Raw genomic sequence first — 111907 nt, forward strand, 5'->3', positions numbered from 1 at the left:
AAGCGGTTTTCATAAAGGTTGTATTGGGAAAACTTCCCCTCAAACCCCTCCGGCACCACCCAATAGCTGTCGTTCAAAGACAGCCCCTTGCAAACGTCAATGATCCCCTTGGTATCGTTATGGCTGAGGCCCAGGGTTTTCAGAATCTCATCCACAAAGGCGCGGTTTTTGGGAATCACCCGCCGCTCCAGCCAGTGAATAACGCCCTCGCCGGTGCGCTCCATATCCAGGGGCAGTAAGTGGGTCTGTTCCTCATTGGTATAAAGGATTTCGGCCACCAGGCCGGACAATCCCTGCTTCTCCATTGAAAAGCGCATAAGCTCCGTGTCGTAGATACGCAGACTGTAAATGTTGCTCATAGGTTCCTCCTTGTCGTCCAAAAGAAGGGAAACGTCTTTCCCCAGCGCGGACGCAATCTTCAAAATCATATCCAGCGTGGGATTCTGCACACCGCTTTCCAGGCGGCAGATATTGGAGCGCTGGGTTCCCACACGCCTTGCAAGCTCCGCCTGAGAAACGCCCTGTTCCAGCCGGGCCTCTACAAGCTGGGCAATAATTTTTTGCCGTCCATGCAGTTCATCCATGTTCTCACCTCGTCTATAATGTTATCATAAAAGATAACATTATGCAAGGCGAATGACAATATCACCTTTCGCTCATCGTTCTTGCTCCTTTCCTTTCGCGCCCCGGATAGGAATACCCAGCCTTCGGCACAGGTAGTCGTTCACATCCTTTCCCCTGGGCGGCGGGCAGTTTTTGACCTCGTATTCTTTGGAGATCACTGTCTGGATGGCTTCGGCGGCCATCCTGCCGGGGCCGTCGTTGTCCAGATGGAGATAGACGGTTTTCACATGAGGATAATCCTCTAAAAAACGGGTGAGGGCCACAGGCAGCTTGCTCTCCGCAATCTTTTTCTTCGGCTGATATACCCCGGCCAAAGACAGCAGGTTGTGCTGTTTCCAGTCGATTCCGTCCAGCCTGCAAAGGCTGGCATAGGACATGACATCAATGGCACACTCACACAGATGGACAGCCGGATTTTTCCCGCAGGCGGGCAGGGCAAAGGAATAGTGCTTGTCGCTGCCGCTTAAATCCCCGTGGAACCGGCCCTCGCTGATCCCTCGCAGGCAGCCAAACCGCGCTTTTCCGGTTTTGTCAAAGCCGACGAACACCACATTTCCATGGCCCTTATTCCGGCTCTCATAAATGCGCCCGGTCTGGACGCAGAAGTCCAGCACCTCCATGGAAATCCCACGGCCTTTGAGGTAGTCCAGCATAGCCTGGTTGTTTGGGGCGGGCGGCGGCAAAAGCAGGTGCTTCGGTTTTTCTTCCCTTGGAACGGACGTAAAGGACGGCGGCGGGGCGGCAGCCCTGCCGGCAACGGCCTCCATTGCCTCCATGAAAGAACAGCCCTTGACTTTGATGAGGTAGTCCAGCGCGCTGTAACCGCCGATCCCACGGGAAAACCAGCACCATTTGCCATTGGAAATACGCAGGCTGTCGTGTTCCCTGGTGCAGTAGACATTGCCGGAAACATGGACAAGCTCCTGCGGCTCACAGGCTTGTAGATAGGTGAACAAGTCCACCTCCCGCGCTTTTTCGATCTCCTCCTGGTTGTAAAAAGGCATAAAAAAATACAGCCCCCTTCCCATAGCCACAAATTAGCTGCCCGCATGGGGCAACCGGCTATGTAAAGGGGGCTGTATTCTTCGGATATGTAAAAGGCCGACTGGACTATTCCAATCGGCCCCGTGAAAGCGTACAATTATTTATTTCATCGCCATGATACAAAGCCGATGCTTTGTTTCGTCATGGTCAACGATAATCTTTGAAAAGCCAGCGTCTTTCAAAAAATTAGAAAGCTGTGCTTTATCAAAAATCTGCAAGCCCTCTATGACATCCAGCCACTTTTCATCACTTCTATTTGTACCGTCAGATTCATTTACAATCAAAAACAAGCCATTCGGTTTTAATACTCGACAGACTTCCCGGAAACTTTCTGTAGGCCCCGGCCAAAAATAGACGGTTTCAAAGGCTGTGGCCAGATCAAAACTATTTTCTGAAAAAGGCAGTGTAGCGACATCTCCCTGCAATACCTGGCACCTCTTATGTTGGATTTCCCGCCGATTGACCTGTTTTGTTTTTTCTACGGACACCTCAGAATAATCCAACGCGGTCAACGTCGCCTTTGGAAAATTATTAAGAAGCTGGGCCGCATTGCGTCCGCCACCGCAGCCTAATTCTATGATCGTCTGGGGCTGGATAGAAGATAAATGCCTTATGCCCCAGTCGGACACCCCCGCATGAGCTTTATTCATTCCGCTTACCATCATCTTTCCTAATATCCCGTCCGGCTTCCGGGTATTACTAAAATATTTTTTTATCAGTCCCATTTTCCTTACCTCTGAAATGAATTAGTTGTAGCTAACCGCTTTTATTATACAGCACTTTTTTGAAAAAGTCCATCTTGGTATGTAAAAGGCCGACTGGATTGCTCCAATCGGCACAGGGGAATCAACGCTCCAATCCCACAACCTTCCGTTCCGGGACTTCTTCGCCCTCATCGGGAACGCTGTCAATGAGCGTCTTGTCTTTCTCATCCACTTTCAGCAGGACGTTCAGTTCATTCAATCGGGCGGTTTTTTCCGCCAGCTCCTCCTCGCGGGCAAAGGGCGCGCCCAATTCAGCGCGGGCATTTTCAAGCTGCCCTTTTGTTTCCTCCAGGCTGCTTTGCTCTGCCTGCAAGCTCCCCGCAAGGTTTTCAAGGGCATTGTCCAGACGGGCGATATTGCCGAACACATCCGCGCCCAGCGTCACCGTATGGGAGAGGGTGCCTTTCAGGGTAATGCGGTACTCGTTGCTGATACCATCATAGGCCAGCACCATGGAAAAGCCCCTGTATTCTCCCAGCAAAACCGCGTCGGAGCCAGTCATTTTGCTGCAAACGTCGATGATAGCTTTGCCAGCGTCCTCTTTTTCGGCATACTGTTTGCCCTCGATCACCATGCCGCAGAAGCCCTCTTGACCTTTCGGATGGGCGGCTGCCAGCGCCACATCCTTCTCATAGCCCGCAATCCGTTCTGTAATCCGAGCGATGTCTGCCGGGTATTCGCGCAGCACCAGCTCCTCCAGGGAATACCGCTGATTGAGATAGCTGGCCTTGAGCATATTGAGCTTTGCCACCTCCATATCCAAATTGCATTTTTCAATGATGAGAGGGTTGCCGGTGGCCAGCGCCTTGATCTCGGAATAGCTGAGGGCCGTTTCGTCCACATCCTCTGCCACTCGGACAGGGGCCTTGCTGGTCATGATCTGAGCAATGAATTTCTGCTTGTTTTCCACAAGCTGGTAAAGGTAAGCGTCAAACGTACCCTCGGTTACATAGCGGAAGATTTCCACCTCCTCGTTTTCATTCCCCTGACGGACAATACGGCCCAGCCGCTGCTGAAGGTCGGAAGGCCGCCAGGGGCAATCCAGATCGTGCAGGGCGATCAGCCTGTCCTGTACGTTAGTGCCAGCGCCCATCTTCTGAGTGCTTCCCATCAGCACTCGTATCTGCCCGGCACGGACTTTCGCAAACAGCGCCTTCTTTTTTACCTCACTGTCGGCGTCATGGATGAACGCGATCTCATCCTCCGGGATACCCTGCTCCATGAGCTTCTTTTTCAGATCGTCATATACGTTGAAAGAGCCGTCTTTGGTGGGCGTGGACAGATCGCAGAATACAAGCTGGGTCGAACGCTGTTCTTTGGTCTGTTCCCAGATTTTGTAGACGTTCCGGGCGCAGACAGCCACCTTGCCGTTTGGGTCGTCGGCAGCCAGCGGGTTGATAAGACGCATATCCAGGGCCAGCTTGCGCCCGTCATTGGTAATGCGCAGCATATTGTCCACATGGGGGTCAACGCCTCCATCCCGGATTTTTTCCGCCCGTTCCGCCAGCCCTTTCACCATCTCCTGCTGAAGCTCGGACGGCTTGATAACCTCTGTGTGAAAGTTGGCCTTTGGCACGGGAAGATGGAGCATATCTGCCGTCTGGATGTCGGCCACCTGTTTGAAAGCGGCCATCAGCTCCGGCAGATTGAAAAACTTGGCAAACCGGGTCTTGGCCCGATAACCGGTGCCTTCCGGGGACAGCTCGATGGCGGTGATGGTTTCTCCAAAGTCGCTGGCCCAATCGTCAAAATGGATGAGGCCCATTTCCTGCAACAGCCCGTACTGCAAATACCGCTGGATGGTGTAAAGCTCCACCATACTGTTCGAGATGGGGGTGCCTGTGGCAAAAATTGTGCCGCGCCCTCCGGTGAGTTCATCCAGATAGCGACATTTCATAAAGAGGTCGGAACTTTTCTGCGCTTCGGTCTGGGCGATCCCGCCTACGTTGCGCATTTTCGTCATTAAAAAGAGGTTCTTAAAATAATGGCTCTCATCCACAAACAGGCGGTCAACGCCGAGCTGCTCAAACGTCACCACATCGTCCTTGCGGCTCTGGTCGTTCAGTTTTTCCAGCTTTGCCTCTAAGGATTTCCGGGTGCGCTCCATCTGCTTGACGGTGTAGCGTTCCGCCTTCTGTGCTTTGGCCTGTTCAATGCCAAACAGGATTTCATCAATCTGCTGCTGTAAAATGGCCTGCTGGCGCTCGGCGCTCATGGGGATTTTCTCAAACTGGCTGTGGCCGATGATAACCGCGTCATAGTCGCCGGTGGCAATACGGCTGCAAAACTTCTTGCGGTTTTGTGTTTCAAAGTCTTTTTTCGTAGCAACCAGAATATTGGCGCTGGGATAGAGCTGGAGCCATTCCGCCGCCCATTGTTCCGTGAGATGGTTTGGCACCACCACAAGCGACTTGGTGCAAAGCCCCAGCCGTTTCATCTCCATGGCGGCGGCCACCATTTCAAAGGTTTTGCCCGCGCCTACCTCGTGAGCCAGCAGGGTATTCCCGCCGTACATAACATGGGCGATGGCATTGATCTGGTGGGGCCGCAGCGTAATTGCCGGGTTCATGCCCTCGAAACGGATATGCTGGCCGTCGTATTCACGGGGACGGCTGGAATTGAAGGTTTCGTTGTAGATGGCGCACAGCCGTTCCCTGCGGTCGATGTCTTTCCAAACCCACTCGGAAAACCTCTGCTTGATAAGCTCCTGCCTGTCCTGGGCGATAGCGGTTTCTTTTTTGTTGAGAACCGGCTTTTTATTGCCATGTTCGTCCTCGATATAATCAAAAACCCGCACATCCTTCTGGTTCAGGGTTTGCTCCAGGATGTGGTAGGCGCTCATGCGCTTGGTGCCGTAGGTGGTGTTAGCCTTGACATTGGCCCGGTCAAAGTTTTTCTCGGTGATATTCCACTGGCCGGTGGACTCGGAGCGCAGGATTTTGATACGATTCTGGGCCTGCCCATAGGGAGTGAGCAGCTCCACCATAAACTGCTGATATACGTCGATAGGAACCCAATTCGCGCCAATACGCACACCGATCTCCCCAGCGCCCAGGTCGTGAGGCTGGACAGCCTCCAAAGCCTCCACCTGTTTACGGGCGGCTGCCTTTTGGCTGTCCGGGGCCGCCTCCAGAAAGGCTTTTGCCATCCGCAGCTTGCGGCGTACATTCCCCGAAAGGTATTCGTCCGCCGTCACGGGGGAAAAGGCTTGCAGGCTGAGGGAAGCTCCCCGCAGCCTGTCCGGGTTTTCCGGGCCTTCGATGTTGCGGAAAATCACGCCGGAAAGCTCGGCCTCCAGTTCCTCCGGGGATTTGCCGGAAAGCTGGGCCATATACTCCATGTCTACACGGGCTTTCTCTGCAATCGAAACAGCCAGGGCCTCGCTGGCGGTGTCCACGCTGGTCACAGCCACATGGGGCCGGATGGTGCGTTTGGTGAACATATCCGTTTTTCTTTTTAGGCTGCCATCTTCGTCCAGCACCTCCAGAGAACACAAAAGGCAATAGCTGGAGTCCTCCGAAAAGGCCAGTTTATTGCCCCGGCTGCTGATAAGGCCGTATTTTTTTGTGAAGCTGTCATACAGGGTATTGAGCTTTGCCTGCTCCTCTTTGACGTCTGCGTCCGGATAGCCTTCGGTCTGGTAGTCGATGAGCCGGCGCACACATTCCCGCAGCTCGATCATGCCCCGGATTCGGTTTTCCGCCGTCACGGATACCTCCAAAGGGTGCATACGGCTGTTTTCCCGATAGTACACCTGTCCATCCACAACGGTATAACTAAAGTTCCTGACATTCGGGTCGGCGGGGATGGAGCGGTCTTCCTCCTCGTCCAGTTCCTCCAGCTCGTAGGGCTTGATCTCCGCCTGCAAAAACTGGACGGCTTCGGCAAGCAGCTCTGACAGGTCGGCCCCCTCGCGGGCTTTGCAGGCGCTGTCCGGGCCAAACCGCGTGGATTCCATCACCATGTCGCCTAAAACCATCTCCGGGTGCTGCACAAAATAGCTGTTCATGCGGATGCCGTTTTCATCCGTATCCAAATGCAGCCAATCCGGCTCCAAATCCGTGATATGGTCGCGCTTTTGCAGAAAGAGGATGTCGCTGGTGACTTTTGTTCCGGCATTTTGCTTGAAGGTGTTGTCCGGCAGGCGGATAGCGCCAATCAAATCGGCGCGCTGGGCCAGATATTTGCGGACGGCAGAGTTTTCCTTGTCCATGGTTCCCTTGCTGGTAACAAAAGCAATAACCCCTCCGGGCCGCACCTTGTCCAGCGCCTTCCCAAAGAAATAGTCGTGGATGAGCCAGTGGTGCTTGTCGTACCGCTTATCTATCACCTTGAAATCCCCAAAGGGGACGTTGCCCACCGCTACATCAAAGAAGCTGTCGGGCATTTGCACCTTTTCAAAGCCGTTCACGGAAATGCTGGCATTCTGGTAAAGCTGCTGGGCGATTCTGCCGCTGATACTGTCCAGCTCCACACCGTAGGTTTTGCTGCCTGCCATATCTGCCGGGAGAAGCCCCAAAAAGTTGCCGGTGCCGCAGGATGGCTCTAAGATATTGCCCTGCTGGAAGCCCATCTGGGAGAGAGCCTTGTAGATTCCCCGGATGACAACGGGCGGGGTATAAAAGGCGGTGAGGGAGCTGGCCCTTGCCGCCGCGTACTCGTCCTCGTCCAAAAGGCTTTTCAGTTCCTGGTAATGGGGGCTGGTTTCTTCAAAGCAGTCCGCAAGGCCACCCCAGCCCACATAGCGGGATAGCGCCTCCTGTTCTTCCGGGGTAGCCAGCCGTTCCTCGGCCTCGATCTGCTTCAAGGTACGGATGGCGGCTGCGTTAGCTGCATATTTTTCGCTGGGTGTGCCATGCCCCAGGGCGTCATCAGTGATATGAAAATCATGGCGCTGTTCCCTGGGGATTTCCGGGTGTAGAGGGGCAAAGGTCACGCGCTCACGGCGGGGGCGCTTGGGCAACTGCGGGAGCATTCTTTCTTTTAGAGGTTGTAATTCTGCCTGTTCCTCTGGGGAGAGAGCCTGTGCAGCTTGCTCGATTGCATATTGATTGGGGAAGTTCCTGAAAACGCACAGCCATCTGTTTTCATGAATGTCATAGACGGCAGCGCCCTCGTAGGCAAAGTCGCTTTCCCCCTCCATAACGCCGTCCACATACTTCTGTGCAGCCTGTTCCGCTTCTGCAAGCGTTTGATACCTCTGCTTGTCTACAAACCCTTTCTCCTCGTTAGGATACACGACTACTTGATAAGGCGGGGCCATCAGGCGGTCATAGCGCCCTATATCCTCCGGGGCAAGCCATTCCGGTTTTTCAGGGAGAGCAGCATATAATTCCCGCATTTTATCAAGATGCGTTCTTACATATCCAGACCAAAGGTGCTTTTCCGCCCGTTTGCCAGCCCCCAGAAAGTAATCGCAGTCGGCTTTTAGGCGGCTCAACAGCCGGTAATTCTCCTGAGAAGCCGGATCACCGTTAAAAATGTGGATGGATTCCAGTTCTTCCTCTGAAGCAGAGATAAGGTTATCAAAGACCAGTTCCTCCAGCTCGTTTTGGATGAGTTCCTCCAGGCTCTTGTACTGCCTGCGCTCCAGGAATTCGCCGTTCAGATACCTCTCTATGCGGAAGTTGACCAGATCAGCGTTGACCTGGATGGGGATTTTCTCATCTGTAATAGTGGTGTAGGCAAGACCCACATTCCCCAGGTCGCTGAAATCAGCAGGCTCGTTGTATTCATCCTCACAAAACTCGTTAATCAGATCCTTTGCCTTTTCCAGAAGTTCTGTATCCGGTTCCTCTGTCAAAAACTCACGCTCAATAAAGCCTGCAATTTCCCGGTTGCTTCCTTCGCCTCCGTGGGCTTGGTATTCGGCAATGCCGTCTGCGATCAATTCTTCGGAAGCCACAAACCCAGCTTCTTCCAGATACCCCGCAATTTCTTCCCGCTGGGCCTGTTCCGGGGTGAGTGCCGGGGGCAGCTCCTCCATTTCTTCTATACAAAGGGTGATGTCTGCCGCGATTTCTTCCTCCGGGTCGGCATGGTCGAGGAAAGATTGCAGAAGCCTTCGGATTTCCTCACGCCGGGCCGGGTCATGGAGCTGTTCTGCAATGGTTTCTACTGCCTGCGCGTCGGTATCCCCATAGCCCATCCGGGAGCCGTCAAACTCGCCAATAAAATACAGCACTTGGGCCGCCAGCTTGGAATAGGGGTCTGCGGCTTCTTCTTTTTGGGGTGGTTCCTGCACTTTGGGCGGCGTGTGAAACACGGGCGCGTCCTGAGTGGCGGAAACCGTCATTTCTGAGGTGTCGGCAATATGCTGAATCTGATCCCGCACCGTCTGGGGCATTTCCTCATCATAAAATTGCACGGTGCGGTCGGGGGCGATATGGGCCACCGTTTTGTAATCCCCGTGTTCTTCCTCCAGCCTGTTCCAGACAGTGAGGCCGTTCCCCAGATGTCCATAGCCCAGGTCATAGGCTTTTTCCGGGGGCATGGCGGGGGCCGCAGGCTCCTTGTGTTCCGCAAAGAGGGTAAAAGTACCCTGCCGGAACGCAGAAAGGTTTTCAAAGGCTGTTTGCCGCCACTTATACATCCGGTCGTCCTGCGGGGTGGCTTCCCACACCGGCACCATCATCTGGTAGATTTCCTCCACGCGGGCCGGGTCGTCAAGCTGCGGCTCGATGAGCTTCACCGCGTCCCAATAGTCAAAGCCAAACGGATAGGGGTGCGGCTGCTCCTGGGGTACGTTCTCAAAGAAAGTGTGGATGTTCCGGGCAAGCTGGTGTTTTTCATACTGCGGCATAGCGGCCCGGTCATCCTCGGATAAAAACCGCCCCTGGGCGATCATGGCGCTGACGCGCTTTTCCACCGCGTTCCATTTCAGCTCCACCTTGGCGTAAGGCTCTGTGATACTGCCATGGCTGAAATGGACGCCCTTGCCGGGCTGATAGGTCACGTTGTCATTTCCGCCATGATACCCGCTGTATTCCCCATGGTAATTCTTTAAGAAATCCTCGCGCTCCCTGCGGTCTGTGTGGTTGCGGTAAAAGGAATACACTGCCAGCCGGTAGTCGGTGCTGCGTTTTCCTCCGCGCAAAAGTCTGTCAATCTCATCCATGGAGATATACAAACGCCGCTGAGGGTCATAACTTTCAGCGGCGGTAAAGTGCAGAGGTTCCCGCTGTAAATCTGTAAGCTGTGCTTGCAGCACAAGAGGCCGATAAAAACGGAAACGCAGAATGTCCGGGTTATCCTGATAGGCTGCGGCAAACGCTTCATATTCGGAGAGGATGGCCTGTAAGCTATCTTCCCGGCCTAACAGCCCTGCGATTTCCTCCACTGCCTCCGGGAATCCACCTGGTTTATCATAGATGGCTCGCAATGAGGGGAAAAACCGCTTTTCTTCATCCTCAATGTCACGGAACATCAGCAGCAGCCGGTCGGCCAGGTCATGGATTTCATAGTGATCTACTTGGTCAAGCTCGCTCTGGGGCATATACCGCCCCAGCTCCAGCAGTTCCCGGATACGGGCTGCCGCCTGTTCCCAGGAGATAAGCGTGGCGCTGGAACCCTGGGCGCTCTCGCCCCCGGCTATGCGGATTCCTTCGGCATTGTACCAGACAGCATACTTGCGCCCATCCAGACAGAAGCCCGCGCCGTTTTCCCCATAGTGTTCTGCAAGGAAACGGGCGTTGTCTGGCTTATCCTTTTTGAAATAGGCGCAGATGGTGAGGCGGCTGTTCTCATGGTTGGAGCCGATACAAAGTGCCTCATCGATCACCTGCTGGGGCAGCGCATGAGAAAAGAGGGAAATCTGGTTTCCGCCTTCCGACTGCGGCTGGCTGAAAACTCCAAAATCAAAGAGGGACATCTGCTGGCCCTCCTGTGTGGGGAGCTTGCGGATGTCCGTCTGGATAAAGTATTCTTTTTTGTCGATGAGCTGGGCTGTCCATTCCGCCACCAAACCCCAGGAAAACACGGCTTCTTTGGTGCGAGATGGGTAAGAGCCTTCCCACATGAGCAGCCCGTCCTCCTGCGGCTTATACCCCAGGCGCTGCCCATCTGCAATGATTTCGGTGTACCTGTCCTGGTAAGCCGTTTTCAGATAATCGGCCCGTTCCTGCGTATCCTGGTGGACGGAGAAGAAAAGCTCGATCTGCTGTTTCTTATACTTGAGGTCATCGTCCTTATTGGCGATAACGGCCATGATCTGCTTTTCATCCAAAAAAGCGGGCAGCTCTGGGCTGTCCGCTTCCTCTGCATTTAGGGTGCTGGGCTGTTCCGGTTCGGAAATTAGTTGTAAATCAGCTCTTTCAGTATGATCTCCTCCGCTGCGTTCTGAAGGTTGTTCATCAGCCCTACCCACTTCATCGGGTCGCGCTCCTTCAGCTCCTCCGTCACGCCGTTCTCTTTGGCCATCTGTGTCACCATCTGCTCCATCTGGCGCTGGGCCGTCTGCTCGATCTCCGCCAGATGGCTGGAGAGCTGCCCGCTGGTCAACAGGTTCGTGTAGGTGATCCTGCGGTGTTCTTTCAGAAACTTCTTCCGAAGCAATGCGTATTTCCCAGAGGGAGCCTCCGGCTCCTGCGGGGGCAGAAGGTTCGGCAGGTTGTAGTCGCCCTGTCTCGTGTATGTGATCCCGTTCATTCTCAAAACTCCTTTCTGACGGCTGGTTTCTCTGTTCAGTTACAGCATACTGGATTTGCGGCTGGCCTGCAAATGTGCGATTCTCTTTTTGGGGCTGTCTTTGCAGGGCGAGGACGGTGCGGGAAATCTCGGAAAGGCACATCTGGGAGATGTCGCCGGTGGCCACGCCCAGGGCGTTGAGGGTTTCCGGCGTGTTAAAATTCAGCACATCCCGGAAATCCTCATCCTCAAAGGTTCCGGCAGGGTCAAGGCCGCAGCGCACCATGAGCATATATCCAATGCTGTTTTCCAGGGCCTTGCGGTACAGGACTTCCACGTTGTATTCGTCCAATTCCTCTAAAAAGCTGCCTTCCGTAACGGTTTTCAGTTCGGAGAGGTAGTCCTGGATGTTATCCTCCACTGCGTTTTTCGCCGCAGAGAGCAGGGCCGCGCCCAAATCCTCCTTATGCTCCAGCTCGCCAAAGCTGTTCTCCAGCGTTTCGATGATTTCCGGTTCATATTCCGGCCTCACAGCCCAAAGAGGGATGGACTGGGGGAAGTTCCCCTCATGGGTGTCGGAAATGTCAAAGTAATATTTCAGCCGGGGCCTGCCCGTATGCTCGCCGTCAAAAACAGCAATGCCATTCGCGCCCCGGTTTACCCAGCGCCCAAACCGTTTATTCCATCGCTCGATCTCCAGGACGGCGGTGGCGTCCGGGCGCTGGGCATAGACAAGCAACTGCTCATCAAAGGAAAGACGGTAGTTGCGGCAGGCTGAGGCAAGAAATGCCTGCCACTGTGCCGGAGCTGTCACACTTCGCTGGGTTTCATGGTACAGCTCCGTCAATGCTTTGTATCGTATCGCCATCGGTTGCACCTCCTTTTTTGTTATTCTTTTTCTGTGTTTTTCAGCTCCGCGCTGTAATCTCGATCCGGGTCATACTGCCTGCAAAGGGTAAGCAGAAGCAGCCAGATGGTTTCTCCGGCTTCGCTGGGGTACAGCCGCAGATCCACGCAGGACGCTCCATATCCATCTGTAAAAGGCGTTCCGTAGGCCATACATTTGGAGAACAGCCGTTGTGCCATCTGGCGGTATTCCTCATACGGATTGTTTTGGGCGTGTTCACGCAGAAGCGTAAGCAGAAGATTAAACCATGTGGTGTGTGTTTCCAGTTTTACGGGCGGCAGATTTGCCATTTTTCTCACCTACCTTTCCAATGACGCAGCTTTGCGCTGTCGGGATTTGACTGGTTGACCCTGCTCATCGTAGTTTTTGGGGTCTGCGGCAGGGGTCTGCCATCCGAACATGGAGCCGGCCAGCATGGCGGCCTCCTGCGCTTTGGTGACACCGTTTTTCACATTGCAGTCATCCGCGAACTCCCGATTCTGTCTGGCGTCGGGGGTTGAAAAATCATAGCAGGGGCTGTATCCATTTTCACCCCTGGTTAGGAGAATCAGTTCCCCGGATGAAGGAAGTACGCTGAAGCATTGTGCAGGCAGAGAGGAGCGTAGGGGAATGACGGTGCTGCCGTTTCGTTCCATCATCTCAGCGAATTGATAGACATGACAGAGGTTATCCCATCCACCGCCAATCTCCATATGGCACTCGTCAATATACCGGCAGCTTCGGTCAACATGACTGCCATCGGAACGCTGAATACGGATGTGGTCGCCGTCTGGAATACGGAACAGCTCCCTGCCGCTGGAAGCCATAAATCGAATGCCTTCTTGGGCCTTCTCTATGTGGTGTTCTAAAAACCGGGCAACGTAGGCGTAGAGGTAAAAGTTATAATCTCCATAGTTGAGATTACACCGCAGCATATAGGTGTGCTGGGACGTTTGCACCTTAAAACCATACTCGGTGCAGTAGTTCCCCTCAAATTCAGCCTCTGGATGTTGACAGCAGAACCTGTTCATGCTGGCCCGGCTACAAAGCAGCCCATCCTTTTCCCGCAAGGCGTTGACCACTTCGTCAAACTCCGCCTTGAACTCACCGTCCTTATATTCCTTTCGGCGGTCGAACCAGGAAGTATAAAACTCTTGCCCAGCGCCAAAATCCCCGCGCAGATAGCCGATACAGCCCGTTTGACCCTCGATCTGACTGCTCTGGCTGTATGCGTACAGCCGTTCCTCCGGGGTCATGCTGGTAATTTGAAACTTCATCATCGTTCACGCTCCTTGTGTTTTGCAGTTTTTGAGTGGGGAGTCCGCGCCTTTTCCGCCCTCATCTTTTCCCGTGCCTGCCAGTATTCCGGGTGGAAGGTTTGCAGGCTGTCGTTAATCACAGCCTCGTATTCCCCAGGGGCAAAATACTCGTTGACAGGCGCTTGATACAGCCCTCTGTCCATCAGCTCCCGCAAAGCCACCGGCGCGGCGCAGTCCTCCTCAAAGCAAAGGTAGCCGCGCTCCATAAAGCCGCAGGTCTTGGCCTCCTTGCAAAGCACCTTGTCCGCAAGCTCCCGGCTGACCATAACCCCGCCATGGCCTGCGGTGCTGACGGAATAAGCGCCGGGGCAAAGGGTGTGGCAGGTCTGGATTTCTCCCCAGGGGGAATCGGCGGGTTCCAGCTCCATCTTGTTGGGATCAATGCCGCGCTGCTCCAGATATTGAACCTCCTCATGCGCCCGCGCTACCAAATCCTTTTGCGCGTCAAACAGGCTGCTGAAATAGTGGCCCCAGTAGTAATCCGTCCGGTCTTTGCATTTCCAGGTAACGAATTGCTGAGGCGCTGTCAAATGGACGCCCAATACAAACTCGCTTTCGCCCACATGGCAGGAATCCGTTATGACATATCCTGCATTTTCTCTGTAATCCATCATCGTTCACGCTCCTTATTGGTTTTCTTTTGAGCCTGTTCCTGCTGGATGGCAGTAAGCCCATGCCTGGCCCAGCCGGGAAGGTTTTCCGGCTCCATCGTTCCCATCACATCCATGCGCTCATACCGGCTCTCTTTGCCGGTATAGAGATCAATGCAAAAACAGGCGGTGCCCCGGCTGTGGGGAGAAGCGCCAAAGCCGCCCGTGCAGAGCTTGAGTTGATGGGTTGCCCTGCGGTATTCCCGGCGCAGCACATCCGGCTTTACCACCACGATTTTTCCATGCAGATCATCCTCACCGGAAAGAGGGGTGCAGCTCTCCGCTGTGATAAGGCGGTCGTTTATGCCCTGTATGCGGGGCTTGTTCAGTTCTATGCGGGTTTTCTGCGCTTGCTCGGCAACCCGCCGGCCGAACAGCTCTGCAATCTCTGGGAAATCATCACTTGCCATCACTTCGCTGTATTCTGCAAACAAAGCATTTTGACGGCAAAAGGCGCACATATACTTCATGCCGGTTTCATCCCGTGGATTTTCCCCCAGAACAATCTCCCGGTCGCCTATATGCAGCCCTTGGATGATCTCATAATCACCGGCCATGCGTTTTTCCTGTAAATCATCGTTCATCTCTTTGCCTCCGTTTCGCTCAAAATAAACGCCTTGATTTCCTTTACACTGGCGAAATCCCGTTCATCCCCTGTGAGGTAGCGCACCGCCTCCTGCCATTGAGAGAACGGATAGGCATTTTCCTCCATCCGGCGTAGGTCGGACAGCGCCATCCGGCGCAGGAACGGTGCAAGATTGAGGTCGGAAATGTAGCAGCCGCGCCGGGCCGCCAGGACGTCCAATATATGCAGCTCGCTCATGGGCGCACCTCCATCCCTCCCGCCTCTTTCAGAAGCTCCTCCACCAGCCTGCCGCTGCGGATTTTGTTGCGGTCGGCCAGCACCTTGTTCTGGACGCACAGCACCGCCCGGATGTTGGGGACGGTAATGCCGGGGATCTCCACCATCTCCTCCGGGGTGACGGTGAGAAGCTGCACCGGGGAATAGCCCGCCTGGGCGAAAATGCGGAACAGCCGCTGTTCAAATGGTTCTTTCATCTGCCATCAAGCTCCTTTCCAGTTCTTTTTTGGGTATGTAAGAGGGGCGGCCCCGTATGGCCGCCCCTGTGGCTTCTGCTATTTCTTCCGGCTTCTGATTTTAAGGAAGATCAGCCCGCCGATGATGAAAAGAACAAGCCCGATGGCAATGATTGCTTTTAATTCCATGATGATTTCCTCCTGACACAAATTCAAACCGCCTTATTCAGCGGATTTGTTACCCTTTTTTCTCTTGTTCACATATCCCAGAATACCCAGCGTGGCAGCGCCCGCAGCGGACACGCCCATGAGGGCCATCCAAAGCCACGGCTTGCTGTCATCGCCGGTTTTCGGTGTGTCGCGCAGTTCATTGTGCATTTGCGCCACAGTGGTCTTATCCGCCAGGATTGTCACCGTCTTATCCGCAGGCAGCACATAGCTGGCGCTGGCCCCGTCCGACACCTCGGACACGGTGTAATCGCCTACGCGCAGGCCCTCGATGTGGATTTCACCGTTTTTATCGGTTTTGAAGGTCTGGTCGTAACCGTTCGCGCCCGTCACGCGGAAGGAGAAGCCCTCCACCTTGCCGTCGCTGGATGTCTTTTCAATCCGCAGGGAGCCGGTCTGGGCCGCGTTGACAAAGCCTTTTCCGGCCTCGTTCTCTACCTCGTAGATTTTGCCGTGTTCGGCGATCTCCACATAGTAGGCGTTTTCATCCAGCAGGAAGCCCTCCGGCGCTTTGGTTTCCTTTACGAACACGCCGCCGTAGAGGATATGGGCCATCTCATAAATGCCGGTGCTGGTTTCCTCCATCTTGCCCAGCAGTTCGTCGCCCTCGTCCAGCTCCTTATTTCCATTGGTATCGCGGTACACCTCGAACTCGGCCCCGGTGAGCTTGTTGTCCGGGTAGTCCTTATCCACTTTCGTGAGCCGCAGGTTGCCGTAAATGCGCTCGTTGGCAAGGGAGATTTCCACTACCTGCCCATCTTCCTCCACAGTGACGGGGATGACCTCATCAGAGAGAATGAAGCCTGCCGGGCTTTCCAGCTCTTTTAATACCCAATCCCCAAAAGGCACATCCGCGAAAGAGAAGCTGCCGTCCTCCGCAGAGGTGGCGGTGGCAAGGGCGTTTTCTGCGGTAAACTCGGTTTCATCGCTCTGAAAGAGGCCGATCACAGCCCTGGAAAGGCCCGTGCCATTCTCATCGGTTTTGAGGCCCCGGATTTCACCGCGGATCAGCTCATTGGAAACAGCCTCGCCATTGTTGGCGGCAATCTCCACCACGGCCAGGGAAGGCCCGCCGTATTCAAAGCTGAACGGGAAGGTTTCACCATTCAGCAGGTAATGGCTGTCGGTGGACAGCTCCTTCAGATAGAAGCTGCCAAAAGGCAGGTCGGTCTTGCACATGGCCTGGCCGTTCTCATCCACAGAAACGATTTCCAGAAGCCCGTCTGCCGGGATGATGGAGCCGTCCGCTGCGGTGATGTCCTCCTGGGCATAGAGGCCAAAGGTAACAGCGGTGATTTCGCCATTCATGCCAATACCAAAGGTTTCATCCTGCTCCAGTACCTTGTCAAGCGTCACAAGGGCTTTCTGGCGCTGGTTGTAGAAGCTGGCAGAAGTTTCGGTGATTTCGACTTCCTGGCCTGCATACACAAGCTCCACCTCGGTGATATTCTCGCCGGTGTCCGCCATGCCGTGGGGGAACTCGATTTCTTTCACCTGGAATTTGCCCAGGTAGAGAGGCTGGCTCTGGGCCGTCCCGTCCTCCCCGGTGGTGATGGTGTCCACCACTTCGCCCGCAGAATAGCGCAGGGTGCCGTCCGGCGTGTAGACGTCCTCCAAAGCTGTGATCTCAAACACCGCGCCCGGCAGGCCGGTCACTTCGTACACCGGCTGATAAACGCCCTCGTTTTCCTGCACGGATGAGAATACTTCGCCGGTTTTGCTGACCTTGATAACGCCTTTCTGGGCCATGTTGGACTTGGTGACTTCGATGACTGTCACGCCGCCCTCCTCGGTAGAATTGTCCTCGGTCACATCAAAATACACAGGGGTGCTGTCCAGCACATAGCCATAGGGGGCCTGCACCTCCACCAGCGAATAGCCGGAGCCATACTCCAGCTTTTCCGGGGTGACAAGATAGCCCTCGGCATTGGTGTAAAAGGTATCAATCGTGGTGGGCGTCGGATAGGTGAAGGTCATTTCCACCTTGCTGCCATCCGGGCGGTAAATCTGGAAGCCTGCGCCCGCATAGGGGATGGTGACGCCGGTTTCCGCGTCCACCTTGACTACTTTTATATAGCTTTCAAAGGCTGCATTGTTGATGAGATAGCGGTAGGTCTGCCCGTCCTGGGAGATATACACCTCAAAATCATCCATCAGCTCCCGGCCCTCCCAGCCTTTGGTCTGATGGACGATATACGTTCCATAGGGCAGCTTTTTCGACTGCGCAAAGCCATTCTCATCACAAACAAGAACATCGCGCTCGGAGTCCTTTGCCGCGTCATAGCTGCCCGCAGCTTTCAGATAGATTTGGAACTCTGCGCCTTCCTCCGGGGTTTCAATTCCTGTTTCGCCATCGTCCGTGTGTTTGATGATGGCAATATCCCCCTTGATGATCTGCTCTGTCACATCATTGGCGGTATCATTCAGCTCAATGGTGTATAGCTCCGGCTCCGCGCCCACATGGTGGATGGTGGAATCCACAAGGTAGCCCTCGCTGGGATTGATTTCACGGATCGTCCAGTCGGAGTCGCAGACATAATAGCCGGTGGTGAACTGACCATTCTCGTCGGTCGTAAAGCTGTCGATGAGGGTATCGCCCTTATACAGCCCGTAGGTCGCTCCGGCAAGGGAGCCGTCGCCCTGGGGCGTTCCTGTTTCCACATCGCTCTTGGTGACGGTGACACGGAACTTTTTGAGGATATTGTTCACGGTTTTATCCGTGACCTCATTCCATTCGATGGTAGCTGTCTGGGCCTCCGGCACCACATAGCGGATGGGGGTATCCACCTCCTCCAGCACATAGCCCGTGCCGATCAGCACGTTTTCAAACCTTGCCACTCCTGTGGAATCCGTCACCGCGTACTCATCCACCGGCAGGCCGGAGAGGGATGTGCCGGACAAGTGGAAGGTCATGCCCTCCGCCAAACCGTCCTCGCTGGTTTTGGTAACTTCCAAACTGCCACGCTTGAGAACATTGTTAAAGGTCACGGTAGCCGTCTGGCCGCTGACGATGGTGACGCGCTGGGTGGCCTGGGGTTCATATTTGTCAATGGACTGCTCGGTTACGGTGTAAACGCCGGGATTGAGGTCGGTAATGTCGATTTCACCTGCGGCATTGGTGGTTTTGGTGGCGTTATATCCCTCGCCGGTGATGGTAAAGGAAATCCCCTCCACCTTGCCGTCCTCGGAAGTTTTGATTAACTTCATATTGCCGGTTTTCACTTCCAGATTAAGGTAGCCTACCATCTGGTCGGAAACCGTCGTGCCGTAGGTGGCAAAGTCCTGGGTGCCGCCCCCGGTCACGCCGTCCGTCCAAACCACCACGCCGCTGCGCTGGGCGCTGATCTTTTCCGCTTTCACGGTTACAGAGCCTTTGAGGGCCTGGCTGGATGTGATGGTGAGCTGGCTGCCGTCTACGGAGAAATTCAGCCCTGCGGTGCTGCTGCTAAAGGTATAGTCCCCCAGTACACCGTTGGTATCTGTAAGTGTGGCAGAATACTTTTCTCCATCCCATTTCAGCTCATAGGCTCCCGCGTCGGCGGTGCTGCTGAAAAAGCTGGGCAGCATGGTATGGCGCTTCACCGCGCTTTCAATCGCGGAATACTGGCTGAAAATCTGGCTGCGCAGGGGATGTTCCGCGCTGATATATTCCGTTACATTGTTTTTCCCCTGGGCGTTGGCGTCCACATGGTTGAACTGGCTGTCACGCTCGCCCACGATGGTTTCCCAGACTAAAAGCTGGGTGGCGATATATCCGGCCATCTGGTTCGCATGATCGGGGTTGCTGCTCATCCATGAGGTGCTGGCGTTGCCCTGCCACCCATAGGTCATAATGCGCCCGATATACTCTTTGATGGTGTTGGGTGGAATCGTCGGATTGAGGCTTGAGGGGTAGTTATCCCAGAAATCCTCGCCGCGCCCCGTATATTGGTCGCCGGAATGGACGCCGATTCCAGGCTCGATACAGTAGATAGCGCGCCCGTTGTATGCGTCCTGGGTGTGGACGGAAAAGTGGGTGCCTGCGCTGGTTGACCATCCGCCCAGAAAGTTGAGGGCCGGATGGCCCCAGCCTGCTTTATTGGGGTCGTTTGCACGGGGAATATCCACCATATACGTCGTCATGGTTTCTCCTGCGGCAAACGCCGTAACACCTGTCCCCGCAAACATACCCAGGCACATGAACAGCGCCATGAGCAGGGAGAGAGGCTTTTTCAGTGTTTTCATCTTGTTACCTCCTTGAAATGGCCGCAAAAAAAGCACATCGCTTTGGATGTGCTGCTTACGGCTGGATTCGTTTACGTTCTAAAAAAGAGAGGCGCGCCCGAATCGCTGCCTCTTATCCGCCCTTCCACACAACCCCACACGTCTGTTGAAAAGAAGCCTGCCAGGGCTTTCTATCATCTAAGGCTCTGGATATATCTTCTTTTTTAGGCTGTTTAGGTTGTCTGGAAGGGGTGAGGTGTGGAGAGGGGAAACCTGCAAAGCCAGGCGTTTTCCTGCAAATGGGCGCACTTCTCCCTTGTGAGTAAGGTTATCGCTCTAAACTGCGTTGGCGTTTTCGATACAGCTCCAGCGCCTTGATGATGGTATCCTCAATCTTCTGCGCGGGCGTCCCCGGCGCAAAATATTTGTTGATCCGCTCCTTTGGGATTTTGAATTGTTCTTTCTGATTGGGCTTTTCCTCCTTCATAATGGAAACAAGCGCGTCCTTGGCTAATCGTTCCCCGCCTGTCTTGGCTTCGGACATCTGACGCATTTTGATGGCCTGGGCGTGGGACGGGGTACAGTCCAGTTCGTCCATGATTGCAAACAAGTCGGCCTGTTCCTCTTTTCGCAGGTAGGACAGCTCCACCGCAGGCCGCAGGGCGATTTGCAGCGTTTCCGGGTCTTTCAACACCGAATTGTCCACCAATTCCAGAATTTCCGGGATGAGATTGGTGAGGCGGATAAAACGAAACACTTGATCTCTACTTTCACCACTTTGTCGTCCGAGTTGCGCCGCTGTATCTAACTTTGTCGCCACTGGCGATAAAGTTAAATCCGTCCTCTGTCCCTGCCTTTTCATCGCGTCCAGCTTCATTTTGTAGGCGAACGCCTTTTCTGAGGGCAGGATTTGTTCCCTTTGCAGGTTGGAATCCACCATAATGATCGTGGCTTCATCGTCGGTGAGCTGCCGCACGATACAGGGGATTTCTGTGAGGTTTGCCAGCTCCGCCGCCTTTTTCCTGCGGTGTCCGGCCACCATCTCATAACCGCCGTCCGGTTTGGGCCGCACTAAAGCTGGCACCAAAACGCCGTACTGCTTCACGCTCTCCGTCATTTCCTGCATGGCAGCGTCCATCCGCACCTTAAATGGATGATTAGGAAAATCGCTGATTTCCGAGGGATTGAGGTTGATGACTTTTTCCAGGCGCGCCTCCGCCCGGCTTTCTTCGGTGCTGAACAGGTCATCGGCTGAGGGAAGATTGAAGTTTAGCGCGTTGTTTTTCGCCATCTGCCAGCACCTCCTTTGAAAACTCTGCGTAAGCCTGGGCCACCTTGCTGCCTTTGTCATAGGCGTAAATACTCTTGCCTGCGGCGCTGATTTCTGCGGCTTTGATTGCCACGGGGATTTCGGAACGATAGATTTTCAGAACGCTCCCGTAGCTCTGCCGCAGGGTATCCGCCGTCTGGCGGGCCAGATTGGTGCGTCCGTCCACCAGGGTGAGCAGCACTCCGTCCACCTTTAAGGCCGGGTTGATCTGACGCTTCACCTTGCCTATGGTTTTGATAAGCTGGGTCATGCCCTTTGCGGGGAGATAGTGGGCCTGGACGGGGATAATCACGCTGTCCGCTGCTGCCAGAGCGTTAATGGTAATCATACCCAGGGACGGCATACAGTCGATCAACACCACATCGTAGTTTTTCTTTGCCTCATTGACATAGGTGCGCAAAGTGACCTCCCGGCTCATGGCGTTTACCAGACTGACTTCCAGCTCCGACAATTCGATGTTGGCAGGCATAAGGTCTACGCCCTCGCTGTGGTGCAAAATGCCCTCATCCGTGGTGAATGGCTCATCACGGATGATTTTTCCCATGACGGTGGCAAGGGTGGTCTGCAAGCTGTCCTGATCTTGCCAGCCCAGGCAGGTGGTGAGGTCGCCCTGTGGGTCTGCGTCGATGAGCAGCACCTTTTTCCCCAGACGTGCAAGTCCAATGCCCAGGTTGACCGTCGTGGTCGTTTTGCCTGTGCCGCCTTTCTGATTGGCTAATGCGATCACACGGCCATTCTTCGGGCGGCTTCTTTGTTCCGGCATTTTCATGTCCTCCTTTTCCATAGATTTAGCCGCCCGTTGGCAAGACGGACGGCTATGTACGCGGGAAATCTGAAAGACGGGCATGAAAAAAGGCCGTCTTATCTAACAGCAGATAAAACGGCCCTTTTCGGACGGGGATATGTAGTTTTTATACTTTCTTCACCGGGGCGCACATTACCTTGAGCAAAAGTTCGTCGATACAGCCGGTGTCCCGGTTTTCTTTCAGCATGGCGTTGCGCAGGTTGTTAAGGCTCTGGATCACAATGCGGTTCTCTGTGGGGGTAAGATATATTTTAAGTTTCCGCTTTTTCATTTGACACGCCTCCTTTGTGCCTCCATTGTATAGAAAGGGGAGCATTTTTACAAATGTGCGAATACTTTGCAACTTGAATCATAGAAAAAATCTTATGTAAAAGACAGAATAAACTGTATTCGGTTTAGTCAAACCTTGACAAACCCGGCCAAACCTTCCAAAAGAAAATCCAGGAATAACAGACCGTAAAAGCTGGCTGTCACAGGGGAGAAAATCCCTCTCAAAAACGGCCCGATTTCGGCTCCCAGTTGCCCCATTTTTTAATCATAACGGGGTCAAAAATGCCTGTTGCCCCATTTTTAATCAAGAAAAATGAGGTCAAAACCGTTCAAATCCGAACAAAATTAGAGAAACAAAATCAGCGTTTCGAGAATAGAAAAAGCCCGGAAAACCGCATGGTTCCGGGCTTTTTGAACATTTTTGAATTGGTTTGTCGGGCCTGTTATCTCTTAGAGAACTGAGGCGCGCGACGAGCTGCCTTGAGACCGTACTTCTTTCTCTCCTTCATTCTCGGGTCGCGGGTCAGGAAGCCCGCCTTCTTCAGGGTAGAACGGAGGTTCTCCGAATCATATTGGAGAAGGGCTCTTGCCACGCCGTGACGGATAGCGCCGGCCTGGCCGGTCACACCGCCGCCGGACACGCGGCAGACAATATCAAACTTCTCGTCCGTGCCTGTCAGGGTCAGAGGCTGACGGACGATATACTTCAGGGTATCCAGGCCGAAATAATCGTCAATATCACGGTCGTTGATGGTGACCTTGCCGGTGCCCTGGTAGATTCTGACTCTGGCGACAGAACTCTTTCTTCTGCCCGTTCCGTAGAAATAGGGTGCAGTCTCGTACATAGTTTACGTCCTCCTCTTACATATTCCACTCAGCGGGTTTCTGGGCGGCGTGCATGTGCTCGCTTCCGGCATAGGCCCGAAGTCTGCCCATGGCGTCGCGGCCGATAGAGTTCGAGGGGATCATGCCCTTAACGGCAAGCTCCATGGCGAGCTCCGGCTTCGTCTTCATCAGGGTGTCATAGCGCACGGCCTTCAGGTGGCCGATGTAGCCGGTATGACGGTAATAGTACTTTTTCTGCTCCTTGCCGCCGGTGAGGACGGCATCCTTGCAGTTGATGATGATGACATGGTCACCGCAGTCAACATGGGGAGCAAAGGTGGGCTTATGCTTGCCGCGAAGCAGTACCGCGGCCTGCGCCGCCACACGGCCCAAGGGCTTGCCGGCAGCGTCGATTACATACCATTTGCGGTCAACCTGACCGGCCTTCGGCATCGTAGTGGACATAGCTTTTTACCTCCAACATCTTTCCTTCATTTATTGCCATTTTATAACCAACAAAAAGTATAAATGCGCGCAAAGCGCCTGCGCCCCTTTTTGAGCGCTACATGATAATAGCACAGGTTTTCCGCGGTGTCAACAACTTTTTGCCTGTTTTTTAATTCGCTTTTCGATTGCTCCTGATTTCTCTGATTTTCCTGCTATTATCTCTTGTTTTCTCACTCATCATTTTTACTTTTTGCTGCAGACGGGACGGCTTTACAGCGGACAAAAAAGGAGAAGCACCAGAAAAAGCAAGGAGCGAGAGGGGAGACAGCCTTCACTCTTCCAGCAGGCGCAGCAGCAGTGCGTTGGAAACCAGGAACCCCTCCGGCGTAAACGCAATCCGCTTCCCATCCAGCTTTACAAGGCCTGCAGGGCACAGCGCCGCCCGCTCCTCCATCTTTTCAAATGCGGCCCGGCCCGCAGCGCCGAACCGTTTCTCACAGTCGCTTTTTCGAAGGCCTTCTGTCAGCCGCAGGTTCAGCATGGCAAATTCCTCCAATCCGCCCCCTTCTCCATCCGGCAGGGGCTGCTCCCCTTTCAAAAAAGCTGCCAGGGACCGGGGATAATAAAAACGCTTTCCCCGGTAAAAGGAATGGGCTCCCGGCCCAAAACCCAGATATTCTTCCCCGTGCCAATAAACCAAATTATGACGGCTCTCTCTTCCGGGCTTTGCAAAATTGCTGATTTCATACTGCAGATACCCGTGTTTTTCCAATTCCTCCACGCAGAACAAATACTGATCAGCCGCCTCGTCCTCCTCCAGCGCCTGAATCCCTCCGGCAGCAAAAGGGGTCCCTTCCTCCACCTTCAGGAGATAAGAGGAAATATGCTCTACGTCCAGGGCTGCGGCAAACTCGATGGAGCGCCTCAGCTTATCCTCCGAGCCGCCGGGCAGGCCCAGCATCAGGTCCAGGGAAATATTGCGGAACCCTGCCGCCCGGGCCGCTTCTACGGCCTCTGCCGCATCCTGTGGGGTATGCCTCCTGCCCAGCAGCCTGAGCTCCTCTTCGTTGGCTGACTGCAGGCCCATGGACAGCCGGTTGAAGCCGGCCTTCGCCAAGGCTTCAAAAAAGGCCCTGTCCACATGGGTAGGGTTTGCTTCCGCCGTAATTTCCGCACCGGGCTGAACAGAAAAGGCTCGCGACGCCTGGTTTAGCAGGGCCGCAAGCCTATCAGCTCCCAACAGGTTTGGAGTTCCGCCGCCGAAGTAAACCGTTCCCACCGGTTCCCCGGTTCCTGAGTCCGAAAGCAGTTCTTCCATTCTTCGCAGGTAGCGGTCCATCTGCTCTTCTTCAGCCCGCAGGGAATAGAAATCGCAATAAGGACATTTCCCGTCGCAGAACGGAACATGAAAATAGAGTCCCATCATAAGCATTCCTCCCATACCTTTCTGAAGAAAGGTACACAGAATACTTCCCTGAGGAAAGCATTCCAGACTTTTTTTCCGCGGGGCAGCCTGGTGTTTCCGGCCGCCCGCTCCCTGAAACCCGCACCTGCTTCCGGCCCATATTAACCGGAAGCCTCTTTCGGAACGCGTGATCTGGGCCAGCCTCCTTCGCCCAACGCAGCGGCGGCACGCCGCAAGCCTCGTGATTTGGGTGCAGCGTCACGCTGCCGGAAGCCTCTTTCGGAACGCGTGATCCGGGCCAGCCTTTTTCACCCAACGCAGCGGCGGCACGCCGCAAGCCTCGTGACTTGGGTGCAGCGTCACGCTGCCGGAAGCCTCTTTCGGAACGCGTGATCCGGGCCAGCCTTTTTCGCCCAACGCGGCGGCGGCACGCCACAAGCCTCGTGACTTGGGTGCAGCGTCACGCTGCTCACGCTGCCCGCACTGGTTATTCGTCCAGCTTCAGCACGGACATAAACGCCTCCTGGGGAACTTCAACGGTGCCCAGCTGGCGCATCCTCTTTTTGCCTTCCTTCTGCTTTTCCAGCAGCTTTTTCTTCCGGGTGATGTCGCCGCCATAACATTTGGCCAGCACATCCTTGCGCATGGCCTTTACGGTCTCCCGGGCGATGATTTTTCCGCCGACGCAGGCCTGGATGGGAACCTCAAACAGCTGGCGCGGAATTTTCTCCTTCAGCTTCTCCGTCATTTTCCTGGCGCGGGGGTAGGCCTTTTCCGCATGGAGAATAAAGGAAAGCGCGTCCACCACCTCTCCGTTGAGCATGATGTCCAGCTTCACCAACTCGCTCTTCCGGTATCCCATCAGCTCATAGTCGAAGGAGGCATAGCCGCGGGTGCGGGATTTCAACGCGTCAAAGAAATCATAGATGATCTCGTTGAGGGGCAGTTCATAGTGTATATCCACCCGGTCCGTGTCGATATATTTCATATCCTTAAACACGCCGCGGCGCTCCTGGCACAGCTCCATAATATTTCCCACATATTCGGTAGGGGAATAGATATGGGCATTGGTGATGGGCTCCTCCGCCGAAGCGATGGTGGCGGGGTCCGGATAATTGGTGGGGTTGTCGATACTGATTTCCTCGCCATTGGTCTTTTTTATCTTGTACACCACGCTTGGAGCTGTGGTGATCAGATCCAGGTTATACTCCCGTTCCAGCCTTTCCTGGATGATCTCCATGTGCAGCAGGCCCAGAAAGCCGCAGCGGAAGCCAAAGCCCAGAGCCACAGAGGTTTCCGGCTCGAAGGTGAGGGAGGCGTCGTTGAGCTGCAGTTTTTCCAGGGCGTCCCTCAGGTCCGTATAGTGGGCGCCGTCCGCCGGATAGATGCCGCAGAACACCATAGGCTGCACCGCCCGGTATCCAGCCAGCGGCTCAGCTGCGGGACGGTCCGCCAGGGTAACGGTGTCGCCCACTCTGGCGTGGCGCACATCCTTGATAGAGGCGGCGATATAGCCTACCTCTCCGGCATACAGCGCCTCAGCGGGCTCCAATGAGGTGGCCCGGAGGAATCCGCACTCCACCACGGAAAACTCCCCGCCTGTGGCCATCATACGGATGGTATCGCCAGGCTTCACCGTACCGTCCTTGACGCGCACATAGACGATGACGCCGCGGTAGGCGTCGTAGTAGGAGTCAAAGACCAGCGCCCTCAGGGGATCCGTTTCATCCCCTCCGGGAGCCGGAATATCGGTGACAATGTGTTCCATAACTTCCCCGATGTTTTCCCCTGTCTTGGCGGAAATGCGCGGCGCATCCATGGCAGGAATGCCGATGACGTCCTCGATCTCATGGCAGACCCGTTCAGGGTCTGCGCTGGGCAGGTCGATTTTATTGACAACGGGTACAATCTCCAGGCCCGCGTCCACCGCGAGATAGGTGTTGGCCAGGGTCTGCGCTTCAATGCCCTGGGAGGCATCCACCACAAGGACCGCGCCCTCGCAGGCGGCCAGGGAACGGGAAACCTCATAATTGAAATCCACATGGCCGGGGGTATCGATGAGGTTGAATACATAATCCTCTCCGTCACTGGCGGTATAGACCAGAGTGACGGCATGGGCCTTGATGGTGATGCCTCTTTCCCGCTCCAAATCCATGTTGTCCAGGAGCTGGTTCTCCATCTCCCGCAGGGGTACGGCTTTGGTCTGCTCCAAAATGCGGTCCGCCAGAGTGCTCTTGCCGTGATCGATGTGGGCTACAATGCTGAAATTCCGAATTTTGCTTCTGTCCATCTCTATTAACTCCGTTTGCAACCCGGTACAGCCGGGGAATATTTTTCCCAAAACCCGGAAGCATCCAAGTACTTTTCCAGGCAGCAGGACAAATGCAGGCTGACGCCCGCGCTGTTTCCACTTATTATACACAAAACCACGGAAAAAGAAAAGTGTCCTTCTGCGGGGATTTTTCCGCAAACCAGCGGGAAAACGTTGCATTCTCCCTCGCAAGATGCTAGAATTGTGAATACGAATTGAGAAAGAAATCAGAAAGGCGGTTCAGCTGTTATGAAGGCAACCGAAAAGACCATGGAGACCATCGTCAACCTCTGCAAGAGCCGGGGGTTTGTGTATCCCGGAAGCGAGATTTACGGAGGCCTGTCCAATTCCTGGGACTTCGGCCCTCTGGGCGTGGAGTTCAAGAACAACGTAAAAAAGGCCTGGTGGAAGAAATTCATCCAGGAAAGCCCCTATAATGTCGGTTTGGACGCCGCCATCCTGATGAACCCCGAGGTCTGGGTGGCCACGGGCCATGTGGGCGGCTTCTCCGACCCGCTGATGGACTGCAAGGACTGCAAAACCCGCCACCGCGCCGACAAACTCATTGAGGATTTTACCGGAGAGTCGGCAGACGGCTGGGAAAACGAAAAGATGCTTTCCTTTATTCAGGAAAACCACATCAAGTGCCCCAACTGCGGCGGTGAGAATTTTACGGATATCCGCCAGTTCAACCTGATGTACAAGACCTTCCAGGGTGTGACGGAAGATGCGAAAAATGAAATTTACCTGCGGCCGGAAACCGCCCAGGGCATCTTTGTAAATTTCAACAGTGTGCAGCGCACCACCCGGAAAAAGCTGCCCTTCGGCATCGGGCAGGTAGGCAAAAGCTTCCGCAACGAGATTACTCCCGGCAATTTTATCTTCCGCATCCGGGAATTTGAACAGATGGAACTGGAATTCTTCTGCAAGCCGGACACTGACCTGGAATGGTTTGCCTACTGGAAGGAATTCTGCAGAAATTGGCTGTTCAGCCTGGGTATGACTGAGGAAAACCTGCGCTTTCGCGATCATAGGCCTGAGGAGCTTTCTTTCTACTCCAAGGCCACCACGGACGTGGAGTATCTGTTCCCCTTCGGCTGGGGTGAGTTGTGGGGCATTGCGGACCGCACTGACTACGACCTGAAGCGTCATCAGGAGCACTCCGGCAAAGACCTGACCTATTTTGACCAGGAGACCGGGGAGCATTACGTTCCCTATGTGGTAGAACCCTCTCTGGGCGCGGACCGTATGGCGCTGGCTTTCCTCTGCGACGCATACGACGAGGAAGTGGTGGACGCGGAAAAGAACGACACCCGCGTAGTCCTGCGCCTCCATCCCTTCCTGGCCCCCTTTAAGGCTGCCGTTCTGCCGCTTTCCAAGAAGCTGGGCGGAAAGGCGCAGGAGGTTCACCAGCTGCTTTCCAAATATTTCATGGTGGATTATGACGAATCCGGTTCCATCGGGAAGCGTTACCGCCGTCAGGACGAGATCGGCACCCCTCTGTGCATCACCGTGGATTTTGAAACCGTAGGCGACGGGGAAAAGTCCGCCGACAACTGCGTTACCGTCCGTGACCGGGACAGCATGGAGCAGGTCCGCATTCCCATTGACCAGCTGGTCTCCTATGTGGAGAAAAAAATGGAATTTTAATGGAACTGGAAACAGGCCTCGGCAAAGCCGGGCCTGTTTTTTCCTCTTTCCCTGTTAAGGCATCCCATTGAAAAGGAGCTGCAGTATGAAGCTGGACCGCCTGCTTGGCATACTCATCACCCTGCTGCGCCAGGACAAGATAACCGCCCCTGTTCTCGCTGAAAAATTTGAAGTATCCCGGCGTACCATCAACCGTGATATTGAGGCCCTCTGTCTTGCCGGCATCCCTCTGGTGACAGAGCAGGGGCGGGGCGGCGGGATTTCCATCGCTCCAGGCTACAAGCTGGAAAAAGAGCTGCTCACCGAGGAGGAGCTTCAGGCCATCCTCATCGGCGTCCGAGGCGTAGACAGCATTCTGAAGCAGCCTAAGGGCCCCGTGTTGGCTGATAAACTCTCCCAACGTGAAACAGAGGAACAGGTGTTGATCGATTTGGCATCCTTTTATAAGGACAGCCTGACGGAAAAGATTTCCCTGCTGCGGGATGCCATTTCACGGCGGCTGGCCGTATCCTTCCGGTATTACTCCGAAAAAGGGGAGGAGCTGCGGCAGGCAGAGCCCTGCCGCATTGCCTACCAGTGGAACGCCTGGTATCTGATTGCCTGGTGCCGGACAAAAAAGGAGTTCCGCACCTTCAAGCTTGCCCGGCTTTGGGATCTCACCCTGTCGGAGGAGCATTTTGTTCCCAAACCCCTTCCTGCCGAAAAGGCGGATATGAACTCTCTGTGGGAAGAAAATTATCGGCTGGTAGCCGTGTTTGATCCCAGCGTAAAGTACCGGCTGGTGGAGGAGTACGGGCCGGACAGCTTTACCCTGCGGGAGGACGGGCGCCTCTCTTTCACCCGGGATTTCACCTTCTATGGCGCCATGCTCTCCTGGATTTCTTCCTTCGGGGCGCAGGTACAGGTGCTCCAACCCGAATCGCTTCGGGAAGATCTCCTGCGGCAGGCAAAACTCCTCCTTTCCTATTATGAGGAAACATGACATAAAGCTGTCCTGTTCTATCTGCTATCCTGTTCTCAGCTCCTCCGGGAAACCGGAAGGATGCCGGATTCTAAAACACAATATGGTTGCGAACCGTAAGGGGAAGGATGGGAAAAATGAAGGAAATAGAGAAGAAAGCCGCCGCTTTGCTGAAGCGCTGCGAAACAGTGATTTTGTCTTCCGTCACAGAGGAGGGTACGCCCAGGCCCTGTGTGGTCTCCAAGCTCAAGGCACAGGGATTCCGGACAATCTTCGCAGCCACGGGATTGAGCGGCCGCAAAACAGCCCAATTTCAGAAGAACCCGCTGGCTGGCGCCTGTTTTTTTCTGGACGGAGACAGCGTAACCATGACCGGTTCCGTCACCGTACACACCAGTGGAAAAACTCTTCGCGACTGCTGGCAGGATTGGATGCTGGAGCATTTTGAGCAGGGGGAAAGCGATCCGGATTACTGTGTCCTGCAGTTTACTGCCGAAGAGGCAACCTTCTGGATTGACGGGGAATTCTGTACAATCCGGTATCCCAAAGCGGAATCCCGCTGCGGCATCTGCTGTTCTGAAATGGACTGCAAAAACAAATTTGGATTCGACTGCCGCGGCTGCGTCCGGGAGCCTGACGCGCCCTGGGGTCACTGCGAAATCAAAGCCTGCTGTGAAGAGAAAGGCTGTCTCCACTGTGGGGAGTGCGAAGACTTCCCCTGTGGCGCTCTGCAGAAATTTGCCTTTGACCCGGAGCAGGGGGACCAGGGAAAACGGCTGGAAACCTGCCGCTGCTGGCAGAAAGGGGCTAAACTTTGCTGAGCTTACAGGAGGGTGTGAACTGAGATGGAACGGGAGGACCGCGGCCGGCTGGCCTTTTCAGAGATTTCCAACTATGACGAATTTCTCTCCGCGCTGGAACTGGCGGGGATGACGCCCGGCGGCGTCAATGGGGAAGGCGTTTTTACGCTGTGCGGTTTTTTCGGTTCCGCCGTGCGCTGGCATACCGGCGACCCGGACACCGATCCCTGGGAATGGCGCATGCGGGTGCTTTCGGAGGGCAGAGGCATCGCCTATGGGAAATTTTACTATGGCAAAAGCGGCTATCTTACCCGTAAATGGTTTCCCTATCTTCTGGCTGTGCGCAGGGGAAAGAGCAGTTTTGAAGAGCTGTTCGCCGGCGATGAGGCGGCCCGGCGGATTTATACCCTGATCCGGGACAACGGCAGGCTATCCCTGCACATGCTGAAACTGCTGGGATTTTTCTCCCGGGAGGAAAAATCGGATTTCGAGCGGGCTCTTACCGCCCTGCAGTCCTCGCTCTTTTTGACCATGTGCGGCCAGGAGCGAAAGCTCTCGAAGGAAGGCAGGGAATATGGGTGGAATTCCACCGTATTCTGCCTCACGGAAGAATTTTTCGGAGAGGAGTCGTTCCATGAGGCCGCTGCGCTTTCCTCCCAGAACGCTTTCGAGACCCTGGACCGCCATCTGCTCCGGCTGAACCCCGAAGCAGACGCATCCCGCAGGAGGCGGTTTCTTTTGGGATGCTGAAAAAAGCCTGCGGAAGGCAGTAAGAGCATTTTAGAGAAAAGATGTAAAAATACAGGGAGCAGTCCTGAAGGCGTTCAGGACTGCTCCCTTACTTTCTCTTTTTCGCAGACGATCAACGGATGCGGGTGCCGTCCGGCATGAATACAGGCCGGATGGGAGGAATTCTCAGCTCCACCGACGCACGGATGTCCTCTCCGGATCCGGAAACACTGAGCACAATTTCGCTGCCGTCTTTTTTCCAAAGGGCGGCGTACCTTTCCTCTCCGCCCATGGACTTCAAGGCTTGTTCGTCCGCCTTACCGAAAGGCTGGGCTCCCGCTTCCTGCTCCTCATCGCCGTAGACCTTGCGCAGCGCTTCATAAAGCTTCACCGGATAGGCGTAATCCTCCTTCAGCAGGGCGGAATATTCCACCAGTGAAGTCGGCCTTTGGTACAGCTCCTTTCCATTTCCCCTGCTGTCAGGCATAATCACCACATTCATTTGCTTTCCCAATACTTCTGCGCCGTTTTCCACCAGCAAGCAGTATTGCGGCTTTGCCGCCTCTTCCAGGCTCCCGGGCAGATCCAGAGCCTCAAACGCTTCACCCATGGGCCTGTCCAGCTGCTCCAGCGCCAGATTCATCTGATCTTCGATCCTTTTCTCCGGCTGAGCGCAGGCGGAAAGAGGGAACAGGCAACAGAGGATGCAGAGCCACAGAATAAGGATTCTTTTCATAAGCCGCTCCCTTCTCCAAACGTCCCACGGGCACTGCCCTTTCTCCCGGTTCAGCGTCATCCGATAATTTTACCATCCGGGGAAATCGTGGGAAGACCCAGAAGCTCCACAGGCAGACTGATTTCAAGGGAGATACTGCTCCCACCGGCAGCAGAAGCTCCGACATTAAAGGAGATTACAATCACATAATCCTCCTTTTTCCACTGGTTTGCACACCTTTCGCTCTGTTTCATTGCCTCCAGAGAAACCTCCGTGGCCTGGCTGAAGGACTGGGCCCCTGTTACCGGCTCCGGCTCTCCATAGGCCTCCCGCAATGCCCTGTAAAGCTTAAGCGGATAGGCGTAGTCGCCGCCTAACAGAGCAAGATACTCGACGGAGTTCGTTTTCTCATCGGTCAATTTCTTATCTTCCTCATCCTTACCTAAATGAACAATCGCTACATCCATCTGCTTTCCCAAAACCTTAACGCAGTCCTCCGCATGCAGATAAAAAACTTCTGCTGCATCTTCCGGATTGCCGGGCAGGCCCAGAGCCTGATACGCTTCCCCTAAGGGCTTTCCCAACTGCTCCTGTGCCATATTCACATGCTCCTCGACACTTTTTTCCGGTTGGGAACAGGCGGAAAGGGAGAACAGACAGCAGAGGATGCAAAGAAATAAATTAAAACTCTTTTTCATTGGCAGTTCCTTTCCCCGCTCTTCGAGATACACCGCTTTTTCGGTCTGGCTACCTGATGCGGGTACCGTCCGGCGTGTAAATAGGCGAAAGGCCCAGCCGTTCCAGTGGAATTTTAATGTCAAGGGCAAGGGTACAGGCTTTTTCATCGACAGAATAGAGAAGTACGATCTCGTTGTCCTCCGTCCTCCACAGTCCCGCGCATTCTTCGTCCAGCACCATGGATTTCAGGGAGTCCTCAGTTGCCTCATTAAAGGGCAGACGGCTGCCCATTGGCTCCATCTCTCCATAAAGGTCTGACAATTCCTGATAAAGGGCAAGAGCATAGGCATAGTCGCCGTCTAAGTGAATAAAATATTCCACGATCGACGTCGACCTTTCCATCAATTCCCCTTCCTCCTCCCCGGCATGGTCGAGCACTACGCCGAGACGTTTTCCATGCAGTTCGACACTGTCCTCTGCCAGCAGAAAAGGAAATACGACTGCATCCTCCGGATTGCCGGGCAGGCCCAGGGCCTGATACGCTTCCCCCAGGGGCTTGCCTAACTGGGCAAGCCCCATCTCCACAAGGTCTTCCACGCTTTTTCCGGGCTGCGAACAGGCGGAAAGGGGGAACATACAGCAGAGGATGCAGAGCCACAGAATAAGGATTCTTTTCATAAGCCGCTCCCTTCTCCAAGCGTCGCACGGGCACTGCCCTTTCTCCCGGTTCAGCGTCATCCGATAATTTCACCATCCGGGGAAATCGTGGGAAGATCCAGAAGTTCATCTGGTATTCTGATATCAAGCGAGATGCTGTCAAGCCTCTCACCGGCAGCGGAAGTTCCTACATAAAAGGAGATTTCGATCACATAATCCTCCTTTTCCCAACGGCCCACACACCTTTCGCTCTGTTTCATTGCTTCCAGAGAAGCCTCCGTGGCTTCGCCAAAGGACTGAGCCCCTGTTACCGGCTCCGCCTCACCATAGGCCTTAAGCAGCGCCTGATAAAGTTTGAGCGGATAGGCATAGTCCCCGTCCAGAAAGGCGCTGTACGCTACGGATTCCGTTTTTTGCTCTGTCAATTCCTGGCCTTCCTCATGCCGCCCCAGATGAAGAAGCGCCACGTTACTCTGTTTTCCGAGAACATTGACAGCGTTCTCCACCAGCAAGCAGTATTGGGGTTTTGCAGCCTCCTCCAGGCTTCCCGGTAGCTTCATGCCTTCGAACGCTTCACCCAAGGGCTTACCAAACTGTTCCAGCGCCAGGTTAACATGATCCTCAATGCTCTTTTCCGGCTGGGAACAGGCGGAAAGAGGGAACAGGCAACAGAGGATGCAGAGAAATAAGCTAACACTCTTTTTCATCGGCAGTTCCTTTCTCCCCGATTCACTACAGGCATCGCTGGTTAAGATAGAACAAAACCGAGTTCCTACCAATTGACATCATTTGAAACCAGATATCTGGTCATAATAAACTCAGTTTTTGTAACGGAACCACTATTATAATGGAGCATATTACGCAGATAGAAAACGCCGTTCTCCGTTAACCATTCCGAGGTACAACGGTTCAAAGTGTAGGCCCCCGTTCCGGGATTCGAATATTGGCTGGAGGTTGTGATCAAATCCCGTTCAGGGCGTTGTTTAAAGCCATTTGTCATAACCAGACGGGCAGCACCACCAGAAGTAATCATCGCTGTAGTCTTTACCAACTGCGCCCCATAATTCTCATCATAATTGACGTACATGTTCGATACCAATTCTCCGGAAGTTCGCGTTTCATGGTAAGAATAGGAAGCCTGTACAACCTTTACTACATAGGTATCAATTTTTCTTCCGTCCACCAGCTCCCAGCGCAGCAGCTGGGAGGTCACATAGGTTACCTCGGGCTGCGGGGCGGAGGGGGCCAGGGAAAATGTGGATGCCGCGGGAGCCGTATCAGAGGAGGAGACAGAGAGTTCATACCCTGTATTCTCCTTCAGTTCATCGACCCCGGCCAACGACCTCTGAATCAAAGCATCGACGTCCGTAATTTCAGCGGCGCTGTACAGCACCGTATTTTCGCCGGTTATTTCCGCGCTGGCGGCAATACCGCCGGAAATCAGGAACAGACAAATATAAGGATAAGAGGGCCTTTCACTTTTTCAGCCTATTTACTGTTGCGGTGCAGTTTTTTTCTCTCTGGTACTAGTCTGCTCTGCACGGGCATCAACCCCTTCCTTGCCGCGCCACCGGGCGCTGACTGCATTAACCTAGCTTTCCTTTGATTTTTATTATACTCTATTTGTTTATATTTTTCAATAATTTTTTATATTCTTAAAAACCATTAGTAAATTATCTCATTAAAAATGTTCAATCTATACGTCAACAAATTACTAAAGATCCTGACGACACTGAGAAAAGGAACGCCGCCCTGTGGCGGCAGTTGCTTTTCCCTTGTCTTTATGCTAAAATAAAGAAATCTTCAAAATGATTGAAATGGATTACTTCTCGCACTTTCAGCAGGAGGAACTGCTATGTACCTTAAAAAACGTTTGCTGGCGCTGGCGGCGGCCCTTTGCTTCGCCGTTTCCGTGCCGCTTCTGGCGCTTGCCACAGAATCCGACTTCTCCCCGGAAACGGATGATCCTGTTTCCGATCCGCCGCTTTCTTCAGAATTCAGCTCCGAACCGGAGCCGCCCTCCTCTTCCGAATTTGAGCCGGAGCCTTCTTCCGATCCCAATTCCTCCGAACCGGAGCCTTCCTACACAGAAGAACCCTCTGTCAGCGAGACGGAGACACCGCCTCCCTACAGCGAAGAAGAGCCTTCGGAATCGACGAGCTCCGAGGAATATACCTACGGCGCGGAAGAGGGGGGGAACACAGGCACCACGCCTATTCCCACCCCTACAGCCAGAGCCAGTTATAAGCCTGTGGCTACGCCGAAGCCAAACTATACGCGGCCCAAAGAAACCATAAATGCCAGCGGCAGTGTGGGGGAATCTTCCGCAAGCAGCAGCAATTATGTGACTTTTGCCCGCCTGAACGTTAAAAATAATTCCATGGCCATCACCCTGTTTTACAGTGGCGTCGGCTGCATTGCAGCCGGTGTCGCCGGGTTAATTGCCCTTTTGATCCTGTTCTTCCGGGGCAGGCGGTATGTTAGGGATGAAAAGGAAGGCATTTTCGAAGAGATTGAGGAGGCGGAAAACCGCAACCGCAGGTCCATCTCCGCTCCAATGCCTGACCCCTCTCACGGTCCGGAACCCCTTTCCCAGAACAGGCAGCAGGCGGAAATGCCCGCCCGTGCCTCTCAGCCCGAAAAGCCTCAAACTCCTCCAAAACGGGGAACTGTTCCCATTGTCCCGGTAGAAGCCTCTCTCTATACGGAAGAGTTTTCTCTCCCGGAGCAGCAGGTTCCCACGCCGTCTAAACAGCCTGAGCCACCGGCACAGGCCCCTGCCGTTCCGCCGGCGTCTCCCGAAGCAAAGCCCCGGCAGCCCGAACAAAAGCAGCCCAGCTTTGACACAGACGAAATTCTCCGGGAGATTCTCCATTCCGGGGAGGACGGCAAGAAGGACTGACGGCGTCCGCCAAAAAAGTTTTCCCACATAAAAATGGACCGCCCTTTCGAAAAAGGGCCGGTCCATTTTTTATACTGTCACATCTTTCCAGACGCCCCCACAGGCAGCCAGAAAATCCTCCGGCTTTAACTGAATCTGCAGGCCCAGCCTGCCCCCGCTGACAAATATGGTATCCTGCTCCATGGCGGATACATGCAGCACCGTCGGAAACTGCTTTTTCATGCCGATGGCCGTACAGCCGCCCCGGACATACCCGGTGAGGGGAAACAGCTCTTTAACCGGCAGCAGCTCCAACGACTTTTCTCCTACGGCTGCTGCGGCCTTCTTCCGGTCCAGTTCCTCTGCCACCGGGATCACAAACACCGTATAACCGCCGCTTTTTCCCACTGTCACCAGGGTTTTGAACACCTGCTCCCTGGGCTCTCCCAGCAGGTCCGCCACCGCCGTTCCGTCTGTAAACTCCCCGCAGCAGTACGAGTGCAGGGAAAAGGGCAGCTTCTTCTGCTCCAGAATACGCACAGCGTTCGTCTTCTCCATTTTTTCTCTGGCCATCTCAGTTCTGCGTTTCCCCCTTGTCCTCCAACAGGGTAATCTCCACATCGAAGGTTTCCCCCTCCGCCATGGAATTTGAGGGCATCCGGTATAGGGTAATTTTCACTTTGTCCCCGGGAGCATACCGCAGCAACAGATTGGAGATATCACTGAGCCCGGTAACCTCCTCGCCGTCCAGCGCGGTGATAATGTCGCCATCCTCTGCCGCAGTGCCGGAAAACGCGCTTTCGCTGTCGATACTCATGATGACAAAGCCCTGTGGTGCGCCGTACATCATCTGCATGGCGCTCACATCCTTACCCTGAATGCCCAGGCGCGTTCTGCCCTTCACATATCCTCCGGACAGCAGTTCATTGATAATCGCCTGCGCTTTGCTGACAGGAATGGCAAAACCCATACCCTCATAGCCGTCGGTGATAATTTTGGAGGAATTGATTCCCACCACCTGGCCGTACATGTTTACCAGAGGCCCGCCGGAATTTCCGGGATTGATGGCCGCGTCCGTCTGAATATAGGTCATCCCGTTCTCGCTGTACTGTCCCACCGTCCGGTTGAGGTTGGAGATTACGCCTCGGGTCAGGGAACCGGAGAACCGAACGCCCCCGGGATTTCCGATGGCCACCACCCATTCGCCGATGCTCAGTTCCTCCGCTTCTCCGAATTCCGCGGGGGTGAAATTGTGGTCGTTGGTCTTGAGGATCGCCAGGTCGGTAGTCCGGTCAACGCCCACCACCACAGCGTCGTATTCCTGCTCGTCAAAGGTGGTAATCTTCACAGTGGTGCTCTTGGAGTTAATCACCACATGGGAATTGGTAATGATATACCCGTCGGACGTGGCAATAATACCGGTTCCCGTACTGGAAGCCTCCTGCCCGTTCTTGGTCAGCGAGGCCACTACCGTGACCGTAGAGGGCGCTACCTTGTTGTAAACGCCCTTGGCGTCCAGTTCCGCCCCTTCCGGCTTCTTCTGAATGGTAATCCCCTCGTGGTTGGGGGTGATGTCCACATCAGGCTTGTTGGAATCGTCCTCCTCATCCTCAGGCGGCTCCATGCCGAAATCGGGCGTCTTTTCTCCGTCATCCGGCGTATCCTCGCCAGGCTCCGGGAGGGTGTAGTGGGGTCCGTAGCTGTTGGTGACCGAACTATATACCAAAAAACCCGTAAATCCCAGAATGGTGCCAGCCGCCAGTACAGAGGCAATCCACAAAAACACCTTGAGTCCCAGCCCCATTTTCTTCCGGGGAGGTTTGGGCGGCGGGGCCCCATAGCCCGGATAAGGGACCCCATAATAGGCCTGCGGCGCGCCGTAATATGCGGCGCCGTAGGGTGGGGCGCCATAGCCGCCCTGGATGCCGGAATACGTGCCCTGGGGAGGCCCGGGCCACACCGGAACCGCCGGACCGTAGGCCCCTGCCGGAGGTACCTGTGCTGCCTGCGGCGGCACGCTTTGCGCCGGGTTCTGATAAAAGGCAGGCGCAGCGGGGGGCGGAGGCGCCCCTTCTCCGGACTGTTCCGGAACGGAAGGCTGTGCCGGCGGCTCCGGTGGAAACCCCAGATCAGGCACAGGCGTCTCTGCGGCCTCTGCCGCTGCACATGACGGGGTTACGGAAAAGGCGTCCGGAGCTTCTGGGGCAGGGGCCGCATCCTGCTGCACACCCTCCCCGGCAGGTTCCTGCCATGCCGGACCGCCGCCGGACGCCGGACCTTCCGCCGCTGAGGGATTGTCCTGTGGCTCTGCTGAGAGACCCATGTCCTGCTTTTCCTCTGCAGCATCCGCCTGTCCTGCTGCTGCATAAGGCGCGCCCGTTTCCTCAGGCCGGTGTAAATCCGCAGATTCCGCACTGGGATTTATCCTCTTGTTTTCATTCTCCATCTTGTTCTTTCCCCTTTTCTTCCTGATCCGGCGTCTGCGGCTCCCTGGATTTTTTCTGTACTTTGGCCTTTTCTTTTCCCCGGCTGCGGGCTGGCGCCTCTTTCAGCTTCAGAGGAGGGTTTTCTTTGAGCTTCGGGGTCTCCTGCGGCTTTGGAATATAGAACTCAAACCGGCAGTACTCGTCCATCACAGAGCTGACGGTAATATCCCCTCCATGCAGCTTGATGATTGTGCGTACAATATATAATCCCAATCCCATACCGTTTTTATCCCGGCTGCGGGATTTGTCGGTCTTGTAGAAACGGTCGAATATCATGGGCAGTTCTTCGGGAGAAATACCCGGGCCGCTGTTTTCAATCACCACGCTGGTACGGTCGATCCCGTCAGAAATCTGCAGCTTGATGTAGCCGCCCTGATTCGTAAACTTCACCGCATTTTCCACCAAATTATAAATCACCTGATGCAGCAGGTCCTGGTCTCCGTACACATTCTGAGGCCCCGCATTCTCCAGGCCTTTGACCTCCAGCTGCTTTTCCTCAATACTCTGCTCAAAGGTAAACAGGGTGGTAAACAGCGTTGCCGTCAGATCAAAATTGGTGGGGTGGATTTTCATCTCCCCGCTGTCGATGCGGGAGAGGTCCAGCATGGATTTCACCAGCCGGGACAGCCTCTTCACCTCAGAAGATACTATATTCAGATATTTTTCCTGCTGTTCCCGGGGAATCGTCCCGTCCAGAATGCCGTCGATAAACCCGGCGATGGTGGTCATCGGCGTTTTCAGCTCGTGAGACACATTGGCGATGAAGCTGCGCCTCATTCCCTCGCCACTTGCAAGGGAATTCGCCATATTGTTGAAAGACATGGCCAGCTGGCCCAGCTCGTCGTTGCTGGTAACGGGAACCCGTACAGAAAAATCTCCGGCGCCGAAGCTGTGGGCCGCAGCGGACATCTGCCGCAGAGGTTTGACCAGCCGGTAGGCAAAGGCCCCCACTACACAGAACGTGACCGCCAGCGCAGCAGCCGCGGCGCCCAAGAAGATTTTAAAGGCCTCTCCCTGGTAAGCCGTCACTGTAGCGGAACTGGTAGCCGCGAACACAGCGCCTACACAGACCCCGTTTTCCGCATGCATGGGCACCCCGATGGCCAGGTAATTGCTCTTGTACATGCCGCCCAGTGTCCCCCGGGTCTCGTACAGGCCCTTGGCCGCCTGAGTAACCGGCTGAATGGCGACTTTTCCTGGATTTTTCAGCTTGCTGTTGGGGTAATTCCCAAGCAGGATTTCGCCCTGAAGGTCTGTAATGAACAGGTCGGCGTCAATACTCTGGGAAAACGTATTGAGAAACGAACGCAGTATTTCTGTCTCCAGCACATAGCTTTCCTCGCCGCTCTCTGTCAGGAAACGGCTTGCCATATCAGAGATGGAGCTGGCATTCTGCAGCAGCAATTCCCGCTTCTCCTGACGCCAATACCGTCCAAAAAAGATCATCATCACGCTTCCAAGCATAACAAAGCTTAAAATGACGATGACCATTGTGATGCTCAGATACCGTTTAAAAATGCTTTTCTGCATTCCTGTGACCATCTTCCTTTCAGCAGGCGCGTCTCTGTCCGTAAAACGAAGGCTTTCCCCGCGCCGCTATCCATCTCCCTGCACACAGAGCCTCAGGCGAAAGCGTCTGAAGCAGAGAGCCTGCCGCTGGGGACTCAGTCCTTTACTTCAAATTTATAGCCGACGCCCCAAACAGTTTTGAGCGCCCATTTGTCGGAAACACCCTCTAGTTTTTCCCGCAGGCGCTTCACGTGTACATCCACCGTACGGCTGTCGCCGTAATAATCGAAGCCCCACACCTCGTCCAGCAGCTGATCCCGGGTAAATACCCGATTGGGGTTGGACGCCAGATGATAGATGAGCTCCATCTCCTTGGGCGGGGTATCCACTGGAACCCCCTTTACCTTCAGCTCATAATTCGTCAGGTTGATGGAGAGGTTTTCATAGGTGACCACCTTGTTTTCCAGGTCCTCTTCGCTCTTCTTGCCGCTGCGGCGCAGCACCGCATTGATGCGGGCAATCACTTCCTTGGTTTCAAAGGGCTTTACTACATAGTCGTCCGCTCCCAGCTCCAAGCCCAGAACCTTATCAAAAACCTCGCCCTTGGCCGTCAGCATGATGATGGGCCGCGACGATTTTTTCCGAATTTCCCGGCAGACCTGCCAGCCGTCCAGGCCGGGCAGCATGATGTCCAGCAGAATCAAATCCGGATTCACCGTATCAAACATTTTCAACGCCGTTTCACCGTCGTTGGCAATCGAAGCCTCAAAGCCCTCTTTTTCAATATACAGTCTCAGCAATTCACAAATATTGGTATCGTCATCCACAATCAGTATTTTTCCGGAAGCCATTCAGGATATCCCCCTCTTCCAAATTTTAAGCATTCCTGTTTTTTTTAAGAATGGGCACGTTTTTCCAATTTAGATTTATTGTATCCGTTTTCTATGGCGAAAGCAAGAAAAACCGGTGAACAAAGTGTGAAAACAGGCTTGCTTTCCGTGGAGATTTGTGGTAGAATTTCAGGGATTTAAAGCAAATCTGCTTTAAATCGATAAAGTAATCAGGGAATGGGGTATTTTACATTGATGGACAGACAGCTGACGATTTGGATTGTCATCGGCGTTTATGCCGTTTTCATGCTGGCGGTGGGCATTCTTTCCTCCCGCCGGGGAGAAGGCATGGCCAGCTTTACGGTGGGAGGCCGGAACGCTGGCGCCTGGATCTCCGCGCTCTCCTACGGCACGGCCTATTTTTCAGCCGTGATGTTTGTCGGTTATTCCGGCGGTTCCGGCTGGAGCTACGGCCTTTGGAGCATTCTTGTGGGAATCGGCAACGCGGTGTTCGGTTCCCTCCTGGCCTGGCTGGTATTGGCCAACCGGACCCGGGAACTGACGCGGCAGCACCACATCAAGTCCATGCCCCAGCTCTTTGAAAAGCGGTTTCAGAGCCCGGCCATGCGGCTGTTTTCCTGCATCATCATCTTCATTTTCCTCATTCCCTATTCGGCCTCCGTCTACAAAGGGCTTACCAGCGTATGCTCGGTGATATTGGGAATCGACGAGCAGGTGTGCATGATCGTCATTGCCATCGCCTCCGCATTATTGCTGGTGCTGGGCGGCTATATGGCCACACTGAAGGCCGATTTTGTCCAGGGCTTTGTGATGATGTTCGGCGTCGCCGCTCTCATCGTGCTCCTGGTGCTCTCTCCCCAGGTAGGAGGCCTGCAGAACGGCCTGTCCAACATGCTGGATTACATGAAGTCCCACGAAATGGCGCCCTTGTCCGGAAAATCCGCCGTGGCCCTTATCTCTACTATTTTGATGACCAGCTTCGGCACCTGGGGATTGCCCCAGATGGTTCACAAATACTATGGTATCCGGGATAAGAAAGAGGTAAAACGCGGCGTGGTGATCTCCACTTTCTTCGCCCTGCTGGTGGCGGGGGGCGGCTACTTCATCGGCTCCTTCTCCCATCTCTTTTTCGGGGAAACCATGCCGGAAGGCGGAAAGGATTTCCTGGTTCCCCTCATGCTGGACCAGGCCGGGCTCCCCAATCTGCTCATCGGCGTCATTCTGGTGCTTCTGATCTCCGCTTCCGTCTCTACCCTGTCCAGCATCACGCTTACCGCCTGCTCCACAGTCTCCATGGACCTGGTAAAATCCGGTCTCCGGAAGACCATGGCGGACAAAAATGTAGCGGCCCTCACCAGGATTTTATGCCTGGCTTTTGTGGTGCTCAGCTACCTGATCGCCAACTATCCCACGCCTATCCTGGAGATGATGTCCTATTCCTGGGGGATTCTGTCCGGTTCCTTCCTGGCGCCCTACCTGCTTTGCCTGTACTGGAAGGGGATCAACAGGGCCGGCGCCTGGGCCGGCATGCTGGGCGGCTTCCTGACTGCTTTCCTGCCCGCCGCTTTTTCCGGCTTCACCACTCCGGACGGACCGCTTTATGCCTGCATCGCCATGGCGGTTTCCTTCCTGCTGTGTTTTGCCGTCAGCAAGCTTGCCACAATTATGAAATGGCGTTCTTCCCAACGGAACGACGCTTTTTACCGGATTAGGGAAGAGAGCGGTTCCTGATATAGGATCCCCGTTTCGGCTTCTTTCAGAAACAAAACGAATCCCCGGCAGCGCGGCTTTTCAGCCGCCTTCCGGGGATTTTATTCAGCCGCAGGCCGCAGTTAATAATAAAGACGGACCGCCTGTTTCACAGCTTCGATCTCCACCCGTTCTCCGCCCGCCGCGTATTCGCCGTCCAAAGACCAGGGCATGGGCTCTGAACAGGTAAACAGTGCCTGCCGGGCGTGGAGGAAGGTGATAACCTCCTCGTCATATTTTCCACTCATCAGGGAAAACAGGATTTTATGAAGCTCGATCAAATTTTTCGGCATCTTGACCAGCATGATTTCAAACAGGCCGTCCGCCGGAGCCACTTCCTTCGGATCCATCTTGATGATCCCCCCAAAGGAGGTGGAATTGCTCACCGACCCGAACACATAGTCTCCCTCCACAGTGCCGTGTTCTGTTTCCAGGCCCACATGATAGGACTTGATCTGGGGAAGTTCCTTGATCCCCTCGATTACGTAGGCCAGATGGCCCAGGGAATTTTTCAGGCTTTGCGTGGTGGAGTAGGAGGATTGGGTAAAGGCGCCGAAGGATGCCACATAAATAAAATATTTATACCCGAAGCGTCCCACGTCAATGGGTTTTGCCTCTCCGGATACGATGCGCTGCGCCGCTTTTACCGGCTCCTTGGGGATGCCCAAAAACGTGGCAAAATCATTGGTGGAACCAGAGGGGATATACCCCAGCGGAGTGGTCTTCCCCGCATTGAGCAGGGTGTTTACCGTTTCGCTGAGGGTTCCGTCCCCGCCGCAGCAGACAAGCACATCCGGCTTTTCCGCACTGTCCTCCAGCAGCCTTTTGGCCTGTTCCCTGGTCTCGGTCTGCACCGTCGCAACCTCGCAGCCGCCGTCCCGGAACACCTTTTCCACAGCGCTGATTTCCCGCAGGATATTCTGTTTCCCCGCATGGGGATTCACCACAATCGTCACATTCATCGTTTTTCCTCATTTATTTCTGTACTTTTCTGAAGAAAGGTACCCAGAATGGCTTTCCTGCGGAAAGCATTCCAGGCTTTTATTCCGCGGGGTTCTACGCACCGGGGAACAGCACCCACGCGTCATGGGCGCTGCGTCACGCTGCTCTGCTCCGCTCCACGAGATGGGCGATCAGGTCTGCGCAGGCGCCGATCCCCAGCTTACCGCTGTCCAATACCATATGATACCCATCTTTTTCCTTCCAAGCAAGGTTTGTATTTGCATGGTAAAAATTGGCTCTTCTCCGGTCGAATTGACGCAGGGTGGCTGCCGCCTGGCCTTCAGGGACTCCATAGACCTCTACCGCCCTTTTGATCCGAGTCTCCTCATCCGCGTGGATAAACACATTGAGCACATCCCTCCGATCCCGGAGAATCCAGCCTGCACAGCGGCCCACAATCACACACCTACCCCGGCGGGCCATCTCCTCGATAATCCGCGCCTCCAGCAGGTTCAGCGCGTCGTTCCCGGAAATCTGGGCCGGCTGCCCCACGGCTGTCTTGGCCATCATCAGCAGGGAATAGAGCAGGCTGTTGGTATCCGTCTCTTCCAGATGCTCGATATACTCCGGGGTGGTGTTCCCGCGTTTTGCCGCCATTTCCAATATTTCATGTCCGTATACCGGAATTCCCAGACGCTGGGAAACCCGTTTGCCTATTTCGCTGCCGCCGCTGGCATATTCCCGTTCTATCGTTATAATTGCTATTTTTTCCATTCCGTCCATAAGGCCATCTTCCTTTCTCCGGGAACCGGGCCGATCCTGCCGGAAGCGGCAGAGATCAGAACCCGGTTTCCCCGCACTGAGAGCTTGCTGCCAGCCCTCAGCCGGCTTCTTCCTCTCCTGTCTCAAACTGGCTGTTATACAGGTTGGCATAGAAGCCGCCCTTCGCCATCAGTTCCTCATGCGTGCCCTGCTCCACAATATCCCCGTCTTTCATGCAAAGAATCAAATCCGCATTGCGGATGGTGGAAAGCCGGTGTGCAATGATGAAACTGGTACGTCCCTGCATCAGGTTATCCATAGCCTTTTGAATGAGAACCTCCGTACGGGTGTCCACGGAGCTGGTGGCCTCATCCAGAATCATAATCCGGGAATCTGCCAGAATGGCCCGGGCAATGGTCAGCAGCTGCTTTTGTCCCTGAGAAACATTGGTGCCCTCTTCGTTGAGTTCCATCTGGTAACTTCCCGGCAGGGTGCGGATAAAGTGATCCGCCTGGGCGGCTTTTGCCGCCGCCACAACCTCCTCATCCGTAGCGGACAGCTTGCCGTAACGGATATTTTCCAAAATAGTGCCGTTATAGAGCCAGGCATCCTGCAGCACCATGCCGAACTCCGTACGCAGATCTCCGCGGGTAAAATCGGTGATCGGATGCCCATCCACAAAGATTTGGCCGCCTTTTAGATCGTGGAACCGCATCAGCAGCTTCACCATTGTGGTTTTACCCGCGCCCGTGGGACCCACAATGGCAATTTTCTGGCCCGCCTTCACATCGGCGGAAAAGTCATGGATCACCAGGTCCTCGCTGTCCTCATAGCCGAACTTCACATGGTCAAAACGGATATCGCCACGGATCTCCAAATCCTTCATGGAAAGCTTTGGTTCCCCGGCGGGTTCCTCCTCTTCATCGAGGAATTCAAAAATACGTTCCGCCGCCGCCACCGTCATCTGCAGCTGGTTCGAAATGTTTGCCAGCTGTGTGATCGGCATGGTAAAGCTGCGTACATATTGGATAAACGCCTGGATTCCGCCGATGGTCATAGTGCCGCCCGCCGCCATGGACGCGCCCACCATGCAGATGACCACATAACCCAAATTTCCCACAAACCCCATGACGGGCTGCATCAGCCCCGACAGGAACTGTGCCTTCCAACCGGCATTGTAGAGTTTTTCATTTTCCCGGTCAAAGGTTTCCACCGTCTCTTTTTCCCGGCCGAACGCCTTGACGATCACATGGCCGCCGTACATCTCTTCCACCTGGCCGTTGACGGTGCCCAGATATTCCTGCTGTCCCTTAAAGTGCTTCTGGGACAGCTTGACGATCACGGTAACGAAAACCAGAGAAACCGGAATAATGCACAGGGCAACCAGCGTCATCTGCCAGCTGATGGAGAGCATCATGATGAGCACGCCGATGATGGTGCACACTGACGTAATCAGCTGGGTAATGCTCTGGTTCAGGGAGTTGGAAAGAGTGTCCACATCATTGGTGATGCGGGAGAGTACGTCTCCCTGGCTGTTTCTGTGAAAATAGGCCAGAGGCAGCTTATTGATCTTCTTTTCAATGGCATTCCTCAGATCATAAGAGACATCTGTTGAAATTCCCGCCATAATATAGCCCTGCAGGTAGGAAAACAACGAGCTTAAAAGATAAATTCCCACCATAATCAGCAGGATCATGCTGATATAGCCGAAGTCTATCCCTCCTTCGGCCCCGGTCACAATTTTCATGATGCCGCTGGCCAGCTCGTCGGTGGCTTTGGCCAACACCTTCGGTCCGGCGATATTAAATACAGTGGACAGGGCTGCAAAGCCCATTACGAAGATCATAGGCCATTTAAACGGTTTGAGATAGGAAAGGAGCTTCTTGGAGCTGCCTTTGAAATTTTTAGCCTTGACCCCGCCCGCCATCATCCGGCCTCCACCCATCGGGCCATGGCCGCCCATCGGGCCCCTGCGCACAGGGGGACGGGAAGTATTGTTCTGGCTCATGCGAGTTCCTCCTTCTGCAGCTGGCTTTCCGCGATTTCACGGTATTCGGGGCAGCTTTCCAGCAGTTCTTTATGTGTGCCCTTTCCCACCATTTTTCCGCCGTCCAGTACGATAATCTGTTCTGCGTGCATGATGGTGCTGACACGCTGGGCCACAATCAGCACCGTGGCCTCCGACGTATCCCGCTTCAACGCCCGCCTCAGCGCCGCGTCCGTCTTGAAATCCAGCGCCGAAAAGCTGTCGTCAAAGATATATACAGGCGCCTTGCGCACCAGCGCCCTGGCGATGGAAAGCCTCTGCCGCTGGCCGCCCGACACATTGGTTCCGCCCTGAGCGATGGGCCCCTCCATGCCTTCCTCCAGCTCTCCCACGAAGTCGGATGCCTGGGCCACTTCAATGGCCTTCTGCAGCTCCGCCTCACCAGCCTCCTCCTTGCCGTACCGCAGGTTGGAGGCAATGGTTCCGGAGAACAAAATCCCCTTCTGGGGCACATAGCCGATGCTGTCCCGCAGCTGCTTTTGGGACAGCTTGCGGATGTCCGTTCCGTCCAGAAGAATCTCTCCCTCTGTCACGTCATAGAACCGGGGGATCAGATTGATCAGGGTGGACTTTCCCGAACCTGTGGCGCCAATAAACGCCGTGGTCTCACCAGGTTTTGCCGTGAAGCTGATATGCTCCAGAACGTCGCTCTCCGCTCCGCCATACCGGAAGGAAACGTCCCGGAATTCCACCTCACCCTTTACCTGCTTCAGCACTTCCGGCTTTGGCTCATCCCGGATTTCCAGCTCTGTTTGGAGCACTTCCTGAATACGGACTGCGGATACGCTGGCCCGGGGCACCATCACAAACATCATGGCGATCATCAGGAAGGAGGAGATAATCTGCATGGCATACTGGATAAAGGCCATCATGTCGCCGATCTGCAGCGTGGATTCCGCAATGGCATGGCCGCCTACCCACATAATCACTACAGATACCACGTTCATGATGAACATCATCGAGGGCATCATGGCCGACATGACCCGCTGTACAAAGCGGTTGGTATCCGCCAGATTTTTGTTGGAGGCCTCAAAACGCTTCTCCTCATATTCCTCATTGCCGAAGGCACGCACCACCATCATTCCGCTGAGATTCTCCCGGCTCACCAGGTTCAGCCGGTCAATGAGCTTCTGCAGGGATTTAAATTTGGGCATGGCAACGGACAGCGCCACAATGATCAGCCCGATCATTACAACGACGGCCACGGCGATGATCCAGCTCATGGACACGCTTTTGCCTACCGCAAATATGATGCCGCCAATGCCCATGATGGGCGCATAGCACACCATTCGAATTCCCATGGTAACCAGCATCTGCACCTGCTGCACATCGTTGGTGGTACGGGTGATCAGGGAAGCTGTGGAGAACTTGTCAAACTCCGCATTGGAAAAACTCTCCACCTTGGAAAACAGGTCATGGCGTAGGCGCTTCCCGATTTTTGAGGCGACACGGGCGGCAAAGAAGCCTACCAGCACAGTGGCCAAAACACCCAGGAGCGTCACGCCCAGCATTTTGAGACCGACCTTCCAAATATAGTCTGACTGGATTTGATTGACGTCCATCCCCAGCTCCTGATAAAACAGCTTCTTGAAGGTAACCCCAACCTGACCGCCCATCATGGACTGATTCTGTGCCGCATTCTCCCGGGCAGCCTGAAGGCTTTCCTCCGGCACCAGCTGAAGCAGGGGGATGAGCTGATAGACCTTACTCATATCCATTTCATCAAAGCCGTTTTCCATATCAAAGGACATCCCGTTCATAGAGCCTGCAGAGGATTCTTCCTGTTCCCCAGCCTCCTGTCCGCCAGCAGGAGAACCTTCGTTGTCAGGGGAGGAACTCTCCGTACCGAAGGCCTGCTCTTCTCCGGGAATGCTTTCCATGCCGGAAGGCAGCTCCTGGGGAATTTCCCCTGCAGGTGCTTCCGTCAGCTTTGGTCCCTGGCCCTGCTGTTGCGCCATCATAGCGGCTTTTTTGGCCGCCTCTTCCAGCTCTCCATTCTTCCCAGCCTGCTGCATATACAGCAGGAACGCATAGGAGGCCTTTCCATAGGCAGCATCCACAGCCTCCAGTTCCTCTTCACTGAGGCCGGTTTTCAGCACACAGATTCCTTCCTCATGGGCCAGGGGATAGGCTTCGGAAAACCTCTCTGCTTCGCTGCTCTGCGGATCCACAGAGACGTAGGAATCCTCCATCAGCTTCTGGTCGGTTTCATCCATCATCAGCTTCAAAAGGGTCATCCCCTTTTGGCTCACAGCCTCCGGCGCACCCTCTTCGATACCGCTCTGCTGGATACCCACATTCACGATATCGCTCATCAGGTTGGGCAGGCTCAAATCGCACATAGCCTGACCGAACAGCAGTATCAGGCACAGCAGTACCACCAATGCGAAGGGCTTCAGGTACTTCGCAATCAATTTCATCTCGTTCTTTCCTTCCTTTCCCACAGTATGGGCAGTTTCCTGTATTACTTAAGCCGTCCTTCTTCGCAGCCTGTCAATCGGGAATATTCTTCTGGACATTACCGGCCATTTTCCGCACTATGACCATAAAGGCGTCCGCCTCTTCCCGTGTAATGCCCTCGCACAGCTTGCTCATAAACTCCCGGCGGATTATGTTCAGCTTTTCTATGGTTTTTTCTGCCTTGGGCAGCAGGAGCAGATGGATTACCCTTCTGTCCTTCTCATCCTGCTTTGCTTCAAGGTATCCTTTTTTCATAAGAAGATCCACGGATTTGCTCACCAGCGACCGTGATATTCCTCGGAATTGGGTAATTTCACGCGCTGTGTCGCATTTTTTATGCGCCAGAAACAGCAGAACTTCAATTTCATTTTGAGACAGCCCCTCCTCACGGGCCGCATCCCGCATGGCGGCGCGCACGCTTTTCCGGATGTGCATCATCACCATGGCCAGGCCTTCATCGATCCCGGCAAGTTCCCCCAGCAGGTCCACAGCTTTACTCCTTTCCCATCTGATAATTTGTTCATTTTTGTAATTGTTAAATCAAGGATAGTTCAATAATGAACTATTATACTCACGGCTCCAATTTCCGTCAACAAGGATTTACCAAAGTTCATGTTTTTTTAACAACTGAACCTTTCCCCATGGGCTTCCGCGCTTCACTTTTATCCTAACGGGAAAAGGGAGAGCCGTGGAATATTGTTTCCACGGCTCTCCCTTTTTTGGGGGGTTGAATTATATAGGATTGTAACAGGCGTACTCTTAGGAAATAGAAAGATATTCTTCAATAAAATGAGCGGCCACCGCGCCTTCTGCAGCTGCAGTAACCACCTGCCGCAGCGGTTTTCTGCGCAGGTCTCCCACTGCATACACCCCCGGCAGGCTGTTTCTAGTCGTCTCACCCGCCAGCACATATCCGGCTTCATCTGTTCCGCCCTGGCTTCGAAAAAGCCCTGTGTTAGGCAGATCCCCTACCGCCACAAACAAGCCGTCACAGGAAAACTCTGTTTTCTCTCCGGATTTTTTATTCCGTACCAGGACGCCCTGAATCTTGCCGTCCTGCAGGATCTCCTGCACCTCGCTATCCCAGACAAATTCCACATTTTCTGCTTTCTGCAGCGGATCCAGATAAACCTTGGACGCCCTCAGGGTATCCCTTCTGTGAACCAGATATACCTTTTTACACAGCTTGGAGAGATAGAGCACATCCGCCGCAGCTGTATTTCCTCCGCCTACCACCACCACTGTCTTGCCGCGGTAAAACATACCGTCGCATGTGGCGCAATAGGAAACGCCTCTGCCCCGAAGTTCCCGCTCCCCGGCAAGGCCCAATTCTCTCGGATGAGCTCCGGAAGCCAGCACCACAGTTTTCGCCTGATAAGTGCCGTCAGCAGTGCGTATCTGTTTGACTGCGCCCTTCAAATCCACGCTGAGCACTTCGGAAAGCTTCGTCTCCACGCCGAACCGCTCCGCACCCTGCTTCATCTGCATAGCCAGCTCAAAGCCGTTGATGCCTTCCGGGAAACCCGGATAATTATCGATTACATCTGTGGTGCCCATCTGGCCGCCGGGCGTCAGCTTTTCCAACAGCAGCACCGTCAAGTTGGCACGCGCCGCATACAGCGCCGCCGTATAACCGCCAGGGCCGCCTCCGATGATTACCACATCATAGATATTTTGTTCCATGGCTGAACCTCCTTCCAACTTTCTTACAAAAAGTTGGACACAGACTTTTCTTTCGGCTTTGCACTGCTTCCTGCAGAAAACTGTTCAGGAAACCATTACCGGACCATTTCCTCCAGCTTTGCCTTGGGCTGAACGCCCACCATACTCTGCACGGCCTGACCGTTCTTAAAGAGGATGGCCGTGGGGATGCTCATCACGCCGAAGCGGGAGGCCAGGTCGGGCTCGTCGTCGATATTGACTTTTCCCACCTTTACCTTGCCCTCGTTTTCTTCGGCAAACTCATCTACAATGGGGGAAAACATTTTGCAGGGGCCGCACCAGGATGCCCAAAAATCAATGACGACAGGCTGTGCCGCCTTCAGAACCTCCTGCTCGAAATTTTCGCTTGTAATCTTCAAAACTGCCATAGTGAACCTTCCTTTCGCATGAGAATTGTTTCTCTTCTTTGACTTTATGATACCCCAAAAGATTGAACATTTCTTGTTGCAAAAGCTACAGTTCTAAAAAAATTTTTTGAATTTTCTGCAAACATCGAAAAGCCGCGCCCATCCGGTGTATGGGGAAGGGTCAGTTCACTTCCATCATCGTAAGAAACTCTGCAAACGTGCCCGTGGATATCCCTGTCAGATCCCTGCCGGATTTGTTGATCAGACAGTCTGTAGTGAGAAACACATCGATTTCCCTTTCCAGCGCCGCCAGGTCCTCATCTGCGTCGTTTCCCACCATCAGGCATTCCTCAGGCTGTTTTCCCGTTTTCTCCAGGATTTCTCCAAAATAATCCGGGTTCGGCTTACAATAGGAAGAATTCTCATAGGTGGTAACATAAGAAAAATCGGATAGGGAAAGCCCCACCCAGGACAGCCTGGTATTCACACCCACTGCCGGAAATAGGGAATTTGTGGCCAGCATCAGTTCAAAACCTCTTTTTTTGAGGCCGTCCACCGCCTTTTTAGCCAATGGATTTTCCCAGGTTGCCGTTTTTGCGCCGTGGAATTCTTTGGCATAGAACTCGTCGAAGGGTTCCCTCAGTTTCAGCGATTCTCTTCCCATCTCCTGGGAAAAAACTTCCCAGAACCGGCTGCAGTTGAGCTCGCTGCCGTCATTTTTCACCATGGCCTTGGTACCCTTCCAAACAGCAGCCACCAGAGGCTTGGGCTCGTACCCAAACGGGGCGGCCTTTTTTGCCAGCAGAGCAAAATAGGTATTTGTAAATTCTTCCAGCTCCATGGGAAGCAGCGTGCCGTCCAAATCAAACAGAACCGTGGTTTTTTCCTTCAAATTCAGGCTGTTCAAACGATTTCCTCCTGTTTATTCTCTATTCTTCAGCGATCCTCTCCGCATTGGCTGTGGCCACCACGCTCACGCCGGTACCCGCCACATTTTCCAAAATCACGTCGCCAATCCTGACAGGCGCTTCTGCAGCAGCCTTGCGGATTTCCTCCATACACTGAAAAATTTTCTCCTTGGGGATGTCCGTCTGGGTGCGGACGGATACCACCGGCGCCGTGCCGCCAAGCAAACGCACGGTGGAGGTAACAGTCCGCGTGGGATTGGTCACTTCCTTCTTACCATATTCCTCCCCGCGCTTGCAGGTATTTCCGGTAACCTTCAGCACCTTGCCCGAGCTGTCTGTCTCCACCTTCAGCGGACAGCCCAGAGGGCAGCTGATACAGGTCAATTCTACAACTGGCATATAGTTCTCCTTCCCATACCTTTCTGAAGAAAGATATCCAAAATGCTTCCCTGAGGAAAGCACTCCAAACTTTTATTCCAATTTCCAGTTTTCGGTCCGCTTCACGATGCCCCCTTTCTGCTTCCAGTTCCTATTGGAGGAAGCAGAGATCAGCCGCGTGATCCGGACGCATATCTTTCACAAAACGCAGCGGCAGCAGGCAGCAATTCTCCGCTTCGGGTCTTGATCCCCACTGGGGATCGGTCAGCGTTCCGCTCCGACCGGTGCTGCCGACACACCGCCGGTTTTTACTCCTCCGTGCACACCAGAAGCTGCTTTACTCCCAGCAGATCCTTCTGCTTGAGAAGTACCTGCTCCATTTCTCCGGGAGCCATCACCGGACGTTTGCGGCGTAAAATTTCTCTGCCGTCCGCATAGACGCAGACACTGGCATTGCGCATGTTTTTGCTCACGCGGAACCGCACCACCTGGCTGCCCTCCACTCTTTGGGCGCAGATGCGGCAGGGTACCGTATAGCGCACTGCGCCGCCGGTTTCCACAGGGATTTCCTCTCCCTGGTCTTCATTCCTTCCGGCCGCATACAGGGCCGCGTTCCTGCCTGCCTGCGCCGCCTCCTCGGAAACATAGTCCACCAGGTCGTGAACGTGGAGTACATTGCCGCAGGCAAAGACGCCGGGAACATTAGTTTCCAGACTTTCATTGACTTTGGGCCCGCTGGTGACAGGGGAAAGCTCCACACCGATCTCCTTGGACAGTTCATTTTCCGGAATCAGCCCCACAGAAAGCAGCAGGGTGTCACAGGAGAACTGCTCTTCCGTTCCTGGAATAGGCTTCAGGTGTTCGTCCACCTCAGCGATAGTGACGCCTTCTACCCTTTCCTTCCCCTGAATGTCCACCACCGTATGGCTGAGCTTCAGCGGAATGCCGTAATCGTTCAGGCACTGTACAATATTTCTCTTCAAGCCCCCGGAATAGGGCTGAATTTCCGCCACACATTTTACCTTGGCGCCTTCCAGCGTCATTCGCCGGGCCATAATCAGCCCGATGTCGCCGCTTCCCAGGATAACCACCTCGCGTCCCGGGAGATAGCCTTCCAGGTTCACGAGCCGCTGGGCCGTACCTGCGGAAAATACGCCGGCCGGGCGGGTTCCAGGGATGTTTAGCGCTCCTCTTGGCCTTTCCCGGCAGCCCATGGCAAGCACCGCCGCTTTGGCCTCCACCTCAACCAGCCCGTTTTCCCGGCTTACCGCTGTGACCTTTACACCGCCGGAGGCGGGGGAGGAGAGGTCGATTACCGTGGTGCTCAGCAGATATGGAATCTGCAGCTCCTGAATTTGCGCGATGAATCTGGCGGCATATTCGGGGCCTGTCAGCTCCTCATGAAAAGTATGCAGGCCAAACCCATTGTGAATGCACTGGTTCAAGATCCCGCCCAGCTCCTTCTCGCGCTCCAGGATCAAAATATCCCGTGCGCCGGCCTCACGGGCGGCGGCAGCGGCGGCAAGGCCCGCCGGGCCTCCGCCGATAATGACAATATCATGTTTCATTTTGATCTGTTCCTTTCTCCGGGCTGCGGCGGCCTGTGCCGCCCGCTTCCCTCCCGCGCCGAAAACGCGGTCAGCCCCTTGTCTTTTCCAATACAATCTCCGAACCCTTTTCATTCTTGCGGATTTCCCTTAAATCCAAGGACAGTTCCCTGGCCAAAAGCTCCATCACCCTGGGAGAACAGAACCCGCTCTGGCAGCGGCCCATTCCCGCTCTCGTACGGCGCTTGACCCCATCCAGCGTTTTTGCTCCCAGGACTCCGTGAATGGCATCCAGGATTTCCCCTTCGGAAACCTGTTCACAACGGCAGATGATGTTGCCGTAGGCAGGATTTTTCTCTATGTACGCCTTTCGCTGCTCCGCAGGCATATCGTGCAGTCTGGGCACGCCTCTGCGGATCGGCTGGAAGTTTTCCTTCCGCGCCAGCTGCAGCTTCTCAGCAATCAGCGCCGCCAAATACTCCCCAATGGCTGATGCACTGGAAAGGCCCGGGGATTCGATACCCGCCGCGTCAAAAAAGCCCTCTGCGGTTTCTCCCAGCACAAAGTCATCCCCTGCCTCATGGGCCCGCAGGCCGGTAAAGGAAGTGATCACCTGGCGGATTGGGATGTTCCTGACGCCCAGAGCGGACTTCTCCAGCACTTCTCCGAGTCCTTCCGCCGTGGTTTTGGTTTCCTCCCTGTCCTCTATATCAGCGGCAGTGGGACCCAGCAGCAAATTTCCATGAACCGTAGGGCTCACCAACACGCCCTTTCCGTATTTCCCGGGCAATTGAAATATGGTATGGGAGACATGCTGTCCCGCGGTCTTATCCAGCAGGCAGTATTCTCCTTTTCTGGAGGCGACGTGCAGTTTGTTTTCGCATACCAGGTTGTGCAGCTCATCGGAATGGACTCCGGCGGCGTTGACCACCGCTTTTGTCAGAAAGTCTTCCCCGGAGGTCTTCACCAGCCAGCCGTCCTCCCGGCGCTCCAGGCCGGTTATCTGCGTCTCAAAATAAAACTGCGCGCCGTTCATTGCGGCATTTTCCGCCAGGCCCAGGGTCAGCTCAAAGGGGCATACAATGCCTGAAGTCTCCGCCAGCAGCGCGCCGCATACCGCATCGGAGAGGTTGGGCTCCAGGGCAAGCGCCTCCTCCCGGTTCAGCAGCTTCAGGCCGGGTACGCCGTTAGCAAGCCCCCGCTCATAAAGCTCCTTCAGCTTCGGCAGCTCCTCCTCATGCAGGCACACCACAAAGGCCCCGCAGCGCTGAAAGGGAATGTCCAGCTCTTCAGCGAGCTTGTCCATTTTCTCATTGCCTCTGACATTCATTTTCGCTTTCCAGGTCCCGGGCTCCGCGTCGAAGCCTGCGTGGATAATCGCGGAATTGGCCTTGCTGGTGCCTTCGCACACATCCGCATTCTTTTCCAAAACCGCAATGCTCCCCTCAAACCGGGACAATTCTCTTGCCACTGCCGAGCCGATCACTCCCGCACCGGCAATCACGATATCACATTGTATCATTTCAATACCTTCCTCCGTATTTTCATACGTTAATAGATTATCATATAGCGGCTTTTCCCGCAAGTAAAACAACTGCAAAAAACCTGAAATTTTCCTTGACAGAATTGAACAAATAGCTGAAAATAAGGGAAAGAGGCAGCGTGACGCTGCACCCATGACGCGTGGATTGCGGCGTACCGCCGCTGCGTTGGGCGAAAGAGACTGGCCCGGATCACGCGTCCCGGAAGAGACTTCCGGTTTATATTGGGCGGAAGCAGGTTCGGGCTTCGGGAAGCAAGTGACCGGTCGCGCCGCACTGCCCCGCGGAATAAAAGTCTTTGGGGATACCTTCCTTTTAATAAGGTATGGAAAGGAGTCAAAAAATGGAATATTTAATTGGAATCGATTTGGGTACCAGCGGCACAAAGACTGTGCTGTTCGACAAAACGGGAAAAGTGATTTCCAGCGCCAGCCTGGAATATCCCATGTTTCAGGAAAAGAACGGCTGGGCGGAGCAGGAGCCTGCAGACTGGTGGCACGCGGCTGCGGATACCATCCGCACGGTGATTGAGAAAAGCGGGATAGACGCCGGGGAGGTCAAAGGCGTGGGGATCTCCGGCCAGATGCATGGGCTGGTGATGCTGGACCGCGACGGGAAAGTGCTGCGGCGCTCCATCATCTGGTGCGACCAGCGCACAGCCGCTGAGTGTGAAGAAATCACGGAGAAGGTGGGGGCAAAGCGTCTCATAGAGATCACGGCGAACCCTGCGTTGACGGGCTTCACGGCCTCCAAAATCCTGTGGGTCAGGAATCATGAACCGGAAACCTATGCAAAATGCGCCCATATCCTGCTGCCCAAGGACTATGTCCGCTACATGCTCACAGGCGATTTTGCCACGGAAGTATCAGATGCTTCCGGCATGCAGCTTCTGGATGTACCGAACCGCTGCTGGAGCAAGGAGGTCCTGGAAAAGCTGGACATTGAGGAAAGTCTGCTGGCGAAGGTCTACGAGTCCCCGGAGGTGACGGGCTCCATCACGGAAGAGGCTGCGAAACTGACGGGTCTGAAGGCCGGAACCCCTGTGGTGGGCGGCGCGGGGGACAACGCCGCAGCAGCCGTAGGTACCGGAGTGGTACGGGACGGCAAGGCCTTTACTACCATTGGTACCTCTGGCGTGGTTTTCGCCCATACAGATCATATTTCTATCGATCCCAAGGGCAGAGTGCATACCTTCTGCTGCGCGGTGCCCGGCGCCTGGCATGTGATGGGCGTCACCCAGGGCGCGGGACTCTCCCTGAAGTGGTTCCGGGACAACTTCTGTGCAGAGGAAAAGCGTACGGCGGAGGGCATGGGGGTGGATCCCTATTTCCTGATGGACCGGGAAGCGGAGCGTTCCCCCATTGGCTGCAATAAGCTGCTGTACCTTCCTTACCTCATGGGAGAACGCACGCCCCATCTGGATCCGGACTGCCGCGGCGTTTTCTTCGGTCTCTCCGCCATCCATACCAAATACGATATGCTGCGGGCTGTGATGGAGGGCGTGACTTACTCTCAGCGGGACAGCGTGGAAATTCTCCGCGGCATGGGCGTGGAACTCCAGGAAATGCTGGCCTGCGGCGGCGGCGGAAGCTCTCCATTGTGGCGGCAGATGCTGGCAGACGTGTACGACTGCCCGGTAAAAACCGTAAAATCCAAGGAAGGCCCCGCACTGGGCGCAGCCATTCTGGCAGGCGTGGGCGCGGGACTGTATCCCTCCGTGCAGGAGGCCTGCGACGCTATGATTCAAACCAATGAACCCCAGGAACCCATCTCGGAAAACGTGCCTCGGTACGATGCCTTCTATCAGGTTTACCGCTCTCTGTACCCGGCGCTGAAGGAAAACTTTAAACAGCTGGCTGCAGCAGAATAAGCTTTCATCCAATCACACCCCCGGCGCAGGGCTCCTGCACCGGGGATATTTCTGCTGCTTCCTTCCCCACGGTGATGCGAAAGCAGAATTGGGTATTTAATTCCTGCAAATGTTCCGGGCAGCAGGCCTGTCCGAATTGAAAAAGAGAGAAAAGGGGCACAGGCCCGCCGGAAAAATTGCTTCGGCGGGCCTGTGCCCCTTTTTTCAGGTTCAGGAAAGCAGCATTCTGTCGTTGTCCAGCTGTTCACCGCTTTTTTGGCGGAACAACTCCAGCAGCTTTTCCACTGTCATACGTTCCCGTTCTTTCCCGGAAAGGTCCAGGATGATCTTTCCCTGCTGCATCATCAGGGTACGGTCCCCGCAGTCCAGCGCAGATTGGATATTGTGGGTAATCATCAGCGTGGTGATCGTATTTTCCCGCACGATCTTCCGGGTCAGCGCCAGCACCTTATCCGCCGTCGCGGGGTCCAGAGCCGCGGTATGCTCATCCAACAGCAGCAGCTTCGGGGTGGATATGGTGGCCATGAGCAGGGTAATGGCCTGTCTCTGACCGCCTGAGAGGAGGCCTACCCGGGTTTTCAGCCGGTCCTCCAGCCCCAGATCCAGCTCCCGGAGCTTTTCCCGGAAAAAGGCTGCATTTTTCCGGCTGGTGGCAGGCGCCAGGCTCCGGTGCGTCCCCCTCAGGTAGGCCAGAGACAGGTTTTCCTCTATGGTCATACTGGGCGCTGTGCCCATCAGGGGGTCCTGAAACAGATGCCCAATGTTTCTGGCCCGCTTATGCTCGGGCAGATAGGTCACGTCCTTCCCACTCAGCGTCACGCTGCCGGAGTCGGGAAGATACGACCCGGAAATCAGCTTCAGCAAGGTGGATTTTCCCGCTCCGTTCCCTCCGATCAGGGTGATGAATTCCCCTTCCGGCACAGTGAGGTTGACATGGTCGATGGCTTTTCGTTCATTGACCGTTCCCGCGTAAAAGGTCTTGCAGAGCTCCCGCAGTTCCAACATCAGCCATTCTCCTTTCCGCCGTCTGTCTGCTTCAGCTTCCGTTTTTGTCCCCGCAGCTTCACTGCATCCCGCGCCACGGGATAGGAGATTGCAATCACGACTATGACGGAGGAGAGGAGCTTCATATCCGACGTGGTGATATTGAGGAATTTCAAAGCGGGCAGGGTATTGTACTGAAGTACCAGTCCGATGATGATACGGTAAAGGATGGAGCCGCACACAGCTGAAATCACTCCCGTGAGCATGGTGCGGCGCTTACACAGAAAATAGAGCAGATTCCCGAAAATCACCTCTCCGATGATCAGGGAGGCGAGCCCGATCACCACCACGCCGATGCCCATTCCAGCGTCTGCAGACTGCTGGTATTGGGCCAGCACGCCGCCGGAAAGACCCACCATGGCATTGGCCACCACCAGTCCCAGCGTTTTCGTAAAGTTTCCATTGATGGAAGAGGAACGGACCATATTTTCATTGTCACCTGTTGCACGTACGGAAAGGCCAAGCTGCGTATTCAAAAACAGGACCAGGGCCGCCAGCACTACCGCCAGAAAGATCCCGATCAGCAGCAGTTTTCCAAAGTCCCCGAAGGTATCCTTGAAAAAACTGAAAACCGTGGTAAGGTTGATGGCGTTTACGCTGGCTTTTCCTCCCATCACCCGCAGGTTGATGGAATAAAGGGCCGTCATCGTGAGAATTCCTGCTAGTATGGATTGGATTTTCAGCTTTGTCTGCAGGAAGGCCGTTACAAAACCAGCAGCCGCACCGGTCAGCACCGCCGCCAAAATTCCCAGCCAGGGCATCCCCGCCGCCGTCAGCATGATAGAGGAGGCCGCTCCCAGGGTGAAGCTTCCGTCCACCGTCAAATCCGCCAGGTTCAGAATGCGGTAGCTGAGAAACAGCCCCACCGCTACCAGCCCATAGACCAATCCCAATTCTACTGCGCCCCGCAGCGCCACATCACTCATTATTTTCCCCCATTTCCGCCTTTCTGAAAAAAGGCGGGCAAAGACTTTTTCTTCCGCAGGGCAGCCTTTCGCTCCCCGATGCCATTCCCTTTCTGAAGAAAGGTAACCCAAAGACTTTTACTCCGCAGGGCAGCGCGGCGCTACCGGCCACTTGCTCCCCGATGCCCGAACCTGCCTCCGTCCAACATAAACCGGAAGTCTCTTCCGGGACGCGTGATCCCGGGCAGTCTCTTTCGTCCAACGCAGCGGCGGTACGCCGCAATCTACGCGTCATGGGTGCAGCGTCACGCTGCTCACGTTGCCGGCTGGTCTGTAAAGACATTGGCGGTTTTGAGGATATCCTCGGGGAAGGTGATGCCCAGAGCGTCCAAGGTGTTTTGGTTCAGGTAGGTTTGGTAGGTTTCAAAGAAGAATACCGGCACCTCGCTGACAGGTTTGCCCTCGATCAGCTCTACCGCCATGTCTGCATTCTTTGCGCCCAGCTCCGTGTAATCGATGCCAATGGCTGCCAGCGCGCCGTCCTGTACCATGGAATCTGCGCCCACATACCACGGCACCTTAGCCGTACGGGTAGCGTCCACCACTACGCCGATGGAGGTGGCGATGCTGTTGTCCGTGGTGGTAAAGATGGCGTCCACTTTACCGCACAGCGTGGTGGCTACCTGCTGGATTTCGCTGCTGTTGGACACTGTGCCGTCCACCACCTCGATGCCTTTTTCCTCACAGTACTTTTTAGCCTCCGCCGCAGCGTTGACAGAATTGGATTCTCCGGAATTGTAGAGCATCCCGAATGTTTTCAGATCCGGATCGACTTTCAATGCCAGATCAATAGCAGAAGTGACGGGGATCCTGTCGGAGGTGCCTGTCACATTGCCCTCCGGTTTGTCGGGCGTTTTGATGCCCAGATCCTGCTGCGGATCGTTGACCGCGGCAAACAGCACCTTGATGTCCGTACCCTCTGTGGAGGATACCGCCACCTGGGCGGCAGGTGTAGCAATCGCCACGATCATGTCCACCTTATCCCCTACGAATTTCTGGCAGATGGTGTTGACATTGGCGTTTTCGCCGCCTGCATTCTGGTAATCGATCACGACCTTGGTCTCGTCATAACCCCACTCTTCCAGCCGGCTCATAAATGCCTCTCGGATCGTATCCAGGGAAGGATGCTCCATATATTGGATCAGGCCGATCTTATAGGGCTGGGCTTCCGTCTTTCCCGGTTCTGTCCCGGAAGGTAAATGGGAGACGACGGAAGAGGTGACGCCGTTGGAACAGCCTGCCAGAAGGCAGACGGCAAGCGCCAGGGAGAGAATTGTCAATACTGTTTTTTTCATCGCGGTTCGTCCTTTCTGTTGAAAACCAGAGCGCCGCAAAAAGAAAATGTCCCTGCGGATCTTATCTCAAAAGATCCGCAAGGACAGAAAATTTTTTCTGCGGTGCCACCTTGCCTGCCGGGCTTTCCCGGCCTCTCTGCCGGATGCTGACACATCCGCGCCCCATAACGCGGGCAAAACGTCCCGGAATACTGAGCAGCTCCCGCTGCCGTTCCTCGAGCCCTCAGAGGACCATTTACCGCACCGTTTCCACGCCGGATTTCCACCACCGCCGGCTCTCTGTGAGGTCGTATTGCGATTTTATTTCCTCTTCATCGGTTTCATTTATTAAAGCACAGGGCATCTCATTTGTCAAGACAGTTTTTCGGCTCCCGTCGGGAAAATTTCTCCAAACGCTTTTCTTAAGAAGAAATGGCCTCGTTGCTGCCGAGTTTATCCAGAAGAGCGGTCACATTGTCTACGGAAGCCTTGCGTACCACCCCGGAATAGACGCCGTCCAGCATAGCTACATAACGGTCCTGGCCTTCCACCGCATAGAATTCCACAACACTGTCGGCATTTCCATTGAAGTAACTGTACTCCACCTTGAACACAGGTTCGCCGCTGTACTCCACTTCCTCGGTATTCAGTACGGCGATGGCGATCAGCTGCTTGTAGAAGGGCTGATAGGTATCGTCATAGCTGATTTCCTTGCCTGCGCCGGACTGGATGGTCAGGTCATAGGTGATATTGGACTCCGTTGATTTTTCCTCGTTCTTGGTACGGGTAATGTCGTACTCGCTGGCGGTTCCGTTCAGGGTGAGCTTCAGCCTGCTCACTTCCATGATGTTGGGCAGACAGATATAGCTCATCCGCAGGTCCATCAGCTTGGCTTCCGCCCAGTCAGCCACTTTACTGGCGGCGATCAGGTATACCACATCCGAGTTGTCCGCCATGAGGTACCGGTTGCCGTCCGCGTCCGTTTCGCTGACCTTCAGCGTGTGCTTCTCCCCGTTGAGATCAAAATCAATCTGCGCAAAGGGTTCGGCAAGCCCGTAATCTCCCAATTTTTCCTCTGTGACGCCCACAGCCGCCACACTGTCAGCGGACAGCGTCTTCAGAGTGGTCACCAAAGTACTGAAACTGTCCGTACCCGCCTCTGCTTTTACCGGCGAAGTCACCATATAACCGCTCATTTTTGAGGAGTCATGGATAATTTCAATCGGCTTCTCAAAATTGGTTCCGGAAAGCTTCATGCTGTAGAGGATATCCGCAGCTTTCGTCTGAGAGCTGGAACCCTCGCTGTCCGTGGTCTCCTGCATCAGGTCGGCCACCGTGTACAGGTCGGTTTTCAGGAAGGCCAGTTCCCCGCCCAAAAGCTTTTCATTGAGGCCGGATACCACATAGACAACGCCGTCCTTAAGCACATATTTGCCAACAGAGCTTCCTGCGTCGCTGCCGATTACCAGGGTATCGGAGCCGCCGGCTTTATATTCGATCGTGATTTTGGCCGCGCCGTTCCCGGAAAGGCCGAAATCCTCCAGATTGGTTACCTCTCCCAAATTCTTGGAAGCGTTGACATCCAGCACAGAGCGTGCGGCGGAAGAGGAGTCCACCGTATTCACATCATAGTCTTCCAGACCCTTTACCGTGAAGGCCACGTCCTTTTCGCTTTCCGAGGAGGACGAATCCGTCTCAGAAGAGGCGGAGGTTTCTGTCTCCGGTTCCTCAATGGGCGTCAGCTGGTAGGAGCCCCCGGCATTTTCCACCTTGATGACGGAAACGTCCCGGGTGGATTTCTCCATCACCTTTTCCGTTACGGAGGAGGATGCGGACGAAGAGGATTCCTCCTGCTCCTCGGGCTGTGTGAGCAGCAGGGCCGCAGCCGCGCCGCCCAGTACCACAAGGACCGCAAGCATGATCAGGATATTTCTTGTGGTCTTCTTCATAGGCTTACAGATGCCTCCTCTTCAGGAATACCACCAGGCCAGCAATCAGGATAATCAACGGCAGGCCGATGGTGAATACGCCCAGGCCCAGGAACGAGAGCGTTCCGCTGGAGGCTGCAATGTCCAATTTATTGGTCTGAACCTTATCCGTAACCACAGTGACGGCGCTGTCGTCCGTACCGGTCACATAGTGGAACAGGTCGGTGAGATAGGTGCGGTCGCTGAAGGTGCTGGTGCTCAGGAAGGTGTCCGTAAAGGTGACGGAGGAACCAAAAACAACCACATTTTTGGTATAGATGTCGTTGCCGTCCTGCACCATGCGGCTGGACAGCGTGGCCAGCACCTGTTCCGAGGTTTCGGGATTTTCCGTGTCCCCGTCTTCCTTGGCCGCATAGGCGCTGTCAGAAGAGACCCAGAGTTTCTGCACGCCGATATCATCGTTGGCGTTAAACAGAATGGTCAGCGGAGCGGTGGTGGGGGACACCAAAAGATTATAGGTATTGTCCTTCAGCACCTCCTCTGCGGAATCGGCAAAGATGTAACTGGCATTCGTAGAGAACACGCGGGAGGTATCGGTTTCCGCCACAACGCCCTCTTCCACCTTCACGCCCCATTCTTCTAGGAAGCCGGCAAACTTGGGCAGCTCTCCCTGGGTGGGGTGGCAGGTGACAAACAGGGTGCGGTCCACCATGGGGCCGTCCTTGGAGAGGAAATCCCTCATCTTCTGAAGCTCTTCCTCCGTGTAGTCAGTGGTGGGGGTGGGCAGCATAAGCACCTGGGTATCTTCAGGAATCTCGTCCGTCAGGAGATTTACCTCCTGCACATCGAAGTTTTCCTCCTCCAGGAGGCTGTCCAGAGCCGTACGGCTGCTGGAATTCAGCAGTTCGTTGTGCCCTGTTGCCACTGCCACAATCGGAACCTTGTCCAGGTTCACTGACTCGATAGCGGCGGCCAGGGCGCTGTCCACCATGGAATAACTGTCATACCCGGAGCTCGTCTGGCTCTGGGTCATGCTGAACATGTCGTTGACCGTCAGCACCCGGTGGCGCTTTTCCGTTTTCACCAGCACCTTGCCGGTGGTCAGGTTGTCGGAAGCGTACTCACTGATAAAGGTCGGGTTTTTATCGGGATCCACAAACTGCACCTTGATCCTGGAATTGGCCTCCTGCAGCTTGTCCGCCAGGTTTGCCACCTGGCTGTACTTCAAATTATAGCTAGTGAAGACGCGGTCCTTCCGGATGGCCTCTTCATCGCCGATCAAATAGATATCCGTGTCGTTCTGCACGCCCTTGGCAATTTCCAGGGCCTGGTCGGAAAGGGAGTTGAGCTTTTCCGCCGTCAGGTCCACATTCATGGAGGGGAAACGGTTGGAAAGGGCGGATACCAGGACGTTCACCACCACCACAATGGCAATGAACACCACGCTCATCAGGGTGGCCATGCCGCCCCTCTTAAATTTATTGCTCCTGAAGAAGTTCCCAACGGAACCCTTCTTTTTTGCCTTATTTTCTTGATTCATTTTCTCAATTTCCATCCTTTCTCTCGCTCAGCTCCAGCGGCGGCTTTCCACCTTACGTGCGGTGAGAAAGACGAAAACGGCCATAACGCTCAGGAAGAAGATTGCGCTTGAGACGTTGAACAGGCCCTGGGTGAAGGGCGTATAGCGGGTGTTGAAGGAAATCCAGCCCACAACCGCACTCACCCAGCTGCTGGAAAGGCCGGAGGCCAGGGAATCGATGAACATCAGGAACACTGCCACCGCAAAGGTGCCGATGGCCGCGATGATCTGGCTCACTGTCAGGCTGGAGATGAACACGCCGATGGCCACCATCGCGCCGCCGTAAAGCAGGGTGCCCACATAGTTGCCCAGCACCACGCCCCAGGGAGGGGTGGAGAAGAAGGACAGCGCCACCGCCGGCAGCAGGCCCAGGGTAGAGGCGATAAAATAGACGAAGAAAGACGAGAGGAACTTGCCGATCACAATCGAAAGCGTTCCCACCGGCGCGGTCAAAAGCGCCTGGTCCGTCTTGTTTTTCCGGTCGTCCGTCATGCTGCGCATGGTGATGATGGGGATAATCATCATGCAGAAGGTAAACATGGCGTTGTAAGCGGAAGTAATGTAGCTGGTGGAACCCATCATCATCACCTGGAAATAATAAAACCCATAGAGCGCCAGCAGGGCCGCTACGCACACATATCCTATGGGAGAGGCAAAATAGGAGCGGAGCTCCCGCTTAAACACTGCTTTCATTCTTCCTCTCCTCCTTTCTCTGTTTCTGCATTGCCGTCCGCCGCATTCCCGTCGGGCGCGGACTCGGGCTCATATGCAATGTCAACCTTGGGACGGGCTTCCTTGTCTTCGTTCTGGCTGTAGGCCGTGTCGGAGCTGGTCAGCTGGAGGAACAGGTCTTCCAGGGTCAGGTCGGTATTCTTCAGGGCCAGCATGGGCCAGCCTTTCCTGGCCAGCAGGGCGAACAAAGGCCTTCTGACGTCCGCGTTGGGCTCGGACTCCACACTGAGCTCGTATACGCCCTTCTCCTTTTCTCCCATGGAATAGACATCCACCACATTCTCCAGCTCCCGGATGGCATGCACCGCCTCGCGCTCGGGGGCCTCTACCCGGAGAATCAGCCTGTGATCCTTGGAGAGGTCATGGGCCAGGGTGTCTGTGGCGCCGTCCGCCACAATCCGGCCGTTGTTGATGACGATGATGCGTTCGCATACCGCCTGTACCTCAGAGAGAATGTGAGAACTGAGAATCACCGTGTGGTTGCGCCCCAGGTTGGTGATGAGATTGCGGATCTCGATGATCTGCTTGGGGTCCAGGCCCACGGTGGGCTCGTCCAGAATGAGCACCGGCGGGTTCCCCAGCAGGGCCTGGGCAATGCCGACGCGCTGCCGGTAACCTTTGGAGAGGTTTCCTATCAGTCTGTCGTACACATTGTCAATTTTGGTGAGCTGGCAGATTTCCTTGATGTGCTTTTCCCTGGGAAGCTTCACCTTTTTCAGTTCATACATAAAGTTCAGATACTCTTTTACCGTCATATCCAGATACAGCGGCGGCTGTTCGGGGAGATAGCCAATGAGCTTTTTCACTTCATTGGGCTCATCCAGAGTATTTTTTCCCGAAACGGTCACCTCTCCGGAAGTAGCCGAGAGGTAGCCCGTGACGATGTTCATCGTCGTGGACTTACCGGCGCCGTTCGGCCCCAGGAAACCGACGATTGTGCCTTCCTCCACTTTAAAGCTCACGTTATTCAGCGCCATATTGACTCCATAGCGCTTTGTGAGGTTTTTGACCTCTACCATTTCCGTGATTCCTCCTGTTTTGTTTGTCTTCTTTTCTCTAACTGGTTAATACTACCGCAAAGAGGGTCTTTTTGCAATACTTTTCGCCTTCCGCGGCATGATTTTCCATCATTTTATCTCCCTTTTGTGAATTTTTTGTGAAAGCGGGGTGATGATGTCGTGCCGTATGCCGCACCCGGTTCAAAATTTTTTGAAAAGACGGGCTTTCACTCTGGAAAACCCGCTTTTTCACCGGCCAAACCCGGGTTGCAGCCTGCCGCGTCCGGGTTGACGGAAAAGCTGGAACACGGTACAATAAGAGCGTCTAAAATCTATCAGAAAGAGGTGAGGGCTTTGGCGCAAATCAAGCCGTTCCGTGCCCTGCGGTACCAACTGGAAAAAGCCGGAAGGATCGAGGAGCTGACCTGCCCGCCCTACGATATCATCAGCGAAACACAGCGGCAGGCCTATTTGGAACGCAACCCTTACAATGTGATCCGCCTGGAGCTGCCCCGCGGGGACTCTCCCTATGAGGAAGCGGGAAAAACTTTGGAGGAATGGCTTCAGGAAGGCATTCTGAAGCAGGATATGGAGGAGGGCCTGTACCTCTATGAACAGGAATTCCTTTCCCAGGCCGACCATGGGGATAAAAAGAGCCTAAAGGGCCTGATCTGCCGGGTGCGGGTGGAGGATTTCGCCGCAGGCGTGGTGCTGCCCCACGAAGAGACTCTCAGCAAGGCAAAAACCGACCGTTTCAACCTGATGAAGGCCACGAACTGCAACTTCAGCCAAATCTATTCCCTCTATCAGGACGAAGGCCATATCACCCGGTCCAGAATCGAAAACCTGACAAAAACCTGCGCCCCCAGGTATGAGTTTTCTGACGGCCTGGTGACCCACCGGCTCTGGGTGGTAAACGACCCTGTGGCCGTTTCTGCCCTCTGTGAAGACTTTGCGGGCCGCAAGCTTTATATTGCCGACGGGCACCACCGCTACGAAACCGCCATCAACTACCGGAACTGGTGCAGGGAAAACGACTTTTACAACCCTGGCAGCGAATATGTGATGATGATGCTGGCGGACATGGCGGATGAGGGCCTGGTGGTATTCCCCACCCACCGGCTGGTCCGGGACCTGCCCGGATTCCATGGTCCGGAGCTGCTGAAGGCCTGCGAGGCTGAATTTGACGTTCTTCCCTGCGGGGACCTTCCGGAGGCACAGAGCCGGCTTTCCCCCCTCTACGAAGAGGGAAGACACGCTTTTGCCCTCTGCGGCGGCAGCGCCGGGAACCTGCGGGCGCTGCGAGCCCCCGCCGTTATGGACAGTGTGCTGCCGGAAAAGAGCCGGGCTTCCAGGCTGCTGGATGTCTCGGTCCTCCACAGCCTGATTCTGGAGCGCTGCCTGGGCATTGACAAGGAAAACATGGCGAACCAGAGAAATCTTACCTATACCCGTTCGGCAGCAGAAGCCGTTGCCTCCGTGGACAGCGGCGAGAGCAACTGCTGCTTCCTGCTGAACCCCACCCGCGTCAGTGAGATCGGCGCCGTGGCGGCAAACGGGGAAAAGATGCCCCAGAAATCCACGTATTTTTATCCGAAGCTCATCACGGGCCTTGTCATGAACCTGCTGACGGAACAATAAGCCGCAGGCCCTTCCAAAAAGAAAGGAAAAGGAAACTGGATGGACACCATGAAATTATTTGAAAAGACAGTGAAAGAACAGGAGATTTACAGCGGACGCATCATCCGCGTCCATCTGGACGACGTGGTTCTGGAAAACGGAAGCGAGACAAAGCGGGAGGTGGTGGACCACCCCGGCGGGGTCAGCGTGGCCGTGCTTACGGAAAACAACGAGCTCATCCTGGTGCGCCAATTCCGCTATCCCTACAAGCAGGTGCTTCTGGAGCTGCCCGCCGGGAAGCTGGAGCAGGGGGAAGACCCCTTTGAGGCGGTGAAGCGGGAGCAGAGGGAGGAGACCGGAACAGTGGGCGAGCACTATATTTCCCTGGGAAATGTCTACCCCACCCCCGGTTACTGCGGGGAGATCATCCGCCTGTGGGCATGCCGCGCCAGCGGCAGCACAGGCGAGCTTCAGCTGGACGAGGACGAGTTTCTGGCCACGGAGCGCCTTCCGCTTGACAAAGCTGTGGAAATGGTGTTAAATAACGAAATCCCGGACGCGAAAACACAGATCGGGATTCTGAAGACAGCCAGATTGGTGGAACAAGGAAAGCTCTGATCCGGCCTTTGGGCCGGGGAAAGGAAAAGCCTATGAACGCAACAAAACGAATTGCCGCCCTGCTGCTGTGCGGAGCGCTGCTTCTCAGCGCCTCCGCCTGTTCCCAGCAGGCTTTGAAAACTGCCGGACCGGAAAGCAGCTCCAGCGCTTCTTCCGTCTCTTCCAGGGAGGAATCCTCCGCTGTTTCCTCCGAGAATTCTAAGCCGGAATCCTCTTCTCAGGCTTCCAGCGAAGCTCCCTCCTCTTCAGAGGCGGCTCCCAGCACGCCGCAAAAGCCCACCGTCACCGACGACGACAGCAGCGCCGGAACGGAATACCTTCCCTCCATTGAGACGGGCAGCGAGAATTTTCAGAAGGCCTTCGCGGGAAACGCCATTGACAGCCAGTTTGAGCTGGAATATTCCCGCTCCACCTCCGCCACCCTGATGGTGCAGGCCTGCAACGACGCGGCGCAGAGATGGAAGAACATGATAGACGTGGCGTACCAGTCCGTGCTGGATCTCTCCGACGACGGCCAGCGGGAATCTGTGAAGGAAACCCAGGACCAGTGGGCCGCCGTTCTGGACCAGAAGCTTCAGGAAATCCGGGATGACGCGGGGGACGGCGCTGACGCCCCTCTGGAAATCGCCCGGGGCGCCATGCTGCTCTACCGGGAGCGGGCCGCCGAGCTTTGCAGCATCCAGTATGCGATCGACGGCACCCTGCCCAGCTTTGAAGTGGTTTCCGGCGACGAAGAGGTCAAGGGATAATGGAGCCTGACATCGCCGGAAAAGATCTGTTTATGGTATGCCACTCCCCCCGGAAAGCGGCATACCGTTCCCTGCCGGAAGGTTATTTTTTCCGGCGCTGCCGCAGGGACGAGCTGGAACTCTGGAAGAAATTCCATTTCGACGATTTGGAAACAGCCCGCCGGATGCTGCCCTACATGGACGGCTATTTCCAGGAGGTTTATGGCGGGGAGGATGGCGGTTTTTTTGACCGCTGCCTGTTTGCCTGTACAGAAGAGGACCTGCCCGTGGGGACCTGCTTTCTCTGGAAAGCCTACGGAAAACTGGACACCCTGCATTGGCTCAAGGTGAGGCCTGAATATGAGGGAAAGGGGATTGGCCGGGCGCTGATCGCCCGGGTGCTGCAGGAAAAAATGGATTGGGATACTCCCGTTTTCCTGCATACCCATCCCGGCTGCCTCCAGGCAGTCAAGCTCTATCTGGATTTTGGATTCCAGTTTCTCAGCGACCCTCTGGTGGGAGACCGGAAAAACGCCTTGCCGGAAGCCATGCCATACTTCCGGGAACGGCTGCCCGCCCCGTCCTTTGAAAAAATTGCGGCGCAGGCCGCGCCGCAGGAATTTCTGGCCGCGGTAAACGCGGGGAAGAGAGCCGAATTCTAGACAGCCGTCCGAACATACCGCGCCATCCTGTGCGGCCGGCTTTTCGGCGGTCCAATGCCTTTGATATGCTGAAATACGGCGGTATTCCACCGGTTTTTTCAGCCTTTAAAAAGGGGCGGAGCCATTTGGCTTCGCCCCTTTCCTTTTTTCCCATGCTTTTCTTTTCTTTCCAAATCAGGTATAATAAAGAAAAATTTTATTTGGGAGGAAAAATTTTTATGGCCTATTTACAGCTCAATTTTGAAAGCCAGTGTCTGCAGGGGAATACCGCAATCTCCGTGATTCTGCCGGACAAGACCCGGGGCCTCACTCCCCGGGAATTTTACAGCCAGGAAAAAAAGTACAAGGTCCTCTGGCTGCTGCACGGCACCTTCGGCGACCATTCCGACTGGATTCGCAAAAGCAACATAGAGCTTTACGCCTGCGAACGGGATCTCATTGTGGTGATGCCCAGCGCCTTGAATTCCAATTACGCCAACTGGCCGGAATTCTCCATCGGCTACAACATGTACGACTTTCTCACCGAAGAGCTGATGCCGCTGATTTCCGGCTGGTTCCCGGCCTCCGACAAGCGGGAAGACAATTTCATCGCCGGGTTATCCATGGGCGGCCGGGGCACCTGCGTTTACGCTTTCAGCCACCCGGAAAAATTTGCGGCCGCAGCCGTGCTCTCCGCCTGCCCCAGGAATATCGAACTGCTCCCCGAAATGGAGCCGGGCATGTGGGAGCGCACCCAGGGCAGCATCAAAAACGCCGGAGGCCTTGAGGCTTACCTTGCCTCCTATGAAAACACCTGGCGCATCGCTGGGGAAAAGGCAAAAACAGGGGAACTGCCCCGCCTGTACTTTGCCACAGGGAAAAACGACATGTTCTACGGGGCTTTCCTGGAATTCCAGAAATATGCGGAGAAAATCGGCCTGGACGCCGAATTTGAAGCCATTGACGGCTACGCCCACGAATGGCGCTTCTGGGACCTGACCATCCAGCACGCCCTGGCCTTCTTCGGCCTGGACGACGCGGGGGCCGGGAACCCGTTCTGACCTTTCCTGCTGAAAAGGGCGCCGCAGCGACAGCAAGGGCATCTGCATTTCCTGCTCCTGCCCATGCTGTCTGCGGCGCCCTTTTTTAATTTTCCACCTTGAGCCGCTCTTCCTCCACGCCGAAAACTGCGGCCATCTCCTTCCGCTCCTCCAGATTCGGCACTGCCTCGCCCGATTCATACTTGCGGTACCGGTAAAGGCTTATCCCAAGTTTCTGCGCGGCTTCCTTCATGGAAAGCTGTTTTTCTTTTCTCAGGATGTACAGGCGGCTGCGGAACGAAAGGCTGTCAAACGGGAATTTCTTAAGGCTCTGGTATCGGGGTTCCAGCTTCCAGGCAGGCGTTTTTGGCAGGGGAGTAAACAGTTTCTCCGCTTCTCTCAGCTTCGATTCAAAAAAATGGATGGCATATTCCAGCTGCATTTGAGAAATGTCATCCATCCGGTATTTCTGCAGGATCCATATCCCTTCATTGAGGGCTGAACGCATAAACTCATTCTCTGCTCTGTAGTCTCGTCTCATGCTTTTCACTTCCCTTTTTGAAAGTAATTTTATCTCACTTTATTGAAGACAGCTAGAACCATAAATGATACTATTGATGGGTATATCAGTAAAAGCAAATTCTTCTTCTTATAATAAAAGTATAAATATGGTTATTATTGGAAGATGATCTATGTTTTTGGTGAATAATGAATTCAAAAACACGAATGTATCCAGGACAATACGCTTTACTGATTCTTTATTTGACCGTTTAAACCAAGTCGCGGGCGAAAATAATATCTCTTTTAACTTGCTGGTACTGCAGTGCTGCAAATACGCCCTGGACCACATGGAAGAACCGGAAGAAGACAAGCCTTCTGCAAAATAAACCGCAGAAGGCTTGTTTTTTTATCGCGAAGCCTGAGGAAGCTTTCACAAGACCCGGCGAACCAATGGAAAAATAAGAAAACCTGCCCGGGCCTTTCTTCCTAAACAGAGCAGCCCTTCCGATTTCGGAAGGGCTGCTTTGCTTTATTCTTCGTCCGTTGTGGTATCTTCCTGGGCTTCCTGTTCCAGCTCTTCCGGGCTGGCGGCTCCCTCGTCCGCAGTGCCGTCGTCCTCAATTTCCACTGCGTCCACCTCATCTTCTTCATGGGGGGCACGGGCCAAAGTGACCACCTTATCTCCCTCCTGCAGCTTCATCACGCGCACACCCTTGCTGGGCCTGGCGCAAACGCGGATGGAGGAGGCCAGAATGCGGATGATGATGCCTTCCTCAGAGATGAGTATAATGTCATCCTCCAGATCCACCACCTTGATGGCTGCCACATCGCCGTATTTTTCGGTGTGGTAGTTGGTAAGGCCCTTGCCGCCCCTGTGCTGCAGGCGGTAATTGTCCGGCGCGGAAAGCCTGCCGTAACCGGTTTCCGTCACGGTGAGCACCAGGCCGCCCTCACGCAGAACCGACATTCCCACAATACAGTCGTCTTCGGCCAGGCGCATAACCCGCACGCCTCTGGCCGTACGGCTCAGCTCACGGATCTGGGTTTCCTCAAACCGGATGGCCATACCCTTCTTCGTGGCCACAAGCAGCTCGTCGCTGCCGTTTGTCTCCCGCACCCAGGAAAGCACGTCGCCCTCGTCCAGGTCGATGGCGATCAGGCCGCCCTTTCTGGCCGTATCATAAGCGGAAAGCTTTGTGCGTTTGATTACACCGTTATTCGTCACCATCACCAGGTATTTATCCTCGTCAAACTGGGTTACCCGAATCATGGAGGTCACCTTCTCCTCCGGCTGAAGGGGGAGAAGATTCTTGATGTTCATTCCACGGCTGGTACGGGAACCCTCGGGAATCTCGTAGCACTTCAGCCGGTAGACACGGCCCAGACTGGAGAAAAACAGGATATAGTCGTGGCTTCCGGTGACAAAGAGTTCCGTGGCCACATCCTCATCCCGGCGGGTCATGCCGGTGACGCCCCGTCCGCCCCGTCTCTGCAGCCGGTAGGTGTCCATTTTCTGGCGTTTCACATAACCGAAATTCGTCAGCGTGAGCACGCATTCCTCTACGGGAATCAAGTCCTCGATATCCACTTCACCGCTGATGGCCGCGATCTCTGTGCGGCGTTCGTCGCCGAACTTCTTCTTCATGGCCTGGGCTTCGTCCTTCACAATGGCAAGGCGTCTGCCCTCGCTTGCAAGAATATCCAGGAAATCGGCAATTTTCTCTTTCAGGCCTGCCAGCTCTTCCTCGATTTTTTCGCGCTCCAGGCCGGTGAGCTGCCCCAGGCGCATCTGTACAATGGCCTGGGCCTGCACGTCGTCCAAGCCGAAACGTTCCATCAGCGCTGTTTTGCCTTCCGGTATGGATTTGGCGGCCCGCAGAATGGCGATCACCTCGTCGATGAAGTCCAGGGCAATCATCAAGCCTTCCAGAATATGGGCCCGCTCCTGGGCCTTTTTCAGGTCGAACCTGGTGCGCCGGGTGATGACATCCATCTGGAACTTGACGTATTCCTCCAGAATCTGCCGCAGGTTCAGCATCTTCGGCTCCCCGTCCACAATAGCCAGCATGATGACGCCGAAGGTGGTCTGCAGCTGGGTAAAGGAGAAGAGGTGGTTCAGCACGATCTGGGGAGAAGCGTCCCGTTTCACATCTATCACAATATGCATGCCGTTGCGGTCGGAATGGTCGTCGATATTGGAGATGCCCTCAATGCGCTTTTCCTTCACCAGGTCGGCGATATTCTCAATCAGCCTTGCCTTGTTCACCTGATAGGGCAATTCAGTGACAATGATCTTGGAACGGCCCGTCTTTTCATTTTCCTCAATTTCCGCCCGGGCGCGCACCGTAATCTTGCCGCGGCCCGTGGCATAGGCGGCCCGAATGCCGCTCCGGCCCATCACAATGCCCCCGGTAGGGAAGTCCGGACCCTTGATGTGCTCCATCAGCTCTTCCAGAGTTGCCTCCGGATTGTCGATGAGGCAGCACATGCCGTCGATCACCTCATTCATGTTATGAGGCGGGATATTGGTGGCCATGCCCACGGCGATGCCGGTAGAACCGTTGACCAGCAGGTTGGGGAAATGGCTGGGCAGCACTGTGGGTTCTTTCAGACGGTCGTCGTAGTTGGGATTGAAATCTACCGTGTCCTTGTCGATATCCTGCAGCATCTCCACGGAGAGCTTGTTCATCTTGGCCTCGGTGTATCGATAGGCCGCGGGAGGGTCTCCGTCTATGGAACCGAAGTTTCCGTGGCCGTCCACCAGCATGTAGCGCATGGAAAAATCCTGGGCAAGGCGGACCATGGCGTCGTAGACAGATGTGTCCCCATGAGGATGGTAACGCCCCAGCACGGAGCCCACCGTATCGGCGCACTTGCGGTAAGGTTTTTCCGGCCACAGGGTATTTTCATACATGGTATAGAGGATACGCCTGTGCACAGGCTTCAGGCCGTCCCGTACATCCGGCAGGGCCCTCTGCACGATGACGGACATGGAGTAATCCAAAAAGGATTTTCGCATCTCCTTCGTGACGTCCACATGTATGACGCGGCCTCCGGATTCCTCCGCCATATTTTCCGTATTTTCAAAATCCATGGATCATTCGCCTTTCCGGTTCCGTTCTTTCGAAAACCATTTCTTTTACTGAATCAATTGTTCTGCAGCAGAAGGCTCAAGGCCCGTCCGCGCACATCCTTTGGAATTGCCCGTACGGGAATGAGCAGAAGCCCTCCGTCCTCCGGCAGCACCGCCGTCAGCTGGGTCTTCTTTCCCACAGTTTTCACCTTCGCTCCCTGAAGGGAAATCTTTCTGCTGCCCTGTGCGGTATCGGCATAGAGTTCCTTTTCGTAAAGACGTACCTTCACCGTATTCTGGCCCTGTTTGGCCTGTTTCCGCATGTCTAGCCGCGGCACCAGCGTTACCCCCAGCACCACGCCCAGAGTGATCAGCCCCATCACAAGGTTGAAAAATTCTTTGTTATAGAGAAAGGAGATCAGGAAAAACAGAAAGAGCGCGGCGAGCACAGAGGTTTCAATCACCGCCCGTTTTCCCGAGGTTTTATAGATTCCCGAATACTTCAGCCCTTCGAAGACCTCTTCTTCTGTCAGCGTATAAGAAAATTCAATATGAGACATAATTGTTTCCAATTCCCGCCTTTTTCAGGAGTTTCCCCTCTTGTGTTTTCACCGACGTCAGAATGGCTCAAACGTCCCAGTTTGCTTCCTTGGCAAATTTCACGATGAAATCCCGGCGGGGCTCCACTTTATCTCCCATGAGCACGGTGAAGATTTCGTCCGCCTCCGCGGCGTCCTCCACCTCTACCCGCCGCATCGTCCGGCGGGCGGGGTCCATGGTGGTCTCCCAAAGCTGCTCGGAGTCCATTTCGCCCAGGCCCTTATAGCGCTGTATCTCATAGTTGGCGCCCAAATCCGCCATAATCTGGTCCCGCTCCGGGTCGGAGAAAGCATAATAATGCCGTTTTCCCTTTGTGAGCCGGAACAGGGGAGGCTGCGCAAGATAGACGTGCCCCTCTTCTACCAGGGGCCTCATAAAGCGGTAGAAGAACGTCAGCAGCAGCGTACGGATATGGGATCCGTCCACATCGGCATCCGCCATGATGATGATTTTGCCGTAGCGAAGCTTGTTCAGGTCGAAATCCTCACCGATGCCGGTGCCCAGGGCCGTAACCACAGGCATCAGCTTTTCGTTGCCGTACACTTTGTCCAGCCGCGCCTTCTCCACATTGAGCATCTTACCCCAGAGAGGGAGGATCGCCTGAAATTTCCGGTCCCGTCCGCCTTTGGCGGAGCCGCCGGCGGAATCTCCCTCCACGATATAGATTTCAGTTTCCGATGCATCCCGGGATTGGCAGTCCGCCAGTTTGCCGGGCAGTGTGGTATTCTCCAGCGCCGTTTTCCGGCGCGCCAGATCCCGCGCCTTCCTGGCGGCTTCCCTGGCCCGCGACGCTGCCAGCGCCTTATCGAAAATAGCCCGTGCCGTGGCCGGATTTTCCTCTAAAAACGTGGTCAGCTTTTCCGATACCATGGAGCTTACCAGCCCGCTGATCTCCGTATTTCCCAGCCTTGCCTTGGTCTGCCCCTCAAACTGGGCGTCCTTCAGCTTGACGCTGATGACGCAGGTAAGCCCTTCCCGCACATCCTCGCCGCTGAGATTTTTGTCGTTATCCTTGAGGATGTTATACTTTCGGGCATAATCGTTCATCACACGGGTGAGGGCGCGTTTAAAGCCGTCCTCATGGGTGCCGCCGTCCGTGGTATGGATGTTGTTGGCAAAAGAAAGAATCAGCTCGTTAAAGCTTTCCGTGTACTGCAGGGCGATTTCCGCCGTGGAATTTTCATCCTCCGCTGCAGCGGAAAAATGAATAATTTCCGGGTGGATCACCTCAATGGCCTTTTTCTTGTTCAAGTAGTCCACGAAGGAGCTTACGCCGCCCTCATAACAGAATTCGCTGTGCAGGATATTCTCAGGATCCCGCTCATCCGAAAGCTCAATACGGATGCCGGCATTGAGAAAGGCCTGTTCCCGCAAGCGGGTCTGCAACGTCTCATATTCATAAACCGTGGTCTCCCGGAAAATTTCCGGGTCTGCCTTGAACCACACATCCGTGCCGTTCATCCTGCTGTTTTCTACGGTGCCCTTTTCTTCCAGCTCCGTTACGGCTTTGCCGCGTTCAAAGCGCTGTTTGTAAATCACACCGTCGCTGACGACACGGACTTCCAGCCACTCTGAAAGAGCGTTCACCACGGAAGCGCCCACGCCGTGCAGGCCGCCGGAAACCTTATAGCTTCCGCCGCCGAATTTTCCGCCGGCATGCAGAATGGTAAACACGACCGTAACAGCCGGCAGACCGGTTTTATGCTGTACCCCTACCGGGATACCGCGTCCATTATCGGAAACATACACAATGTCTCCCGGCAGCAGCTTTACGATAATTCTGTCACAGAATCCAGCCAAGGCCTCGTCAATGGCATTATCCACAATCTCATACACCAGATGGTGCAGCCCTCTCGGCCCTGTGGAGCCGATATACATGCCCGGGCGTTTCCGTACCGCTTCCAGGCCTTCCAGCACCTGAATTTGGTCGCCGTCATATTCTTTCTCTACTTTAGTGATTTCATTGGTATCCAACTGACAATGCCCTCCATTGTGTCTCTTTTTCCACAGGCCAGCCTGCCCTGTTTTAGAGATTCTGCGGTTCTCTTAACGAGGTTATATTATATATTAGTATAACAGATTTTGCTTCTTTTGTAAACCTAAAAAAGCGGGAAATCCTATGGCAAAAAACTCAGGTTTTCTGGGAGTTTCCAAGGATTTACCGTCGTTTTTCCAATCGTTTTTCCCACGATAAGAAAAAAACCAGGCTGAGCAAACAGTCTGGCTTTTTTTCTCGTATTTTTTATTGAAAAACAAGATGCTGCGTTCTCAATTTTCAAGTTTTAAACATCATGTTGATAACTTTGTTGAAAACTCAGTTTTTCTTTTCCTTCAGCTCCCGAAGACGCTGTTCCACATAGGCGGGGTCCTCATATTTCGCAAAAAAGTCATCGCTGACGCTGGGGATTTCCACACTGCTGACCACCCGTGCGGAAGGGACGGGCTCAGCCGGCCTGACTGCTCCGGAACCTGCTTCCGGCCGCCTGACAGAAGATTCTGCACGGCGCTGCACAGGGACATCATGGCGAATATCCGGCGCTGTATCCCCTCTCCGCGGCTGGGCAGGAGGCGTATTTCCCCGGGAAGCAGGAACGGAATCCCCTGTTCTTCTGGCTCTGTTGGCCGGCGCTTCCCGCTGCGGCGCAACCCTTCTGGGGGAAATTTCATCGGCAGCCAGGCGGACAGGAACCTCTTCTTCCGGCAAAGCCGCCTGCTCCGGAGAAAGCTTTACCACCGAGGTCCTGCTTAAATCCTCTTTGGACACCGGCTCCCGCCGGACTGCGCCCACATGGATTTTCACATCGTCCTCATCCGGCTGCTGAATCGGCCCTGTAACATAATCCATCCTGGGGTTGAACTCTCCATGGTCCGACAGGCGATAATCCGGTTTGACGTTTTTGGAATCCGTTACGGGCATGCGCCGGTTTTCCATTCCTCTGCGCGCACCTCTTTTTTTTGCTTCCAATTCCTCCCTGGATACCCGCTTGATTACCGGCTTTGCCAGATAAACTTGGAACAGGCTGAGCAGAAAAAAAACGATAAATGGAATGATTACCTGAAGCACCGTGGAAAGGGAGACGTCATCCAAAATAAACTTGTGGAAAAAATAGATGGCGCCGCCTGCAAAAATAGCGATTACGGCAAACACATAAATCAACGGAGACAGGTAAATATTGGAAATACCGCCGCAGCGCGGGCATTTGTATTCTCCCTGCCGTTTTAAGGACCATGTTCTGATGAGGTTGACCCGCTTTTTGCAGTACGGGCAGATTGGTACTCCAAAATACTGCATCTTTTAACCAGCCTTTCCGATTTCTCTCACATATTCTGCAGGGAAGCCCTGCGCAGCAAAGTCGCCGTGGAAATCTGCGAGAGATACACGATCTCCCGGCCGCCTTCCCGGCAGACAATAAAGGATTTCGGCAGCTCCATTGACACATTGACCACACGGTGTTCCTTCTGCGCTCTGGTGAGATAATTTCTTGTATGTTTGGAAACCGTAGAATTGTCCATTTCGAACACGCCTACGATATCTTTCATATTGACAACGGTATTTTGCCCAAGATGCAGGTACATCCGGCACCTCCGAATTTATTTTACACTTTATTCCATATTTTCGGGGAAAACTTTTCCGGCTTCCACCCGGAACCGCATTCCCGTTTTCAACAGCTCAACTGTTTCAGGGCTGCAGCAGGTGAGGAATACCTGCCTTCCATGCAGATGGTTCATCAAATAATCCTGCCGGCTTTGGTCCAGCTCACTCATGACGTCGTCCAGCAGCACAATGGGGGTTTCCCCGGTAAAATCGGAAAGCAGCTCCGCTTCGGCAAGCTTCAGGGCCAGAACTGTGCTTCTCTGCTGTCCTTGGGAGCCGTATACCCTGGCGGAAAATCCATCCAGCATAATCTCAAAGTCATCCCGGTGGGGACCGGAATTTGTGAATCCGGAACGCAAATCGGTATTCCGGGTACGGGCCAATTCCTCCAAAAAAGCCTGCTCGGCATCCGGAAGAGATAAGTTTTCCACATAATTTTTAACGGAAGGGGAATAGCTGATCTGAATTTCCTCATGGTTTTTGGAAATCCCCGCATAAACCCCGTGGACCTTCGGCGCCAGCCTTTCAAGATATTTGCCCCGTTCCCGCATCACCTCCGCCCCCAGCTTTGCCAAACGCAGATCCCATACAGATAAGGTATCTTCCAATTCGGGATATCGGGAAATATCCTTCAGCAGCGCGTTTCGCTGCAGCAGAGACCGGTTATATACGCTGAGAAGCCCGGCGTAACCCGGCTTCATCTGACAAAGGGCGCCGTCCAGAAAGCCTCTGCGGCGGGCGGGACCTTCTTTGATCAAAAGCAGATGCTCCGGAGAAAAGATGACGGCGCACACTTTGCCGATCAAAGCGGAGCCTGTCTTTTTCTTTACCCCGTTGATTACGGAATTGCGCCTGCCGTTTTCAAAATTCAGCACCGCGCTCTGATCCCGCTCCTCGCTGTGAAAATCCAAAGCCAGAGAAGCTTTTGAGGTATTGGTCCCCTTCTGCACATCCAATTTCGGCAGTTCCGCATCTTTTGCGCCCCGGAAGGAATGGCCTCCCGTAAAGAGCCAGAGACTTTCCAGCAGGTTCGTCTTTCCCTGCGCGTTCCCCCCGTAAATCACATTGACCCCTTTACAGGGAAAGAGCTCTCCATCTTCCAGGTTTCTGAAATTTTGGGTTGCCAGGCGAATTACGTGCATGAAAGGAATCCTCTCTAAAAAAAGTAAAAAGAGCTACCGCACGGCAAATTCTTTCCCAGCGTAGGACGCCGTATCACCGGAACGAAGCTTTTTTCCCCGCATGGTACAGGTTTCTCCATTGACGGAAACTTCCCCATTTTGAATGACAAACTTTGCCTGCCCGCCGGTGTCCACCAAGCCGGTCAGCTTTAAGAGGGCGTCCAGCCTGATAAATTCCGTGCTGATTTCAATTGACTCCATAATTTCCTCCCAACTCTTGAAAAGTTGGATCCTCATTTTTGGTCAGTTCCAGCGCCCGCGTCTGAAACTGCCATTCTTTTTCCAGGGTGCAGCCCTGCCTTTTCTCAGTCGTTCTTCAGGCGGACAGGAAGCACCAGGAAGAGAAAGCTGTCTCCCTCTTTTGGGACAATTTTCATAGGGCTCAGAGAACCGCCCAGCTGAATTTTTACTTCGTCGCACTCCGTATTGCGGAGCGCTTCCAACAGATAACGGTTATTAAAGCCGATCTCCACGTTTTCGCCTGTCATATCCGCGCTCAGCTGGTCGCTGGCGCGTCCCATGGACGTAGTGCAGTTGAGCTTGATTTCATTTTCTTCAAACAGGCAGCGGACAGGGCTCTTCAGCCTGTCGGTAATCAGCAGGGAAACGCGCTCCACGCTCTCTATCGCATCTCTGGTACGCACGATGACATCGGTTTTGCTCTCTGGAGGAATAGCAGCCTTGTAATTGAGGAATTCTCCTTCCAGAAGGCTGGAGATTACGGTATAATTTTCTATTTTAAAAAGGATATGCCGCTTTCCCGCGGAAATTTCCACAGGCTCCTCGCTGTCCTTGAGCAGTTTGAGAATTTCCCCCAATGTTTTTCCAGGCACGACAAAGGAGATATCTTCCGGAAAAACCACAGCTTCTGTACGTTTTGCAAGCCGGTAGCCGTCCACGGAAACCACATCCAGCTTTCCGGCTTCAATGTTGAACAGGCTTCCTTGATGAATGGGCTTTGCGTCGCTCTCCGCTACGGCGAACAAGGTTTGGCGGATCATGCTTTTGAGAAGGTTTGCAGGCAGTTCAATTACTGTGGAATCCGTAAGTTTCGGAAGCTCCGGAAATTCTTCAGCCGGGATGCCGATAATGGAAAACTTGCTGAAACCGCTTTCTATGGACGCCATATTTTTTTCGTCTACAGAAATGGTGATTGTTTCTGCAGGGGTCTTGCGTACAATGTCGGAAAACAGCTTCGCGCTCAGCACTGCTTTTCCGGGCTCCTGTGTGGTGGAGGGAATGACGGTGGTGATACCCAGTTCCAAATCATAGGCACACAGTTCGAGGCTGCCTTCTGTTGCGCTGATAAGGATTCCCTCCAGCGCAGGAATGGACGTCTTTGTGGAGACGGCTCTCTGTATATTTGTGACTGCTTCAGTCATGTCGCTTTTGCTGACTGTAAATTTCATTTAATGATTCACGCTCGCTTTCGAAAGGATCCTGATAGAGGAGTTATTTTGTGATGCAGACGTTTCGATTTCTGCGAAGAGCAAAACAAAGCTCTTTTTGTTCTTTTACTATATTCTAGATTTAACAGTAATATTAGGGGCTGTGAAAATGTGGAAAAGGTTATTTTTCTCAGTTGCTTCCTGAAAAAAAGGTCTGTGTGTTTTTCTTTTTGCCCCGTGGAATCTTTGTGGAGGCCGTTGGAAAGTTTTCCTTTCTTCCACGGTCTGTGGAAAGCTGTTTGTGGAATGTTGGAAAAACTGTGAAAAACTTATCGGTCACGGATGTTCTTAATGATGTCGTCTACCATAGCCTTCATGTGCGGGTCGTTCTTCAGGTTTTTTTCCACCTGGCGGATGGCATAGACCACAGTGGAGTGATCCCTGCCGCCGAAGGTCTGTCCCACCTCTACCATGGACATCTGGGTGATTTCACGGACGATATACATGGAAACCTGCCTGGCGGCCGAAATATTAGAATTCCGTTTCTGAGAGCGGATATCTTCCGAGGTGATGCCGCCGTAAGTGCGGGCCACCTCTTCAATAATCTTATCCACTGTGACGGGAGCCGGCTGATCGTTATTAATGATGTCGCTGATAGCCGCCTGGGCGGTAGCTATATTGATGGGCTTCGATTCCAATAAATAGAATGCGCGCAGCTTTTTGACAGCGCCCTCCAGCTGACGTATGTTGCTTTTCAGTTTATTTGCAATGTATTCGCACACGTTGTCCGGAATGGTAAAACCTAAGGATTCCGCCTTGCGGGTGATAATGGCAATTCGGGTCTCAAAATCCGGCGGCTGGATATCTGCGGTGAGGCCCCACTCAAAACGGGTTTTCAGGCGGTCATCCAGGGTGGCGATGTCCTTCGGCGGCCGGTCGGACGTGAGGACAATCTGTTTTTTTGCCTCATACAGGGTGTTGAAGGTATGGAAGAATTCTTCCTGAGTGGATTCTTTGCCTGCAATAAACTGAATATCGTCAACAAGAAACAGATCTGCATGCCGGTACTTTTCCCGGAATGCCGCTGTGGTACCGCTTTTAATGGCTTCGATCATCTCATTTGTGAAGTCGTCGCCCTTAATGTAGACGATGGACATCTGAGGAAAGGATTTATGCACTTCTTTGGAAACGGCATAAAGCAAATGAGTCTTTCCGAGCCCGGAATTTCCATAGATGAACAGGGGATTGTACAGTATGGCGGGTTTTGTCGCCACAGCCAGACAGGCGGCATGAGCAAAACGGTTGGAAGAGCCCACCACAAAGGTGTCGAAGGTGAGTTCATAATCGCCGTCAGCCGCAGTGTCCGGTTCCTTCTTCTTCGACCTGAGTTCTTCTTTGACACAGAGGGAAAAATCAATTTTGGAACCGAATACACTTTGAAACGCTTCGCTCAGCAGATCGCTGTAGCAGCGCAGAAGCGTCTGTTTATGAAATTCATTGGGCGCTTCAAGTATGGCTACGCCGTCTGTAAAATCCAGAGACACCGGTTTCAGACGGCTGAACCAGGTTTTAAAAGCCACTTCTGTGATTTTGGATCTGCAATAATCGCAGATAAGTTCCCAAGCCTGATCGAATGAATCCAAAATAGATTACCCTCCAACACAAAATGATCCCGCATAAAATAGAAAAATGCCGATATTCAAGGTAAAGTATATCATAAAGCGGGTTTTATTTCAAATTTTTTTGCAAGCCGGGCATGGGTGCTTCTTTCCGGAAAAGACATACAATCTGTTGTGTTTCTGGAAGCTGGAATAACAAGGTATTCCGGTTTCAAAAAAACGATGGAAAAGAGAGGGCCCGGGCGGAAAAAAAATACAGGCCGTGCGCGGTGTTGCGCGAAAAAATTGTGTTGACACAATGGGAAGTTTTACGCTATAATGTTAACTCGCAAGGGAAAGTACCTCGAAAGGAGGGTTTTTATATGCTGAGAACCTATCAGCCGAAGAAGCTCCACAGAAAGAAAGAGCACGGTTTCAGGAAAAGAATGTCTGATAAGAACGGACGCAAGGTACTTGCACGCCGCAGAGCAAAAGGCAGAGCACGTCTTTCTTATTGATGATGCCTTTTAAAGGTCACCTGAGCGTGGCCTTTCTTTGTTTTGCGCAATTTTCGGAACGGATGTGGATATGGACAAGTTCATTTCAATCTGCAGGAACAATGATTTCAGAAGACTCTATGCGAAGGGGAAAAGCTTTGTTTCCCCCCTTGTGGTGGTCTATGTGAAAAAAAACCGGAACCAGGGGCTCCGGGTCGGTATCACCACAAGCAAAAAGATCGGCAACGCCGTCTTGCGCAACCGTTCCCGCAGAGTGATCCGGGAGGCGTTCCGGGAACTTTCCCCCAGAGTGAAAAGCGGATACGATCTTGTTTTCGTGGCGAGAGGGAGAACCCCTCATGTAAAAAGCACGGATGTGAGACGCCATATGGAAAAAGAGCTGACGGCGGCCGGAGTATTGAAACCGGCGGCCTTTTCCGCGCAGGAAAATTAGAAGATGATAAGACGGCTGTTTTTACGGTTGATTCGGTTTTACCGCAGGGCCATCTCCCCGAGAAAGCCTGCTATGTGCCGCTATATTCCCACCTGCTCGGAATATGGCTTGGAGGCCATTGAGAGATTCGGAGCGTTGAAAGGCGGTTTGCTTACTGTCTGGCGTATTCTGCGGTGTAATCCCTGGAGCCGGGGAGGATATGACCCGGTTCCGGAAAAAAAGGAAAAGAAAAAAGGCTGAGAAGCTGAACATAGAGGAGCGCTGCAACGTTGATGCAAATATTTAATTTCTTTGGAAGCATTCTTGGCTATCTGCTGTGGTTTTTATACACGATCTTCCGGAATTACGGCGTGGCCATTATTCTGTTTACCGTAATTTTAAAGCTTGTGATGTTCCCTATGTCCATCAAGCAGCAGAAAAGCATGGCGTCTCAGTCAAAGCTGGCGGATAAGCAGAAGGAGCTTCAGAAGAAGTACGGGACCAATAAACAAAAGTACAATGAGGAGCTGGCAAAGCTCTATGAGAAGGAGGGGGTTAACCCCGGTTCAGGCTGCCTGACTTCCCTACTGCCTTTTCCCATCATGCTGGGCATTTATTATTCGGTTATCCTTCCCCTTTCCAATACGCTGCATATCGCATCGGGATCTATCGAATTGGCAAAGGATTATATTTCCAGGATTCCGGGAATGGTATCCGCTTCTGCCGGCAGCCTTTACGGCGAGTTGGAGATCATCCGTAATTTTGACGCTCTCAAGGGCAATCTGACCATGTTCAATCCCGGGGATATGGAAAAGATGGAGTTTTTCTCAAAGGGCTTTAAATTTCTGGGACTGGATCTGCTGGCCACCCCGCAGCAGTCTGACTTTATGTCCTTCCTGTGGCTGATTCCCGTGCTCTCCCTGGTCACCAGCTTCGGCTATCAGTTCTACATGACGAAGACCTCTATGACCGGTACCCAGGGACAGCCCGGCTGTATGAAGGTGATGATGTATGTCTTCCCCCTGATTAGTGTGTACTGGGCTTATACCATGCCTGCGGCCGTGGGTTTTTATTGGGTAATTTCTTCTGTGACCAGCTTTGTACAGAGCATTGTCACGAACAAATATTTCAGTTATCATCAAATGACAGCTATGAGTGAAGCGCAGCGGGCGGTGACGCTGGAACTTGCGGAGAGGTCGGTGAGGCCGCTGCCTGCGCCGGCACAGAAGGAAATTGCAGACAAGATCGCGGCAGCGGCGCAGGCGCGGCTGCCAAAAGAGAGCAAGCAGAAGCAGGGACAAAAGAAGTCCGGTAAGAAATCCGGTGGATCTTCCAACAGTACGACTGACTATCTTGGAAACAAAAAGTGAAAAAAGGAATTGAGTTTTCCGCCTTGCAAGAGAAAGGAAATGTGAAACCATGATTAGAGAAGCCGTTGCCACAGGCGAGACCGTAGAAATTGCTTTTGCAAATGCCTGCAGAGAGTTGGGCGTGGAGACGACAGACGCAGAATTTGAAATTTTGGAAATGCCTACAAAAAAGACGTTTGGACTTTTTGGCGGCAGTCCAGCAAAGGTGCGGGCCTATATTGAGGAAAACAATCCTGCTCAGGAGGCCGCAAACTATTTGAAAAACGTACTCCGGGAAATGGGACTTCCCGATGTGACGGTAGAAATTCAGGAGGAGGAAGCAGGCGCTGCTCTCACTCTGAATGGAGAGGACATTGGATTTATTATCGGCCATCGCGGAGAGACGTTGGACGCCCTGCAGTATCTTGCCTCCCTGGTGGCAAACCATGTGGATGAATCCTATTACCGCATCACCCTGGATGTGGGAAATTATCGGGAAAAGCGGAAAGAAACTTTGGAATCACTGGGAAAAAAGATGGCGGCCAGAGCGGTGAAAACAGGACGAAACTCTTCTTTAGAGCCGATGAATCCCTATGAGCGCAGAATTATTCACACAGCGGTGCAAACCGTTGAGGGAGCAAAATCTTGGAGCGAAGGCACAGACCTTGCCCGCCACGTGGTAATTGGGCCTGAGGGCGGCGAACGGATACAGCGCAGAGACAACCGCCGGCCTGGAGGAAAGGACGGCAGAAGGAGCGGCGGTTATGACCGGGACCGCCGGAGCGGTTCCAGACCTCCTAGAAGCACAGGAACCAGGCAGCAGACTCCTGTATCCAGACCGGAACATCCCAAGGCAGATGATCCGACGGCGCCGATTTATGGAAAGATAGAAGCAAAAAAATAGTCAGGAAATAGTGTAGGGCGGTCGGATGACCGCCCTGTTTTTTTGAGATTTCAACGCAATGAAGGGAGAGGATCATAAGATGGAGAATCAGCGCACCATAGCCGCGGTTTCCACGCCGCAGGCGCCGGGAGGCATTGGGATTGTCCGCATTTCAGGTTCTGATGCCCGGCAGGTGGCAGACCTTGTATTTCGTTCTAAAAGTGGAAAACGCATTGCTGAATTAAAGGGATACCGGGCGCTTTTTGGCGCCGTCTATACCGGGAATGGAGAAAAGCTGGATGATGTGGTGGCGCTTTTCTTTGCCTCTCCCAGGAGTTATACAGGAGAAGATGTGGTAGAGCTCTCCTGTCACGGCGGACTCTACGTGACAAAAAGGCTGTTACAGGAAGTTTTGGCTGCTGGCGCCGTACCTGCGGGACCAGGAGAGTTTACGCGCCGGGCGTTTCTCAATGGGAAGATGGATTTGACCCAGGCAGAATCTGTTATGCAGCTGATCGGCGCCAGTGGAGAACAGGCGGCGCGGGCTGCAGAGGCTGCCAGCAGCGGCGTGCTTTCCCGGAAAATTGGAAGGGTGCGGCAGGCGCTTTTGGGGCTGTCCGCCCATCTGGCTGCCTGGGCAGATTTTCCGGAAGAAGAGGTTCCAGAGGTGGAAGAAGGGGAGCTTACAGGAGGACTGCACAAAGCGGAAGAGGAACTCTCCGACCTTTTGGCAGGCTTCGATACCGGAAGGGCCTACCGGGAGGGTTTAAAAACGGTAATCGCCGGAAGGCCAAATGCTGGAAAGTCCACCCTGATGAATTTGCTGTCCGGATGTGAACGCTCTATTGTGACGGAGTATGCTGGAACGACCAGGGATGTAGTGGAAGATACAGTGCTTTTAGGAGGCGTACCTCTTCGGTTGGCGGACACTGCGGGAATTCGGGAGACGGAGGACCCGGTAGAGAGTATCGGTGTGGCGGCTGCAAAAGAGCGGCTCAAAACGGCCCAGCTGGTGCTGGCAGTGTTTGACTCTTCACAGGAGCTTTCTTCGGAAGACAGGGAGCTGATGGACAGCCTCAAGGGGATTCCCGCTGTGGCAGTGGTAAATAAGACGGATCTACCGGCAAAATTGGAGGACAGCGTCATTCGAAACAATTTTCGTCATGTTGCCTATCTCTCAGCTTCTTCGGGCGAGGGGCTGGAAAGCCTAAAAAAAGAAGTGTCCGAAATTTTGGACATAGAGCATTTCGACCCTGCAGATGGCGTACTCTCTACAGAGCGGCAGCGGCAGGATGCCAACCGGGCGCTGAAAGCGGTAAAAGAGGCATTGGAGGCACTGAAATTGGGGCTCACCTATGATGCGGTGACAGTTTGTGTGGAGGACGCAATTTCTGCGCTTTCCAGTTTGATTGGGGAGCGGGTATCGGATGAAATTATCGATCAGGTGTTTGAAGAATTCTGCGTTGGAAAATGAGGAACTGCTGTTGCTGTAGCTTTGGCTGTAATCAGCTGAAAACGGAAAACGGAGGAAAATCTCAATGGAGTATGAGGCAGGAAATTTTGATGTAGCGGTGGTTGGGGCCGGGCATGCGGGTATCGAGGCAGGGCTAGCAGCGGCAAGACTTGGCTGCAGCACCGCAGTCTTCACAATTAATCTGGATGCTGTGGGAAACTGTCCCTGCAATCCCAGTATCGGAGGCACGGCAAAGGGCCATCTGGTGAGAGAGATAGATGCTTTGGGCGGAGAAATGGGAAAAACAGCCGACGCCTGTATGATACAGAGCCGGATGCTGAATCTTGGAAAAGGGCCGGCCGTACATTCCCTGCGCGCACAGATCGACCGCAATGCCTATTCCCGTATGATGAAACATAAACTGGAGTGCTGCAAAAATCTGGAGCTGCGGCAGGCGGAAATTGTAAAGCTGGAAAAGATAGAAGGCAAATGGCTTCTGACCACGCGTTTGGGCGCTGTCTATCAATGCGGGGCTGTCATCCTCGCCACGGGTACTTTTTTGGGCGGGAAAATCTATGTGGGAGATGTCTCTTATGAGAGCGGGCCGGATGGAATGTTTCCGTCTGCCTATCTGCCGGATTCTCTTGAAAAACTGGGTATTTCCATGAGAAGGTTTAAAACCGGTACGCCGGCCCGGGTACGCCGTTCTTCTATTGATTTTACCAGCTTGGAAATTCAGGAAGGGGATAATCCGGTGATTCCCTTTTCCTATGAAACGGAAGAAGAACTGACAAACAAGGATATCTGTCATGTGAGCTGGACGAATGACCGCACGAAAGAGGTAATCCTTAAGAATATACACCGGTCCCCCCTCTACGGCGGCATGATCGAAGGGATCGGGCCCCGCTATTGTCCCAGTATTGAGGATAAGATTATGCGGTTTCCCGACAAACCCAGGCATCAGTTATTTATCGAGCCCTGCGGCCTGGATACGGAGGAAATGTACTTGCAGGGAATGAGCTCTTCCCTGCCTGAGGATGTACAAATCGCATTCTATCATACGATACAGGGCCTGGAACATGTTCAAATCATGCGAAATGCCTATGCCATTGAATATGATTGCTGCGATCCTCTGCAGCTGGACTCCTGCCTGGAATTCCGGGATTTTTCAGGACTTTACGGAGCTGGACAGTTCAATGGCAGCTCGGGTTATGAGGAGGCAGCCGCACAGGGGTTGGTGGCGGGAATTAATGCTGCCAGAAAGCTTCAGGGAAAGAGTGCGGTGAAACTGGACCGGGCGGGTTCCTACATTGGCACGCTTATCGACGATCTGGTCACAAAGGGCGTTTCTGATCCTTACCGTATGATGACCTCCCGATCAGAATACAGGCTGGTGTTGCGGCAGGACAACGCGGATGAGCGTTTGACTCCCACAGGCTATGAGATTGGACTGATTTCCGAACAGCGCTGGCAGCGTTTCCAGCAAAAGCAGGAGAGGAAAACCGCGGAGGCGAAACGGGTAAAATCTACGGTGCTGCCGCCTTCAGAGGAGCTCAATCAGATTCTTGTTTCACATGAAACATCACCTGTTACCACCGGCGTTCGGCTGTCAGAACTGCTCAAGCGTCCCCAGCTCAGCTATCAGGCTTTAAAGCCGGTGGACAGGACACGGCCTGATTATCCAGAGTCCGTATTTGAAAATGTAGAAATTGAACTGAAATATGAAGGATACATAGCGAGACAGAAGGCGGACATTGAAGAAATGCGTCGGGTAGAACGAAAAAAACTGCCGGTTGATGTGGATTATCAGCAGATCAAAGGCCTGCGGTTGGAGGCGGCGGAGAAACTTTCCAAAGTGAGGCCGGAAAACATTGGACAGGCCGGAAGAATCTCGGGAGTCAGCCCGGCGGATATTTCCGTTTTGCTTATTTGGCTGGCGGCAAATGGGATGAAGGAAAAGAAAGAGGGCGGAGTATGACTGATATCAGAGCGGCACTGATGGAAAAGAGCAAAAAAGTAGGCGTAAAAGTAGATGCCGGGCAGGCTGACCTTTTTCAGCGCTATATGGAGCTTCTTTTGGAATGGAATGAAAAAATGAACTTGACAGCCATTACAGATCCGGCTGAAATTGTGGAAAAGCATTTTGTTGACAGCTTGTCCTTATTGTCCCTTTATCAGCCGAAGCAGGGAGCAAAGCTTATTGATGTGGGAACAGGCGCTGGATTTCCTGGAATTCCTCTGAAAATTATGAGGCCGGACTTGAAGCTGACTTTGCTGGACAGCCTCAATAAAAGACTGAATTTTCTGAAGGCTGTCTGTACTGAGCTGGGACTGGAAAGCACTTTGGTGCACAGACGTGCAGAGGAGGCAGGTTTGGACAAAACAATGCGGGAAAGCTTTGACGTTGCGGTGGCCCGGGCAGTGGCTCCGCTCAATGTACTCTGTGAGTATTGTATTCCTCTCATTAAAATGAAGGGAATCTTTTTCGCTATGAAAGGGCCTGCCGTACAGGAAGAATTGAATGGTTCCAGCTATGCGATTGAACTTTTGGGAGGCGAAGAGACAGTGCTTCCCTTCCTGCTCCCGGATGGCGAAGAAAGAACGTTGATAAAAATACAAAAAAAGCGGTTTACCCCAAAAGGGTATCCTCGTCATGGCGGAACAATCGCGAAGCATCCTTTGAGCAGCGGTAATAAGTAATATCATACGGAAGAAAGAATGACAAGGAGTGAAATACCATTGGAACTTCTGATGCGAGAGGCAGGAGTAGAGGATCTGGACGGTCTGGATAGAGTGATGCTGGTGATCAGCGACAACAGTGCTGATCGGAATAAAATGGCTGAGCTGGTAGAAAAGCTCAGCCATGATCCTCAGAAATATTTGCTGGTGGCAGAGGACAGGGAAGCAGGCGTTCTTTGCGGAAGTTTGTTGGGCGTTGTTTTCGAAGATATCTGTGATACCTGCCGCCCAATTTTGCTGGTAGAAAATGTGGCTGTGCTTCCTGAGTACCAGGGCAAGGGTGTGGGCAGAAAAATGTTTGAAGAAATCGAAAAATGGGGAAAAGAACAAAACTGTCATTACGAGATCCTTGTATCCGGCCAGAATCGGACGGGCGCTCATGAGTTTTACCGTCGGTTGGGGTTTCATGAGGAAAAGGGATTTAAAAAGTATTTATAAGGAATCCATGCCGACAGAAAAGGATAAATGCCTCTTTGCCGTTCCTAAAATCGGAAAGAGGCATTTTCTTTTTTAGGAACGACAGCTTCCAACAAAAGATGCGGAAAACCGGTGCTAAAATAAAGTTGCGAAAGGGGGAAAAGGCCGATGTTTTTTAAGGACAAGGTGAAGCTTGTAAAACTTCCAGTTTCTAAAATACTGCCCAATCCCTCCCAGCCCAGAAAGACCTTCCGGGAGGACGAGCTTAAAAGCCTGGCGTTAAGCATTGAAGAGAATGGCCTGTTACAACCGGTAACTGTCAGGAAAGAGGGAGGCATCTATTACCTCATCGCCGGTGAAAGAAGGCTTCGCGCCAGTAAAATTGCCGGTCTTCGGGAAATTCCCGCCATTGTGGCCGATTGCGCTCCCAGTGACAGCGCAGTCCTCGCCTTGCTGGAAAATGTGCAGAGAAAAGACCTGCAGATGTTTGAGCAGGCAAACGCTATCGTCAATTTGCTGCGAGAATGGGAGATCACCCAGGAAGAGGCGGCAAAACGTCTCGGAATGAGTCAATCCTATTTGGCAAACAAGATCAGGCTGCTCAAGCTGAGCAACGAAGAGCAGATGGAAATTCTGGAACATCAGCTGTCGGAAAGGCATGCAAGAGCTTTGCTGCGGATCGACGATATGACGGTTCGGCAAAAGGTTCTCCACATGGTAGTGGAAAAAAATCTCAATGTCTCTCAAACAGAGGAACTGGTGGCTGCTGCCGTCCAGCCAAAGACAAAACCGAAAAAAGCAAAACGAACCTTTGTGGCAAAGGATATTCGTTTATTTATCAATACGATTGATCATGCGGTCGATGCCATGAAGACCGCCGGAATCCAGGCGCAGACAGAGCGCAAGGAGACAGACGAGTATATCGAGTGTACCGTACGGATTCCAAAATTAAACAGAGTACAAGTTTAACCCATTCCCTTATTCATTTCCCACAGAGAGGGCGGCCGGCGCTACCAAGCGTCTGGCCGTCTTTTCTTGCTGTGGGAAAGTACCCTTATTGTTTCATGTGAAACATAAAAAAGGATTCGACGAAAAATGCAGGCTGGGCTTTCCTTTAGAGCCGTTTTGTGATATGATAAGAACACTGATTTTGACTGAGTAAGCGCGCCGGGTCGGACGCGGAGGGGGATTCTTCGATGGGAAAGATTATAGCGGCTGCCAATCAGAAGGGCGGTGTGGGAAAGACCACAACCGCGGTGAATCTGGCGGCAGCATTGGGGGACAAAGGGAAAAAGGTGCTGCTTGCCGATACGGATCCCCAGGGAAACAGTACCAGCGGCGTAGGAGTAGACCGCCGGCAGAGCAAGGTGAGCATCTATGATATTTTGATCAACGGGGCAAAAGCTTCTGAAGCTGTGGTGAAGACTTCCTTTAAAAATTTGGATCTCCTCCCCTCTCATATCGATCTGGCCGCCGCTGAATTAGAACTTGCCAATTTGGAAAATAGGGAGTCTATGCTGAAAAATGCTCTTGGCTCCATCCGGACAAATTACGATTACATTTTGATAGACTGTCCTCCTTCCCTGGGCCTAATCACAACCAATGCGCTCAATGCCGCGGATACAATCCTGATTCCCATTCAATGCGAGTATTACGCGCTGGAGGGTCTCTCGCAGCTGATGAATACTGTGCGCAGGATAAAGCGCCAGTACAATGAAAGGCTGGATATTGAGGGCGTGCTTCTGACCATGTATGATGGAAGGCTGAATTTAACACAGCAGGTTGTGGAAGAAGTGAAAAAATATTTTCCCCGCAAGGTATTTAAAACCGTAATTCCGCGTACGGTCCGGCTTTCGGAGGCGCCCGGATTCGGACAGCCTGTGCTCTACTATGACCGGGCTTCCAAAGGCGCAGAAGCCTATGGAAACCTGGCAAAGGAAATTTTAAAAAACAATAAATAAAACGGAAGGGGGTAAAGGAATATGAAAAAAAGGGGACTTGGAAAAGGCCTGGACGCAATTTTTGCAGAGAATAATGCGGAAAGCGCCGAGGGAGCGGTCAGTATCCGTATCAGTGAGATCGAACCGAATCGGGAGCAGCCCAGAAAAGAATTTGACAGCGAGGCGCTTTCCGAGCTGGCGGATTCTATTTCACAGCACGGCGTGCTGCAGCCCCTTCTGCTGCGGCCCATGCTCAGCGGGGGGTACCGCATAGTAGCGGGAGAACGCCGCTGGAGAGCCGCCAGAATGGCCGGACTTTCCGAGGTGCCGGCTGTTATCCGGGAAATGACGGATGCGGAAGAAATGCTGTTTGCGCTGATTGAAAACCTGCAGCGGGAGGACCTCACCCCGTTGGAAGAAGCGAGAGGCTACCGCACCCTGATCGAAACGCAGGATTTTACCCAGGAAGAGGTTTCCCGGACAGTCGGAAAATCCCGGCCTGCAGTGACCAACGCTCTGCGGCTGCTGAACCTGCCGGAGGACATCCAGAAACTGCTGGAGAACGGAGAAATTTCCGCTGGACATGCCAGGACGCTTTTGAGTTTCAAAAATGAGGAAGATATGAGATTGGGAGCGCAGAAGGCCCGTCAGGGCGCGTCTGTGAGGGAATTGGAAAACCTGGCAAAAAAGCTGAACGAAAAAAAGAGCGCACCGAAGAAAAGCGGCGCTAAAAACCAATACTATGAAGAAGCCCAGCTGGCTGTGGGAGAATACCTCAACCGGAAGGTGAAGGTAGCGGGGACCCGGAAGAAGGGAGTTCTGCAGATTGAATTTTACGGGGAAGAAGATCTTCAGAACCTGTTGAGCGAGCTGAAGCTGAAGGAAGACGAATAGGAACCCGTTCTGAACAATGACGAAAACGCAGGAACCGTCCTGACTGGAAAAAGAAATCTTTTCCACTGGGATATGAAATTAAGTGACAATAAAGTCGTGAGAAAGGGTAGAGAAAAATGCTGGACATCAAGTTGATTCGGACGAATCCGGAGTTGGTCAAAGAAAATATAAGGAAGAAATTCCAAGAGGAAAAACTGCCTCTTGTGGATGAAGTCATAGAGCTGGACGCTCAGTTCCGCGCCTCCAAAGGACGGGGCGACGAACTGAGACAGCAGCGCAATACCATCAGCAAAGAGATCGGCAAGCTGATGGGTCAGGGAAAGAAGGATGAGGCGGAGGAGACCAAAAAAAGGGTAGCTGCCATTGCCGGTGAACTGGAAGAAATGGAGCGCCGGGAGTCGGAGATGGCGGAGGAAATCCGGAAGCGTATGCTGGTCATCCCCAATATCATTGACGAGTCTGTACCCATCGGCAGGGACGACAGTGAAAACGTGGAAGTGACAAAATACGGCAAGCCGGTTGTCCCGGAATGGGAGGTCCCCTATCATACCGACATTATGGAGCGGTTTCAGGGGATTGATCTGGACAGCGCCAGAAAAACCAGCGGAAATGGTTTTTACTATCTGATGGGGGACATTGCCAGACTGCATTCCGGCATTCTGTCCTATGCCCGGGATTTTATGATCGAGAAGGGATTCACCTACTGCGTTCCCCCTTTTATGATCCGCAGCGATGTGGTGACCGGGGTGATGAGCTTTGCCGAAATGGAAAACATGATGTACAAGATAGAGGGAGAAGACCTGTATCTGATCGGCACCAGCGAGCATTCCATGATTGGCAAGTTTATCGACACCATCCTGCCGGAAGAGCAAATGCCCCAGACGCTCACCAGTTATTCCCCCTGCTTCCGGAAGGAAGTGGGCGCCCACGGCATTGAGGAACGGGGCGTCTACCGGATCCATCAGTTTGAAAAGCAGGAGATGATTGTGGTCTGCAAGCCCGAGGACAGCATGGACTGGTTCCACAAGCTGTACAGCTATACGGTGGAGCTGTTCCGCTCCATGGAAATACCGGTTCGCACGCTGGAATGCTGCTCCGGTGATCTGGCGGATCTGAAGGTGAAGAGTATTGATGTAGAAGCCTGGTCGCCGCGGCAGAAAAAGTATTTTGAAGTGGGAAGCTGTTCCAATCTGGGCGACGCCCAGGCGCGCAGGCTTGGCATCCGTATCAAGGGGAAAGAGGGCAACTATTTTGCCCATACCCTGAATAATACCGTGGTGGCGCCCCCCCGCATGCTCATTGCTTTCCTGGAGAATAATCTGCAGTCAGACGGCAGCATCCGGATACCGGAACCCCTGCGTATGTATATGGGCGGTAAAGACGCTATCCGCTGAAAATGTAAGGCCTCCTCTTCGTAAGAAAAGGAGGCCTTTTTCCATAGGTGAATTTTGTCCTGTTTTTTGCCATGATATCACAGGAAATTGAGAAGCAGAGGGAGATAAAATGAAGCAAGGCAGAAGAGGAAGAGTAGGCTGAAAAGAAGGAAAGGAAAGTGCTGAAATGAAATGGTACCCTAATACTGCCACTGAGGCAGGTTTTCCCATCGGAGGGATTGGAACCGGAACCGTCACATTGGGTTCTGACGGCGATCTTCGGGACTGGGAAATTTTCAATCGTCCCAACAAGGGGGGACAGATTGGTTACGGCTTTTTTGCGCTGCATGTGGAGGGACAAGACAAACGTGATACCCGAATTCTCCGGTCCAGAAAAACGCCCCCCTATTCCCAGGCCAGAGGCTATCACCCGGGCTGGCTGTATGGTATGCCATGTATGGAGCGTTCGCGTCTCTCTGTGGAGTATCCCTTTGCAGATCTGGAATTTGAAGACGACAGCCTGCCCGTCAAGGTAACGCTGACAGCCTTCAACCCTTTTATCCCACTCCAGGCAGAGGATTCTGGGATTCCAGCCGCCCTGTTCCGTTACAAGATAAAAAATGAGAGCGGAATTCCGCTGCGGACGACGGTTGCGGCATCTCTTCCCAATCTTGCCGGATATCTGGGAAACGATGAATTTGAAAACATGCTTCTGCCGCAGGGCGCCAGAAATAGAAAAAAACAGCAGGGCGGTATTCGCGGCCTGCTGATGGAGAATCCATCCTGTCTGCCGGAACATCCCAGAACGGGCAGCATGGCAATTCTGACTGGGGATCCGGAAGGAGAGATCCAGGAGACTTGGCTGACAGGCGGCTGGTGGGATGGCATGGAAGATTTCTGGCATCATTTTTCACAGGACGGCAGTCTGGGTGTGGAAAACACAGCCAATTCCATGGAAAGCTGGCTTGGGCCTCATAAAAATCTGCGCGTGGGTTCTGTGGGAATCACCCATATGCTCCAGCCAGGAGAAGAAAAAACCTTTGAATTCGTCCTCTCTTGGTATTATCCCAACAGGATCAAATCCTGGGATGAGGATACCCCCTGGAAAGAAGGGGAGGAAACAGAAAAGAATTACTACGCTTCCCGGTATCAAGATGCATGGGAGGCCGGCGCAGACCTTCTCTGCCGTCTGCCGGAATTGGAAAAGACGAGCCGGCTGTTTACCAAAGCGATATATGAGAGCACGCTTCCGGAAGCAGTGATTGAAGCGGTGTGCGCCAACATTACGGCTTTGCGCAGTACGACCTGCTTCCGAATTGCCGACGGCACGTTCCTCGCTTATGAGGGCTCCCATGAAAGAAAGGGAAGCTGCCCGGGCACCTGCACTCATGTTTGGAACTACGCACAGACAGTGGCATGGCTGTTTCCAGAACTGGAACGCAGCGCCAGGCGGATAGAGTTCGGTTTGGAGACCAGGGAAGACGGCTGTATGCCGTTCCGCAATGAACGTATCTTCGGCAGCGAGCCGGAGGAAGCGGTTCCAGCGGCGGACGGGCAATTCGGCACAGTTGTGCGCCTTTACCGGGAATGGCTGCTCAGCGGAGAGGAAGAATTTTTAAAGGAGCTCTGGCCAAAGGCCAAAAAGGCGTTGGAATACGGCATCCGAAACTGGGATCCGGATGAGGACGGCATGCTGTCGGGACGCCAGCACAATACCTATGACATAGAATTTTATGGAACCGTGCCCATGCTGAATTCGATCTATTATGCGGCCCTGGCGGCAGGGGAAAAAATGGCCATTTACTTTGGCGAGGAGGAAACCGCGGAGCGTTGGAGGGAGCTGCGCCAGAAAGGCAGCAAAAAAATGGACCAGGAGCTCTGGAACGGAGCATACTATATCCAGAAGCTGGAAGACATTGGCAGCTACCGCTTCCAGTATGGGGAAGGCTGTCTGGCAGACCAGATACTGGGCCAGTTTTTTGCCCATGTGAACCGGTTGGGTTATCTGTTCCCCAAAGACCATGTCAGACAGGCAGTCTATTCCATCTACGAGAACAACTACAGGGATAATTTTATAGGAGCCGTCAATGCGCAGCGCGCCTATGCCATGGAGGAGGATAAGGGGCTGGTGCTCTGCTCCTGGCCCCAGGGCAACCGGCCTGTGATTCCTTTCTGCTATTCAGAAGAGGTCTGGACCGGCGTGGAATATCAGGTGGCCTCCCATCTGATCTATGAGGGATATATGGAAGAAGGCGTCCGCGTAGTAGAGGCTGTCCGTTCCAGGTACGACGGTTTCAAAAGAAATCCGTGGAATGAGGTGGAATGCGGCAACCACTACGCCAGAAGTATGTCCAGCTATGGGCTGCTGCTGGCCCTCAGCGGTTTTCATGCTGACGTGCCCAACAGGGAACTCAGTTTTTCTCCTAAAACAAAGGAAAAGGATTTTTCCTGCTTTTTCTGCTGCGGTTCCGGCTGGGGTATCTACCGCCAGAGCCGGGACGATCAGGGCAGAGTAACCAGAAAACTGGAGCCTCTTTTTGGAAATCTGGAGGGTTTTACCCTAAAAGGCGGAGAACAATAAATTTTTTCTAAGTCGCCGGAGAGGGAGACTCCGAAAATAGGAAAAAAGGAACCGGGGGATCCGAAGGATCTCCCGGTTTTATACAGTTTCTGCAGCCGCGCTTTCCTTTGGCGCTTTGCGGCGGATCAGAAAAGAGCCGGCAAAAATGGCGATGCTGATGAGGTAAAGACAGAAAACAGAAAAATAAAACAACTTGGCGCCGATCGCGTCAAACACCACACCGCCGATCAGGTTTCCCAGGATCCCGGCTGTGGACTGCACCGCCACAAAAAACGCCTGGGCGCTGGCCTTCAGGTTGTCTGGGGCCAGATCATAGATGTAGTTGAGAGCAGAGCCTAAAAACAGGCCGTTTCCCAATCCGAAAAAGGTGCAGAACAGGAGAATAGTGAGGAAGGAATTGGCGAACAGGGAAAAACAGAGACATTCCACGGCCATAAAGGAAGCGGCAGCCATGATCAGATATTTGAGGGGAAAGCGCTTCCGCAGCTTGACCATCAGGAGCAGGAAGGGAATTTCAAACAGGGCGCGGTAGGCCAGCAAAATACTGTATTTTTCCGTGTCCGCCCCCACGCTCTTCATGAAGTAAGGCACAAAAGTGCCTTCACAGCTGCAGGCAATGTAAAACAAAAAGGCGAAGAGCAGAAAGGTGACGTAAGAATAGCTGCGGAATAAAGCGCCGAAATTGAGTTTCTCCTTTTTTCCATCCGGCGCCGTGCGGGGTTTCTTCGTATGAGGCTCCCGGGCGCAGACGGCAAACAGGATGGCCGGCAGCATACACACTGCAGACAGCCAGAAGGTGGAAGGGACGCCCACCATAGGAAGCAGGGCGGAAATCAGTACGCCGCCCACCATGTAGAGAAAGGAGCCTACACTGCGGATAGCCCCGAAGTTCAGACGGAGCTCGTTGCAGTTGCGCACCAGAATATTATCGGTGAAGTTGGTCATGGAGCCCCGGAAAAAGTTAATCAAAGGAATGAAAATGAGAAACAGTACAGGAGAAACCGGCAAACCTGTGGGAATCAGGGGGATCAGGGCATAAAGTCCCACACCCAGGGTCAGTATCATGACCAGGATTCTTTTGACGGAGCCGATTTTGTCGCTGATCATACCCCAGAAGGAAACGGACGCTATGGCCACTGCCGAAGCAAGCGCGTTTAAAAGTCCCAGCTGGGAGGCGGAAAATCCCTCGTTCTGCAGGTAGACGGCCTGGTAACAGCTGAAGGACATGGCAAACCAATAAATCCCGTTCAATCCGGCCAAATTGAGTGCTTCCGCTACACCTGGGCCCGGTTTCCGTCGAAAAATTCTGCTCAGCAAATGTAACTACTCCCCTTACTTTAAAAATATTTTCCATGCTTTCCACCCTGGCAGGCGCTGCGTTGCGCCAATTTGGCAGAGAAGGGGAGCGAGTCCTGCAGATTTCCAAAAACCAAAGCCAGGCGTTTTGTTGGTAATAATGGCTGGACGCCATGTGGAATCGTACCCTTCAAATTTTAGGAGCCTTCCCTGGCTGGCGGAAAATGGAACTTTACAGCGTCTGGCTGCCGGACTTTCACCCGTTGAAAGTATAACAAACAGGTGAAAACTGTCAATGGGTTTTGCAAAAATAAAAATAGAATCCTGCAAATTTTATAAATAGGGAAAGGAAGCATGGGAATCCCCGAAAATACTTGCATTTCCGCGTGCTCAATGCTATAATGATGACTTATAAAATGAGGAAAAATACAGTGAGAAAGAGAGTGTGGTTATGCTGACAATGGAATTCCAGGACAAGTTTCTGAAGGAGGGTCTCACCTACGATGATGTTCTGCTGATCCCGGCGGAATCCAACGTACTGCCCAGCGAAGTAGACTTTTCCACCAACCTCACCAGGACCATTAAGCTCAACACCCCTATTATGACGGCCGCTATGGACACGGTCACCGAGTCCGATATGGCTATCGCCATTGCCAGAGAGGGCGGCATTGGCATTATTCACAAGAATATGTCTATCGAACGGCAGGCGGATCAGGTAGACCGCGTGAAGCGTTCGGAAAACGGCGTCATTGTCAATCCCTTTTTCCTGGGACCGGATAACCTGGTGCGGGAAGCGGACGAGATCATGGGCCGTTTTAAAATATCCGGCGTGCCCATCTGTCAGGACGGCGTTCTGGTAGGCATCATCACCAACCGGGATATGCGGTTTATGGAAGGGGACGACTTCGACCAGCCCATCAGAAATGTGATGACCAAGGACAACCTGGTCACCGCGCCTGTGGGAACCACACTTAAGGATGCCCAGGAAATCCTGCGGAAGCACCGCATTGAAAAGCTCCCCATTGTAGACGATAAGATGAGGCTCAAGGGCTTGATCACCATTAAGGATATTGAGAAGGCTGTACGCTATCCCAATTCTGCAAGAGACAAAGGCGGAAGGCTCCTGTGCGGCGCTGCGATAGGCGCTACCCAGGATGTGCTGGATCGCGTTGCGGCATTGATTGAAGCACAGGTGGACGTGGTGACGCTGGATTCTGCCCATGGACATAACAGCGGCGTGCTGGAGGCCGTACGGAAGGTGAAGAAAGCCTACCCGGAGCTGCAGGTCATCGCGGGCAATATCGCTACGGCGGAAGGGGCAAAGGCCTTGATAGACGCAGGCGCCGACTGTGTGAAAGTGGGCATCGGCCCCGGCTCTATCTGCACCACCCGCGTGGTTGCGGGGATCGGCGTACCGCAGATTACAGCTGTGTTTGATGCGGCCATGGAAGCGGCGAAACACGGAATTCCTGTAATTGCTGACGGCGGCATCAAGTACAGCGGAGATATTGTCAAGGCATTGGCCGCAGGCGCTAATGTGGTGATGCTGGGTTCTATGGTGGCAGGCTGCAAGGAGGCTCCCGGCGAGTACGAGCTCTACCAGGGCCGTCAGTTCAAGGTGTACCGCGGTATGGGCAGTCTTGGCGCCATGGGCAAGGGCAGCAGCGACCGCTATTTCCAGGGGGAGCAAAAGAAGTTTGTCCCCGAAGGCGTAGAAGGCCGCGTCCCCTATAAGGGACCTTTGGCCGATACCATTTTCCAAATGGTAGGCGGCTTGCGGTCAGGCATGGGTTATACAGGCTGTTCCACCATTCAGGAATTGCATGATAAGGCACAGTTTGTGCGAATTACCGGAGCAGGCCTTAAAGAGAGCCATCCCCATGACATTCAGATCACGAAAGAAGCGCCAAACTACTCCTTCAATCCGTAAAAATCCTCATTTTACCAGAAAATTTCTAAAATATTTAAAATCGGGTTGACAAATACTAAGTCCTACGATATAATAATTAGCGCTCCGTTCTTTAAATGGAGCGCACATATGGCGGCATAGCTCAGTTGGCTAGAGCATTCGGTTCATACCCGAAGTGTCGATGGTTCAAATCCATTTGCCGCTACCATATGGCCCGGTGGTCAAGCGGTTAAGACACCGCCCTTTCACGGCGGTAACACGAGTTCGATTCTCGTCCGGGTCACCACACCTGCGGTGGGCATTTGGCGCACCGCAGTTTTCTTTTTAAAAAACCCCCTTTTACCGGGGCGCACGGAAGAGACGCGGGCTCCCGGTTTACGGTGGGCCGGCGTTTTTCATTTTGTCTGGATGGAGGGTCTTCCCATGTTAAAAAAACTGTTGCTGCTCGGCGCTGCCGCCGGGCTGGTTCTTTCTCTTTCCGCCTGCGGCGTGCAGCCGGAGCAGCTTCCCACGCTTTCCGTACCGGGAGAAACGGCGTCTTCTGCTCCCAATGGCACTGCCAGTTCTGCCTCTGCGGCATCCGGTACGGAATCCGGAGTCTCATCTGAGACGGCGACTCCAAAGCCTGCCGTAAAGATGGAGGACTGCGAAGATAATTTGGACGGCCTCTGCAAATATCTGGAAGGAAATTATGCTGTTACCGGCGATAGGGTGGAAATGTCCTATAAGGAGATTGGCGCCATCGGGGGGTACCGCTATAAATTCCTCTATAACGGCGGAACCGTGCAGGTGGAGGTCTATGAGTTTGACCTGGAGAACCTGGACGATAAGGGACGGGAATGTCTTGACAGCGTAAAAAAGGACGGCAAGTTCACTGTGTTGGACAATGAGGTGCCAGCGCAGCTCAATGGAGACGGAAAATATATGCTGATCTATACGGATTCCGGTAAAAGCGATGCGGGCAAGACCCTTCGGGAAACCGTAACAAAGCTCTTCACAGAGTTTAAGGCGTAACCTATCATATCAGGCGGAATGGCACGGCGCCGTTTTCCACAGCTTCTTTGGATGACTGTGGGAAGCGGCGCCGTTTGTCGAACATGGGGAAGCGGCAGACGGCCCACTTTCTTCCGGTAAACGGCTTGATTTCACCTTTGACGAGGCGTACAATAGAGCTATGGAAACGCAGGGAAGGAGTAGGAGAAAAATTGGACGGGAATAAACGCTTTGTAACCGACGCACGGATCGGACGGACCATCGAAGCCCTGGCAAAAAACAGGATACCGGCGGTATACGCTCCCACGAAAGAAGAGGCGGTGCAGTTGGTTAAGTCCCTGATGAACCGGGGGGATACCATCTCCTGTGGAGGCTCTGTCACCTTGGCGGAAAGCGGTGTGAGGGAGCTGATGCAAAGTGGGGAGTATACATTTTTGGACCGGGAGGCCATGCCCCCGGAGGAAGCCTATCTTAAAACATTTTCTGCAGACGTATTCCTCACCAGTGCCAACGCGATTACTGAGGATGGGGAGCTTTACAATGTGGACGGCAACGGCAACCGGGTTGCCGCTTTGATTTACGGCCCGAAAAAAGTGATTGTGGTAGCGGGCTGCAATAAAATCGTCAGGAATCTTCAGGAAGCGGTGGAACGGGTAAAAAACATGGCCGCTCCTGCCAACGGAGCGCGTCTGGAAAGCGGAACCCCCTGTTCCCGCTTGGGCAGGTGTTCTGCCTGCGGCGGACGGATGACTGCCGGCTGCGCTTCGGAACGGCGGATGTGCTGCCAGTATGTGGTGACCGGCTATCAGCGGACAGACCGCATCCATGTGGTGCTGGTGGGCGAGGATCTGGGATATTGATTGGAGAGGAGAAAACGCCATGCCTTTAAAAGTTGGAATTCAGCTGTATTCGGTGAAGAACGCCATCGCCGGGAACCCCCGCGCCGTATTGGAAAAGCTGGCGGAGACTGGCTACCGGTATGTAGAGGCTGCAAACCACAATGCCGGCTCTGACCCAGGGGTGGGTTTCGGCCTGCCTGCACGGGAAATGAGGCAGACCCTGGAGGAATTCGGCCTGAAGATCGTGGGCTGCCATGTGAACCCGCTGCGGGAGGAGCTTTTGCCTGCTGTATTGGACTATCACGCAGAGCTGGGAAACACACAGATTGGCTGCGACATCGAATTTTATCCCTATGGAGATTTGGACTATCTGAAGCGCCGCTGTGAAATGTTCAACCACATTGGAGAGCTGTGCAGGGAAAGAGGCATGCGGTATTATTACCACAACCATTTTCAGGAATTCCAAAGGTTTGGGGACGAGCTGGTCTATGACCTGATCATGGAGAATACGGACCCTGACCTTGTTTATGCAGAGCTGGACACCTATTGGGCTGCCCGGGGCGGGCAGGATCCCGCGGAACTGATACGCAGGTATCAGGATCGGGTGATCCTGCTGCATCAGAAAGATTTCCCCGCGGACGCTGCACAGCCTCTCAATATGTACGACGGGGTGGTGGACTTCCGGGAGGCCATTGATATGGAGCTGTTTCTGCGGGTTAAGGATCCGGACGGCTTTACGGAGATCGGCACAGGGACCCTTCCCATTCAGAACTATATTGAGGCGGCGGAGTCCTGCCCGAACCTCGATTACATTTTACTGGAGCAGGACGCGACCCGCCTGGACGAGATGGAGTCCATTCAAATATCCATGCAGGCGTTTCGCAAATTCAAGGGAGTGGAATTGTAATTTTTAGCCTGAATCTCAAATTGAAGCCGCGGAAGCGGTCCTATGAGATGGACATGACAAACGGGCCCCTGCTGGGGAAGCTTGTCCGCTTTGCCATCCCCCTGGGCCTTTCGGGCATTTTACAGCTGCTGTTCAATGCGGCGGATATTGTAGTGGTAGGCCGTTTCGCAGGCAGTGGTGCTTTGGCGGCGGTGGGTTCCACCGGCGCACTGATCAATCTCATTGTCAACCTCTTTATCGGGCTCTCTGTAGGCACCAATGTTTTGGCCGCCCAGTATTACGGAGCGGGAAACAGAAAGGATCTGCAGGAGACCGTACATACCTCTGTGCTTACAAGCCTGATTTTTGGCGTAGTTCTGCTGGTTATCGGCATCAGCCTGGCGGATCCCCTGCTGGCGCTGATGGGAACCCCGGAGGAAGTGCTCCCTCAGGCTTCGCTTTATATGCGCATCTTCTTTTTGGGAATGCCCGCGTCCATGCTGTATAACTTCGGGGCCGCCATACTGCGCGCTGTAGGGGATACCAAGCGGCCGCTGTATTTCCTGCTGCTGTCCGGTGTGGTCAACGTGGTCCTGAACCTGTTCTTTGTCATTGTGCTGCATATGGATGTGGCGGGTGTGGCCACTGCCACTGTCATTTCCCAGGCAATTTCCGCCGGCCTGGTGGTCTGGTGTCTTGTGAAGGTAAAGGGCGATTATAATTTGGATTTGAAAAAGCTGCGGATTTATAAGGATAAGCTGCTGGGCATGACAAAAATAGGGCTTCCCGCGGGGATTCAGGGGGCATCTTTTGCCATTTCCAACGTGTTGATCCAGTCCTCTATCAATTCCTTTGGAGCGGTTGCCATGGCTGGGAACACGGCGGCTTCCAATATAGAAGGATTTGTCTCTACCGCCATGGATGCTTTTTCCCAGGCGGCCCTGAGCTTTACGGCGCAGAATTTAGGGGCCGGAAAGACAAAGCGGCTGAGCCGCATTCTCTGGCTCTGCCTTTCACTGGTTGCGGGCACGGGCCTGCTGCTGGGTGTGGGGGGATATCTGCTGGCCCCTCAGCTTTTGGGCATCTACTCCTCCGATCCGGAGGTCATTTCCTTTGGAATACAGCGGATGCAGGTGGTCTGTGTGATGCAGTGCATCGGCGGGCTGATGGGGACCTTTGTAGGAACACTCCGGGGAATGGGGGCCTCTATGGTTCCCATGGTGATCACCATATCCTGCGTCTGTGGTTTTCGGATTGTTTGGATTTTGACCGTGTTTGCCGCCCTTCCTACCCTTGGCGTGCTGTATGCTTCCTACCCAATCACCTGGGGCCTGGCGGCTGTGCTGGAGGCCCTGTGCTATTTAGTTGTCAAAAGAAGGGTTGTCCGAAAACGGCAGGCTGCGGCAGCAGGCATAAAATGAAAGCCGGGAACGCTGCCGGCAGACTTTGGACGCAGCAGAAACAGGTCATTCAGAAAAAAGTGGGGGAATGTAATTTTGAGGTTAAAGCTGAAACCCAGAGCCAGAAAGGGTTCCTATGAGATCGATATGGTAAACGGGCCCTTATTGGGGAAAATCTGTATGTTTGCCCTTCCGCTGGCGTTGTCGGGAATCCTGCAGCTGCTGTTCAACGCGGCGGATATCGTAGTTGTGGGAAACTTTGCGGGCAGCACGGCTCTGGCTGCGGTGGGTTCCACCGGCGCGCTGATCAATTTAATTGTCAATGTTTTTATCGGATTGTCTGTAGGTACCAATGTGCTGGTGGCCCGTTATTACGGGGCCGGCCAGCAGAAAGATCTGGAGGAGACGGTGCACACCTCCATTGCCACCAGCCTGGTTTCCGGTGTCATTCTGATCGTCCTGGGTATTCTTCTGGCAAAGCCCCTGCTTTCCCTGATGGGAACGCCGGACGATGTGATTGACCAGGCGGCGCTGTACATGCGTATTTTCTTTATCGGAATGCCCGTTAACATGCTCTACAATTTCGGTGCGGCAGTGCTGCGGGCTGTGGGGGATACCAAGCGTCCCCTTTATTTCCTGTTTATCGCAGGAGTGGTCAATGTGCTTTTGAACCTGTTTTTTGTCATCGTCTGTGGGCTTGGAGTAGCTGGTGTGGCGATTGCCACCGTGATTTCTCAGGCCATATCGGCTGTGCTGGTAACGCTGTGCCTGATCAAAAGCGACGGTCCCTATGCCCTGGATCTGAAAAAACTCCGTATCAAAAAGGATAAGCTGATCGGAATGGCCAGAATCGGTCTCCCCGCAGGCCTTCAGGGAGCAATCTTTTCCATCTCCAATGTGCTGATCCAATCTTCCATCAATTCCTTTGGCTCTACCGCCATGGCGGGAAGCACGGCTGCCTCCAACATTGAGGGCTTTGTCTATACGGGAATGAATGCCTTCCACCAGGCGGCCCTGAGTTTTACGGGACAGAATGCAGGCGCGGGGAAATATCACCGGATTGGCAAAATCCTCGGCCAATGTGTGCTGCTGGTGACCGGCGTGGGTTTGGTGCTGGGCCTGGGCGCCTATCTTTTGGGCGGCCCGCTGCTGCATATTTATTCCTCTGATCCCCAGGTGGTAGCTTACGGCTTGGAACGAATGCTGGTGATTTGCACCGTCTATTTTATCTGCGGCATCATGGATGTGCTGGTGGGTAGTTTGAGAGGCCTGGGATATTCTATTGTGCCCATGATAGTCTCTGTTGTCGGTGTGTGCGGGCTTCGGGTCCTGTGGATCTATACTGTATTTGCCGCCGAACGTTCTCTGTTCGTCCTGTATCTTTCTTACCCAGTCACCTGGCTCATTACGGCGTTGATCCATTTTGCCAGTTACTTGGTCATTTACCATAAGAAGGTAAAACCGAAAATTGCGGGACAGCAGCCTGCCCAGGAACAGTAGGTCGTGCCTGTTTGTCAAAGGGCGAAACGATGAGCTCCGATGACGGCAATGACCTCGCGGGACCAAATCCATTTGTTGGTAGTTTTGGCGGGATTATAATAATAGATAGCGCCGCCCGAGGGGTCCGAACCATTGATGGCCTCCCGGGCTGCTTTATAGGCGGAATCCGCCACTGGGGCGTTAATTCCCCCGTCGTCGAGACAGGAGAAAGCTCCTGGCTGGTAGATAACGCCGGAAAGGGTATTGGGAAAGGAGGGATGGGCAATCCGGTTCATGATAACGGCACCCACGGCAACTTGTCCCTCATAAGGCTCTCCGCGGGCTTCCGCAGAGATAATGCTTGCCAGCAGGTTGACGTCGCTCTCACTGAATCCGCCGTAGCCTCCCTGTGAACTTCCGCCCGAGGTGATTCCCAGAGCGGAAAGAGTATTTTTTCCGGCAATTCCATCGGCATCCAGCCCCTGATCCCGCTGAAAGGCCAATACAGCATTTTTTGTGCCGGTGCCAAAGATGCCGTCCAAATCGCCGCTGTAATAGCCCAACTGCTGCAGTTTGGTTTGTATTTGAGTGACCTCGTCTCCGGTGGAGCCGTATTTGGACAGGGCATAGGCGGCCCCGCTGTTCCAGAGCATCAGCAGGATCATCACATTTAAAAGTACGATAACCAGAATGCGCCAAAAATAGAGAAATACCTTTTTTGCCCGTTCACCTTTCATTTGCCAACTCGTCCTTTCCAAATTTCCTCACTCCATATATAAAGAAAAAGATTGCTTTCTATGCGATAAACTTCCCAGGTGTACTAGAAAAGTATCCAAGGGAATTTTTGTTTTTCTAAAATATCATTCGTGAATTGGAAAAAGGAAGCAATTTCCTATGTACAAAAGCAGAAGATGCCCCCAAGATATAGGAAAAGGAGAAGAAAAAGAAAATAAAGCAAAAAAAAGGAGAAAAAGTAGTTGACAAAAGGATAAGGATTTGATATTATAGTCAAGCGCTCGAGAGAGAGGGCGGAAGCGGAAGGGAGCTCGAGAGAGCTTGAAGCCGCATAGAAGCTGGATTTCGAGAGAGCAGAGGACCTTGAAAATTAAACAACGAGAAGAAAGATAGGACCCGTAATTCCTTGAGGGAACTCGAGGGAGAACAAAGGAAACAGAACCTAAAATCTGTGACAGACGTCAGAGACGTCAAATGAGCTACAAAAGCTCTAAAGATGATTTGAGACCCGAGAGGGTTTTAGATACCATATTTTAGAGAGTTTGATCCTGGCTCAGGACGAACGCTGGCGGCGTGCCTAACACATGCAAGTCGAACGGAGATAGACGCTGAAAGGGAGACAGCTTGCTGTAAGAATTTCTTGTTTATCTTAGTGGCGGACGGGTGAGTAACGCGTGAGTAACCTGCCTTTCAGAGGGGGATAACGTCTGGAAACGGACGCTAATACCGCATGAGACCACAGCTTCACATGGAGCGGCGGTCAAAGGAGCAATCCGCTGAAAGATGGACTCGCGTCCGATTAGATAGTTGGCGGGGTAACGGCCCACCAAGTCGACGATCGGTAGCCGGACTGAGAGGTTGAACGGCCACATTGGGACTGAGACACGGCCCAGACTCCTACGGGAGGCAGCAGTGAGGGATATTGGTCAATGGGGGAAACCCTGAACCAGCAACGCCGCGTGAGGGAAGACGGTTTTCGGATTGTAAACCTCTGTCCTCTGTGAAGATAGTGACGGTAGCAGAGGAGGAAGCTCCGGCTAACTACGTGCCAGCAGCCGCGGTAATACGTAGGGAGCGAGCGTTGTCCGGATTTACTGGGTGTAAAGGGTGCGTAGGCGGCTCTGCAAGTCAGAAGTGAAATCCATGGGCTTAACCCATGAACTGCTTTTGAAACTGTAGAGCTTGAGTGAAGTAGAGGTAGGCGGAATTCCCGGTGTAGCGGTGAAATGCGTAGAGATCGGGAGGAACACCAGTGGCGAAGGCGGCCTACTGGGCTTTAACTGACGCTGAGGCACGAAAGCATGGGTAGCAAACAGGATTAGATACCCTGGTAGTCCATGCCGTAAACGATGATTACTAGGTGTGGGGGGTCTGACCCCCTCCGTGCCGGAGTTAACACAATAAGTAATCCACCTGGGGAGTACGACCGCAAGGTTGAAACTCAAAGGAATTGACGGGGGCCCGCACAAGCAGTGGAGTATGTGGATTAATTCGAAGCAACGCGAAGAACCTTACCAGGTCTTGACATCCAACTAACGAAGCAGAGATGCATTAGGTGCCCTTCGGGGAAAGTTGAGACAGGTGGTGCATGGTTGTCGTCAGCTCGTGTCGTGAGATGTTGGGTTAAGTCCCGCAACGAGCGCAACCCTTACTGTTAGTTGCTACGCAAGAGCACTCTAGCAGGACTGCCGTTGACAAAACGGAGGAAGGTGGGGACGACGTCAAATCATCATGCCCCTTATGACCTGGGCCTCACACGTACTACAATGGCCATTAACAGAGGGAAGCAAGCCCGCGAGGTGGAGCAAAACCCTAAAAATGGTCTCAGTTCGGATCGTAGGCTGAAACCCGCCTGCGTGAAGTTGGAATTGCTAGTAATCGCGGATCAGCATGCCGCGGTGAATACGTTCCCGGGCCTTGTACACACCGCCCGTCACACCATGGGAGCCGGTAATACCCGAAGTCAGTAGTCTAACCGCAAGGGGGACGCTGCCGAAGGTAGGATTGGCGACTGGGGTGAAGTCGTAACAAGGTAGCCGTATCGGAAGGTGCGGCTGGATCACCTCCTTTCTATGGAGACCAAAAGGAGACGGAAGTCAGCCTTTTAACATCCAAGGTCAGGACGAGTCTTAGAAATCTAATCGTTGTTTAATTTTGAGGGTCCTGAAAGGGAACCTCAGGAGAGAAAGGGAACACTTCTTTTCTGAAAAGAATATGGGGGTGTAGCTCAGCTGGGAGAGCACCTGCTTTGCAAGCAGGGGGTCATCGGTTCGAACCCGTTCATCTCCACCAGACCTGCGGAAGGCAAGCTGCGATAGGGAGCAAGGTTGAGAAATTGGCATTGCGCCCGTATTGTTGACAAGTCGGAGGCAGGAAAAGGGCAGAGTGGTAGAAACCACCTCTCAAACCAAGAAATGGGCTTATAGCTCAGCCGGTTAGAGCGCACGCCTGATAAGCGTGAGGTCGGTGGTTCGAGTCCACTTAAGCCCACCAGCACCGAGAGGTGCGGGGATTAAGAAAAGAGAAGCAGTGTCGGAAGCTTATACGAAGTATAAGCCAAAAGGCAGAGAGTGACTCGGTTCTTAAGCCCAAGAAGAGTACCTTGAAAACTGAATAAAGCGAAGCAGATAAGAAATCGAGAATGTTATTTAGATTTAATTTGGTCGAAAGATCTGGTTAAAGGTAAATGACTACAATTTCAAAGAAGCGAAGAAGCAGGAAGGGAAGAGACGCCTTTTCTGCAAAGTTAAGTCTATTCAAAGAAATGCGAAAGATTTAGCTACTCAAAAGAAAGAATCACATGGTCAAGCTACAAAGAGCGCAAGGGGAATGCCTTGGCACTGGGAGCCGAAGAAGGACGCGACTAACTGCGAAAAGCTACGGGGAGCCGTAAGTAGGCATCGATCCGTAGATATCCGAATGGAGCAATCCGTCTGGAGTCATGTCCAGACATCATACACTGAATCCATAGGTGTATGAGGGGAACCGCCTGAACTGAAACATCTAAGTAGGGCGAGGAAGAGAAATCAACCGAGATTCCGCTAGTAGTGGCGAGCGAACGCGGAAGAGGCCAAACCGGGGGTAGTAATATCCCCGGGGTTAGGACAGCAACAAGTATCAGGGAATCTAGCAGAACGGCATGGGAAGGCCGACGAAACAGTGTGAGAGTCACGTATGCGAAAGAGGAACTGAGCTAGCTGAATCCAGAGTACCGCCGGACACGTGAAACCCGGTGGGAAGATGGGGGGACCACCCTCCAAGCCTAAATACTACCCAGTGACCGATAGTGTAAAGTACTGTGAAGGAAAGGTGAAAAGAACCCCGGGAGGGGAGTGAAAAAGAACCTGAAACCTTGTGCTTACAAGCACCGAGAGCCCGTCAATGGGTGATCGGGTACCTTTTGTAGAATGGTCCGGCGAGTGAATGCATCTGGCAAGGTTAAGGACTTAAGGTCCGGAGCCGAAGCGAGAGCGAGTCTGAATAGGGCGCATAAAGTCAGATGTATTCGACCCGAAACCGGGTGACCTACCCATGTCCAGGTTGAAGTGGAGGTAAAACTCCATGGAGGACCGAACCGACTCCCGTTGAAATGGTAGCGGATGAGGTGTGGGTAGCGGAGAAATTCCAATCGAACCCGGAGATAGCTGGTTCTCTCCGAAATAGTTTTAGGACTAGCCTCGTATTAGATTACCGGAGGTAAAGCACTGAATGGCCTAGGGCCCGAGAGGGTACCGAAGCCTATCAAACTCAGAATGCCGGATAATTGATGTACGGGAGTCAGACAGTGTGAGATAAGTTTCATTGTCGAAAGGGAAACAGCCCAGACCCACAGCTAAGGTCCCTAAGTACACTTAAGTGGAAAAGGATGTGGGGTTGCACAGACAACCAGGATGTTGGCTTAGAAGCAGCCACTCATTAAAAGAGTGCGTAATAGCTCACTGGTCGAGTGACCCTGCGCCGAAAATTTAACGGGGCTAAAGTGTATACCGAAGCTTGGGATTCATACGCAAGTATGGGTGGTAGGAGAGCGTCGTATGAGGGGTGAAGTCAGAGCGGAAGCGCTGGTGGACTTCATACGAGTGAGAATGCCGGAATGAGTAGCGAGAAATATGTGAGAATCATATTGGCCGAAAGTCTAAGGTTTTTGGAGGAAGGTTCGTCCGCTCCAAGTTAGCCGGGAGCTAAGGTGAGGCCGAGAGGCGTAGCCGATGCACATACGGTGGAAATTCCGTAGCCGCCAAAAGATTTAAGCAAGGGGACACCTTGAAAGAGCATAACCCGGGCGATGGTTGCCCCGGGCGAAAGGGACCGAAATCAAGTAGGGAAGTATGCTTAGACGAGGGCGAGAAAAGCCTTGTGTATATCTTAGGCGCCCGTACCGCAAACCGACACAGGTAGATAGGAAGAGGATTCTAAGGCCAACGGGAGAAGGGTAGTTAAGGAACTCGGCAAATTGATCCCGTAACTTCGGAAGAAGGGATGCCACAGCGATGTGGCCGCAGAGAATAGGCCCAGGCGACTGTTTATCAAAAACACAGGTTTCTGCTAAATCGAAAGATGAAGTATAGGAGCTGACACCTGCCCGGTGCTGGAAGGTTAAGAGGAGATGTGCAAGCATTGAATCGAAGCCCCAGTAAACGGCGGCCGTAACTATAACGGTCCTAAGGTAGCGAAATTCCTTGTCGGGTAAGTTCCGACCCGCACGAATGGTGTAACGATCTGGGCACTGTCTCAATTACCCGCCCGGCGAAATTGTAGTACCGGTGAAGATGCCGGTTACCCGCGACAAGACGGAAAGACCCCATGGAGCTTTACTGCAGCTTAATATTGGGTTTCGATAATTTATGTACAGGATAGGTGGGAGACTAGGAAGCACGGGCGCTAGCTTGTGTGGAGTCAACCTTGGGATACCACCCTTAGATTGTTGGAATTCTAACCTGCGGCCGTGAATCCGGCCGGGGGACATTGTTAGGTGGGCAGTTTGACTGGGGCGGTCGCCTCCAAAAGAGTAACGGAGGCGCTCAAAGGTCCGCTCAGCACGGATGGAAACCGTGCTTTAGAGTGTAAACGCATAAGCGGGCCTAACTGCGAGGATGACGGTCCGAGCAGTAACGAAAGTTGGAGTTAGTGATCCGGCGGTATGAGAGTGGAATTGCCGTCGCTCAACGGATAAAAGCTACCCTGGGGATAACAGGCTGATCTCCCCCAAGAGTTCACATCGACGGGGAGGTTTGGCACCTCGATGTCGGCTCATCACATCCTGGGGCTGTATTCGGTCCCAAGGGTTCGGCTGTTCGCCGATTAAAGTGGTACGCGAGCTGGGTTCAGAACGTCGTGAGACAGTTCGGTCCCTATCTGTCGTGGGCGCAGGATATTTGAGGAGAGCTGTCCTTAGTACGAGAGGACCGGGATGGACACATCTCTGGCGCACCAGTTGTCACGCCAGTGGCATAGCTGGGCAGCTATATGTGGAACGGATAAACGCTGAAAGCATCTAAGCGTGAAGCCGCCTCCAAGATTAGATATCCCATAGCGTAAGCTAGTAAGGCCCCTTGTAGACTACAAGGTTGATAGGCTGCGTGTGTAAGCATGGTAACATGTTCAGCTTGGCAGTACTAATAGGCCGAGGGCTTGACCATAGCTTTCTTTTAGGTCAGGCTTCTTTGAGACATTTTCTTCTGATTTTGTCTCCCCACTTCGATCTCTTTCTCGCTTCTTCCTTTATTAAGTTTTTAGGGTATTCT

90 protein-coding genes, 4 tRNA genes and 2 rRNA genes (1 of these 96 running past the window's edge) are annotated in these 111907 nt (G+C 53.6%); 38 read left to right on the plus strand and 58 right to left on the minus strand.

Annotated elements, in window-relative coordinates:
• The 18 genes from BN3911_RS03215 to lepA all read right to left on the minus strand — a co-directional run.
• Nucleotides 1-584, minus strand: the 5' portion of a protein-coding gene (locus tag BN3911_RS03215; protein ID WP_008817040.1) for a helix-turn-helix domain-containing protein. 814 nt of this gene lie to the left of the window's left edge; only the first 584 of its 1398 coding nucleotides appear in the window; its start codon is at nt 582-584; its stop codon lies beyond the left edge, outside the window.
• Between the two features lie 72 nt (nt 585-656).
• On the minus strand, nt 657-1628 hold the full coding sequence (locus BN3911_RS03220) for a DUF3991 and TOPRIM domain-containing protein (protein WP_008817041.1): 972 nt from the start codon (nt 1626-1628) through the stop codon (nt 657-659).
• 141 nt (nt 1629-1769) lie between these two features.
• Complete coding sequence (locus tag BN3911_RS03225) at nt 1770-2393, minus strand: class I SAM-dependent methyltransferase (RefSeq protein ID WP_008817042.1); 624 nt, start codon at nt 2391-2393, stop codon at nt 1770-1772.
• Nucleotides 2394-2514: 121 nt separating this feature from the next.
• Nucleotides 2515-11925: an LPD11 domain-containing protein gene (locus BN3911_RS03230; protein WP_022299212.1), complete on the minus strand. Its 9411-nt coding sequence runs from the start codon at nt 11923-11925 to the stop codon at nt 2515-2517.
• Between the two features lie 20 nt (nt 11926-11945).
• Complete coding sequence (locus BN3911_RS03235; protein WP_008817046.1) at nt 11946-12254, minus strand: hypothetical protein; 309 nt, start codon at nt 12252-12254, stop codon at nt 11946-11948.
• Nucleotides 12255-12263: 9 nt separating this feature from the next.
• Entirely contained in the window at nt 12264-13223 is a 960-nt protein-coding gene (locus tag BN3911_RS03240; RefSeq protein ID WP_008817047.1) for a hypothetical protein, read from the minus strand.
• The gene (locus BN3911_RS03245) at nt 13220-13876 is read right to left on the minus strand and encodes a DUF7007 domain-containing protein (RefSeq protein WP_008817048.1); all 657 of its coding nucleotides are present in this window, start codon (nt 13874-13876) and stop codon (nt 13220-13222) included. The genes BN3911_RS03240 and BN3911_RS03245 overlap by 4 nt, the downstream gene beginning before the upstream one ends.
• The gene (locus BN3911_RS03250) at nt 13873-14496 is read right to left on the minus strand and encodes a hypothetical protein (protein ID WP_008817049.1); all 624 of its coding nucleotides are present in this window, start codon (nt 14494-14496) and stop codon (nt 13873-13875) included. The genes BN3911_RS03245 and BN3911_RS03250 overlap by 4 nt, the downstream gene beginning before the upstream one ends.
• Complete coding sequence (locus tag BN3911_RS03255; protein WP_008817050.1) at nt 14493-14735, minus strand: hypothetical protein; 243 nt, start codon at nt 14733-14735, stop codon at nt 14493-14495. Before BN3911_RS03255 ends, BN3911_RS03250 begins: the two co-directional genes overlap by 4 nt.
• Complete coding sequence (locus BN3911_RS03260) at nt 14732-14971, minus strand: hypothetical protein (RefSeq protein WP_008817051.1); 240 nt, start codon at nt 14969-14971, stop codon at nt 14732-14734. The genes BN3911_RS03255 and BN3911_RS03260 overlap by 4 nt, the downstream gene beginning before the upstream one ends.
• A gap of 201 nt (nt 14972-15172) precedes the next feature.
• Nucleotides 15173-19402 carry a SpaA isopeptide-forming pilin-related protein gene (locus BN3911_RS03265; protein WP_008817052.1) on the minus strand — a complete coding sequence of 1410 codons (4230 nt, stop codon included), beginning with the start codon at nt 19400-19402 and terminating at the stop codon, nt 15173-15175.
• Nucleotides 19403-19709: 307 nt separating this feature from the next.
• Nucleotides 19710-20672, minus strand: a complete 963-nt coding sequence (locus BN3911_RS03270) for a ParB/RepB/Spo0J family partition protein (protein WP_022299208.1) — start codon at nt 20670-20672, stop codon at nt 19710-19712.
• Nucleotides 20626-21474, minus strand: coding sequence for a ParA family protein (locus tag BN3911_RS03275; RefSeq protein ID WP_008817054.1), 849 nt, complete (start codon nt 21472-21474; stop codon nt 20626-20628). Before BN3911_RS03275 ends, BN3911_RS03270 begins: the two co-directional genes overlap by 47 nt.
• Nucleotides 21475-21622: 148 nt before the next feature.
• Nucleotides 21623-21787 (minus strand): hypothetical protein, encoded by a 165-nt coding sequence (locus BN3911_RS17350; protein WP_008817055.1) that lies wholly within the window; start codon nt 21785-21787, stop codon nt 21623-21625.
• Between the two features lie 442 nt (nt 21788-22229).
• Nucleotides 22230-22631, minus strand: a complete 402-nt coding sequence (gene rpsI / locus BN3911_RS03280) for a 30S ribosomal protein S9 (protein WP_066861286.1) — start codon at nt 22629-22631, stop codon at nt 22230-22232.
• 16 nt (nt 22632-22647) lie between these two features.
• The gene (gene rplM / locus BN3911_RS03285; RefSeq protein WP_066861289.1) at nt 22648-23076 is read right to left on the minus strand and encodes a 50S ribosomal protein L13; all 429 of its coding nucleotides are present in this window, start codon (nt 23074-23076) and stop codon (nt 22648-22650) included.
• A gap of 313 nt (nt 23077-23389) precedes the next feature.
• Entirely contained in the window at nt 23390-24490 is a 1101-nt protein-coding gene (gene hemW / locus BN3911_RS03290) for a radical SAM family heme chaperone HemW (RefSeq protein ID WP_066861292.1), read from the minus strand.
• Between the two features lie 460 nt (nt 24491-24950).
• Entirely contained in the window at nt 24951-26753 is a 1803-nt protein-coding gene (gene lepA / locus BN3911_RS03295) for a translation elongation factor 4 (protein WP_066861295.1), read from the minus strand.
• A 270-nt stretch (nt 26754-27023) separates the two neighbouring features.
• Between lepA and BN3911_RS03300 the strand changes: the two genes are divergently transcribed.
• The 4 genes from BN3911_RS03300 (at nt 27024) to BN3911_RS03315 (ending at nt 30935) form a co-directional block, all read left to right on the plus strand.
• Nucleotides 27024-28424, plus strand: a complete 1401-nt coding sequence (locus tag BN3911_RS03300; RefSeq protein WP_066861297.1) for a glycine--tRNA ligase — start codon at nt 27024-27026, stop codon at nt 28422-28424.
• An 85-nt stretch (nt 28425-28509) separates the two neighbouring features.
• Nucleotides 28510-29406, plus strand: coding sequence for a helix-turn-helix transcriptional regulator (locus tag BN3911_RS03305; RefSeq protein ID WP_066861299.1), 897 nt, complete (start codon nt 28510-28512; stop codon nt 29404-29406).
• Nucleotides 29407-29522: 116 nt separating this feature from the next.
• The gene (locus tag BN3911_RS17735) at nt 29523-30206 is read left to right on the plus strand and encodes a pyridoxamine 5'-phosphate oxidase family protein (RefSeq protein ID WP_066861302.1); all 684 of its coding nucleotides are present in this window, start codon (nt 29523-29525) and stop codon (nt 30204-30206) included.
• Nucleotides 30207-30230: 24 nt separating this feature from the next.
• Nucleotides 30231-30935 (plus strand): AlkZ-related protein, encoded by a 705-nt coding sequence (locus BN3911_RS03315; protein ID WP_066861305.1) that lies wholly within the window; start codon nt 30231-30233, stop codon nt 30933-30935.
• Nucleotides 30936-31047: 112 nt separating this feature from the next.
• Here BN3911_RS03315 and BN3911_RS03320 read toward each other — a convergent pair whose 3' ends face one another.
• From BN3911_RS03320 to BN3911_RS03340, 5 genes are all read right to left on the minus strand, one after another.
• Complete coding sequence (locus BN3911_RS03320; RefSeq protein ID WP_066861308.1) at nt 31048-31650, minus strand: hypothetical protein; 603 nt, start codon at nt 31648-31650, stop codon at nt 31048-31050.
• Nucleotides 31651-31706: 56 nt separating this feature from the next.
• Nucleotides 31707-32327 carry a hypothetical protein gene (locus BN3911_RS03325; protein WP_066861310.1) on the minus strand — a complete coding sequence of 207 codons (621 nt, stop codon included), beginning with the start codon at nt 32325-32327 and terminating at the stop codon, nt 31707-31709.
• A gap of 49 nt (nt 32328-32376) precedes the next feature.
• Complete coding sequence (locus BN3911_RS03330) at nt 32377-32985, minus strand: EexN family lipoprotein (RefSeq protein ID WP_066861313.1); 609 nt, start codon at nt 32983-32985, stop codon at nt 32377-32379.
• 56 nt (nt 32986-33041) lie between these two features.
• Nucleotides 33042-33671, minus strand: coding sequence for a hypothetical protein (locus BN3911_RS03335; RefSeq protein WP_066861316.1), 630 nt, complete (start codon nt 33669-33671; stop codon nt 33042-33044).
• Nucleotides 33672-33736: 65 nt separating this feature from the next.
• Complete coding sequence (locus BN3911_RS03340) at nt 33737-34357, minus strand: hypothetical protein (protein ID WP_147578503.1); 621 nt, start codon at nt 34355-34357, stop codon at nt 33737-33739.
• A 462-nt stretch (nt 34358-34819) separates the two neighbouring features.
• On the opposite strand from BN3911_RS03340, the gene BN3911_RS03345 reads away from it, so the two are divergent.
• Nucleotides 34820-35866, plus strand: a complete 1047-nt coding sequence (locus BN3911_RS03345) for a hypothetical protein (RefSeq protein WP_066861322.1) — start codon at nt 34820-34822, stop codon at nt 35864-35866.
• Nucleotides 35867-35935: 69 nt separating this feature from the next.
• On the opposite strand, the gene ybaK is transcribed toward BN3911_RS03345, so the two are convergent.
• From ybaK to BN3911_RS03365, 4 genes are all read right to left on the minus strand, one after another.
• Complete coding sequence (ybaK, locus tag BN3911_RS03350; protein ID WP_066861325.1) at nt 35936-36418, minus strand: Cys-tRNA(Pro) deacylase; 483 nt, start codon at nt 36416-36418, stop codon at nt 35936-35938.
• Between the two features lies 1 nt (nt 36419).
• Entirely contained in the window at nt 36420-38291 is a 1872-nt protein-coding gene (locus BN3911_RS03355; RefSeq protein WP_066861328.1) for a S1C family serine protease, read from the minus strand.
• Nucleotides 38281-39861: a sensor histidine kinase gene (locus BN3911_RS03360; protein WP_082942055.1), complete on the minus strand. Its 1581-nt coding sequence runs from the start codon at nt 39859-39861 to the stop codon at nt 38281-38283. Before BN3911_RS03360 ends, BN3911_RS03355 begins: the two co-directional genes overlap by 11 nt.
• Before the next feature lie 134 nt (nt 39862-39995).
• A complete protein-coding gene (locus BN3911_RS03365; RefSeq protein WP_066861334.1) occupies nt 39996-40691 on the minus strand; it encodes a response regulator transcription factor in 696 nt (231 codons plus the stop codon).
• Nucleotides 40692-40907: 216 nt separating this feature from the next.
• On the opposite strand from BN3911_RS03365, the gene BN3911_RS03370 reads away from it, so the two are divergent.
• Complete coding sequence (locus BN3911_RS03370) at nt 40908-42422, plus strand: sodium:solute symporter family protein (protein WP_242871066.1); 1515 nt, start codon at nt 40908-40910, stop codon at nt 42420-42422.
• A 101-nt stretch (nt 42423-42523) separates the two neighbouring features.
• Here the strand turns inward: BN3911_RS03370 and BN3911_RS03375 are convergent, their stop codons facing one another.
• The 11 genes from BN3911_RS03375 to BN3911_RS03425 all read right to left on the minus strand — a co-directional run bounded on the left by BN3911_RS03375 (nt 42524) and on the right by BN3911_RS03425 (nt 55075).
• Nucleotides 42524-43402: a diacylglycerol/lipid kinase family protein gene (locus BN3911_RS03375; RefSeq protein ID WP_066861339.1), complete on the minus strand. Its 879-nt coding sequence runs from the start codon at nt 43400-43402 to the stop codon at nt 42524-42526.
• 136 nt (nt 43403-43538) lie between these two features.
• The gene (locus BN3911_RS03380; protein WP_187127673.1) at nt 43539-44165 is read right to left on the minus strand and encodes a cytidylate kinase-like family protein; all 627 of its coding nucleotides are present in this window, start codon (nt 44163-44165) and stop codon (nt 43539-43541) included.
• A 97-nt stretch (nt 44166-44262) separates the two neighbouring features.
• On the minus strand, nt 44263-46152 hold the full coding sequence (locus BN3911_RS03385) for an ABC transporter ATP-binding protein (RefSeq protein WP_066861342.1): 1890 nt from the start codon (nt 46150-46152) through the stop codon (nt 44263-44265).
• Entirely contained in the window at nt 46149-48611 is a 2463-nt protein-coding gene (locus BN3911_RS03390) for an ABC transporter ATP-binding protein (protein WP_066861511.1), read from the minus strand. Before BN3911_RS03390 ends, BN3911_RS03385 begins: the two co-directional genes overlap by 4 nt.
• Nucleotides 48612-48684: 73 nt before the next feature.
• Nucleotides 48685-49140 carry a MarR family winged helix-turn-helix transcriptional regulator gene (locus BN3911_RS03395; protein ID WP_066861354.1) on the minus strand — a complete coding sequence of 152 codons (456 nt, stop codon included), beginning with the start codon at nt 49138-49140 and terminating at the stop codon, nt 48685-48687.
• Nucleotides 49141-49410: 270 nt separating this feature from the next.
• Entirely contained in the window at nt 49411-50334 is a 924-nt protein-coding gene (gene trxB / locus BN3911_RS03400) for a thioredoxin-disulfide reductase (protein WP_066861357.1), read from the minus strand.
• A 95-nt stretch (nt 50335-50429) separates the two neighbouring features.
• A complete protein-coding gene (gene trxA / locus BN3911_RS03405; protein ID WP_066861360.1) occupies nt 50430-50741 on the minus strand; it encodes a thioredoxin in 312 nt (103 codons plus the stop codon).
• A gap of 160 nt (nt 50742-50901) precedes the next feature.
• Entirely contained in the window at nt 50902-51627 is a 726-nt protein-coding gene (locus BN3911_RS03410; RefSeq protein WP_082942046.1) for an HAD family hydrolase, read from the minus strand.
• Between the two features lie 22 nt (nt 51628-51649).
• Complete coding sequence (locus tag BN3911_RS03415; protein WP_066861364.1) at nt 51650-52027, minus strand: DUF1667 domain-containing protein; 378 nt, start codon at nt 52025-52027, stop codon at nt 51650-51652.
• Nucleotides 52028-52314: 287 nt separating this feature from the next.
• Nucleotides 52315-53574, minus strand: a complete 1260-nt coding sequence (locus tag BN3911_RS03420) for an NAD(P)/FAD-dependent oxidoreductase (RefSeq protein WP_066861517.1) — start codon at nt 53572-53574, stop codon at nt 52315-52317.
• Between the two features lie 70 nt (nt 53575-53644).
• The gene (locus BN3911_RS03425; RefSeq protein ID WP_082942047.1) at nt 53645-55075 is read right to left on the minus strand and encodes an NAD(P)/FAD-dependent oxidoreductase; all 1431 of its coding nucleotides are present in this window, start codon (nt 55073-55075) and stop codon (nt 53645-53647) included.
• Nucleotides 55076-55437: 362 nt separating this feature from the next.
• Between BN3911_RS03425 and xylB the strand changes: the two genes are divergently transcribed.
• The gene (gene xylB / locus BN3911_RS03430) at nt 55438-56964 is read left to right on the plus strand and encodes a xylulokinase (protein WP_066861367.1); all 1527 of its coding nucleotides are present in this window, start codon (nt 55438-55440) and stop codon (nt 56962-56964) included.
• Nucleotides 56965-57174: 210 nt separating this feature from the next.
• Here xylB and BN3911_RS03435 read toward each other — a convergent pair whose 3' ends face one another.
• From BN3911_RS03435 to BN3911_RS03470, 7 genes are all read right to left on the minus strand, one after another.
• Nucleotides 57175-57969, minus strand: coding sequence for an ABC transporter ATP-binding protein (locus BN3911_RS03435; RefSeq protein ID WP_066861369.1), 795 nt, complete (start codon nt 57967-57969; stop codon nt 57175-57177).
• Nucleotides 57969-58934: an ABC transporter permease gene (locus tag BN3911_RS03440; RefSeq protein WP_066861371.1), complete on the minus strand. Its 966-nt coding sequence runs from the start codon at nt 58932-58934 to the stop codon at nt 57969-57971. Before BN3911_RS03440 ends, BN3911_RS03435 begins: the two co-directional genes overlap by 1 nt.
• A gap of 293 nt (nt 58935-59227) precedes the next feature.
• A complete protein-coding gene (locus BN3911_RS03445) occupies nt 59228-60268 on the minus strand; it encodes an ABC transporter substrate-binding protein (protein ID WP_066861374.1) in 1041 nt (346 codons plus the stop codon).
• A gap of 401 nt (nt 60269-60669) precedes the next feature.
• On the minus strand, nt 60670-62196 hold the full coding sequence (locus BN3911_RS03455; RefSeq protein ID WP_066861381.1) for a DUF4340 domain-containing protein: 1527 nt from the start codon (nt 62194-62196) through the stop codon (nt 60670-60672).
• Between the two features lie 4 nt (nt 62197-62200).
• Nucleotides 62201-63637: a GldG family protein gene (locus BN3911_RS03460; protein ID WP_207644495.1), complete on the minus strand. Its 1437-nt coding sequence runs from the start codon at nt 63635-63637 to the stop codon at nt 62201-62203.
• Between the two features lie 105 nt (nt 63638-63742).
• On the minus strand, nt 63743-64447 hold the full coding sequence (locus BN3911_RS03465) for an ABC transporter permease (protein WP_066861387.1): 705 nt from the start codon (nt 64445-64447) through the stop codon (nt 63743-63745).
• Entirely contained in the window at nt 64444-65505 is a 1062-nt protein-coding gene (locus BN3911_RS03470) for an ATP-binding cassette domain-containing protein (protein WP_066861390.1), read from the minus strand. The genes BN3911_RS03465 and BN3911_RS03470 overlap by 4 nt, the downstream gene beginning before the upstream one ends.
• 333 nt (nt 65506-65838) lie before the next feature.
• Between BN3911_RS03470 and BN3911_RS03475 the strand changes: the two genes are divergently transcribed.
• The 5 genes from BN3911_RS03475 (at nt 65839) to BN3911_RS03495 (ending at nt 70152) form a co-directional block, all read left to right on the plus strand.
• Nucleotides 65839-67125 (plus strand): DUF1015 domain-containing protein, encoded by a 1287-nt coding sequence (locus BN3911_RS03475; protein ID WP_066861523.1) that lies wholly within the window; start codon nt 65839-65841, stop codon nt 67123-67125.
• Between the two features lie 39 nt (nt 67126-67164).
• Nucleotides 67165-67722, plus strand: a complete 558-nt coding sequence (locus tag BN3911_RS03480) for an NUDIX domain-containing protein (RefSeq protein WP_066861393.1) — start codon at nt 67165-67167, stop codon at nt 67720-67722.
• 32 nt (nt 67723-67754) lie between these two features.
• Nucleotides 67755-68471, plus strand: coding sequence for a DUF1311 domain-containing protein (locus tag BN3911_RS03485; RefSeq protein WP_147578504.1), 717 nt, complete (start codon nt 67755-67757; stop codon nt 68469-68471).
• Nucleotides 68471-69112 (plus strand): GNAT family N-acetyltransferase, encoded by a 642-nt coding sequence (locus tag BN3911_RS03490; RefSeq protein ID WP_066861400.1) that lies wholly within the window; start codon nt 68471-68473, stop codon nt 69110-69112. The genes BN3911_RS03485 and BN3911_RS03490 overlap by 1 nt, the downstream gene beginning before the upstream one ends.
• Before the next feature lie 218 nt (nt 69113-69330).
• Nucleotides 69331-70152 carry an alpha/beta hydrolase gene (locus BN3911_RS03495; RefSeq protein ID WP_066861526.1) on the plus strand — a complete coding sequence of 274 codons (822 nt, stop codon included), beginning with the start codon at nt 69331-69333 and terminating at the stop codon, nt 70150-70152.
• 85 nt (nt 70153-70237) lie between these two features.
• Here the strand turns inward: BN3911_RS03495 and BN3911_RS03500 are convergent, their stop codons facing one another.
• The 10 genes from BN3911_RS03500 to dnaA all read right to left on the minus strand — a co-directional run bounded on the left by BN3911_RS03500 (nt 70238) and on the right by dnaA (nt 82112).
• Nucleotides 70238-70672 carry a helix-turn-helix domain-containing protein gene (locus BN3911_RS03500; RefSeq protein ID WP_066861403.1) on the minus strand — a complete coding sequence of 145 codons (435 nt, stop codon included), beginning with the start codon at nt 70670-70672 and terminating at the stop codon, nt 70238-70240.
• 489 nt (nt 70673-71161) lie between these two features.
• Entirely contained in the window at nt 71162-73726 is a 2565-nt protein-coding gene (gene gyrA / locus BN3911_RS03510; RefSeq protein WP_276780336.1) for a DNA gyrase subunit A, read from the minus strand.
• Between the two features lie 53 nt (nt 73727-73779).
• The gene (locus BN3911_RS03515; protein WP_147578505.1) at nt 73780-74277 is read right to left on the minus strand and encodes a hypothetical protein; all 498 of its coding nucleotides are present in this window, start codon (nt 74275-74277) and stop codon (nt 73780-73782) included.
• A 55-nt stretch (nt 74278-74332) separates the two neighbouring features.
• Nucleotides 74333-76279 carry a DNA topoisomerase (ATP-hydrolyzing) subunit B gene (gyrB, locus tag BN3911_RS03520; RefSeq protein WP_066861413.1) on the minus strand — a complete coding sequence of 649 codons (1947 nt, stop codon included), beginning with the start codon at nt 76277-76279 and terminating at the stop codon, nt 74333-74335.
• Nucleotides 76280-76619: 340 nt separating this feature from the next.
• A complete protein-coding gene (locus BN3911_RS03530; protein ID WP_066861419.1) occupies nt 76620-77597 on the minus strand; it encodes a hypothetical protein in 978 nt (325 codons plus the stop codon).
• Between the two features lie 26 nt (nt 77598-77623).
• Nucleotides 77624-77881 carry an extracellular matrix regulator RemB gene (gene remB, locus BN3911_RS03535; protein WP_066861422.1) on the minus strand — a complete coding sequence of 86 codons (258 nt, stop codon included), beginning with the start codon at nt 77879-77881 and terminating at the stop codon, nt 77624-77626.
• 27 nt (nt 77882-77908) lie between these two features.
• Nucleotides 77909-79042, minus strand: a complete 1134-nt coding sequence (gene recF, locus BN3911_RS03540; RefSeq protein WP_066861424.1) for a DNA replication/repair protein RecF — start codon at nt 79040-79042, stop codon at nt 77909-77911.
• 33 nt (nt 79043-79075) lie between these two features.
• A complete protein-coding gene (locus tag BN3911_RS03545) occupies nt 79076-79282 on the minus strand; it encodes an RNA-binding S4 domain-containing protein (protein ID WP_066861427.1) in 207 nt (68 codons plus the stop codon).
• A 104-nt stretch (nt 79283-79386) separates the two neighbouring features.
• Nucleotides 79387-80490, minus strand: coding sequence for a DNA polymerase III subunit beta (gene dnaN, locus BN3911_RS03550; RefSeq protein WP_066861430.1), 1104 nt, complete (start codon nt 80488-80490; stop codon nt 79387-79389).
• 308 nt (nt 80491-80798) lie between these two features.
• Nucleotides 80799-82112: a chromosomal replication initiator protein DnaA gene (gene dnaA, locus BN3911_RS03555; RefSeq protein ID WP_066861433.1), complete on the minus strand. Its 1314-nt coding sequence runs from the start codon at nt 82110-82112 to the stop codon at nt 80799-80801.
• 338 nt (nt 82113-82450) lie between these two features.
• Here dnaA and rpmH point away from each other — a divergent pair, with 338 nt between their 5' ends.
• The 14 genes from rpmH to BN3911_RS03625 all read left to right on the plus strand — a co-directional run bounded on the left by rpmH (nt 82451) and on the right by BN3911_RS03625 (nt 96626).
• Nucleotides 82451-82585, plus strand: coding sequence for a 50S ribosomal protein L34 (rpmH, locus tag BN3911_RS03560; protein ID WP_020074590.1), 135 nt, complete (start codon nt 82451-82453; stop codon nt 82583-82585).
• A gap of 70 nt (nt 82586-82655) precedes the next feature.
• Entirely contained in the window at nt 82656-83018 is a 363-nt protein-coding gene (gene rnpA / locus BN3911_RS03565; RefSeq protein ID WP_066861532.1) for a ribonuclease P protein component, read from the plus strand.
• A gap of 3 nt (nt 83019-83021) precedes the next feature.
• Nucleotides 83022-83258, plus strand: a complete 237-nt coding sequence (gene yidD / locus BN3911_RS03570; protein WP_306286909.1) for a membrane protein insertion efficiency factor YidD — start codon at nt 83022-83024, stop codon at nt 83256-83258.
• A 32-nt stretch (nt 83259-83290) separates the two neighbouring features.
• Nucleotides 83291-84367: a YidC/Oxa1 family membrane protein insertase gene (locus BN3911_RS03575; RefSeq protein WP_147578510.1), complete on the plus strand. Its 1077-nt coding sequence runs from the start codon at nt 83291-83293 to the stop codon at nt 84365-84367.
• Nucleotides 84368-84416: 49 nt separating this feature from the next.
• Complete coding sequence (gene jag / locus BN3911_RS03580; protein WP_066861439.1) at nt 84417-85250, plus strand: RNA-binding cell elongation regulator Jag/EloR; 834 nt, start codon at nt 84417-84419, stop codon at nt 85248-85250.
• A gap of 79 nt (nt 85251-85329) precedes the next feature.
• Entirely contained in the window at nt 85330-86703 is a 1374-nt protein-coding gene (mnmE, locus tag BN3911_RS03585; RefSeq protein ID WP_066861441.1) for a tRNA uridine-5-carboxymethylaminomethyl(34) synthesis GTPase MnmE, read from the plus strand.
• A gap of 64 nt (nt 86704-86767) precedes the next feature.
• A complete protein-coding gene (gene mnmG, locus BN3911_RS03590; protein WP_066861443.1) occupies nt 86768-88660 on the plus strand; it encodes a tRNA uridine-5-carboxymethylaminomethyl(34) synthesis enzyme MnmG in 1893 nt (630 codons plus the stop codon).
• Entirely contained in the window at nt 88657-89382 is a 726-nt protein-coding gene (rsmG, locus tag BN3911_RS03595) for a 16S rRNA (guanine(527)-N(7))-methyltransferase RsmG (protein WP_066861446.1), read from the plus strand. The genes mnmG and rsmG overlap by 4 nt, the downstream gene beginning before the upstream one ends.
• Nucleotides 89383-89421: 39 nt before the next feature.
• The gene (locus BN3911_RS03600) at nt 89422-89859 is read left to right on the plus strand and encodes a GNAT family N-acetyltransferase (RefSeq protein ID WP_187127674.1); all 438 of its coding nucleotides are present in this window, start codon (nt 89422-89424) and stop codon (nt 89857-89859) included.
• A 147-nt stretch (nt 89860-90006) separates the two neighbouring features.
• On the plus strand, nt 90007-90807 hold the full coding sequence (locus tag BN3911_RS03605; protein WP_066861451.1) for a ParB/RepB/Spo0J family partition protein: 801 nt from the start codon (nt 90007-90009) through the stop codon (nt 90805-90807).
• A gap of 227 nt (nt 90808-91034) precedes the next feature.
• Nucleotides 91035-91799 (plus strand): ParA family protein, encoded by a 765-nt coding sequence (locus tag BN3911_RS03610; protein WP_066861454.1) that lies wholly within the window; start codon nt 91035-91037, stop codon nt 91797-91799.
• A 21-nt stretch (nt 91800-91820) separates the two neighbouring features.
• A complete protein-coding gene (locus BN3911_RS03615) occupies nt 91821-92672 on the plus strand; it encodes a ParB/RepB/Spo0J family partition protein (protein ID WP_066861457.1) in 852 nt (283 codons plus the stop codon).
• 116 nt (nt 92673-92788) lie between these two features.
• Nucleotides 92789-94066 carry a serine--tRNA ligase gene (gene serS / locus BN3911_RS03620; protein ID WP_066861460.1) on the plus strand — a complete coding sequence of 426 codons (1278 nt, stop codon included), beginning with the start codon at nt 92789-92791 and terminating at the stop codon, nt 94064-94066.
• A gap of 166 nt (nt 94067-94232) precedes the next feature.
• Nucleotides 94233-96626 (plus strand): GH116 family glycosyl-hydrolase, encoded by a 2394-nt coding sequence (locus BN3911_RS03625; protein WP_066861463.1) that lies wholly within the window; start codon nt 94233-94235, stop codon nt 96624-96626.
• 78 nt (nt 96627-96704) lie between these two features.
• Here BN3911_RS03625 and BN3911_RS03630 read toward each other — a convergent pair whose 3' ends face one another.
• Together BN3911_RS03630 and BN3911_RS17135 are read right to left on the minus strand one after the other, a co-directional pair.
• On the minus strand, nt 96705-97886 hold the full coding sequence (locus BN3911_RS03630) for an MFS transporter (protein WP_066861466.1): 1182 nt from the start codon (nt 97884-97886) through the stop codon (nt 96705-96707).
• A gap of 77 nt (nt 97887-97963) precedes the next feature.
• Complete coding sequence (locus tag BN3911_RS17135; RefSeq protein ID WP_154669693.1) at nt 97964-98116, minus strand: hypothetical protein; 153 nt, start codon at nt 98114-98116, stop codon at nt 97964-97966.
• Nucleotides 98117-98373: 257 nt separating this feature from the next.
• Here BN3911_RS17135 and guaB point away from each other — a divergent pair, with 257 nt between their 5' ends.
• The 8 genes from guaB (at nt 98374) to BN3911_RS03670 (ending at nt 105449) form a co-directional block, all read left to right on the plus strand.
• A complete protein-coding gene (gene guaB, locus BN3911_RS03635; RefSeq protein ID WP_066861468.1) occupies nt 98374-99852 on the plus strand; it encodes an IMP dehydrogenase in 1479 nt (492 codons plus the stop codon).
• Between the two features lie 110 nt (nt 99853-99962).
• Nucleotides 99963-100039 (plus strand) — tRNA-Met (locus tag BN3911_RS03640).
• A gap of 3 nt (nt 100040-100042) precedes the next feature.
• A tRNA-Glu gene (locus tag BN3911_RS03645) sits at nt 100043-100117 on the plus strand.
• A 137-nt stretch (nt 100118-100254) separates the two neighbouring features.
• Nucleotides 100255-100845 carry a hypothetical protein gene (locus tag BN3911_RS03650; RefSeq protein ID WP_066861470.1) on the plus strand — a complete coding sequence of 197 codons (591 nt, stop codon included), beginning with the start codon at nt 100255-100257 and terminating at the stop codon, nt 100843-100845.
• A gap of 191 nt (nt 100846-101036) precedes the next feature.
• Nucleotides 101037-101684: a lactate utilization protein gene (locus tag BN3911_RS03655; protein ID WP_066861473.1), complete on the plus strand. Its 648-nt coding sequence runs from the start codon at nt 101037-101039 to the stop codon at nt 101682-101684.
• Nucleotides 101685-101703: 19 nt separating this feature from the next.
• On the plus strand, nt 101704-102570 hold the full coding sequence (locus BN3911_RS03660; protein ID WP_066861476.1) for a sugar phosphate isomerase/epimerase family protein: 867 nt from the start codon (nt 101704-101706) through the stop codon (nt 102568-102570).
• A gap of 47 nt (nt 102571-102617) precedes the next feature.
• Nucleotides 102618-103970, plus strand: coding sequence for an MATE family efflux transporter (locus BN3911_RS03665; RefSeq protein WP_066861479.1), 1353 nt, complete (start codon nt 102618-102620; stop codon nt 103968-103970).
• A gap of 126 nt (nt 103971-104096) precedes the next feature.
• Complete coding sequence (locus BN3911_RS03670) at nt 104097-105449, plus strand: MATE family efflux transporter (protein WP_066861484.1); 1353 nt, start codon at nt 104097-104099, stop codon at nt 105447-105449.
• A 14-nt stretch (nt 105450-105463) separates the two neighbouring features.
• Here BN3911_RS03670 and sleB read toward each other — a convergent pair whose 3' ends face one another.
• The gene (sleB, locus tag BN3911_RS03675; protein ID WP_066861487.1) at nt 105464-106165 is read right to left on the minus strand and encodes a spore cortex-lytic enzyme; all 702 of its coding nucleotides are present in this window, start codon (nt 106163-106165) and stop codon (nt 105464-105466) included.
• Between the two features lie 528 nt (nt 106166-106693).
• Between sleB and BN3911_RS03680 the strand changes: the two genes are divergently transcribed.
• The 4 genes from BN3911_RS03680 to BN3911_RS03695 all read left to right on the plus strand — a co-directional run bounded on the left by BN3911_RS03680 (nt 106694) and on the right by BN3911_RS03695 (nt 111802).
• A 16S ribosomal RNA gene (locus tag BN3911_RS03680) occupies nt 106694-108233 on the plus strand.
• Between the two features lie 146 nt (nt 108234-108379).
• Nucleotides 108380-108455, plus strand: a tRNA-Ala gene (locus BN3911_RS03685).
• A 124-nt stretch (nt 108456-108579) separates the two neighbouring features.
• Nucleotides 108580-108656 (plus strand) — tRNA-Ile (locus BN3911_RS03690).
• Nucleotides 108657-108965: 309 nt separating this feature from the next.
• Nucleotides 108966-111802: ribosomal RNA gene (locus tag BN3911_RS03695) — 23S ribosomal RNA — on the plus strand.
• The 16S and 23S rRNA genes sit together here with 2 tRNA genes alongside, the layout of an rRNA operon.
• Nucleotides 111803-111907: the final 105 nt, after the last annotated feature.

This window comes from Neglectibacter timonensis (genome assembly GCF_900048895.1).
Lineage (GTDB): Bacteria > Bacillota > Clostridia > Oscillospirales > Acutalibacteraceae > Acutalibacter > Acutalibacter timonensis.

Coding starts and splice junctions, on each gene's coding strand:
- BN3911_RS03220 (WP_008817041.1), bottom strand. CDS start 1,628: ATGCCTTTTTACAACCAGGAGGAGATCGAAAAAGCGCGGGAGGTGGAC.
- BN3911_RS03225 (WP_008817042.1), bottom strand. CDS start 2,393: ATGGGACTGATAAAAAAATATTTTAGTAATACCCGGAAGCCGGACGGG.
- BN3911_RS03230 (WP_022299212.1), bottom strand. CDS start 11,925: ATGGCGATACGATACAAAGCATTGACGGAGCTGTACCATGAAACCCAG.
- BN3911_RS03235 (WP_008817046.1), bottom strand. CDS start 12,254: ATGGCAAATCTGCCGCCCGTAAAACTGGAAACACACACCACATGGTTT.
- BN3911_RS03240 (WP_008817047.1), bottom strand. CDS start 13,223: ATGATGAAGTTTCAAATTACCAGCATGACCCCGGAGGAACGGCTGTAC.
- BN3911_RS03245 (WP_008817048.1), bottom strand. CDS start 13,876: ATGATGGATTACAGAGAAAATGCAGGATATGTCATAACGGATTCCTGC.
- BN3911_RS03250 (WP_008817049.1), bottom strand. CDS start 14,496: ATGAACGATGATTTACAGGAAAAACGCATGGCCGGTGATTATGAGATC.
- BN3911_RS03255 (WP_008817050.1), bottom strand. CDS start 14,735: ATGAGCGAGCTGCATATATTGGACGTCCTGGCGGCCCGGCGCGGCTGC.
- BN3911_RS03260 (WP_008817051.1), bottom strand. CDS start 14,971: ATGAAAGAACCATTTGAACAGCGGCTGTTCCGCATTTTCGCCCAGGCG.
- BN3911_RS03265 (WP_008817052.1), bottom strand. CDS start 19,402: ATGAAAACACTGAAAAAGCCTCTCTCCCTGCTCATGGCGCTGTTCATG.
- BN3911_RS03270 (WP_022299208.1), bottom strand. CDS start 20,672: ATGGCGAAAAACAACGCGCTAAACTTCAATCTTCCCTCAGCCGATGAC.
- BN3911_RS03275 (WP_008817054.1), bottom strand. CDS start 21,474: ATGCCGGAACAAAGAAGCCGCCCGAAGAATGGCCGTGTGATCGCATTA.
- BN3911_RS17350 (WP_008817055.1), bottom strand. CDS start 21,787: ATGAAAAAGCGGAAACTTAAAATATATCTTACCCCCACAGAGAACCGC.
- rpsI (WP_066861286.1), bottom strand. CDS start 22,631: ATGTACGAGACTGCACCCTATTTCTACGGAACGGGCAGAAGAAAGAGT.
- rplM (WP_066861289.1), bottom strand. CDS start 23,076: ATGTCCACTACGATGCCGAAGGCCGGTCAGGTTGACCGCAAATGGTAT.
- hemW (WP_066861292.1), bottom strand. CDS start 24,490: ATGCTTATGATGGGACTCTATTTTCATGTTCCGTTCTGCGACGGGAAA.
- lepA (WP_066861295.1), bottom strand. CDS start 26,753: ATGGACAGAAGCAAAATTCGGAATTTCAGCATTGTAGCCCACATCGAT.
- BN3911_RS03300 (WP_066861297.1), top strand. CDS start 27,024: ATGAAGGCAACCGAAAAGACCATGGAGACCATCGTCAACCTCTGCAAG.
- BN3911_RS03305 (WP_066861299.1), top strand. CDS start 28,510: ATGAAGCTGGACCGCCTGCTTGGCATACTCATCACCCTGCTGCGCCAG.
- BN3911_RS17735 (WP_066861302.1), top strand. CDS start 29,523: ATGAAGGAAATAGAGAAGAAAGCCGCCGCTTTGCTGAAGCGCTGCGAA.
- BN3911_RS03315 (WP_066861305.1), top strand. CDS start 30,231: ATGGAACGGGAGGACCGCGGCCGGCTGGCCTTTTCAGAGATTTCCAAC.
- BN3911_RS03320 (WP_066861308.1), bottom strand. CDS start 31,650: ATGAAAAGAATCCTTATTCTGTGGCTCTGCATCCTCTGTTGCCTGTTC.
- BN3911_RS03325 (WP_066861310.1), bottom strand. CDS start 32,327: ATGAAAAAGAGTTTTAATTTATTTCTTTGCATCCTCTGCTGTCTGTTC.
- BN3911_RS03330 (WP_066861313.1), bottom strand. CDS start 32,985: ATGAAAAGAATCCTTATTCTGTGGCTCTGCATCCTCTGCTGTATGTTC.
- BN3911_RS03335 (WP_066861316.1), bottom strand. CDS start 33,671: ATGAAAAAGAGTGTTAGCTTATTTCTCTGCATCCTCTGTTGCCTGTTC.
- BN3911_RS03345 (WP_066861322.1), top strand. CDS start 34,820: ATGTACCTTAAAAAACGTTTGCTGGCGCTGGCGGCGGCCCTTTGCTTC.
- ybaK (WP_066861325.1), bottom strand. CDS start 36,418: ATGGCCAGAGAAAAAATGGAGAAGACGAACGCTGTGCGTATTCTGGAG.
- BN3911_RS03355 (WP_066861328.1), bottom strand. CDS start 38,291: ATGGAGAATGAAAACAAGAGGATAAATCCCAGTGCGGAATCTGCGGAT.
- BN3911_RS03360 (WP_082942055.1), bottom strand. CDS start 39,861: ATGCAGAAAAGCATTTTTAAACGGTATCTGAGCATCACAATGGTCATC.
- BN3911_RS03365 (WP_066861334.1), bottom strand. CDS start 40,691: ATGGCTTCCGGAAAAATACTGATTGTGGATGACGATACCAATATTTGT.
- BN3911_RS03370 (WP_242871066.1), top strand. CDS start 40,908: ATGGGGTATTTTACATTGATGGACAGACAGCTGACGATTTGGATTGTC.
- BN3911_RS03375 (WP_066861339.1), bottom strand. CDS start 43,402: ATGAATGTGACGATTGTGGTGAATCCCCATGCGGGGAAACAGAATATC.
- BN3911_RS03380 (WP_187127673.1), bottom strand. CDS start 44,165: ATGGACGGAATGGAAAAAATAGCAATTATAACGATAGAACGGGAATAT.
- BN3911_RS03385 (WP_066861342.1), bottom strand. CDS start 46,152: ATGAGCCAGAACAATACTTCCCGTCCCCCTGTGCGCAGGGGCCCGATG.
- BN3911_RS03390 (WP_066861511.1), bottom strand. CDS start 48,611: ATGAAATTGATTGCGAAGTACCTGAAGCCCTTCGCATTGGTGGTACTG.
- trxB (WP_066861357.1), bottom strand. CDS start 50,334: ATGGAACAAAATATCTATGATGTGGTAATCATCGGAGGCGGCCCTGGC.
- trxA (WP_066861360.1), bottom strand. CDS start 50,741: ATGGCAGTTTTGAAGATTACAAGCGAAAATTTCGAGCAGGAGGTTCTG.
- BN3911_RS03415 (WP_066861364.1), bottom strand. CDS start 52,027: ATGCCAGTTGTAGAATTGACCTGTATCAGCTGCCCTCTGGGCTGTCCG.
- BN3911_RS03420 (WP_066861517.1), bottom strand. CDS start 53,574: ATGAAACATGATATTGTCATTATCGGCGGAGGCCCGGCGGGCCTTGCC.
- BN3911_RS03425 (WP_082942047.1), bottom strand. CDS start 55,075: ATGATACAATGTGATATCGTGATTGCCGGTGCGGGAGTGATCGGCTCG.
- xylB (WP_066861367.1), top strand. CDS start 55,438: ATGGAATATTTAATTGGAATCGATTTGGGTACCAGCGGCACAAAGACT.
- BN3911_RS03435 (WP_066861369.1), bottom strand. CDS start 57,969: ATGTTGGAACTGCGGGAGCTCTGCAAGACCTTTTACGCGGGAACGGTC.
- BN3911_RS03440 (WP_066861371.1), bottom strand. CDS start 58,934: ATGAGTGATGTGGCGCTGCGGGGCGCAGTAGAATTGGGATTGGTCTAT.
- BN3911_RS03445 (WP_066861374.1), bottom strand. CDS start 60,268: ATGAAAAAAACAGTATTGACAATTCTCTCCCTGGCGCTTGCCGTCTGC.
- BN3911_RS03455 (WP_066861381.1), bottom strand. CDS start 62,196: ATGAAGAAGACCACAAGAAATATCCTGATCATGCTTGCGGTCCTTGTG.
- BN3911_RS03460 (WP_207644495.1), bottom strand. CDS start 63,637: ATGGCCACCCTGATGAGCGTGGTGTTCATTGCCATTGTGGTGGTGGTG.
- BN3911_RS03465 (WP_066861387.1), bottom strand. CDS start 64,447: ATGAAAGCAGTGTTTAAGCGGGAGCTCCGCTCCTATTTTGCCTCTCCC.
- BN3911_RS03470 (WP_066861390.1), bottom strand. CDS start 65,505: ATGGTAGAGGTCAAAAACCTCACAAAGCGCTATGGAGTCAATATGGCG.
- BN3911_RS03480 (WP_066861393.1), top strand. CDS start 67,165: ATGGACACCATGAAATTATTTGAAAAGACAGTGAAAGAACAGGAGATT.
- BN3911_RS03485 (WP_147578504.1), top strand. CDS start 67,755: ATGAACGCAACAAAACGAATTGCCGCCCTGCTGCTGTGCGGAGCGCTG.
- BN3911_RS03490 (WP_066861400.1), top strand. CDS start 68,471: ATGGAGCCTGACATCGCCGGAAAAGATCTGTTTATGGTATGCCACTCC.
- BN3911_RS03495 (WP_066861526.1), top strand. CDS start 69,331: ATGGCCTATTTACAGCTCAATTTTGAAAGCCAGTGTCTGCAGGGGAAT.
- BN3911_RS03500 (WP_066861403.1), bottom strand. CDS start 70,672: ATGAGACGAGACTACAGAGCAGAGAATGAGTTTATGCGTTCAGCCCTC.
- gyrA (WP_276780336.1), bottom strand. CDS start 73,726: ATGGATTTTGAAAATACGGAAAATATGGCGGAGGAATCCGGAGGCCGC.
- BN3911_RS03530 (WP_066861419.1), bottom strand. CDS start 77,597: ATGCAGTATTTTGGAGTACCAATCTGCCCGTACTGCAAAAAGCGGGTC.
- remB (WP_066861422.1), bottom strand. CDS start 77,881: ATGTACCTGCATCTTGGGCAAAATACCGTTGTCAATATGAAAGATATC.
- recF (WP_066861424.1), bottom strand. CDS start 79,042: ATGCACGTAATTCGCCTGGCAACCCAAAATTTCAGAAACCTGGAAGAT.
- BN3911_RS03545 (WP_066861427.1), bottom strand. CDS start 79,282: ATGGAGTCAATTGAAATCAGCACGGAATTTATCAGGCTGGACGCCCTC.
- dnaN (WP_066861430.1), bottom strand. CDS start 80,490: ATGAAATTTACAGTCAGCAAAAGCGACATGACTGAAGCAGTCACAAAT.
- rpmH (WP_020074590.1), top strand. CDS start 82,451: ATGCTGAGAACCTATCAGCCGAAGAAGCTCCACAGAAAGAAAGAGCAC.
- rnpA (WP_066861532.1), top strand. CDS start 82,656: ATGGACAAGTTCATTTCAATCTGCAGGAACAATGATTTCAGAAGACTC.
- yidD (WP_306286909.1), top strand. CDS start 83,022: ATGATAAGACGGCTGTTTTTACGGTTGATTCGGTTTTACCGCAGGGCC.
- BN3911_RS03575 (WP_147578510.1), top strand. CDS start 83,291: ATGCAAATATTTAATTTCTTTGGAAGCATTCTTGGCTATCTGCTGTGG.
- jag (WP_066861439.1), top strand. CDS start 84,417: ATGATTAGAGAAGCCGTTGCCACAGGCGAGACCGTAGAAATTGCTTTT.
- mnmE (WP_066861441.1), top strand. CDS start 85,330: ATGGAGAATCAGCGCACCATAGCCGCGGTTTCCACGCCGCAGGCGCCG.
- mnmG (WP_066861443.1), top strand. CDS start 86,768: ATGGAGTATGAGGCAGGAAATTTTGATGTAGCGGTGGTTGGGGCCGGG.
- rsmG (WP_066861446.1), top strand. CDS start 88,657: ATGACTGATATCAGAGCGGCACTGATGGAAAAGAGCAAAAAAGTAGGC.
- BN3911_RS03605 (WP_066861451.1), top strand. CDS start 90,007: ATGTTTTTTAAGGACAAGGTGAAGCTTGTAAAACTTCCAGTTTCTAAA.
- BN3911_RS03610 (WP_066861454.1), top strand. CDS start 91,035: ATGGGAAAGATTATAGCGGCTGCCAATCAGAAGGGCGGTGTGGGAAAG.
- BN3911_RS03615 (WP_066861457.1), top strand. CDS start 91,821: ATGAAAAAAAGGGGACTTGGAAAAGGCCTGGACGCAATTTTTGCAGAG.
- serS (WP_066861460.1), top strand. CDS start 92,789: ATGCTGGACATCAAGTTGATTCGGACGAATCCGGAGTTGGTCAAAGAA.
- BN3911_RS03625 (WP_066861463.1), top strand. CDS start 94,233: ATGAAATGGTACCCTAATACTGCCACTGAGGCAGGTTTTCCCATCGGA.
- guaB (WP_066861468.1), top strand. CDS start 98,374: ATGCTGACAATGGAATTCCAGGACAAGTTTCTGAAGGAGGGTCTCACC.
- BN3911_RS03650 (WP_066861470.1), top strand. CDS start 100,255: ATGTTAAAAAAACTGTTGCTGCTCGGCGCTGCCGCCGGGCTGGTTCTT.
- BN3911_RS03660 (WP_066861476.1), top strand. CDS start 101,704: ATGCCTTTAAAAGTTGGAATTCAGCTGTATTCGGTGAAGAACGCCATC.
- BN3911_RS03665 (WP_066861479.1), top strand. CDS start 102,618: ATGGACATGACAAACGGGCCCCTGCTGGGGAAGCTTGTCCGCTTTGCC.
- BN3911_RS03670 (WP_066861484.1), top strand. CDS start 104,097: ATGGTAAACGGGCCCTTATTGGGGAAAATCTGTATGTTTGCCCTTCCG.
- sleB (WP_066861487.1), bottom strand. CDS start 106,165: ATGAAAGGTGAACGGGCAAAAAAGGTATTTCTCTATTTTTGGCGCATT.